This window comes from Collinsella aerofaciens (assembly GCF_002736145.1).
GTDB classification, from domain to species: domain Bacteria; phylum Actinomycetota; class Coriobacteriia; order Coriobacteriales; family Coriobacteriaceae; genus Collinsella; species Collinsella aerofaciens_A.
Map to the genome: position 1 here is coordinate 633,533 of NZ_CP024160.1, position 115,343 is coordinate 748,875.

The 115,343-nt window shown below is 59.0% G+C and carries 105 protein-coding genes, 6 tRNA genes and 1 pseudogene (2 of these 112 running past the window's edge); 61 read left to right on the forward strand and 51 right to left on the reverse strand.

The window, feature by feature from the left end:
• A protein-coding gene (fmt, locus tag CSV91_RS02775; protein ID WP_099431720.1) for a methionyl-tRNA formyltransferase crosses the window boundary here: on the forward strand, positions 1–681 show its 3' portion. The gene continues 240 nt to the left of window position 1, outside the view; 681 of the gene's 921 nt are visible here — the last part of the coding sequence; the start codon falls outside the window, past its left edge; the stop codon is at positions 679–681.
• The gene (locus CSV91_RS02780; protein ID WP_099431721.1) at positions 678–2,081 is read left to right on the forward strand and encodes an RsmB/NOP family class I SAM-dependent RNA methyltransferase; all 1,404 of its coding nucleotides are present in this window, start codon (positions 678–680) and stop codon (positions 2,079–2,081) included. The genes fmt and CSV91_RS02780 overlap by 4 nt, the downstream gene beginning before the upstream one ends.
• A gap of 108 nt (positions 2,082–2,189) precedes the next feature.
• Here the strand turns inward: CSV91_RS02780 and CSV91_RS02785 are convergent.
• The 8 genes and pseudogenes from CSV91_RS02785 to glgB form a co-directional block, all read right to left on the reverse strand.
• A pseudogene (locus CSV91_RS02785) lies at positions 2,190–3,307 on the reverse strand (IS1249 family transposase).
• Between the two features lie 197 nt (positions 3,308–3,504).
• The gene (locus tag CSV91_RS02790) at positions 3,505–3,741 is read right to left on the reverse strand and encodes an FmdB family zinc ribbon protein (RefSeq protein ID WP_099431722.1); all 237 of its coding nucleotides are present in this window, start codon (positions 3,739–3,741) and stop codon (positions 3,505–3,507) included.
• Between the two features lie 88 nt (positions 3,742–3,829).
• Complete coding sequence (locus tag CSV91_RS02795; protein WP_099431723.1) at positions 3,830–7,126, reverse strand: 4-alpha-glucanotransferase; 3,297 nt, start codon at positions 7,124–7,126, stop codon at positions 3,830–3,832.
• 216 nt (positions 7,127–7,342) lie between these two features.
• Positions 7,343–9,619, reverse strand: a complete 2,277-nt coding sequence (gene glgA, locus CSV91_RS02800) for a glycogen synthase GlgA (RefSeq protein WP_172622433.1) — start codon at positions 9,617–9,619, stop codon at positions 7,343–7,345.
• A gap of 90 nt (positions 9,620–9,709) precedes the next feature.
• The gene (gene glgD, locus CSV91_RS02805) at positions 9,710–10,837 is read right to left on the reverse strand and encodes a glucose-1-phosphate adenylyltransferase subunit GlgD (RefSeq protein ID WP_099431724.1); all 1,128 of its coding nucleotides are present in this window, start codon (positions 10,835–10,837) and stop codon (positions 9,710–9,712) included.
• A 4-nt stretch (positions 10,838–10,841) separates the two neighbouring features.
• The gene (locus CSV91_RS02810) at positions 10,842–11,990 is read right to left on the reverse strand and encodes a glucose-1-phosphate adenylyltransferase (RefSeq protein ID WP_006233920.1); all 1,149 of its coding nucleotides are present in this window, start codon (positions 11,988–11,990) and stop codon (positions 10,842–10,844) included.
• A 108-nt stretch (positions 11,991–12,098) separates the two neighbouring features.
• Positions 12,099–14,525, reverse strand: coding sequence for a glycogen/starch/alpha-glucan phosphorylase (locus tag CSV91_RS02815; RefSeq protein ID WP_099431725.1), 2,427 nt, complete (start codon positions 14,523–14,525; stop codon positions 12,099–12,101).
• A 93-nt stretch (positions 14,526–14,618) separates the two neighbouring features.
• Complete coding sequence (gene glgB, locus CSV91_RS02820) at positions 14,619–16,868, reverse strand: 1,4-alpha-glucan branching protein GlgB (protein ID WP_099431726.1); 2,250 nt, start codon at positions 16,866–16,868, stop codon at positions 14,619–14,621.
• 331 nt (positions 16,869–17,199) lie between these two features.
• Here glgB and CSV91_RS02825 point away from each other — a divergent pair, with 331 nt between their 5' ends.
• The 14 genes from CSV91_RS02825 (at position 17,200) to CSV91_RS02890 (ending at position 30,849) form a co-directional block, all read left to right on the forward strand.
• Positions 17,200–17,889, forward strand: a complete 690-nt coding sequence (locus CSV91_RS02825) for an HAD family hydrolase (RefSeq protein ID WP_099431727.1) — start codon at positions 17,200–17,202, stop codon at positions 17,887–17,889.
• Between the two features lie 9 nt (positions 17,890–17,898).
• Positions 17,899–18,540, forward strand: a complete 642-nt coding sequence (locus CSV91_RS02830) for a thiamine diphosphokinase (protein ID WP_099431728.1) — start codon at positions 17,899–17,901, stop codon at positions 18,538–18,540.
• 99 nt (positions 18,541–18,639) lie between these two features.
• Positions 18,640–18,715 (forward strand) — tRNA-Ala (locus tag CSV91_RS02835).
• Positions 18,716–19,501: 786 nt separating this feature from the next.
• Entirely contained in the window at positions 19,502–20,047 is a 546-nt protein-coding gene (gene loaP, locus CSV91_RS02840; protein WP_232049545.1) for an antiterminator LoaP, read from the forward strand.
• Positions 20,048–20,101: 54 nt separating this feature from the next.
• Positions 20,102–20,863 carry a sugar transferase gene (locus CSV91_RS02845; RefSeq protein WP_232049546.1) on the forward strand — a complete coding sequence of 254 codons (762 nt, stop codon included), beginning with the start codon at positions 20,102–20,104 and terminating at the stop codon, positions 20,861–20,863.
• On the forward strand, positions 20,864–21,976 hold the full coding sequence (locus tag CSV91_RS02850) for a glycosyltransferase family 1 protein (protein WP_172622434.1): 1,113 nt from the start codon (positions 20,864–20,866) through the stop codon (positions 21,974–21,976).
• The gene (locus tag CSV91_RS02855) at positions 21,966–23,267 is read left to right on the forward strand and encodes a polysaccharide pyruvyl transferase family protein (protein WP_099431730.1); all 1,302 of its coding nucleotides are present in this window, start codon (positions 21,966–21,968) and stop codon (positions 23,265–23,267) included. Before CSV91_RS02850 ends, CSV91_RS02855 begins: the two co-directional genes overlap by 11 nt.
• A 43-nt stretch (positions 23,268–23,310) precedes the next feature.
• Positions 23,311–24,471 (forward strand): glycosyltransferase, encoded by a 1,161-nt coding sequence (locus CSV91_RS02860; RefSeq protein WP_147579370.1) that lies wholly within the window; start codon positions 23,311–23,313, stop codon positions 24,469–24,471.
• A 14-nt stretch (positions 24,472–24,485) separates the two neighbouring features.
• On the forward strand, positions 24,486–25,697 hold the full coding sequence (locus CSV91_RS02865; RefSeq protein ID WP_099431732.1) for an O-antigen ligase family protein: 1,212 nt from the start codon (positions 24,486–24,488) through the stop codon (positions 25,695–25,697).
• Between the two features lie 12 nt (positions 25,698–25,709).
• A complete protein-coding gene (locus CSV91_RS02870) occupies positions 25,710–26,555 on the forward strand; it encodes a glucosamine inositolphosphorylceramide transferase family protein (RefSeq protein ID WP_099431733.1) in 846 nt (281 codons plus the stop codon).
• A gap of 37 nt (positions 26,556–26,592) precedes the next feature.
• On the forward strand, positions 26,593–27,714 hold the full coding sequence (locus CSV91_RS02875) for a glycosyltransferase family protein (RefSeq protein ID WP_099431734.1): 1,122 nt from the start codon (positions 26,593–26,595) through the stop codon (positions 27,712–27,714).
• A 36-nt stretch (positions 27,715–27,750) separates the two neighbouring features.
• Complete coding sequence (locus CSV91_RS02880; RefSeq protein ID WP_099431735.1) at positions 27,751–28,989, forward strand: flippase; 1,239 nt, start codon at positions 27,751–27,753, stop codon at positions 28,987–28,989.
• 25 nt (positions 28,990–29,014) lie between these two features.
• Positions 29,015–30,115 carry a non-hydrolyzing UDP-N-acetylglucosamine 2-epimerase gene (wecB, locus tag CSV91_RS02885; protein ID WP_099431736.1) on the forward strand — a complete coding sequence of 367 codons (1,101 nt, stop codon included), beginning with the start codon at positions 29,015–29,017 and terminating at the stop codon, positions 30,113–30,115.
• 2 nt (positions 30,116–30,117) lie between these two features.
• On the forward strand, positions 30,118–30,849 hold the full coding sequence (locus CSV91_RS02890; protein ID WP_099431737.1) for an acyltransferase: 732 nt from the start codon (positions 30,118–30,120) through the stop codon (positions 30,847–30,849).
• Positions 30,850–31,118: 269 nt separating this feature from the next.
• Here CSV91_RS02890 and CSV91_RS02895 read toward each other — a convergent pair whose 3' ends face one another.
• On the reverse strand, positions 31,119–31,985 hold the full coding sequence (locus tag CSV91_RS02895) for a hypothetical protein (protein ID WP_099431738.1): 867 nt from the start codon (positions 31,983–31,985) through the stop codon (positions 31,119–31,121).
• A gap of 265 nt (positions 31,986–32,250) precedes the next feature.
• Between CSV91_RS02895 and CSV91_RS02900 the strand changes: the two genes are divergently transcribed.
• The 36 genes from CSV91_RS02900 (at position 32,251) to CSV91_RS03075 (ending at position 62,534) form a co-directional block, all read left to right on the forward strand.
• Complete coding sequence (locus tag CSV91_RS02900; protein WP_197736842.1) at positions 32,251–32,454, forward strand: hypothetical protein; 204 nt, start codon at positions 32,251–32,253, stop codon at positions 32,452–32,454.
• A 586-nt stretch (positions 32,455–33,040) separates the two neighbouring features.
• Entirely contained in the window at positions 33,041–33,769 is a 729-nt protein-coding gene (locus tag CSV91_RS02905) for an SMODS-associated NUDIX domain-containing protein (protein ID WP_147579371.1), read from the forward strand.
• Complete coding sequence (locus CSV91_RS02910; protein ID WP_099431740.1) at positions 33,766–35,319, forward strand: nucleotidyltransferase; 1,554 nt, start codon at positions 33,766–33,768, stop codon at positions 35,317–35,319. Before CSV91_RS02905 ends, CSV91_RS02910 begins: the two co-directional genes overlap by 4 nt.
• Before the next feature lie 333 nt (positions 35,320–35,652).
• The gene (locus tag CSV91_RS02915) at positions 35,653–36,747 is read left to right on the forward strand and encodes a hypothetical protein (RefSeq protein ID WP_099431741.1); all 1,095 of its coding nucleotides are present in this window, start codon (positions 35,653–35,655) and stop codon (positions 36,745–36,747) included.
• Positions 36,748–36,999: 252 nt separating this feature from the next.
• Positions 37,000–37,932, forward strand: a complete 933-nt coding sequence (locus tag CSV91_RS02920; RefSeq protein ID WP_099431742.1) for an FRG domain-containing protein — start codon at positions 37,000–37,002, stop codon at positions 37,930–37,932.
• A 161-nt stretch (positions 37,933–38,093) separates the two neighbouring features.
• Positions 38,094–38,468, forward strand: a complete 375-nt coding sequence (locus CSV91_RS02925) for a hypothetical protein (protein WP_099431743.1) — start codon at positions 38,094–38,096, stop codon at positions 38,466–38,468.
• A gap of 267 nt (positions 38,469–38,735) precedes the next feature.
• Positions 38,736–39,035: a nucleotidyltransferase family protein gene (locus CSV91_RS02935; RefSeq protein ID WP_099431745.1), complete on the forward strand. Its 300-nt coding sequence runs from the start codon at positions 38,736–38,738 to the stop codon at positions 39,033–39,035.
• 198 nt (positions 39,036–39,233) lie between these two features.
• Positions 39,234–39,902, forward strand: a complete 669-nt coding sequence (locus CSV91_RS02940; RefSeq protein WP_099431746.1) for a DUF3990 domain-containing protein — start codon at positions 39,234–39,236, stop codon at positions 39,900–39,902.
• Positions 39,883–40,572 (forward strand): helix-turn-helix domain-containing protein, encoded by a 690-nt coding sequence (locus CSV91_RS02945; RefSeq protein ID WP_099431747.1) that lies wholly within the window; start codon positions 39,883–39,885, stop codon positions 40,570–40,572. Before CSV91_RS02940 ends, CSV91_RS02945 begins: the two co-directional genes overlap by 20 nt.
• An 11-nt stretch (positions 40,573–40,583) precedes the next feature.
• The gene (locus CSV91_RS10010) at positions 40,584–40,769 is read left to right on the forward strand and encodes a hypothetical protein (RefSeq protein WP_147579372.1); all 186 of its coding nucleotides are present in this window, start codon (positions 40,584–40,586) and stop codon (positions 40,767–40,769) included.
• A complete protein-coding gene (locus tag CSV91_RS02950) occupies positions 40,766–41,281 on the forward strand; it encodes a Fic family protein (RefSeq protein ID WP_147579373.1) in 516 nt (171 codons plus the stop codon). The genes CSV91_RS10010 and CSV91_RS02950 overlap by 4 nt, the downstream gene beginning before the upstream one ends.
• A 45-nt stretch (positions 41,282–41,326) precedes the next feature.
• The gene (locus CSV91_RS02955; protein ID WP_232049547.1) at positions 41,327–42,112 is read left to right on the forward strand and encodes a DUF3825 domain-containing protein; all 786 of its coding nucleotides are present in this window, start codon (positions 41,327–41,329) and stop codon (positions 42,110–42,112) included.
• A gap of 138 nt (positions 42,113–42,250) precedes the next feature.
• Positions 42,251–42,325, forward strand: a tRNA-Val gene (locus tag CSV91_RS02960).
• Positions 42,326–42,694: 369 nt separating this feature from the next.
• Positions 42,695–43,852, forward strand: a complete 1,158-nt coding sequence (locus CSV91_RS02965) for a hypothetical protein (protein ID WP_099431749.1) — start codon at positions 42,695–42,697, stop codon at positions 43,850–43,852.
• Positions 43,853–44,261: 409 nt separating this feature from the next.
• Positions 44,262–44,334: transfer RNA gene (locus CSV91_RS02970), tRNA-Ala, on the forward strand.
• 198 nt (positions 44,335–44,532) lie between these two features.
• Positions 44,533–44,608 (forward strand) — tRNA-Ile (locus tag CSV91_RS02975).
• 541 nt (positions 44,609–45,149) lie between these two features.
• Positions 45,150–45,222 (forward strand) — tRNA-Ala (locus CSV91_RS02980).
• Positions 45,223–45,297: 75 nt separating this feature from the next.
• Entirely contained in the window at positions 45,298–47,331 is a 2,034-nt protein-coding gene (locus tag CSV91_RS02985) for an ABC-F family ATP-binding cassette domain-containing protein (RefSeq protein WP_099431750.1), read from the forward strand.
• Positions 47,318–47,614, forward strand: a complete 297-nt coding sequence (locus tag CSV91_RS02990) for a hypothetical protein (protein ID WP_099431751.1) — start codon at positions 47,318–47,320, stop codon at positions 47,612–47,614. The genes CSV91_RS02985 and CSV91_RS02990 overlap by 14 nt, the downstream gene beginning before the upstream one ends.
• Before the next feature lie 9 nt (positions 47,615–47,623).
• Positions 47,624–48,307, forward strand: coding sequence for a site-2 protease family protein (locus CSV91_RS02995; protein ID WP_099431752.1), 684 nt, complete (start codon positions 47,624–47,626; stop codon positions 48,305–48,307).
• An 84-nt stretch (positions 48,308–48,391) separates the two neighbouring features.
• A complete protein-coding gene (locus CSV91_RS03000) occupies positions 48,392–49,204 on the forward strand; it encodes a segregation and condensation protein A (protein ID WP_099431753.1) in 813 nt (270 codons plus the stop codon).
• Between the two features lie 11 nt (positions 49,205–49,215).
• Positions 49,216–49,944, forward strand: a complete 729-nt coding sequence (gene scpB / locus CSV91_RS03005) for an SMC-Scp complex subunit ScpB (protein ID WP_099431754.1) — start codon at positions 49,216–49,218, stop codon at positions 49,942–49,944.
• The gene (locus CSV91_RS03010) at positions 49,931–50,896 is read left to right on the forward strand and encodes a pseudouridine synthase (protein WP_172622435.1); all 966 of its coding nucleotides are present in this window, start codon (positions 49,931–49,933) and stop codon (positions 50,894–50,896) included. The genes scpB and CSV91_RS03010 overlap by 14 nt, the downstream gene beginning before the upstream one ends.
• A gap of 66 nt (positions 50,897–50,962) precedes the next feature.
• Entirely contained in the window at positions 50,963–51,649 is a 687-nt protein-coding gene (gene cmk / locus CSV91_RS03015; RefSeq protein WP_099431756.1) for a (d)CMP kinase, read from the forward strand.
• Positions 51,650–51,652: 3 nt separating this feature from the next.
• The gene (locus CSV91_RS03020; RefSeq protein ID WP_099431757.1) at positions 51,653–52,381 is read left to right on the forward strand and encodes a lysophospholipid acyltransferase family protein; all 729 of its coding nucleotides are present in this window, start codon (positions 51,653–51,655) and stop codon (positions 52,379–52,381) included.
• Positions 52,382–52,383: 2 nt separating this feature from the next.
• Positions 52,384–53,280 (forward strand): 4-hydroxy-3-methylbut-2-enyl diphosphate reductase, encoded by an 897-nt coding sequence (locus CSV91_RS03025; RefSeq protein WP_099431758.1) that lies wholly within the window; start codon positions 52,384–52,386, stop codon positions 53,278–53,280.
• 2 nt (positions 53,281–53,282) lie between these two features.
• Positions 53,283–54,725, forward strand: coding sequence for a DUF512 domain-containing protein (locus CSV91_RS03030; protein ID WP_099431759.1), 1,443 nt, complete (start codon positions 53,283–53,285; stop codon positions 54,723–54,725).
• A 10-nt stretch (positions 54,726–54,735) separates the two neighbouring features.
• Positions 54,736–56,070 carry a ribosome biogenesis GTPase Der gene (gene der, locus CSV91_RS03035; RefSeq protein ID WP_099431760.1) on the forward strand — a complete coding sequence of 445 codons (1,335 nt, stop codon included), beginning with the start codon at positions 54,736–54,738 and terminating at the stop codon, positions 56,068–56,070.
• Positions 56,063–56,746: a glycerol-3-phosphate 1-O-acyltransferase PlsY gene (gene plsY / locus CSV91_RS03040; protein ID WP_099431761.1), complete on the forward strand. Its 684-nt coding sequence runs from the start codon at positions 56,063–56,065 to the stop codon at positions 56,744–56,746. The genes der and plsY overlap by 8 nt, the downstream gene beginning before the upstream one ends.
• A gap of 9 nt (positions 56,747–56,755) precedes the next feature.
• The gene (locus CSV91_RS03045) at positions 56,756–57,763 is read left to right on the forward strand and encodes an NAD(P)H-dependent glycerol-3-phosphate dehydrogenase (RefSeq protein WP_099431762.1); all 1,008 of its coding nucleotides are present in this window, start codon (positions 56,756–56,758) and stop codon (positions 57,761–57,763) included.
• An 18-nt stretch (positions 57,764–57,781) separates the two neighbouring features.
• On the forward strand, positions 57,782–58,453 hold the full coding sequence (rpe, locus tag CSV91_RS03050) for a ribulose-phosphate 3-epimerase (RefSeq protein WP_099431763.1): 672 nt from the start codon (positions 57,782–57,784) through the stop codon (positions 58,451–58,453).
• A 6-nt stretch (positions 58,454–58,459) separates the two neighbouring features.
• A complete protein-coding gene (locus tag CSV91_RS03055; RefSeq protein WP_099431764.1) occupies positions 58,460–59,638 on the forward strand; it encodes a cysteine desulfurase family protein in 1,179 nt (392 codons plus the stop codon).
• On the forward strand, positions 59,635–60,444 hold the full coding sequence (locus CSV91_RS03060; protein WP_099431765.1) for a Nif3-like dinuclear metal center hexameric protein: 810 nt from the start codon (positions 59,635–59,637) through the stop codon (positions 60,442–60,444). The genes CSV91_RS03055 and CSV91_RS03060 overlap by 4 nt, the downstream gene beginning before the upstream one ends.
• A complete protein-coding gene (locus CSV91_RS03065) occupies positions 60,441–61,160 on the forward strand; it encodes a zinc ribbon domain-containing protein (RefSeq protein ID WP_099431766.1) in 720 nt (239 codons plus the stop codon). Before CSV91_RS03060 ends, CSV91_RS03065 begins: the two co-directional genes overlap by 4 nt.
• Before the next feature lie 2 nt (positions 61,161–61,162).
• A complete protein-coding gene (coaBC, locus tag CSV91_RS03070) occupies positions 61,163–62,377 on the forward strand; it encodes a bifunctional phosphopantothenoylcysteine decarboxylase/phosphopantothenate--cysteine ligase CoaBC (RefSeq protein ID WP_232049548.1) in 1,215 nt (404 codons plus the stop codon).
• A gap of 80 nt (positions 62,378–62,457) precedes the next feature.
• A tRNA-Pro gene (locus CSV91_RS03075) sits at positions 62,458–62,534 on the forward strand.
• A 604-nt stretch (positions 62,535–63,138) separates the two neighbouring features.
• Here the strand turns inward: CSV91_RS03075 and CSV91_RS03080 are convergent.
• The 6 genes from CSV91_RS03080 to CSV91_RS03105 are packed head-to-tail and all read right to left on the reverse strand — an operon-like array spanning position 63,139 to position 67,821.
• Positions 63,139–64,536: a sensor histidine kinase gene (locus tag CSV91_RS03080; protein WP_099431767.1), complete on the reverse strand. Its 1,398-nt coding sequence runs from the start codon at positions 64,534–64,536 to the stop codon at positions 63,139–63,141.
• A gap of 26 nt (positions 64,537–64,562) precedes the next feature.
• A complete protein-coding gene (locus tag CSV91_RS03085; protein ID WP_099431768.1) occupies positions 64,563–65,225 on the reverse strand; it encodes a response regulator transcription factor in 663 nt (220 codons plus the stop codon).
• Between the two features lie 44 nt (positions 65,226–65,269).
• Positions 65,270–65,518: a hypothetical protein gene (locus tag CSV91_RS03090; protein ID WP_099431769.1), complete on the reverse strand. Its 249-nt coding sequence runs from the start codon at positions 65,516–65,518 to the stop codon at positions 65,270–65,272.
• Positions 65,511–66,326, reverse strand: a complete 816-nt coding sequence (locus CSV91_RS03095; RefSeq protein WP_099431770.1) for an ABC-2 family transporter permease — start codon at positions 66,324–66,326, stop codon at positions 65,511–65,513. Before CSV91_RS03095 ends, CSV91_RS03090 begins: the two co-directional genes overlap by 8 nt.
• A complete protein-coding gene (locus tag CSV91_RS03100) occupies positions 66,326–67,096 on the reverse strand; it encodes an ABC-2 family transporter permease (RefSeq protein ID WP_099431771.1) in 771 nt (256 codons plus the stop codon). Before CSV91_RS03100 ends, CSV91_RS03095 begins: the two co-directional genes overlap by 1 nt.
• Positions 67,093–67,821 (reverse strand): lantibiotic protection ABC transporter ATP-binding protein, encoded by a 729-nt coding sequence (locus CSV91_RS03105; protein ID WP_055250122.1) that lies wholly within the window; start codon positions 67,819–67,821, stop codon positions 67,093–67,095. Before CSV91_RS03105 ends, CSV91_RS03100 begins: the two co-directional genes overlap by 4 nt.
• Before the next feature lie 386 nt (positions 67,822–68,207).
• Between CSV91_RS03105 and CSV91_RS03110 the strand changes: the two genes are divergently transcribed.
• The 6 genes from CSV91_RS03110 (at position 68,208) to CSV91_RS03135 (ending at position 73,056) form a co-directional block, all read left to right on the forward strand.
• Positions 68,208–68,912, forward strand: a complete 705-nt coding sequence (locus CSV91_RS03110) for a CDP-alcohol phosphatidyltransferase family protein (RefSeq protein ID WP_099431772.1) — start codon at positions 68,208–68,210, stop codon at positions 68,910–68,912.
• A 66-nt stretch (positions 68,913–68,978) separates the two neighbouring features.
• On the forward strand, positions 68,979–69,413 hold the full coding sequence (locus tag CSV91_RS03115) for an FHA domain-containing protein (protein WP_172622436.1): 435 nt from the start codon (positions 68,979–68,981) through the stop codon (positions 69,411–69,413).
• Between the two features lie 3 nt (positions 69,414–69,416).
• A complete protein-coding gene (ftsR, locus tag CSV91_RS03120) occupies positions 69,417–70,295 on the forward strand; it encodes a transcriptional regulator FtsR (protein ID WP_099431773.1) in 879 nt (292 codons plus the stop codon).
• A 40-nt stretch (positions 70,296–70,335) separates the two neighbouring features.
• A complete protein-coding gene (locus tag CSV91_RS03125; protein WP_099431774.1) occupies positions 70,336–70,866 on the forward strand; it encodes an adenine phosphoribosyltransferase in 531 nt (176 codons plus the stop codon).
• 32 nt (positions 70,867–70,898) lie between these two features.
• Positions 70,899–72,026, forward strand: a complete 1,128-nt coding sequence (locus CSV91_RS03130; protein WP_197736843.1) for a coiled-coil domain-containing protein — start codon at positions 70,899–70,901, stop codon at positions 72,024–72,026.
• 163 nt (positions 72,027–72,189) lie between these two features.
• Positions 72,190–73,056 (forward strand): DegV family protein, encoded by an 867-nt coding sequence (locus tag CSV91_RS03135; protein WP_099431775.1) that lies wholly within the window; start codon positions 72,190–72,192, stop codon positions 73,054–73,056.
• A 73-nt stretch (positions 73,057–73,129) separates the two neighbouring features.
• Here CSV91_RS03135 and CSV91_RS03140 read toward each other — a convergent pair whose 3' ends face one another.
• The gene (locus CSV91_RS03140) at positions 73,130–73,741 is read right to left on the reverse strand and encodes a DUF1836 domain-containing protein (protein WP_172622437.1); all 612 of its coding nucleotides are present in this window, start codon (positions 73,739–73,741) and stop codon (positions 73,130–73,132) included.
• A gap of 154 nt (positions 73,742–73,895) precedes the next feature.
• Positions 73,896–74,834 (reverse strand): NAD(P)/FAD-dependent oxidoreductase, encoded by a 939-nt coding sequence (locus CSV91_RS03145; protein WP_099431776.1) that lies wholly within the window; start codon positions 74,832–74,834, stop codon positions 73,896–73,898.
• 118 nt (positions 74,835–74,952) lie between these two features.
• Here CSV91_RS03145 and CSV91_RS03150 point away from each other — a divergent pair, with 118 nt between their 5' ends.
• Complete coding sequence (locus tag CSV91_RS03150; protein WP_099431777.1) at positions 74,953–76,254, forward strand: MGDG synthase family glycosyltransferase; 1,302 nt, start codon at positions 74,953–74,955, stop codon at positions 76,252–76,254.
• A 392-nt stretch (positions 76,255–76,646) separates the two neighbouring features.
• Here the strand turns inward: CSV91_RS03150 and dut are convergent, their stop codons facing one another.
• From dut to CSV91_RS03165, 3 genes are read right to left on the reverse strand one after another with little or no spacing between them, the layout of a single operon-like run.
• Positions 76,647–77,090: a dUTP diphosphatase gene (gene dut, locus CSV91_RS03155; RefSeq protein ID WP_099431778.1), complete on the reverse strand. Its 444-nt coding sequence runs from the start codon at positions 77,088–77,090 to the stop codon at positions 76,647–76,649.
• A 4-nt stretch (positions 77,091–77,094) separates the two neighbouring features.
• Entirely contained in the window at positions 77,095–77,538 is a 444-nt protein-coding gene (gene nrdR, locus CSV91_RS03160) for a transcriptional regulator NrdR (protein WP_022093781.1), read from the reverse strand.
• A gap of 51 nt (positions 77,539–77,589) precedes the next feature.
• Entirely contained in the window at positions 77,590–78,039 is a 450-nt protein-coding gene (locus CSV91_RS03165) for a LysM peptidoglycan-binding domain-containing protein (protein WP_157757979.1), read from the reverse strand.
• A gap of 163 nt (positions 78,040–78,202) precedes the next feature.
• Between CSV91_RS03165 and lexA the strand changes: the two genes are divergently transcribed.
• Together lexA and CSV91_RS03175 are read left to right on the forward strand one after the other, a co-directional pair.
• A complete protein-coding gene (gene lexA / locus CSV91_RS03170; protein ID WP_040359862.1) occupies positions 78,203–78,847 on the forward strand; it encodes a transcriptional repressor LexA in 645 nt (214 codons plus the stop codon).
• Positions 78,847–79,551 carry a heparan-alpha-glucosaminide N-acetyltransferase gene (locus CSV91_RS03175; protein ID WP_099431780.1) on the forward strand — a complete coding sequence of 235 codons (705 nt, stop codon included), beginning with the start codon at positions 78,847–78,849 and terminating at the stop codon, positions 79,549–79,551. Before lexA ends, CSV91_RS03175 begins: the two co-directional genes overlap by 1 nt.
• Here CSV91_RS03175 and hflX read toward each other — a convergent pair.
• From hflX to CSV91_RS03330, 31 genes are all read right to left on the reverse strand, one after another.
• Positions 79,536–80,825: a GTPase HflX gene (gene hflX, locus CSV91_RS03180; RefSeq protein ID WP_099431781.1), complete on the reverse strand. Its 1,290-nt coding sequence runs from the start codon at positions 80,823–80,825 to the stop codon at positions 79,536–79,538. The two genes, CSV91_RS03175 and hflX, sit on opposite strands and share 16 nt — an antisense overlap.
• On the reverse strand, positions 80,825–81,763 hold the full coding sequence (gene miaA / locus CSV91_RS03185; RefSeq protein WP_099431782.1) for a tRNA (adenosine(37)-N6)-dimethylallyltransferase MiaA: 939 nt from the start codon (positions 81,761–81,763) through the stop codon (positions 80,825–80,827). Before miaA ends, hflX begins: the two co-directional genes overlap by 1 nt.
• Positions 81,763–83,133: a tRNA (N6-isopentenyl adenosine(37)-C2)-methylthiotransferase MiaB gene (miaB, locus tag CSV91_RS03190; protein ID WP_099431783.1), complete on the reverse strand. Its 1,371-nt coding sequence runs from the start codon at positions 83,131–83,133 to the stop codon at positions 81,763–81,765. Before miaB ends, miaA begins: the two co-directional genes overlap by 1 nt.
• A 45-nt stretch (positions 83,134–83,178) precedes the next feature.
• Entirely contained in the window at positions 83,179–83,496 is a 318-nt protein-coding gene (locus CSV91_RS03195) for a stage V sporulation protein S (protein ID WP_006235982.1), read from the reverse strand.
• A gap of 74 nt (positions 83,497–83,570) precedes the next feature.
• A complete protein-coding gene (locus CSV91_RS03200) occupies positions 83,571–84,656 on the reverse strand; it encodes an ATP-binding protein (protein ID WP_099431784.1) in 1,086 nt (361 codons plus the stop codon).
• 1 nt (position 84,657) lies between these two features.
• Positions 84,658–86,208, reverse strand: coding sequence for a ribonuclease Y (rny, locus tag CSV91_RS03205; RefSeq protein WP_089573375.1), 1,551 nt, complete (start codon positions 86,206–86,208; stop codon positions 84,658–84,660).
• Between the two features lie 257 nt (positions 86,209–86,465).
• Positions 86,466–87,158, reverse strand: coding sequence for a regulatory protein RecX (locus tag CSV91_RS03210; RefSeq protein WP_099431785.1), 693 nt, complete (start codon positions 87,156–87,158; stop codon positions 86,466–86,468).
• 11 nt (positions 87,159–87,169) lie between these two features.
• Positions 87,170–88,318, reverse strand: coding sequence for a recombinase RecA (gene recA, locus CSV91_RS03215; RefSeq protein WP_099431786.1), 1,149 nt, complete (start codon positions 88,316–88,318; stop codon positions 87,170–87,172).
• A gap of 257 nt (positions 88,319–88,575) precedes the next feature.
• Positions 88,576–89,106: a CinA family protein gene (locus CSV91_RS03220; protein WP_099431787.1), complete on the reverse strand. Its 531-nt coding sequence runs from the start codon at positions 89,104–89,106 to the stop codon at positions 88,576–88,578.
• A gap of 12 nt (positions 89,107–89,118) precedes the next feature.
• Positions 89,119–89,667 carry a CDP-diacylglycerol--glycerol-3-phosphate 3-phosphatidyltransferase gene (gene pgsA, locus CSV91_RS03225; protein ID WP_232049615.1) on the reverse strand — a complete coding sequence of 183 codons (549 nt, stop codon included), beginning with the start codon at positions 89,665–89,667 and terminating at the stop codon, positions 89,119–89,121.
• A gap of 99 nt (positions 89,668–89,766) precedes the next feature.
• Complete coding sequence (gene rimO, locus CSV91_RS03230) at positions 89,767–91,116, reverse strand: 30S ribosomal protein S12 methylthiotransferase RimO (protein WP_099431789.1); 1,350 nt, start codon at positions 91,114–91,116, stop codon at positions 89,767–89,769.
• Positions 91,117–91,143: 27 nt separating this feature from the next.
• Positions 91,144–91,641: a YajQ family cyclic di-GMP-binding protein gene (locus tag CSV91_RS03235; protein WP_022094699.1), complete on the reverse strand. Its 498-nt coding sequence runs from the start codon at positions 91,639–91,641 to the stop codon at positions 91,144–91,146.
• 26 nt (positions 91,642–91,667) lie between these two features.
• Entirely contained in the window at positions 91,668–93,179 is a 1,512-nt protein-coding gene (locus CSV91_RS03240) for a helix-turn-helix domain-containing protein (protein WP_099431790.1), read from the reverse strand.
• A complete protein-coding gene (locus tag CSV91_RS03245; protein ID WP_232049550.1) occupies positions 93,179–95,959 on the reverse strand; it encodes an FtsK/SpoIIIE family DNA translocase in 2,781 nt (926 codons plus the stop codon). Before CSV91_RS03245 ends, CSV91_RS03240 begins: the two co-directional genes overlap by 1 nt.
• 1 nt (position 95,960) lies before the next feature.
• Positions 95,961–97,631 (reverse strand): ribonuclease J, encoded by a 1,671-nt coding sequence (locus tag CSV91_RS03250; RefSeq protein ID WP_022094702.1) that lies wholly within the window; start codon positions 97,629–97,631, stop codon positions 95,961–95,963.
• A gap of 647 nt (positions 97,632–98,278) precedes the next feature.
• Positions 98,279–100,525, reverse strand: a complete 2,247-nt coding sequence (locus tag CSV91_RS03255; RefSeq protein ID WP_099431791.1) for a polyribonucleotide nucleotidyltransferase — start codon at positions 100,523–100,525, stop codon at positions 98,279–98,281.
• A 150-nt stretch (positions 100,526–100,675) separates the two neighbouring features.
• On the reverse strand, positions 100,676–100,954 hold the full coding sequence (gene rpsO / locus CSV91_RS03260; protein ID WP_099431792.1) for a 30S ribosomal protein S15: 279 nt from the start codon (positions 100,952–100,954) through the stop codon (positions 100,676–100,678).
• 138 nt (positions 100,955–101,092) lie between these two features.
• The gene (recO, locus tag CSV91_RS03265; protein WP_099431793.1) at positions 101,093–101,842 is read right to left on the reverse strand and encodes a DNA repair protein RecO; all 750 of its coding nucleotides are present in this window, start codon (positions 101,840–101,842) and stop codon (positions 101,093–101,095) included.
• A gap of 15 nt (positions 101,843–101,857) precedes the next feature.
• Complete coding sequence (gene era / locus CSV91_RS03270) at positions 101,858–102,925, reverse strand: GTPase Era (protein WP_172622438.1); 1,068 nt, start codon at positions 102,923–102,925, stop codon at positions 101,858–101,860.
• Between the two features lie 12 nt (positions 102,926–102,937).
• Entirely contained in the window at positions 102,938–103,315 is a 378-nt protein-coding gene (locus CSV91_RS03275; protein ID WP_099431794.1) for a diacylglycerol kinase family protein, read from the reverse strand.
• Positions 103,316–103,324: 9 nt separating this feature from the next.
• Positions 103,325–103,834 carry an rRNA maturation RNase YbeY gene (gene ybeY / locus CSV91_RS03280; RefSeq protein WP_099431795.1) on the reverse strand — a complete coding sequence of 170 codons (510 nt, stop codon included), beginning with the start codon at positions 103,832–103,834 and terminating at the stop codon, positions 103,325–103,327.
• Positions 103,831–104,817 (reverse strand): PhoH family protein, encoded by a 987-nt coding sequence (locus tag CSV91_RS03285; protein ID WP_099431796.1) that lies wholly within the window; start codon positions 104,815–104,817, stop codon positions 103,831–103,833. Before CSV91_RS03285 ends, ybeY begins: the two co-directional genes overlap by 4 nt.
• Positions 104,798–106,090 (reverse strand): MiaB/RimO family radical SAM methylthiotransferase, encoded by a 1,293-nt coding sequence (locus CSV91_RS03290; RefSeq protein ID WP_099431797.1) that lies wholly within the window; start codon positions 106,088–106,090, stop codon positions 104,798–104,800. The genes CSV91_RS03285 and CSV91_RS03290 overlap by 20 nt, the downstream gene beginning before the upstream one ends.
• 9 nt (positions 106,091–106,099) lie before the next feature.
• Positions 106,100–107,248: a molecular chaperone DnaJ gene (gene dnaJ, locus CSV91_RS03295; RefSeq protein WP_099431798.1), complete on the reverse strand. Its 1,149-nt coding sequence runs from the start codon at positions 107,246–107,248 to the stop codon at positions 106,100–106,102.
• Between the two features lie 81 nt (positions 107,249–107,329).
• On the reverse strand, positions 107,330–108,433 hold the full coding sequence (locus CSV91_RS03300) for a DnaJ domain-containing protein (protein ID WP_172622439.1): 1,104 nt from the start codon (positions 108,431–108,433) through the stop codon (positions 107,330–107,332).
• Positions 108,434–108,491: 58 nt separating this feature from the next.
• Entirely contained in the window at positions 108,492–109,724 is a 1,233-nt protein-coding gene (gene hemW / locus CSV91_RS03305; protein WP_099431799.1) for a radical SAM family heme chaperone HemW, read from the reverse strand.
• 2 nt (positions 109,725–109,726) lie between these two features.
• On the reverse strand, positions 109,727–110,770 hold the full coding sequence (gene dusB / locus CSV91_RS03310; protein WP_099431800.1) for a tRNA dihydrouridine synthase DusB: 1,044 nt from the start codon (positions 110,768–110,770) through the stop codon (positions 109,727–109,729).
• A 4-nt stretch (positions 110,771–110,774) separates the two neighbouring features.
• Positions 110,775–112,586, reverse strand: a complete 1,812-nt coding sequence (lepA, locus tag CSV91_RS03315; protein WP_099431801.1) for a translation elongation factor 4 — start codon at positions 112,584–112,586, stop codon at positions 110,775–110,777.
• 96 nt (positions 112,587–112,682) lie between these two features.
• Complete coding sequence (gene rpsT / locus CSV91_RS03320; RefSeq protein WP_022094714.1) at positions 112,683–112,949, reverse strand: 30S ribosomal protein S20; 267 nt, start codon at positions 112,947–112,949, stop codon at positions 112,683–112,685.
• 133 nt (positions 112,950–113,082) lie between these two features.
• On the reverse strand, positions 113,083–114,045 hold the full coding sequence (holA, locus tag CSV91_RS03325; protein WP_099431802.1) for a DNA polymerase III subunit delta: 963 nt from the start codon (positions 114,043–114,045) through the stop codon (positions 113,083–113,085).
• 78 nt (positions 114,046–114,123) lie between these two features.
• A protein-coding gene (locus CSV91_RS03330; RefSeq protein WP_099431803.1) for a DNA internalization-related competence protein ComEC/Rec2 crosses the window boundary here: on the reverse strand, positions 114,124–115,343 show its 3' portion. Its footprint extends 1,084 nt past the window's final position; only the last 1,220 of its 2,304 coding nucleotides appear in the window; its start codon lies off the right edge, out of view — the gene reads right to left on this strand; the stop codon is at positions 114,124–114,126.

Consider the following 115,343-nt stretch of genomic DNA (forward strand, 5'->3'; position numbering starts at 1 on the left):
TTCTGTGTGGCTGCCTATGGCTGCATTTTGCCCGATGAGGTCTTGAATATGGCGCCGCTTGGTATTGTGAATGTTCATGCGTCCTTGCTACCTCGTTGGCGTGGTGCTGCTCCCATCCAGCGTGCCATTCTTGCTGGTGACGAGGTTGCCGGCGTTTCCATTATGCGCATTGGACATGGCGTGGATACTGGTGCTTATTGTGCCCAGGCTTCCACGTCGGTTGCCGGTAAGCATGCTGAGGCGCTGACCATGGAGCTTGGTGAGTTTGGCGGCAAACTGCTTGCCGATACGCTTCCTTCTCTTGCCGATGGCACCGCCGTGTGGACTGAACAGGATGAGGCGCTCGTTACCCATGCTGCCAAGATTTCTAAGCAGGAGATGCGCCTGGATCCGCACATGGTGGCGCTTGATTGCGTGCGTCATGTGCTGGCCTCGTCCGATACCGCGCCTGCTCGTTGCGTGATTGCTGGTAAGACCGTACGCGTGCTCGATGCTGCGCCGGCTGATGTGTCGCTCGGCGAGGGTCAGGTTCTCCTTCAGGCCAAGCGTGTTTACCTGGGCCTTTCTGATGGCTCGGTTGAACTACTCGAGGTTAAGCCTGATGGCAAGCGTGCCATGTCTGCTTCTGCCTGGGCTGCTGGCCTGCAGGGTGCCGATCTTATCTGGGGTGTTTTGTCATGAGCAAGCTGTCTCCCGCGCGCAAGCTTGCGCTCGATGTGTTGATGGAGGCCGATCGCCGCGGCATGTATGCGCGCGACGTGCTGTCCTCTCGCGCATCGGCCAAGGCTATTGACCAGCGCGATTCCGCTTTTGCCGCCCGCTTGGCGCTGGGTGTGGCCGCCACGCAGGGTATTTTGGACGAGCTGCTCGATCAGTTTCTTGATAAGCCCAAAAAAGTCGCGCCTCGTGTGCGCATGGCGCTTCGCATCTCTGCTTTCGAGATGCTCTACCTGCATACCCCGGGTCGCGTTGCCGTAAGTCAGGGTGTTGAGCTGGTTCGCTGCGGTGCTAAGCCTGCCGCTGGCTTGGCCAATGCTGTACTGCATAAGGTTGCGGATCACGTTGAGGACTTTGCTACTGCGTCCGATGTGGATGAGTCTGAGCGACGCTTGGTTCGTCTGTCGCGCCTGATGGGTCTTCCTCGCTGGCTGTGCGCTCGCATTATGGCATCGTTCGACACGCCAGAGGGTGCGCTTAACTTTGCCGGCAATCTGGCCCCCGCGCCGCTGGCCCTGCATGAGAACGCCTTTGCGACTAAGTCCGATCCGTATATCTCGCAGCTCGTCGCGCCTGTTTTCCCGGGCTGCCATGCCCCGGTTGATGCCCAGGTTACGGTTGCGTCGGGCGTATTTGAGCGTGCTGCTGCCGTGGCCTCGGACCTTAACGCCCAGCTTATCGCCACAGCTGCCACGCGCCCTGGTAGCTGCCTTGAGATTGGTGCCGGTCGTGGCACCAAGACCTATGTGATGATGTGCCAGGCCAAGCGTACGGGCTATGAGCGTCAGCATACGGCGCTCGATCTGCATGATCGCAAGTGCGATCTGAATCTCGCTCGCCTGCATAAGGCCGGTATTCAGGGCGTTCGTACGGTTTCGGGTGATGCTTGCGAACTTGATGAGGTGCTCACATCGTTTGATGCCATGCTTGGCGAGCCGGTTAAGTTCGACACGGTCTTTATCGATGCGCCGTGCTCTGGCACCGGAACCATGCGTCGTCATCCCGAGATTCCGTGGCGTCTGACTGAAAAGGATGTGACGGTTGAGCTGCCCAAGCTGCAGCTGACGATGCTCAAAGAGGCCGCTGCGCGCGTGGCTGCCGGCGGCGAGCTTATCTATGCGACGTGCTCGGTCTTCGACGAGGAGAACGCGCAGGTGGTGGAAGCATTCCTGGCTTCTCCCGAGGGCGCCGGCTTTAGCGTGGCACCGCTCTCCGAGGCGCAGATCCTGCAACTTCCCGAGTTCGATCAGGCCAAGAAGCTCGTATCCGTACGCCAGAACGATCGAGGCCTCTTCCAAAGCGTGCCGGTAAACGCCGACTCCTACGACGGCCACTTCTGCGCCAGACTGGTTCGCAACTCATAGAGCTACCTGCGACACAAAGAAATAGCCCCGCGATCGGTGTCGGTCGCGGGGCTGTTTGGGGCTTATAGGACAAAATGTGTGTCCCGATAGAACATCCGTTTCCATCCATTAATCCAGCCAGAACGGGTACGGGTCCCTGTGGTGGAGATCCTCCCACACGGCCCTGTCGCCCCACTCCGGCCCTCCGTCCTCGCGCGACGGCGAGGCGGAGTAGACGCTGAACAGGAAGTCGATGTCCGCGTCGGTCGGCATCGCGGCGAGCTTCTCGCGCGCCGTCCTCGCGTCCCCCGAGTGCGCGTGGCACCACCGGAACACCGCCTTCACGCGCTTGACCGACGTCAGCCCCCGGTGGTTGCGCAGGACGGCCCTCAGCTGCGAGTTCACCCCTCCCTCGATCATGTTGTTGGTCGACGGCAGCGGTCCGGCCTTGGCCAGGGCGGGGTCGAGGCAGGTGAACAGCGTCCCCGCCGACACCAGCGACGACAGCACGAGCGCGCCCGCCTCAGCCTCTCGTGGGTGCAGGCCCTCCTGCCGTCCACCACGGTCCTGTCCTCCAGGAAGTCGGCCCAGAACCCGCACCAGTCGAGGTAGCGCTCGACCCAGACCTCGGCCTGGTGCGGCGTCTCGATGCCCATGAGGTCGCGCGCGATGAGGCAGAGCTCGCGCCCCGCCTGTAGCTTCGGCCGCGTCGTCGTGTAGCGCTTGACCTGCGAGAAGGCGTGGAAGGTGCATCTCTGGACCCTGGTGCGCGGCCAGGTCTCGCGCACGGCCTTGGCGAACCCGCTCCCGCCGTCGGTGACGACCACCTCGGGCGCCGGGATCGGCGCCATGAGGGCCGACCACGCCCTCGAGTTCTCCGACCTCGCCATGTACCAGGAGACCGCCCTCTCGCCGCTGCAGCATATAAGCACGACGAGGTCGCGCGCGACCCAGATCCCGTCGACGTAGAGCACGCGGTGGAGCTCGCCGTCGGGGACGGGCATGGGCCAGACCTCCCAGAACTCGGCCGTCCTGCGCCTGAAGGACCGCCCGCCGCCCGGCATCGCGGCCTGCGAGTCCTTCGAGAGGAGCCACCCGAGGAACTCCTCGAGCCTCGCCGCCGTGTCGTCGTAACTCAGCGTCGTCGACGCGCCGCAGGCCGTGCACCTCCACCGCTGGGACCCCGACGAGGTCCTGCCGTTGCGCTTGGTCCGACCGCCGCAGCAGGGGCAATAAACGGCCTTCATGGGCACCTCTTCCGAAAGGGTGTTTAACGGTTCCGGAAAAGGTTATCTACCTGCGGGAACGATAGGCAACCGGACACACATTCTGTCCGGGCGGTTAAAAGCGGGCACGGAATTTAAACGGCTGAAAAAGGGGCATCGACCTGCGCCGATGCCCCCAAAGTGGACACACATTTTGTCCTATAAGCCCTGTTTGGTTTCTAGTGGCTGTGCGGGCAGTTGGCGCAGCAGCCGCTGGTGGCGCTGGTGCTAGAGCCGCCGCTTCGCTGGTCGGTGTTGTAGAAACCGCTGCCTTCGAACTTGATGCCGCTGGCCGAAAACGTCTTGGCGGCTGGGGCGCCGCAGCTGGGGCATACGACCTCGGGGCTCTCGGACATGGGGTGCTCAACCTCAAACACGTTGCCGCAGCTCGAGCACTTGTAATCGTAGCGTGCCATAATACTTCCTTTTCAGCACAAAGCGGGCAGATCGCTCTGCCCGCAAAAATTCAAACGTCTGTAACTGTACCCTATATCGGGCGTTTTATCACGCTTCGCCCCAGAATCTATGCGTGTTGCGCAGGAGCTGTGCGGTTTTGCCCTCAGCGGCCGCAACGTCGGCCTCGTCAGCCTGCCAGGTCCAGTTGCCCGTGGCCACGCCCGGTACGTTCATGCGCGTGTCGTCGCCAAGCCCCAGCACGTCCTGCAGCGGCATCATCACCAGGGGAGCGTCACTTGTCAGCGCGTCGCTCATCAGCTTGGCTGCCACCTCAACACCGCTCGGCTCGTCGCCGCCCGCAAAGGAGCGCGTGCACCAACCGGCGAGCGTCGACGTGTCGTGCGTTGAGGTGTACAGAATCTTGCCCGGCGTGGGTTGCACGCCGTTGCCGACGTCGTAATCGCTAAACTCCAGTACGTCCATACCGGGGAAGCCGCAAGTCGACGCCATGGCGCGAACGCCGGGCGTCAGGTAGCCCAGGTCCTCGGCGATAAAGTTGAGCGGCCCCAGCTCGTCATAGGCGGTCTGGAACAGGTCCTTGCCCGGGCCTGCCAGCCAACGCCCTTCGGCGCAAGCCTTGCCAGCGGGGATACTGAAGTAGCTGTGGAAGCCCAGGAAGTGATCCAGACGCACGCGGTCGTAGAGCGAGAACGCACGACGTAGGCGATCCATCCACCAGCTATAGCCGTTCTGCTTCATGTGGTCCCAGCGGAACGTCGGGTTGCCCCACACCTGACCCTCGGGCGCAAAGTTGTCGGGCGGCGCACCGGAGATCTCGATTGCCTTGCCGGTATCGGATAGCCAGAAGTTCTCGGGTTCGCTCCACGCATCTGCCGAATCGTCGGACACGTACATAGGAATATCGCCGATGACCTCGATGCCCTTCTTGTGCGCATAGTTCATAAGCTCGCACCAAGCCAGGTCAAAGCGGTACTGCATGTACGCCTGAAGCTCGGCCTCGTCGTGGAAGCGCTTGTCATCGATCAGATGCTCGTTGTAGCGCGCGACATCTGCCGGCCAATCGTGGCGCGACTCGCCCTCAAAGTACTTCTTAACGGCCATGTAGACGCAGTACTTCTCGAGCCAATCGGCATTGCGATGCTTAAACGCTGTGTACAGCGGGTCGGCATCCTCGCCGCCGCGGGCCTTCCAGGTCTCAAAGTCGGCGGCCAGCTCCTCGTGGCTCTCGGGTAGCAGGTCGATATTGCCTGCAAAGGCCGAAGGACCGGCGTAAGGGGAACGGAAGAAGTCCGTGGGGTTGACGGGGAGAACCTGCCAGTAGCGCATGCCCATGGCGGCCAGATGGTCGATAAAGCGACGCGTGGGCGCGCCGATTGTACCGGGCTTGCCGTCGTCGGTCGGCACCGATGTGATATGACACACAACACCCGCACCGTGATCGAGCGGTTCCTGCAGGCGCTGCTCGGCATGGTGATAGATGATCGACGAGCCCAGCGGATACAGATCGAGCGTGACCGTACCGTTGTGGATCTCGCACTCGTGACCACTAATCACATCGCTCGCGCATTCGCCGAGCGCCGGAATCGTCACGCGGTGTGAATTGCGCAGGCTGCGGTTGATGATGACGGTCGCGGACTCGCCGTCGTTACCGGTACGGTTGTAGGCCAGCACTTCGTCATTGAGCGCGAAGGCCTTGATTTCGCCGTCGATCATAAACGGCAGCGCGCGGCGCACAGCAGATGCGTTCTTGACGATCGCAAACGTATCGAAGTCGTGCAGGTCCTCCTTGGTCGGCATGGTGCGACGATTGCCCGGATCGGTGAGACCCTCCAAGCCGTACTCGTCGCCATAATAAATCGAGGGAACGCCCGGGAACGTCATCTGCATGAGCGTGGCGAGCCAAAAACGGCTCTTGGCCAGGCCCATCGCGTTCTCGTCCAGGCGCCATTTGCTGCGCTCGCACTCGGGCAGCTGTGACTCGTCGGGGCCGCCGCCGAGCACCGAGATAATGCGCGGACGGTCGTGGCTCGAAAGCAGATTAAGTGCGCAAGACAGGGCCTCACGCGGATAGTTCTCGCGTAGGGTCTCGATATCCTCAGCTGCTTGGTAGGCGTTTTTGTAGCCCATCAAAAAGCCGATGACCATGTCGCGGAAGGGGTAATCCATGGCCGAGTCGAGCTCGGAGCCCTGCAGGTAACGACGCAGGTGGCCATAGCTGATCTTGTTGGAGGCGTCTTCCCAGACTTCGCCGAGCAACAGTGCGTCAGACTTTTCGGCAAGTACGGCCTTCTTGATTTCGGCCAGGAAGTCATCGGAAAGCTCGTCGGCCACATCCAGGCGCCAGCCGTGAGCGCCGGCGCGCAGCCATTTACGAATGACGCCGTCCTTGCCCAGGAGCCGCTCGCGTACCAGTTCGGAGCTCTCATTGATAGCGGGCATATTGCCCACGCCCCACCAACAGTCGTATGAGCCGTCCTCGTGGAAATAAAACGCATCGCGCCACGGCGAATCCTCGCTCTGCCACGCGCCCACGCCGGGGTAGTTGCCGTAGCGGTTGAAGTAGATCGAATCGTCGCCCGTGTGGTTGAACACACCGTCCAGAATGATGGAAATGCCCAGCTTCTCGGCCGCCTCGCATAGCTCGGTAAAGTCCTGCTCGGTGCCCAGAATCGGATCGATCTTGGTGTAATCGGCGGTGTCGTAGCGGTGGTTGCTCGCGGCTTCAAAAATGGGGTTGAGGTAGATGGCTGTAAAGCCCAGCTCGGCGATGCGAGGCAGGTCTTCCTGGATACCCTTGAGCGATCCGCCGTAGAAGTCCCAGGTCTTGATGGAGCCGTCCTCGGCGCGCTCGTAAACGGGCGGCTCGTTCCAGTCCTCGACCATCCGGCGCTGGATTCCGTTGCGCGGTTTTTCGACCTCGGCCAGCGTGCGCTCGCGCCAGTGCTCGTCACGGGCATAGCGATCGGGGAAGATCTGGTAGACCATTCCGCGCTCGTACCACTCGGGTCGAACTTCGCGGTGCTTGTAGACGGTGACCTGGAATGACGGCACCTCGGCGTAGTCATAGGTTACGCCTTCGCCGCCGGTGCGGCCCTGTGGTGCGCCCAGGCGAACCTCGGGCTGGCCCTCGATATTGCAGATAAAGCTGTACCAGATGAGACAGGGCTCGGTGCACTCAAGCTCTACGGTAAATATGCCGTCGCCTTCGTGCGTCATGGGATATCGAGACTCGCCGATCTCATCGACCCAGGTGCGCAGGGTGAGCGTTGCCTGGTTGGGGTCGGCATCCTCCAAGATCACCGAGAGCGAAACGGAAGTGCCAGTGGTCACAGCGCCAAACGGAGTGCGAAACTGCGGTAGGCGGCTGTTGTGTATCAATCTCATAGTACGGTCCAGTTCAATAGAATCATGGCCTGCTGGCCATGGGCTTTACGCGCAGGATGTAAGTATATCTGTTGTACACAGGCTGTATAAACAACATCCGTTTACCATCGGCGAACGGTTGTCCTAGAAAATCGTTTTACCAACTATCTACAGTGAAGAGGCGCCCGGTTGGAGCGCCCCTTGCTTAGGGTTTGATGAGGTTTTGGATCGTCTGGATTAGCGGCGCTTGCGGGTGGCCGTAGCCTTGCGCACGGAGGTCTTCTTAGTCGGAGCCTTTTCCTCGGTCGAAGCGGCGGGGGAGACCGGGGCCTTCTTGGCGGGCTCGGTCTTTGCCGTAGCCTTCGGAGCGGTCTTGACCTCAGCGGCCTTCGGTGCCGGCTCGGCCTTTACTGCGGGCTTGTCCACGGCCTTAGCCTCTGCCTTGGGAGCAGCGGCCTTGGTCGTGGCCTTTTTGGCCGTCGTCGTAGCGCGCTTGCGCGTGGTAGTCTTGGCGGCCGGGTTTGCCTCGGCCTTGGCTTCGGCACCCGCCTCCTCGACTTTGGCGGCCGGCTTTGTGGCTGCCTTGGTCGTGGCTGCCTTCGTGGTCGTCGACTTCGTAGTCGTGGTCTTCTTGGTTGTCGTTGCCTTTTTGGCGGTTGCGGTCGACTTCTTCGCAACGGACTTGGCCGGTGCCTTGACGGCGGCCTTGGCCTTTACCTCGGGAGCAGCCTCGGCCTCGGCGACCTTCTTGGCAGCGGCGGTCGTGCGCTTGCGCGTGGTCGTTGCCTTGGCAGCCGTGGTTTTAGTCGCGGCGGCCTTGGTCGTCGTAACCTTCTTGGCGGTCGTCTTGCGGGCCGCGGCCTTCTTAGCTGCGGGCTTTGCAGCAGGCTTGACCTCGGCCTCTGCCTCAGGAGCAACCTCAGCCTTCACGTCAGGCTCGGCCTTAACGAGCTCAGCTTCAATCGGCTTCTCTTCGGCCTTGGGCTCCTCAACGGCCACTGGCTCAGCAACAGCCTCGGGCTCGTCGACAACAGCCGCCGGCCTCTCAATCTCCGGATGCATAAAGAAGTACAGATCCAGATATTTATCGGCCGAGCGCGTCCAGCTAAAGTCCTGGCTCATGGCCTGCGTGACCAGCTGGTTCCAGGCGTCGCGGTTATCCCAGAACAGACGCGCCGCGCGGAACACGGCGTCGCCCATCTCGTCGCCGTTAAAGTTACTAAACGAGAAGCCCGTGCCCTCGCCGGTAAACTCGTTATACGGGATCACGGTGTCCTTCAGACCACCGGTCTCGCGCACGATGGGCAGGGTGCCGTAGCGCATGGCGATGATCTGCGATAGGCCGCAGGGCTCAAACTTCGACGGCATCAGGAACATGTCGGCGGCAGCATACATGCGCTGCGACAGCGCCGGATCGAACTCGATGCGCGCGGCCATGGTGCCGGGGTACTTGCCCTGGAAGTAGCGCAGGCCGTCCTCGTAGTCGCGGTCGCCGGTGCCCAGTACCGCCACCTGCACGCCGCCGGCCAGAATGCGGTCGAGCGCGTACATGACCAGGTCCATGCCCTTTTGGCGCGTCAGGCGCGTGACCATCACCATGAGCGGGCGGTCGTCGCGAACCTCGAGCCCCAGCTCTTCCTGCAGCTTGGCCTTGCACACGGCCTTGCCGGAGCGGTCTTCAACCGTGTAGTTGGCGGCAATGCGCTTGTCGGTCGCCGGGTCAAAGCCCGCCACGTCAATGCCGTTGAGGATGCCCTGCAGCGCGTACGAACGCTCGCGCAGCACGCCGTCCAGGCCCTCGCCAAATTCGGGCGTCTGGATCTCGTTGGCATAGGTGGGGCTCACCGTAGTGATGGCGTCGGCATAGCGCAGGGCGCCCAGCATGTAGTTGATGCTGCAGGCGTCGCAACGCAGCTGCGACGCGGCCGCCGGAATATGCGCCACACCCAGGATGTCCTCCATCACGGTGTCGCTAAACTGGCCCTGGAACGCCACGTTGTGGATCGAGAACACGGTCTTGACGCGGTCATACAGCGGCAGGCCCTGGTAGAATTCGCGCAAGAACACGGGCGCCAGCGCCGTCTGCCAGTCGTTGCAGTGCAGGATGTCGCACTCAAAGCCGGCCGGCAGGTGCTGTAGGCTTTCGGTGATGGCCTTGGAGAAGAACGCAAAACGCTCGCCGTCGTCAAAGAAGCCGTACGGATAGTCGCGCGCAAAATAGCGCTCGTTGTCGATGAACATATAGGTGACGCCGTCGTGCTCGAGCTTCTCGAGTCCGCAGTACTCATTGCGCCAGCCTAGGCTCACGTAAAAGTCGGAGAAGTGCTCCATCTGCGCCTTGTACTCGTCCTTGATGGTGGCGTACTTGGGCACCATCACGATGACTTCGGCGCCGGCGCGTACAAGCGCCGCAGGCAGCGAGCCCGCTACGTCGCCCAGGCCACCGGTCTTTACAAACGGTGCGCACTCGGCCGAGGCAAACACGATCTGCATCTTTTTGCTGGAATCAGCCATATTGTCTCCCATGTTGTTATTCGAGAATAGCCGCCAGGCGCGAACCGGGCGGCTATTCTACATGTTACGAGCGATGTTGCGGTGCCAACGTTAACGTACGATGGTGGTGTCGGAAGTTAACGGAGCCTTGCCCAGCACCAGGATGTTCTCGGGCGTGCCGCGAAGCTCGGTGTTGGTGGGAACCACGTTGTTCTTGTCCAGAATGGCATTCTCGACGCGGGCGCCGCTCTTGATGATGCAGCTCTGGTTGATGATCGAGTTGGTCACCGAGGCGCCTTCCTCAACCACAACGCCGCGCGACAGGATCGAGTTGCGCACGGTGCCCTTGATGATGCAGCCGGCCGAGATGATTGAGTTGCAGGCGTGGCTACCGGTCGCATAGCGCGAAGGCGGCACGTCGTGAGCCTTGGTCAGGATCGGGCGCTCGGGATCGAAGAGCTGGTCGGCCACGGTCTGGTCGAGCAGGTCCATGCTGCGGCGATACAGCGACTTCTCGCTAAACACGCCCACGACCTCGCCCTTGTACTCGTAGCTGCACACGTCGATGTTGCCAAAGTCGCCCTGGAGTGCCTCGAGCAGGTCCAGATAGTCGGCGGCCTGGTAGTGGTCGATAATCTCGAGCAGCGTCTCGCGGTTGACGATGCAGCAGTCCATAGACGCGTTGTCGCCATACACGACGCCGGCGCTCACGCCCGTCAGGCGGCCGTTCTCGTTAATCTCGAGCTTGGTCTCGTCATCGACGTTGCGCGTGGCCTTGCAGTACACCACGGTCATCTGGGCACCGGAGTTCTCGTGCGCCTCGATGATGGTGTTGAGGTCCATGTTAAAGATGATGTTGGTGCCCATCATCACGACATAGGGCTTCTCCGAGCGCTGGAACAGCGTCTTGTTGGAGATGATGTCGCGCAGCAGGAAGCGCATGCCGCCCTTGGTGGTGCCATACGCGTTGCCGGGCACCATGAACAGGCCGCCCTTCTTGCGGTCCAGGCCCCAGTCCTTGCCCGAGCCCACGTGGTCGATCAGCGAGCGGTAGTTGCCCGGCATGACGACGCCGACGGTCTTAATGCCGGCATTCATCATGTTGGACAGCGGGAAGTCGATCAGGCGGTAGCGGCCCAAAAACGGAACGGACGCGATGGGGCGGTCCTTGAGCAGCACGCTGCCGTAGGTCGAAGAGTAGTTAGCGGTGATATAACCGATGGCCTTGCGATTGATCATCGGATCATTCCCCCTTCCCGATAACGACGTCATTTCCAACGACGGCCGTATCCTTGGTGGTATCGACAGAGCCGAGCTTCACGCCCTCTTCGACCGTGGAGTTCTCGCCCAAAATAGCGCGGCAGATGTGCGCGCCGCTCTTAACGTGCGCACCCGGCAGCAGCACGGAGTCCTCGACCACGGCGCGCTCCTCGATGATGACATCGGTCGAAAGGATCGAGTGACGAGCGGTGCCGTAGATCTTGCAGCCGTTGGAGACCAGGCAGTCGTCCAGGCGGCCGTCCGGGCCAATGTAGTGCGGCGGACGCGTGGTGATGTTGGACATGATGGGGAAGTGCTTGTCGAACAGATCGAACTCGGGGTTGTTGCCCAACAGGTCCATCGAAGTCTCGTGGAAGCTGGCGATGGTGCCGACGTCCTTCCAAAAGCCGTGGAACTCGTAGCTGTACAGGCGCTTGCCCTCGCCGAGGAGCTTGGGGATGATGTCCTTACCAAAGTCGTGGCTCGAGCGCTGGTCCAGAGCGTCCTCTTCGAGCGCCTCGATCAGTACGTCGGCCGAGAAGATGTAGATGCCCATGGACGCGAGATTCGAATCGGGCTTATCGGGCTTCTCGGTGAACTTGGTGATGCGGCCGTCCTCGGGGTCGGTGGTCAGGATGCCAAAGCGGCTGGCCTCCTCCCACGGCACGGGCATAACGCTCACCGTGAGGTCGGCGTTGTTCTCAATGTGCGTCTTGAGCATCTTGCGGTAGTCCATGCGATACAGGTGATCGCCCGAAAGAATCAGGACGTACTTGGGGTCGTTGGCCTTGATGTAGTCGAGGTTCTGCGTAATGGCGTCGGCCGTGCCCGCATACCAGGCGCCGCCGGTCTGCGTCTCGTACGGCGGCAGGATTGACACGCCGCCGTCGCGGCTGTCCAGATCCCACGCCTCGCCGGAGCCCACGTAGGCATGCAGCAGGTAGGGGCGATACTGCGTCAGAACGCCCACTGTGTCGATGCCCGAGTTGGAGCAGTTGGAGAGCGAAAAGTCGATAATGCGGAACTTGCCACCAAAGCTAACCGCCGGCTTAGCGATCTTTTGGGTGAGTGCCCCCAATCGGCTGCCCTGTCCTCCTGCGAGGAGCATCGCGATGCATTCTTTCTTACTCATCGATTTCTCCTTCTGTCATCGATGTTCCTAAACCCATTAGCGACGGACGCGGCGCAACGTCGCGCCCGTCGAGTAATGCCGTGCTGGCATAGGGGAGCTCGCGCGCCTTTACGCGTGCCAGATCTCGTCGCGGTACTCGCGAATGGTGCGGTCGCTCGAGAACCAGCCGCTCGAGGCGGTGTTGAGCAGGGCCTTGCGGTTCCAGGTCTCCTGGTCGCCATAGCTGCCGGTGAGCTTCTCCCACGCATCCACGTAGCTGCGGAAGTCTGCCATGACCAGGTCGGGGTCGTTGTTGTTCATGAGCTCGTTGTAGATGCTCTCAAAGTTGCCCGAAAGACCGGCAAACGTGTTGTCCTTAAGCTCGTCCATCACGCGGCCCAGACGCTCGCGATCGTTGTTGAGCGTATCCCACGCAAAGTAGCTGTTCGATGCCCAGAGCTGCTCGACCTCGGGGGCGGTCAGGCCAAAGATGGCCTCGTTCTCGCGACCGGCCAGGTCGGCGATCTCGATGTTGGCGCCGTCGAGGGTGCCCAGCGTAATGGCGCCGTTCATCATGAGCTTCATGTTGGACGTGCCCGAGGCCTCCTTACCGGCCGTGGAGATCTGCTCAGAGATCTCTGCGGCGGGGTAGATGAGCTGAGCGTTGCTCACGCGGAAGTTGGGGATAAAGCAGACCTTCATGACCTCGTTCACACGGGCGTCATTGTTGATGACCTCGGCCACGGAGTTAATGAGGCGGATGGTCTCCTTGGCAAAGGTATAGCTCGAGGCAGCCTTGCCGCTAAAGATGAAGGTCGTCGGCGTCACGTGGAAGTTGGGATTGGCGATGCGACGGTTGTAGATGTCCATCACCTTCATGATGTTCATGAGCTGGCGCTTGTAGGCGTGGAAGCGCTTTACCTGAACATCGAAGACGGTGTTGGGGTCGATAACCAGACCGGTCTCGGCCTTAACGTAGGCGGCCAGGCGCTCCTTGTTGGCGCGCTTGGAGGCACCTACGGCCTTCAGGAACTCGGTGTCGTTCTGGAACTCCTTGAGTTTCTCCAGCTCAAAGGCGTCCTTCAGCCAGCCGTCGCCAATGGCCTCGGTCACGAGCTTGGCATAGGTGGGGTTGGCCTCGGCAAAGAAGCGACGGTGCGAGATGCCGTTGGTCTTGTTGTTGAACTTCTCGGGCGTCAGGGCATAGAAGTCCTTGAGCACGATGTTCTTGATGATGTCGGAGTGGATCTTGGCCACACCGTTGACGCTGTGGCTGCAGATCACGGACAGGTTGGCCATGCGAATCTCGCCGTCCCACAGAATGGCGGTCTGGCGCAGACGCTCCTGCCACCCCTCCTGCGTGGTGTCGAACGACTCGTGCCAACGACGGCTGATCTCGTCGATGATCTGGTACACGCGGGGGAGGAGCTTGGAGAACGTGCCGATGGGCCACTTCTCCAGAGCCTCGGGCAGGATGGTGTGGTTGGTGTAGCTCACGACCTGGGTCACGATGTTCCAGGCGTCATCCCACTCGAGCTTCTTCTCGTCGATGAGGATGCGCATGAGCTCGGGGCCGCACATGGCGGGGTGCGTGTCGTTGGTGTGGATGGCCACAAACTGCGGCAGCAGCTCCCAGTTAGCGCCGTGCTCCTTCTCAAAGGTGTCGAGCAGGCTGTAGATGCCGGCCGAGACAAACAGGTACTCCTGCTTCAGGCGCAGCAGACGGCCGTGCTCGCCGGCGTCGTTGGGGTAGAGGATGGCGCTGATGGCCTCGGCCTCGGCGCGCTCGGCATCGGCCAGGGCGTAGTCACCGCGGTTGAAGGCTTCCAGATCGAAGTGCTCCTCGACCGGCTCGGCGGCCCAGACGCGCAGCTTGTTGACGGTCTCGCCGGCATAGCCCACAACGGGGATGTCATAAGGAACGGCCAGGATGTCCTGCGTATCCACCGTGCGGTAGAACGTGCGGCCGTTCTCCTCAAAGCCCTCTACATGGCCACCAAACTTGATGGTCACGGCCTTATCCTGACGACGGACCTCCCAGGGATAGCCGTGGGTGAGCCACTCGTCGGTGGCCTCGACCTGGCTGCCGTTGACGATCTCCTGCTTAAACAGGCCGTAGCGGTAGCGCATGCCGTTGCCGTAGCCGGCAATGCCCTCGGCTGCCATGGAATCCAGGAAGCATGCGGCCAGACGGCCCAGGCCACCGTTGCCCAGTGCCGGATCGGGCTCCTGGTTCTCGATGACGGACAGGTCAAAGCCCATGTCGTCGAGTGCCTCGGCAACCATGTCGCGCACGCCAAAGTTAAGCAGGTAGTTGTCGAGCAGGCGGCCGATCAAAAACTCGATCGAGAAGTAGTACACGCGCTTTTTGCCCTCGGCGGTGACGCGGGCGTCACTCTTGGTGGCAACGGTGCGCGCCTTCTCGGCCACGAGCTTGGCCAGGGCGTTAAAGCGATCCAGGTCGCTGGCGGCCTCGACGCTCTTGCCGCTGATGCTCATGACGGCATCGCGATAGAGCTCGGTAAACTCCTGCTTGTTGTCGAAGATCTTATTCATACGTTCCTTTCCCCCGGGGATGTTTCTCCCGGAACGGTTATGACATGTATCCTACGCCCCCGCGGGGCGGGTATTACAGCTGTAACGGCTTTGTTACGCATCCTTGGCAGACGGCTTAACAGAAGCTGCCTTGGCCTTGGGAGCGGCCTTTTTGGTGGCTGCCTTCTTGGTCGTGGTGGACTTGGCCGAAGCCTTGGCAGCCTTCGCCTTAGCCGGAGCCTTCTTAGCAGCCGCGGCCTTGGGCTTCACCGAGGACGCACGCTTGCGCGTCGCCTTCTTGGGCTCCTCAACCACCGGCGGCTTATAGCTGCTGGGACCGCGGCGCTTAAGTACCACACCTGCCAGGCCGGGCACCTTAATCTCGATAGAATCCATCTGCCCGTTCCAGGGATAGGGCTCGCTCGAGCAGGTGTAGGGCTCCTCACCTGCATAGCCGCTGCCACCGAACTCGGGACGGTCGGAATCGAAGATGACCTCCCAGTCACCCTCGCGCGGCACGCCCACGCGGAAGCTCTCGTAGCTTGCCGGGTCAAAGTTGATCAGGATCACCAGATCGTCATCGACGTCCTCGCCCTGGCGCACAAAGCTCACGATGGACTGCTTGGAGTTATCCGCGTCAATCCAGGTAAAGCCGTCGTCGGTATAGCCACGCTCGTACAGGGCGGGCTCGGCGGTGTACAGGTGGTTGAGCGCCTTGATAAACGCCTGATGATGACGGTGAGTCTCGTACTCCTCGGTCAGGAACCACTGGATGGACTCGTAGTAGCGCCACTCAATAAACTGGCCGATCTCGTTGCCCATAAAGTTGAGCTTGGCACCGGGGTGCGTCATCTGGTAGAAAGCCAGCGTGCGCAGGCCGGCAAACTGGCGCCACCAGTCGCCCGGCATGCGGCCGATCAGCGAGCACTTGCCGTGCACGACCTCGTCGTGGCTAAGCGGGCAGATAAAGTTCTCGGTAAAGGCGTACATGATGGAGAACGTGAGCAGCCCGTGGTTGCCGGGGCGCCACGGAAAATCGGTCTGCATGTAGTGCAGGGTGTCGTTCATCCAGCCCATGTCCCACTTATAGTGGAAGCCCAGGCCGCCGTCCTGCGGCGGATAGGTCACGAGCGGCCACGCGGTGGACTCCTCGGCCATCATCATCACGTCGGGGTAGTGCGCCTCCACGGCGCAGTTGACCTGGCGGATAAAAGCGCTGGCGTCCAGGTCCTCCTCGGTTCCGTACTTGTTGAACTTCTTTTGGCCCGGATCGTCGATGCCAAAGTTGAGGTACAGCATACTGGATACGCCGTCCATGCGAATGCCGTCAACGTGGAAGTTCTCGAGCCAATACAGCACGTTGGAGACCAGGAAGGAGCGGACCTCGCCGCGGGCGAAGTCAAACTTGTGCGTGCCCCAATTGGGGTGAATCTCGTGCTCAAACAGCATGTGGCCGTTAAAGGTGGCAAGGCCGTGGGAGTCGGCGCAAAAACCGCCGGGAACCCAGTCCATAATCACGCCGATGCCAGCCGCGTGGCATGCATCGATAAAGTGCATGAGCTGCTGGGGGTCGCCATAGCGTGACGTGGCGGCATAGTAGCCGGTCGTCTGGTAGCCCCAGGAGCCATCGAAGGGATGCTCCATGAGCGGCATGACCTCGATATGCGTGTAGCCCATGTCGCGCACGTAGTCCACAAGCTCCACCGACAGGTCGTCGTAGGTGTAGAACTCGCCGCGCTGCGCGGGGAAGGGATCCATGGGACCGGGGTAGTTGCCGTACTCGTCCGGCTCGCCCTGCGGCTCATCGCCGTGGCGCTTCCATGAGCCAATATGCACCTCGTAGATGTTGAGCGGCTGCGACATGTGGTTGTGGCCGGCACGGCGCTTGAGCCACGCGGCGTCGTTCCACTTGTAGCCATCGAGGGTCCACAGCACGCTGGCGGTACCCGGAGGGCACTCGGCCTTAAAGGCATACGGATCTGCTTTGTAAAGCTTTTCGCCCTCGTTGGTCTCGATGAGATACTTATAGAGCTGGCCCTGCTCTGCGCCAGGAATAAAGCCTTCCCAGATAGCGCTCGTATGTACGGGCACCAGCGGGTTGGCTTCTTCATTCCAGTCGTTAAATTCGCCAATGACATGCACGCTCTTTACATCGGGCGCCCAAACGCAAAAACGCCAGCCGCGCGTACGGTTCTGCGTGTCGGGGTGCGCGCCCATCTTTTCCCAGCTGCGCTCCCACGTGCCAATGCCAAACAGGTAGACATCGTCCTTGGTGAGCTCCGGTGCGTGCGGGGCGGCTTTACGGGTTGCGGGCTTTTTAGCCGTTGGCTTTAGCTTTGTATCGCTCACGTTTGATCCCATCATGACGCGGCAGCGTGTTGCCTTGGTGACTAGATGCGAAAGGTCCAAGGCTGCACGAATCGAAGGGACGGCGATAGTTCTATGATTCGTTCCACCTCGCGTGCTCGGTGGAACTTTCGGCAGAAACTACGATAACACCTGTACGTTACTTTTATGAAGGAAAGTGGTTTTAGGGCGGCGTTTAATCGGTAAGCGCCATGTTTAGACCACTGGCAGAATTGCCGTGGTAAAACTCTTGACAGTTTTACCAATTAGGGTTTCTAAATTGTTAGTCAGACGTTTGGTAAAACGTTTTTAGCAGGATGTTTACCATTTGACATCGAAAGGTTCGTTTATGTCCCAGACCGCCGCCTCCAACGTTGCTTTTATTTTCGATTGCGACGGCACGCTGGTTAATAGCACCCCCGTTTGGGCCTATGCCCAGCCCGAGTTATTGCACCGCCACGGAGTTGACGTGACGGTCGACGATTTTGCCCAGTTTGAGCATTTGTCGCTCGAGGATGAGTGCCAGGCCTACCACGACACCTGGGACATTGGCGCGAATGGCGAAGAGCTGTATCGCGAGCTGAGCGATATTCTGATTGATGGGTACTCCAAGGTGCCGCCGCGCGAGGGCCTGCTTGCATTTTTGAAGCAGGCGCAGGAGGCGGGCATTTCCATGTGCGTTGCCACGTCTACGCCGGCCGAGCTGGTGCAGTCCGCGCTCGCTGGTGCCGGGCTCGATGCTTATATGGAGTTTGTTACCACGACGGGCGAGGCGGGACGTTCCAAGCAGTTCCCCGATGTGTACGAGTTGGCGCTGCGTCGCCTTGAGGAGCGCCATGGGCACAAGTTTGAGCGCACATGGGTGTTTGAGGACGCCGTCTTTGGCCTAAAGAGCTCTGGGGTCGTTGGCTTTAAGCGTGTAGGTATCTATGATCCGCACGGCCGCATGAAGCGCGACGACGTACGCGCCAACTGCGATATCTTTATCGACAGCTACGAGGAGCTGGATCTGGCCCGCGTACTTTCGTTTGAGGGATAGGCGAGGGCTGTGGCTTGCAAGGTATTAGTGGTCTGCGGCTCGCCAGTAGTTGCGAGCGCTGAGTTGTTGCGCCGCTTAGTAGGGGAGTGCGATTACGTTGTCGCCGTGGACCGCGGCCTGGATGCTCTGCTGGGTGCCGGTTTGAGCTGCGACGTATATGTGGGGGATGCCGACACGGTGAGCGACGCAGGCCGCGCGCTGGTCGATGCCGCCACCGACTTTGAAGTTGAGCGCCACGACCCGTACAAGGACTATACCGACCTGGCGCTGGCGCTCGATTCCGTCCGACGCCGCTGGCCGGGTGCCGAAGTGGTTGCGACCTGCGCCACGGGCGGCCGCCCGGATATGGCCCTAAGCGTCCTAGGCCTACTAGCAACATACAAGGATGCCCCCGTCTGGATTGCCGAAGACGAGACCACGGCTCGCATTCTGCACGAAGGCGAATCGTGGACTATCGAAGGCGCCGAAAGCAAGACGTTCTCCATAATCGCAATCGCCCCCAACACCGAGGTAAGCGAACACGGCCTAGAATGGGAGCTAGATCACAGCCCCCTGGGCCTGTTGGCCGACACGGGCATCAGCAACGTCGTCAGGTCAACTGCCACGATCCAAGTCCACACCGGCACCGCCATCGCTTACCTCTACAAGTAAGGTCTATCCACCGTCCCAGGAAAACCCGTAAGTAAGAGATTCAACCCAAAAAAGTCCTTGCATCAAGCAAAACATTCCCCTATAGTATCTCCTCGTCACGGGGGCGTAGCTCAGCTGGGAGAGCGCTTGACTGGCAGTCAAGAGGTCAGGGGTTCGATCCCCCTCGTCTCCACCATCGTGATTGCAAAGGCCTTCGGGATCCCGAAGGCCTTTTTTCATGCCAAAATACCTCGCGCCATAAACTCCAACCACACCATCAAAAAGTTGCACAATTTATTTCCCATGTCTGTACATAGTTTGTTAGACAAGCGCAATTACCAGTGCAGCTCGCTGCTCCATTTGTGCTTAAAGATCACCCTTAATCACCGCTAGCACCCCAATAACCTGCGCCAACGTGAACAACATCCCAAAACAACCCCCTTAAGCACGCTAAATGAACGATATGTTGTCCACCACAAGCCAAATCAGTTTCGCTACCAGCTTGTGCTAGGATACCTAACGTTACATGAGTTCAACTGTGCTCGCGGCTCCAGCAAGTCACAAAGCGCAGGGTCGATCAGCATCCGGCCGTAACGGCGGTGCCAGAAACACCACGAGCTCCAATATCGATTGCCATGCGCGATTTTGCACTTGGTTTTGCGGGCATTTAAAAGTTCGCATGGTGTAGTGCATCGAGTTGCTACGGCAAACCTCAGCAGTCTTCAGCTGTTTGCGTGCGGTCCAGTTTTGTTCCCGCTTGACTGGTTCGCACGCAGCCAGCTGGAGTCGCGGTCATTTTTGCGATACACGTCCGCGTCTCTAGCAACTGCATATATACATACCGTTCACGGTGAGGCAGAGCCACGTGCTTGTCTAACTGGGCTCAGGGTTTGAATATGGAGCGCCTTCGCGCACAAGCGCCCTGGCGAAGCCATACCCAAACCCCGTGAGCCACACGTAAGACAGCAAGGGGGTGGTGCTTGTGTGGTATGTGATCCAGGTCATTAACGGTCGCGAAGACGTTATGCGCGAGCGCATCGAGCGCGTGGTGCCAGTGGGCGCCATGCAAGAGATCTTTTATCCCCAATTTCAAACCGAGATCAAGGTACACGGCGAATGGGTCAATACGACCAAGTCTCTCTTTCCCGGTTATCTTATCTGCGACACGGAAGATCCCCGTACCGTGCAACAGTATCTGCTTCGCATGGACGACTTTGCCCGGGTGCTTTCCCAGGACGGTCAGTTTGTGCCGCTAGCAAAAGAAGAGGTCCAGCTTATTGGCGGCTTTACGCATAGGGGAGACCGCGTGGTGCCCATGAGCGAGGCCCTAAAAGACGGTGACCAAGTCGTAGTAACGGCAGGTCCGCTGCTGGGCCACGAGGGCCTTATCAAAACCATTAACAGACGCAAGAGCACTGCTTATTTGGAGCTCGATCTGTGTGGTCGACGCGTGACTACCCGCGTTGGCCTTGCTGTGCTTTCAGCCGAGCAGCGCGTAATGCGAAACGTTAAAAAGGCGATCGCCTAGCTGCAGACGGTTGCATCACAGAACAGGGAGGATCCCCGACCCGGGGTCGAAGTGTTGGAAGAGAACGTGTCGGATAAAACAGAATATGCAACGGATGCTCCAGCAGGTGCGGCGCTGATTGCTCAGGCCATGGACCGGCGTGAGGGCGCAGGCCGATACAGGGCCATGCAATCCATCATGGACTGGGATCGCTCGCGCATGGCGTACCGTGCAGTCAAACGCGCCTTCGACATCGTGTTCAGCGGTGCCGTGCTCGTCGTCATCGCGATTCCCAGTCTAATTCTCGCCGCGGCCATCCGGCTGGAGAGCGAGGGCAGCCCCTTCTACAGTCAGATCCGCGTGGGGCAGACCTGCCCCGACGGCAGTCTGACCATGTTCCGCATGTGGAAGTTCCGCTCCATGTTCCGAGACGCCGACGAGCGTCTCGCCGAGCTCAAGGAGCAGAACGAGATCGCCGGCGCGATGTTCAAGATGAAAGACGACCCGCGCGTCACCAAGATCGGCAGGTTTATCCGCAAGCACTCCATCGACGAGTTCCCGCAGTTTCTCAACGTGTTCCTGGGCCAGATGTCGGTCGTTGGTCCGCGCCCGCCGCTGCCGAATGAAGTTGCGCAGTACACGAAATATGACCTACAGCGCCTTGCGGTAAAGCCTGGAATTACTGGCTGGTGGCAGGTAACGGACCGCAATGACACTGACTTTGATGGCATGGTCCGCCGCGACCTGGAGTATATCGCCAAGCGTGGGGTGCTGACTGATTTAAAAATCGTTGTTCTTACGGTGATTGAGGTTCTGACCGGAAGCGGTGCGTGCTAGATGACCAAACCTATCAGAGTGGCTCAAGTTGTCGGCAAGATGGTTGGTGGTGGCGTCGAGGCTGTTGTCATGAATTATTATCGCCATATCGATCGAGGCAAAGTACAGTTCGATTTTCTTGTCGATTCTGATTCTACGCTTGTTCCGCGTGAAGAGATTGAGTCGCTCGGCGGCAGGGTTTTCGAGATTCCGCCCTACCAGCATGTGGTTGAATATCAAAAAGAACTTCAGCGCCTCTTTAAACAAGAGGGTTGGTGCATAGCTCACAGTCATATTAATGCATTGAGTCTTTTTCCGCTGCGTGCTGCCAAAAAGGCGGGTATTCCTGTGCGAATAGCCCACAGCCACTCAACGAGTGGAAAAGGGGAGTACTCGAAAAATGCTATGAAATGGATTCTTAGACATTTCGCAAACATTTACCCCACAGCACGTGTTGCCTGTTCAGAGAGAGCCGGCCGATGGCTCTTCGGCGAGAAACATGAATTCACGCTTTTCTACAATGCCATTGACCTTGAGAGATTTAAATACGACGCCGGCAAGCGAAAATGCACTAGGGATGAGCTCGGTATCGAAAACGACACTTTCGTTGTTGGGCACATGGGGCGTTTTATGGCTCAAAAGAACCACTCATTCCTTGTATCTGCCTTTGCAAAGTTTGTAGAGTTCGAGCCGAACTCATTACTGCTGCTCGCAGGCAATGGTGATCATATGTCACAAATCGAAGAACTTGCCACAAAACTCGGTGTGGCCGATAAGGTTCGTTTCTTGGGCTATAGAAGCGATTCAGACTGTCTATATCAGGCCTTCGATTGTTTCGCTCTGCCCAGTCTCTACGAGGGTCTACCTTTGGTGGCTGTAGAGGCGCAGCGCTCTGGTTTGCACTGTCTATTGTCGACAGCAATTACGCGTGAGGTCGCGTTAACCGAGGGCGTGGAATTCCTCGACATTGATTCCGTCGATGAATGGGTGAAGGCTTTTATAACTTGTTCGAAGGATCGTGGGCGCATCGACGTATCTACGAGCCTCTTTATCGCCTATAACGCCGTGGACGCTGCGCTGCGTCTTCAGAACTATTATTACGATTTGATATCAGGAGCTCAACATGCCAAATAGCTATGTAATCGTACCGTGCTGCTCGGACCTTAATCGAGGTGACCAGGCCCTCGTCTGGGAGACGAGAAGAATTGCCGAGGACGCTGGACTTAAAGGCAAGTATTATTTTACCTCCGAGGCAAACGAACCTGTCGTGCAGAGCGAAAAGCGTGGCTTCACGCGCATCTTACCTGTTCTTGAGCATCCTTCTCGTAAGTTCAAGAATAAAGAGAACGTTCAGTACAGCACTGCGCTCAAAGTAAAATGGGGTGTTGTTGCACTGGGTGACCTTGTGGTGAGTCTTTGCCTTCTCACTAAACTGGGGCGCAAAATCCTAAAGCCCCTGTTGTCCGCTAAAACTAGAGATTCTCTTGAGGTCATGGAAAACATGACGGCGTTGCTTGTAAAAGGCGGCGGATTCTTCCAGTTTTACGGAGGCTTGACATCTAGTTATACAGCGTATTTTGATGCGTACCATATCTTCCTCGCTTCACGCCTTGGAAAACCAATTTACATGATGCCTAACTCTCTCGGGCCTTTTGATGGCCCTATGGTGAAATGGATAGTGCGTAAGGCGCTTAGCAAATGCAGCCTCGTGAGCGCCCGCGAGAGCATTTCTCGAGATATGACATCTCAAGAGCTTGGCCTAGAGCCCGCCCTGTCACCTGACCTGGCGTTTAACCTTCAGCCTTCGCAGCTTGATAAGGATGAAGTGTTCACAAAGTACGATATTCCGATTGGCCGTAAGGTCGTTGCCATAACTGTAAGGCCCTATCGCTTTCCGAACGCAAGTGACCCAAAGACCGCCTATGAATCATTCAAAAAAGGTGTCGCTGACTTTGTCGAATGGCTTTACGGGCAAGGATATATTGCAGTATTCGTAAACCATACGCTAGCAGTCAATTCTCATGAGAACGATTTTGCTTGTATAACCGATATTTCGAAGATGCTGCCTGATGAATGCTACAGAGTGATTTCAAACACCGACTATGACTGTAGAGACCTCAAGTGTCTTTATAGCTTTTGCGACTATATCGTGGGCACGCGTTTTCACTCGGTTATCTTTTCTCTTGCGAGCGGGGTCCCCGCACTTGCTATTTCCTATGTTGGCAACAAGAGCGTTGGCATTATGTCCGATATGGGCCTTAGCGATTATGTGCTCCACATTGACTCAGTGTCAGCTGACGAACTCAAGGCAAAGTTCACTATGCTTGCTCAGAATGAGGAAGAGGTAAAAGCTAAGCTGAGCACATACATGAACAATATTCCCGTGGAGCGCAAGAAGCTAGTCGGACTCATTGAAGGTGCATAGGTGAATCAATAACACTCTGTTACCTGATTCCTTTGGAGATATTTTGTTATTTGTTCATGACCATGTATTCGTCGAGTGCGATGGCAGGCTATATACAACGGGAACCTTGAGCCAAGGCCTGCTCAACCAGTATAAAAAATGGTTCGGCAGTCTTTCGATATTGGCAAGGCATAAAAGCGTTACCTCCGATCATCAATCTGTAAAGTCTGAAAATAGAGTGGAGGGGAACTTCAAGCTTGTCGAAAAGAGCGGCAACCCCTTTGACTACCTCGGGTATCGCAAGACAGTTCGTAGCGCTGTGAATGAAGCGGACTGCGTGGTGTCTCGCATGCCATCGGTGCTGGGGTGGATTGCCGTTGAAGAATGTCGCAAACAGGGTGTTCCGTACCTCATAGAAATGGTAGGCGACCCTTGGAATTTACTTTGGTATCACAGTAGGAAGGGTAAGTTATTTGCCCCGATAATGACTGCCGCGACAAAGGTGTGTTGCCGTAAGGCCCCCTACGTCCTTTACGTGACTAATGAATACCTACAGGGGAGGTATCCGACCGAGGGGAAGTCCGTCGGCGTGTCAGATGTCTCCATCCCGCCGCTCACTGAAGACGTGCTTGAGAAGAGACTTGCGCATATCGCACAGAGGGAAATAGATTCATCGATTGTTATGGCTACAGTGGGAAGTATTGATATTCCCTATAAGGGCCAGGATAGCGTCATCCGGGCAATGAAAATCCTGAAGAACCGTGGCATATCTACGGAGTATTACCTTGTTGGCGGTGGGGATCGAAGTCGTCTTGAGAATGTGGCGATAGATTGCGAAGTTGCTGATCGAGTGCACTTCATCGGCCTCCTTCCACATGACGAGATATTCAAATTGCTCGACAATGTGGATATGTACGTGCAGCCGAGCCATACAGAAGGCCTGCCGCGATCTGTCATAGAGGCGATGAGCCGAGCTTTGCCCGTGCTCGCCTCAAATGTGGGCGGCCTCCCAGAGCTTATTGATAAACGCTGGCTTTTTCCAAAGAACGATTCGAATGCCATTGCAGCTGGCATTGTGGCCATCATGAACGCGGCTGACAAAACGGCTTTGGATAACTTCGGCAAAGCTAAAAAGTTTGATTCCGCTTTGTTAACCGAAAGTAAGAATTCTTTCTATTCAAGTTATGCCTACGCTGTAAAAATTTCCCAAAATAGAAAAAAATAACAGGTGCAGTGAAAATGAATAGATACGACTTCCTCAACACAAAAATAGATTTTGCAATGCTATTTGCCATTTTTGTGGCGTTAAAACCAAGTTGCATTTCTTATTTCTCGGGCGGTCTCAATGCTGTTTGGTACGCTGCACAATTAATCGGCATGATATGCGCCTTCTATTTTCTGATCAAGTCAAAGCCAAATGTGGTTGACCTTTTGATTGTCCTGTTCTATGGCTGGCTGCTTATTACAACGATAATCCATAAAGCCGCTATATTCGACTATGGAAAAGAGGCATTCCTATTTTTCTCCTTGTATTTAACAATGAGGTATGGAGTGGAGAAAGACTCCAAAACCTTCTTTAATTACACTGCAGCTTTCTTGCTCTTTTACACTCTGTTGAACACGGCTACGGCTATTATCAGTTATCCGGGATCCCTATTCCGTGATAATCAGAATCCAATTTTTTTCCTTGGAGGAGACAATTCATCGGTCAATTTATATCTTGCCAGCATTTGTTTTAGCGCTATTAGTAGATACCAACGGAGCGGAAGACTATCGCTTCCTTTTATTTCGCTTATCAATCTGCTTGTATTTTCACTTTTGCGCGATTTGGGAGGAGGCAAGGTCGTGTTTGGCCTTGCCTTTCTGGGGCTTGTCTATCTTTTGATTGCAGAACGCTATCCGAAAAATACAGCTTTATTTATCATAGGCATCAACGTTGCGCTATTTCTTTGCCTTGTAATTTTCAATAAAATCGATTTTCTTCAAAACATTATCGTAAATGTCCTGCACCGGGACATGACCTTGACAGACCGTACCATAATATGGGGAATAACGATCGATAAGATCCTTGCCAATCCTTTAACTGGATACGGAATGATAGACGGACTCGCATTCCAGTCAATGCTTCCGTACATCATCGGAATTAATGCCCACAACACATATCTTATGATTTTATTTGACGGGGGTATTTTGCTTTTCGGTCTATTCATATCGCTTTTAGTGGTTGTAGCGACCGAATTTGATTCCTATGCACATCCGACTATTTCCTATGTCTTTTCCGTAGGACTATTTGCGCAGTTGGTAAGAGCACAAATTGAGGGATGGGACGTACAGTGGATATTAATCTACCTCTCGCTGATGTTCCTTCTGCCGAAAATCGAAAGCTCAGTAACGAGCTATTTGGATCCGGATAAGGTCGGCTTGTCCTCAGAAACTGGCGAATTCGAATAAATAGGTGGAACGATGTGGTATGAGAATAAACTACTAAACAAGGCCTTTCTTCAAACGACAGATTGGTTTGTTGCTTGGCGTCACGTTGGCGACTCGGCTTACAATCTCGTCGATAACCCGTGCGGATATTGGCTGGCAGATTCCCTATTGTATGAAGACACAGATGGAGCGTGGCTCTTCGCCGAAGCTTTTGACGTTAATAAGGGCTATGGGAAGCTTGCCGTGCTCCCGTTTGATGGAAACACTTTTAGCAACTTTGAGCTGGTTCTTGATACTGGTTCACACCTCTCTTATCCATTTGTGTTCAAGCACGATTCGACACGTTTCATGATCCCAGAGTCGAGCGCTTCTCAAGAAATTGCTCTATATGCGGCAGTTGACTTCCCATTTGGTTGGCGCAAAATTGCCACGCTGCTTGAGGGGCCTTATGTAGATACAACTGTCTATGAAGATGGTTCCGGGCATATTTTTGGATATTCGTATCAGATCGATTCGAGAGAATTCATCAGATTTTCTCTTGATATGGTCTCTTTTGCCTTAACTGTCGAGCAGCGTGTGCATGATACAGATGGGTTGCTACGTCCTGGTGGCAGAGTGTTTTACGAAAACGGACAGTGGTTATTTCCAAGTCAAAACAATCGCTATTTTTATGGCCAGAGTCTTCTGCTTCGCAATCTTTCAAGCGATTGTATTCTGCATGAGCTCTTGCCGGAAAATGTGAAATCTGCGGATGGAAGAGCGTTCCGAAGACTACATACCTATTCTCGGACCGCTTCATTCGAAGCGGTCGACCTTTCGGACTATCGATTCTCGCCCGCAAAACCAGTCAAGAGAATTCTTCAGATGGCAAATCGCTGACTCTATTTCTCTTTAGTCCGATTTTTAGAGGTTGAATATGAATCAGTTCAATAAAGTCATTTATATCGTTAAGTCGCAGCTTTCCTACTACCCACCCTGCATGGCGCAGATTCAAATGTTGCAAGACTTGGGAGTGGACATTGAGGTTTGGTATGGCTCCAGCGCGGAAACAGCGTTGGATATACTGGACAGGCGAGGCATCTCTCGCAAACAGCTTGTTGATCCGCGAGGTAGATTCAAGGGAAAGCTCGATACCGTCAATAATTGGATAGAGTTCAGACGAGTTCTTGAACGAGAACTCAAGCGGAGCTATCAGCCTAACTGGTTACTTTGGTTCGGCACTGCGGAATCGTCTATGCCGATGGTCGGACATCTAGGGAAATATGCATTCGTCACAAATGCTCTTGAACTCTATGATGAACATCCATTAGAGGCAAAATTGCTCGGTGCAGTATCCCGCGACGCGAAGGCCATGATTGCGTGCGAAAGAACGCGATCCTATATTATGCGCTATTGGTGGGGTCTTGACCGGCTACCATACGTGATGCCCAACAAGCCTTATGGGCTTAGTATTTCGAGTGAGCTGCCTGTTACTACGGAGGCCACTCGGGCAATCGTCGATGAGCTTGAAGGCAAGCCTTTTATTATCTACCAAGGGATATTCCAGAACGTAAAGTATCTGGAGGCTCTTGCTGGCGCCCTCAAGGAGCTGGACAGTAATCTCTACCTTGTACTTTTGGGAATTGACAATCATAACATCGCTCCGCACATTGCCGAGATTTACTCGCGGACACGGTACTTTTCGAGCGTGCCGGCACCGACACACCTTGAAATTACAAGCAGAGCAAGAATTGGTGTTGTTTATTATGACGACTTAATTTTGAACGAAGCCTTTTGTGCGCCGAATAAGATATATGAGTATTCCGCCTTCGGGATGCCTATGCTTGCAAATAAGATACCAGGCCTAGAAAGCACTGTGGGGGCTGCTGGCGCCGCCATCTGCAGCGACTTCACTAAAGACGAACTTAAACAAGCGATTGCCGAGATCACGGATAACTATGGGAAATACTCGGAAGCCTCTAGTCGATTCTTCCAAAGTACCGACAACGTCAAGACCATGACGCAAATTGTTTGCGACCTTGGCATTCGCAGGGAATAGCCAGCTGCAAGATTGTGTTTGGATGATAGGGTTTAAGTGTTTAAGGAAAGCAAGTTCATTAAAAACGCAGGTTGGCTCATGGTTCTCCAAGGGGTCAACATTATTGTGCCATTCCTGACTGTCCCGTATGTAACACGCATTTTTGGTGCCTCAAATTATGGCATTTTCGCCGTTGCGCTGAACTGGGTGACGTATTTCCAGATGATTGTCGAGTACGGCTTTGATCTGAGCGCCACGAGAAGAGTCGTTCGAGTTGCCGATGATCCAAAGAAGTTGGGTAGCCTCGTCTCGGCCGTCGTCATCGCTCGACTGCTGTTAGTCGCGATCTGCCTCGCTGTCACCGGAGTCCTGGCGGTGACCTGCGCTGCGACGGGCGAGCAGCTAGGCTGCATGATCGTGCTATTTTCCATGCTGGTTGGTATAGCCCTTCAGCTTAATTGGCTGTTCCTTGGGCTCCAGGACATGAAGTTTATCACCGTTGCCACGGCGTTAGCCCGGGTGGCGTCAGCTGTTCTCATCGTTCTCATGGTAAATCGGGCTGATCAACTGCTGCTCTACTCGTTCTTGTATTCCTTCACGTTTCTGCTCTCCGGATTGCTGACGCAAATGTTTGCATGGAAGAAATACCATGTACGCTTTGCCCCCATAAGCCTAAAGGACGTCTGCGAGGCTTTCAAAGACGGTTTTCCTCTGTTCCTCTCTTATGCGGCAAGTAAGATTATCAGCAATGTCGGTGTTACCGTCCTTAGCGTTTTCCAGACGGCGGCGGTCGTTGGTTCCTATTCAGTCGCTCTTAAGATTCCTCAAATCATCAACATGATGTTCTCGCCAGTGAGCCAGGCGCTCTACCCTAGGGTCAATGAAGTATGTCTGCGGTCGAAGAGCGGAGCTAAGCGCTACGTGTTAAAGCTCGCGATTCCCGTTATAGGGGGATTCGCCGTCTGTTTGACTGTCATCGTTCTTTTGAGGAGACCGCTTGTTGGCTTCCTTTTCGGGGAGGACTACCTTTCCTGCGCCGATACGCTGATCCCCCTTGCTATTTGGGTGATTCTGGGTGTCGTTAACAACTTTCTAGGGGTACAGCTGCTCATTCCATTTGGTTATCAAGATATCTACAGCAAGCTCATCCTCGCTGACTCGATTCTTTCGCTCGTGCTGAATATCGCCCTCGGCGCCGTCTTCGGCGCCATGGGCGTGGCCTCCGCTGTCGCCATTGCGGAGGCGGTTCTCACGGTTCTTCTGCATTTCAACCTGAGGAAAGTGTCAGCAGACTAATTACGATTAGATAAGGAGGCCACCTTTGAGGAAAGTAATGCTCGTCTTCGGCACCCGCCCGGAGGCAATCAAGATGTGCCCGCTCGTTAACGAGCTGAAGGCGCGCAAGGATGAGTTCGAGACCGTCGTCACCGTGACCGGCCAGCACCGTGAGATGCTCGACCAAGTGCTGCGCGTCTTCGACGTGACTCCCGACCACGACCTGGCGATCATGAAACCGGGCCAGACACTGTTCGACGTGACTTGCGACGTGCTGCTCAAGCTCAAGGCCGTCCTAGAGGACGAGAGTCCCGACGTCGTCCTGGTCCACGGTGACACCACGACCAGCTTCGCGGCGGCCCTCGCTTGCTTCTATCTGCAAATCCCCGTGGGACATGTCGAGGCGGGCCTTCGCACGCACGACATCTACAGCCCTTGGCCCGAGGAGTTCAACCGCCAGGCCGTCGATATCGTGAGCGAGTATTACTTCGCACCCACGGATGCTAGCAAGCAGAACTTGTTAGCCGAGGGCAAGCCTGAGTCCAAGATCTGGGTCACCGGAAACACCGGAATCGACGCCCTGCGCACCACCGTACGCGAGGGCTACTCCCATCCTGAGCTCGATTGGGCCGAGGGCTCCCGCCTCATCCTCATCACAGCGCACCGCCGCGAGAACCTCGGCGAGCCCATGCACCGCATGTTCCGCGCCATCCGCCGCGTGATGGAAGAGCACCCAGATACCAAGGCGATCTACCCAATCCACATGAACCCGCTTGTCCGCAAGGCGGCGCACGAGGAGCTCGACGGCTTCGACAGGCTCCACATCATCGACCCGCTCGAGGTGCTCGACTTCCACAACTTCATGGCGGCGAGCCACCTCATCCTCACTGACTCGGGCGGCATCCAGGAGGAGGCGCCTAGCCTGGGCAAACCAGTACTTGTCATGCGCGACACCACCGAGCGCCCCGAGGGCGTGGCAGCCGGCACGCTGAAGCTCGTGGGCACCGAAGAGGACGTGATTTACCGCGAGTTCAGCCGTCTGCTCAGCGATCAGGCCGAGTACGAGACTATGAGCCATGCGTCGAATCCTTATGGTAATGGGCATGCGAGTGAGCGTATCGCGGATGTGTTAAGGAGTCATTCCTGAAAATGAGTGTAATTTCAAAGCTAAAACATCTTCGCAGAAGAGTTTTATTTGGTGATAAAGCAGACTCTGAAACTTATCTGGCACATCTCAGGTCGATTGGAATCGATATCGGAGAAGACTGCGTCATATGGACACCCGATCTCACTCATATCGAAGAGGCGAACCCACATTTAATTACTATCGGGTCGCATGTCGATATTACTGGCCCAGTTACTATTCTCTGCCATGACTACAGCGTTGGTGTAATAAAACGCTGGAGTCATGGTGAAATCCTTGGTAACCAGAAGAAAGTCACAATAGGGAACAACGTCTTTCTTGGCTGGGGTTGCACTGTCTTGGCTGGAACAACTATCGGCGATAATGTAGTTATTGGAGCGCATGCTGTTGCCGCCGGGGATCTACCAGGAGGTTTCATCTATGCTGGTTCTCCCGCCAGGCCAATTTGTAGCATCGAGGAATACTATGACAAGCGCAAGAAAAAACAGATAGATGAAGCGGTGGCTGTATTCCGAGCATATAAAGACAGGTTCGGCAAAACGCCTCCAATTGAAGTCTTCCATGAGTATTTTTATCTCTTTACTACCGACTCTAATACGCTTTGTGATGTATTTCGCAGAAAGCTTGATGACAAGGGCAATCCTGAGGAGTGCTTAGAGTGGCTTGAGGGACGAGGCGATGACGCTCCATTTGGCTCTTATGAAGAGTTTTGTATGTATGCAGAGTCGATCGAATGATTTCAGAATTGAATCATCCCGCTTTCAGATCATTTGAGTAAACGTTGCTTTTCGCAATCACATAGGTTGCTTTAAAGCGATGGTTTCGAGGCACGCACGAACCGTAGGCGTTCAAGGAGGGAACCAAAGCAATCAAAGTGCTCGGATGAGTAGTCAATCGCCCCGGTGTCCATTTTTTTCTGATTGTCCGCCCCACGGCGCCGCTGTATATTTGCCTCGCTCATGTCGACCCGGTCATGTTCTACACGATTGCTGATACTGTCCGTTAATCAATAGATAGTCATTGAAGCACTCACTACAGGCGTTCTATAATCCCGTATCTCATTTCGCGTGATAATTACAAGTTTTTCGAGTCTTATAATTCCTTTAGGGCTATTAGTTGCAAAGCCAATAGAATGACCAGACCACCACTTACCGTGAATTAAATAGGCAACAGGAACCGCATAGGCAATATCCCTTATATCGCCTATATCAAAATGGACGTCATCTAACGACGATATCGTTGACTGAGCATTAGGCCGAAAGATACCGCCTTTATCCGGCCTTGCGAACATATTCTCCCTGTTTGGAATTGTCTCGCAAAATATGATCCTGAATTCATTTTGCCAAGAATATGAGGCTTCCTTTGAATACATAGGAGTTAAGTTCTTAGTAGTGCCTAGACAATAGTAGTTCACCCTATCCGCCAGGAGCAGGCAGTGGTCGCAGCCATATTGTTTAGTAAGTGCAGAGACAATTCTATCGACGAACTGATCCAAATTTGCGATCACAACCGCCGTATCTCCAAATAGTGCAATCCTCTTATTTGCATGCTCCCATTTCCTGCTTTCCGGGTGATATTGGAGCGTCATAGTCGAATAGCACTTCATATATTTCGTCTCGAAATCATCAATTAAGGATATGTCGCCGTACTCCCATTTTTCGTTGCGAATAGCTCCTTCCCTGCAATCGCCTCGGAATGAGTTGTCTACGGATGGGTCGTTTTGCGTGTTTGCAAGCCAGTCCCAACCCCCGAAAGCATTCAACGGCCTGACGTAAACGTCACCATCAAGAAGCATTTCTGCATACTTGGCATCAGTAACTTTGGCCACAGCAAAAGGCTGTTCGAAGGGACGTGCTGAAATCAAGCTTCTCAAAGTATCAATCCCTTCTTAAAGAACACTGCTTGTATCGTACTCTAAGGACATCGCAGTCTCGTAATACGTAAACTTCTATAGGCGCCAATTGGTTTTAATCGAGGCTAAACTTTGTGTGGATATGGCTCCACGTCGTATTTGCTCAACGTGCCTTGTAGCTTAAGTCTAAAAATTGCGGCAAGGAGAAGCCGATCGTTGGCGTATTCATAGCTTAACGATGAAGCCCAACTACGAAATCTTCCGCGCGAGTTTCATCTAGGGCGTCATGAAGCGCGTGAAGGCCAAGGGCGTGCCCGTGGTGGTTTACGAGCCCACGCTGGACGCGCCGGAGCTCTTCGGCTCCGAGGTCACGCACGACCTGGAGGCCTTCAAGGCCGGATGCGACGTGATCGTGGCCAACCGCTGGAGCGACGAGCTCGCGGACGTGGCGGACAAGGTCTACACGAGGGATCTGTTTAAGCGGGACTAGGGGAGAGGGGCCTATACTGAGCGAGACTTGACCTTAGAAGCGAACGACTGCTCCCGAGCGATGGTATTGGCTGGCGCCAATACCATCGTCCTCTTCTTATGGCGCTACATTCCTAGGATACGCATGGGAATGAAGTTGCCTATTATAATTTGACAAGATACACTACCGCCCATAGTAAAGCGGTCTGTCACGTACGGTTATCATTTGATTCGCTTGATCCAATACTCTTCGAATAATCTGATGTTCCATGCGTCATTTCTTTTGGTCCTAATCCAACCGCTTGTCGAAAATCTCCCGCCGAATGTATCGGCTTTAATTAGACTACATAGACGCGAGGCGGCACATCGGCAGGATTGCCTGTTGTTGCAGGGAGTTGTTCGCCATCGACCTCGAGATGAGCCGCTCGATCTACTTACAAGTCTCACCCATGAGAAGCGATACCTGTGAGGCGTCAAGACTGTTGATCGAGCGGCATAATAATCAGGACATTAACGGACGGTCCGTCGTGAACCTCGGCGCGGCAGTCCAAGCGATAATATAGAACTTGGGGCAGTGCATGGACGACGGGAGATAGGGAAGAAGACGTATGAGCGAACTTGCAAGTTCAATTCTCGTCAGTGTGGTTACCGCTATTCTTGGATGGCTGGGAAAGGGAGCATGGGCTAATCGAAGACGGCTGATGCTGTGCGGGCTTACGAGAATAAATCCAGACGAGATGGTTCGAATCAGCGCTGCCTACTTGTTCAGGATAAGGATTGGTGGAAAGTTCCTTCTGATTAGGGGCAATAGAATCAGGGATCAGTATCAGCCGGTCGGCGGAGTATTCCAGTACTTTGCTGGGGCTGAGCCTGGCTTCAGGGAGATGGGCTGCAATCCAGACGATCGCATGAAAAACTCCTCATCGAATCCTCGCGACCTGAGGGTGATTCTTCCTCGCAAGAACGTCTTGAAGTTCCTTGATTGGTTTGACAGCCGCAAAGACCGCGAAATCACGACCTTACGAGAGTTTTACGAGGAGCTTGTGAAGCCAAAATTTCTCCCAGAATCTTGTGCCCTCAACTTCAACCCGCAGTTTGTCAGACAGTGTGACCGCCAACTCAAATACTCGGAGCATCTTGGCATTAACGAGATTCTCGTGCACGAGGTATACGAGATTGTCTTGAACGAGGAGGATCAGGAGTCGATTTTCTCGTTCATTAACGATCATCCAGCGGGAGCTCTCCTGCTTGTCGACGAGCAGGAGATAAGACGGCGGTCCGTGGAGGTCAATGGGCAGTTCTTTAACATCGCACCTACGGCGGGGAGCATCCTATGAGCGACGAGCGCGTCTATCGGGGATACATGGAGGGCCAGCTGAAGAGGGCTCTAGCTGATATCGAAATCCCGGATAGCTACTACGAGAAGGCGGAGACGGCCTACAACTCCATATGCAACGACCTAACCGACCAGAATTGCGTCCTGTCTACTCTTGGCCCTGAGGCGATACTGCAGGGCTCAATGAGGCTCGGAACGGCAGTGAAGCCCATTGATGAAAACGGTTCGTATGACGTTGACATGGTATGCAACCTGCGTACGCTGTCGAAGTCCGTCACCACCCAGGCGCATGTTAAGAAAGTCGTTGGCGACGAGGTGAAGAAGTATGCGAAGCGGCACGGTATGACAAAACCCCCGCACGAGGGAAAGAGGTGTTGGACGCTCGAATACGTCGACGATGTAAACTTCCATATCGACATCCTTCCGACGATAGACGACACCTCTAACCACGCCGACTGCCTGAGAAATAGAGGCTTCGGCGTTCCTGATGACGCTCGTTATCTTGCACATACCGACAAAAGGCACCCTCGGTACTCAGAGATTTGTTCAGATTGGGCATCTACCAACCCCCGAGGCTATGCACGGTGGTTCTTTAAGGTTGCCGACTTGCGAACCTACAGAGAGCGCCTGGCGAAGGCCCGTAACGTGACCTTTGAGAGCATACGTCCGTACAGGGTTAAAACACCGCTACAGCAGTACGTCCAGTTATTGAAGCGTCACAGGGACGTCTTTCTCTCGAATCAACAAATGAGCCGTGGTCAAATAAGGTCGGTCGTCGTCACGACGCTGGCGGCGAAGGCCTATGAGCAAATTATTCATCATAGTGGCTGGTACAACGATTTCATTGAAGTCGTTCAGGGTCTTTCAACTCACATCCGAAAGACGCCCGATGGCTGTTATGAACTCGTGAACCCAGCCGACCAGTTGGAGAACTTCCTAAAGGACTGGACCGAAGAAGACGCAAATCTTTTCTATCGATGGTGTGAAGCGGTCTCTGACGACCTGGGGCAGCTCCCCTCGACTCTCAAAAAGGGCATATTCAACCGCTACCCCGCGCGCTCGATAAGAGAGTCTCTCGGGTTGCCCAAACAATCTTCCTCTGACTGCAACTGTAAGGGGGTTAGGGGGTATCTCGATAGGTTGCCTCACCACAAGCAGCATGGAGGAATCGAGATTGATCTCCTGTCGATAAAGATCAAAGCGGAGAAGATGAGGAACGGCGGGACCTTCGTTCCCTTCGAGTCTGATACCCCGCTTCCCAAGAACGTCTCACTCCGTTTCAGTGCGGCCGGCGATAATTTCGATGGCTTTACCCTGAAGTGGCAAGTTACGAACGACGGACGGGAGGCGATTGCGGCAAATTGCCTGCGCGGAGACTTCTACCTCAGTGACACCTCCGCCAGGGGACGGAAGGCGAGGGGAGAAAAGACTTACTACATCGGGCGGCACTACGTCGAATGCGTCGCCGAGAAGGATGGCGTGGTCTACGGACGAAGCGACCCCTTTGTGGTGAACATCACCAATGACGATGCTTCTAGAAGGAACTGGTAAAGGCCTTTGGACGCAACGTTGGCCATATGATCAGAGTCACGTAAAAGGTCAATAGATGTGGATATCGGAAATGGACTAGTACTCAAGTTTAATTTGAAAGCCGAACAACATGAAGTTCTTTGATGAAGACCTAAATGGGCAGCTATTGAGCTGGCGGTATTATCCACGGCACTCCTCCTTTCACCGACTGGCAAAACGATTTACACCTAATTTCGTAAATCAGTCACAGGGTTTCATCTTGCCCGTAGTCCGATCTCGCTAAACTAATAACTGCTGCTACCAGGTCATTTTCTGGTACAGCTTCTATTGGCTCCTGCGAAGATCGGAGCGGTTATGTTTACTGCCGCGTTCCACACTAGCCGTCACTACATCCTGTTTACCGCCATGGCCTGCCTATGCGTTTTGCTGGGCGGGCCTTCTTATGCCGCGGGTGCGGAGAGCCTCATCATTGCGGGCGCGACGTACTACGAGCCGGGCGTCTCGGGTCCTGGTTGGGCCTGGACCGATGCCGACCACTTGGAGCTTAACGGCTACGCGGGCGAGGCCATCGGCGCCGACGGCGACCTGGTGCTGACACTTGCCGGGCAAAACTCCGTGACGGAATCGCATGCGCCCGATGCGGACATCACGCTGTGCGGCATGGAGGTGTGGGGCAACCTGACGCTTCGCGGTACCGGGACCCTGACGGCGACGGGCTCACAGTGCGGGATCCACGTCTCGCAGGCGCTCGTGGTGGACGGCTGCACCGTCGATGCCCGGGCAGACGGGTCCGATATTACGGACGAGGCAGTTGCCGGCGTGATCGCAGGCGACATGGCCGTGCGCGGCGGCGGGCGCGTCGTTGCCGCGGGCGCCGGGCCCGGAGCGGGCGTGCACGCCTATGGCGTGTATCTGCAGGATGCGAGCCTTGGCGATGGTGCAGCCGGCTGTCGACTTTCCGTCGACGCCTCGTGGCTCGATGCGACCGGTGCCGACGGCGGCGTTGCTTGCCTGGGCGGGTCGCTTGTGTCCGCTCGGTTTGTGGCGCCTGCCGGCGGGACCTTTGGTGCTTGTGGCGTGGTGGATGCCTCCGGTGCGGTGGCACCGCATGTGGTGGTTAAGCCCGATGTCGTCACGCCTCCGGCGGGGGAGACCGACAGGGGCGAGGTGCCGGGCGATGGAACGGACAAGTCTCCCGCCGATGCAAGCCCCGCTGCTGGAGAGCCCACCACAGGGCCCACGGCAAATCCCTCTCTGAAACCCACGGCCGCGACAACCAAGACAACAACGACAGTAACCAAGGCCACAGTGTCCACGCCGTCCAAGCCCAAACCCGCCACCGCGACCACTTCGGCGCTCCCCAAGACCGTCGACAACAACTGTGTCGTCGCCTCCATGGTGCTTTTCCTGCTGGGGACAGTGTTTCTAGCCGTCGCATATCGCTGCTAGGGCCCCGTTTAAGCGAGACCAGGAGAGAAGCGAAGGCAACTATTGTAGAAGCCTTTAGCCTTCTACTAAATCAATTTCCTAGAAAATAGCGCCGCATCAGCTATCGCAGAGACGGCGCTATTTTCTTTAGCTCGACTGCCTCTCGATCTGTTGCCGATGTTGGCCTTACACCCCATCTGCCAGAGCGATAAGATAATTGCAATCCAAATGTTGCCATTTATAAAGCTTCTTGTTCCACTAAAGGATTGATATATGTCTAATGAAACTAAAGTTGAGGTTGATGATGTAGCCTCGTATATCAAATACATCAACGAGCTTTCACCAACAATAGATGGTGACGCCAGAACAATTGAGTCTACATTTGTGTTTCGTGGACAAGGATCGACTAAGTTTGATCTAGTTCCGTCAATCGGAAGAGACAGTCTTTGGCGTAAACCGGGATGTGACGCCATTTCTCCTATCATAGGCACCCTTAAGCACGAGGCGGATATTATTGAAACTGCCTGCCGCATATTGCCAAATGTTTTTAAACGAGATTTGCTTCCAATTGATCTTTTAGCCTGTCTCCAGCACTACGGAGTCCCCACCAGACTATTAGATGTCACTTCAAACGCGCTTGCCGCCCTCTATTTCGCCTGCGGAAATCTGGATGACGTGGGCGAAGTATTTATCTTTAGGCGACCGGGAGGGGATAAGCAGGAATATCCCATCTGTCAGGCAATCGCGGACTCGTGGCATCTGTTTATGAACTCTAAAGTGTTATCAGACTTTGCTTCACTTGCAATATCTAGACCATACTTTGACTATCAACGTGATCTAGTGCTTTCAAATTGCCCTGAACCAACCGATCAGGCAAAATGGTTTAAGGAGTGCTGCGAAGACACATTATTTGTCTACGGAACTAGATATCTCGATAGGCAAGCCGCCCAGTCGGGGCAATATATCCTTTTCCCAAATGACATTCGTGGTGAAGACCCTTATTTATCGTTTGAGGAATTCATAAGTCCGCTGCCCAAAGACAGTCCCGTAATAGCCGGCCGTTGCATAGTGCCATCTGAAAGGAAAAAATCCCTGCTTATCGAATTGGGCAATCTTGGCGTAACCGAATCCACGCTCTTTCCCGACAGTATTGAGAAGATCTGCTCTGGAATGGTGAGCGAATTTAAAAGAAATCAATATACGTGACGCCAAACGATCGGGTATTCGGAATAAGCCCTTAGCATCCGATTGTCGAGGCGCTTCTTAACGAATCCGGCTCGATTGCCAGGGTCAAATCGTTCTCATGGATTTGGTTTATCAACAAGGAGCGAATCCACGACATAGATCCCGTCCAATGCGGAAAATGGATGTTCTTCTTCTCTCCATTCAAAACCGCCCTCATGGACGACATTGTCGGAACCGCAGTTCTTGATGGCGTCGTCGTAGAGGCCAAATACTCGAACCCCGAAACGCTCATCGCGGCGGGCTCGAAACATGGTGTCTGTTGCTTTTACCTAAACGGTAACGATAGAGTAAGCCATAAGAGGGTACTGAGCTACATGCTGGAAAACGGGCTAATCAGGAAGACAAAGACTGGAAAGCTGTATAACATTTCGTTCAAGTTCGACACTGAGACCTACGCAGGAAAGTACAAGGGGAGCGGCTTCTCCGGAAAGATAAAGCTCGCGGACTTCGTTGACCTGGAGACGGGAGAGTTTATCTTGGACAGCGGGGCGGATTAATGAACTCTGCTTATGCTAGGGATGACGGGACCGTTCGCGTAGCCGTCGAGCGTCCGGTTGACCTTGGCTTTGACCATGCGGAATGCTTGATGCCTGAGGTTAAGTGGTTCAATGGCGAATGTTTTTCTACTGACGATCTGGATTTTTTGACCGAGTTCGTTAGATCAAACGCTCCGTTTATCTTCGAGCTAGCAGAACGGCAAAAAGCCGGACCGGCGGTATCGGCGCTGGCCCCCTGACACTCTACTGTTGAACGGAAAATATCCCATGATTTCGCCTTCCGACATATCCACCGTCGCCTCCCGCGTGCTGGCTCAATACGACGTCAGCGAAGCCTATTTATTTGGCTCGTTTGCCCGAGGCGAGCAAACGCCAGATAGCGATATTGACTTGCGCCTAGTCTGCGGCAACACCATGACGTTCGGCACGCTTTATGAACTCTCCCATGAGCTCGAGAAGGAACTTGGTCGAAAGGTTGATATCGTCACCAACCCACCAGAGCACATGCGCCCGGCCTTCCGCAAAAGCATCGAGCAAGATGAGGTGCTTGTCTATGAAGCTCTGTAAGCAGGACGAAGCGTTAGCGTGCTCCGGCGTGATCAGCAAGTCTGAATTTTGTCGCATACTTCCGGACTCGGCGAGCCTTAGAAGCCAGTATTGAACTCAAACTCGGTTCCAGACACCCTCTTGCTATTTGAATACAGGTATCGCTCTAGCGATAGTATGTTATACTATCGCTAGAGCGATACCTGTTAGGAGACTCGCGTGGAACTGTGGCATGGTTCTCAGAAAATCATTGAGACTCCCCAGCTTGGCCTGGGGAAAATCCATAACGACTATGGACAGGGATTCTATTGCACAGAGAGCCTCGACCTTGCAAGGGAATGGGCATGCTCGCGCGATGCCGATGGCTTTGCGAATCGCTATGAACTCGATATAGCCGATCTCAAAGTTCTCGACTTGCTATCGCCGCAATATTGCGTCCTGCATTGGATAGCGTTGCTCGTTGAGCATCGTTCTTTTCGCAAAGATACCGCCATTGCCGCGGGGGCGTGCGAATATCTCCATGATCACTTTCTACCTCAGACGAGCACTTGCGACGTAATAAGGGGGTGGCGTGCGGACGACTCGTACTTTAGCTATGCCAGAGCTTTTGTAAACAATACGATCACCGTCGATCAGCTTGGACGATCTATGAGGCTCGGTAACCTGGGGGAGCAGATTGTGCTCAAAAGCGAGCGTGCGTTTAAGAGCATTCGTTTTGCTGGATTTGAACGTGCGCAGCAAGCTCTGTATGGTCCATTGGCCAAGGAACGAGATGAAGCGGCAAGGGCGCAGTATCGGGAGCTCCTTGCCGAAAACCCGTTTGAGGGAATACGTATCGTCGATATCATTCGAGAGGGGATGACGGGCGATGACCCACGCCTACAGTGAGATGTATCTCGAGGATGCAATGAGAACGCTGGGCGAGGCGGTCGATTTTGCTCTCTGTGACCAAGGGCTGACTCCAGCCGAGTTGACGGCGATCATGTCGAACGCTCTTGAGATGAAACAGTTTGAGCGCGGTATGCCTCGCGTCGTCTGCGGCATGGCGGGCGACGAGCTCGCGCGCGATATTATCGCCCATGCGGGACTGACCCCCGTCAGATGTAGGGAGACCTATCCGTTCGACCGTTCGCCTCAGTATTGGGCGGGGTGGGTTATGGCCTATACGCAATGGATGAGCAGCTTGGGCTTTAATAAGCTACTCGAAGTCGCTCCGCTCGATTGGATCATCGGCTCGTACCATCCGCTCCACGAGGCCTCCGAAGATAAATTCGCCCAGATTGTCATCGAAAAATGGAACAACGCCCAGGCAGACAAAAAGGGCCTCAAGGCGGCACGAAAGGCTGCCGGACTAACGCAAAAACAGCTCGCCGCCCAATCGGGGGTTAAGCTTCGCGCCATACAACTCTACGAGCAGAACCAGCTCGACCTACGCCGCGCCTCGGTTTCCTCGGCATTGGCGCTTGCAGACACCCTAAACTGCACCATCGAAGACCTCGTCTGGCAACCGATTGCTCTGGAGTACGACTCGCAGGCTATTTCGTCTGTAAAGCTATAGAGGAGTCAGACATGCCTTGGAGCTATGTTCAACAAGATGAAGGCGCTGATTGCGTTGCTCAAGAAGATCATTCAACTGCGCACGTGGCAAATTCAGCATCACCGATTTTGCTCGGCGGCACCACGTCAATCGACGAAGCTATTCGGCTGACCATTTCGAACATGCCCAACGCGCTCAGGCTCTTGGAGAACTCATGATGGCGGACACGAAGCGGGGAGCGCATCCGTTCGCGCCGCTCGTGCTCGATGATGCCGGTTCGCTCGAAGATATGGCCGCGGCCGTGATGCGCCTGCACAGCACGCTGATGACGGTCGGACGCTGCTATACAACCGACGCCACAGGCGACCGGGCCGCGCTTGAGCTTGGATGCGTCGAGTCCGTGCTTGCGGGTGCATTCTGTACGATATTTGGTCAATCGCCGGCCAATCGCTTCGCAGACATCTTTGACCAGGTCACCTACGTGGCCGAGCACATGGTCAAGGACCACATCTTTGAAGACGGTAACAAACGAACCAGCCTTGTCTTTGCGTTGTCCGTCTTAAGGTTCGCAGGCACTCCGGTCGTGCTGTCTGACAGCCCCGAACCAAAAGACAACCAGTACTACGCCTGGATCCAGGACCTCGTTTCCAGTCGCCGCACGAACAGCGAGCTAGCCGAAGAGCTGCGCTGCGGATTCGTTGCGGGCACGGGCGATCTGTCGCTCGTATAGAATCTAAGCATCCGCACGCCGGTTAATGAATTGATTGGACACCACATGGAGATCCCCAGCACCCTGTGCAGTAATGTGTACGACTTCGCGTTTTGCCCCGAGCCCTGCTACGACCGCCTTGTCGACCTCGCCGATCCCGAGGACTGGGGTCCCGGGAACCGCATCCTCAGAAACTACTTGTCGTTTTCGTTTAGCCGCGCGGTGTTCCTGACCGAGCGCGACGTGGACCAGACCGCGCCGTCCAACCTGCCGCTGGTGTTCGACGACGACCGCTGCCTATTCAACACCGGCCTGTACACGCGCCGCTACGAGACCATCTACGGTCTGTTTGAGCCCAACACCAAGCCCGATGCGCGCCAGCGCTGGTTTTTGAAGGGCTTCTTTAAGGAGAGCGACCCCATGCTGGTCTCGTTTGAGTACCTGCCGTGCCGCGTGCGCTTTGCCGAGGACCCCTCCGAGCTGGTCTTTGACTACCGCCTTCCCATCCGCTCCAACATCGACCATATTCTGGGCGACGAGGAGAACCTGACGCGCATTCCTGCCAGCCTGATGGGGGAGGGTAACTCGCTGCTGCTGCGCCGCGCCTTTGAGGGCGCCGTCGTCGAGGCCGCCCGACGCGCCGCCGCCAACTACACGCTCGCCGTGCCGCAGTTCTACGGCGGCCGGATCCAGCTGCTGCCGCTGTGCCTAACCGGCGACAAGCCCGAACTGGCGCTGACCATCCAGCGCGAGGACGGTTTCTACGCCGCGCGCACCTGCCTCACACTCGACATGGCTTACAACAACGCGCGATTGATCTGCCGCCCCGAGACATCGTGGATAAAGCGATAAATGCTGGTTTAGCTGCTGTTTTGCCGATTGCTTTGGTTGCTTTGACTTGGCTGGCACTCACGAATTTAAAATCGAGGGCAAAAAGTTCTTGGTAAACCGAGCGCGGCTATGTTAGTATCTCTTTTGCCGAAAGGCGACGGGCGATTGGCTCAGGGGTAGAGCATATCCTTCACACGGATGGGGTCACAAGTTCGAATCTTGTATCGCCCACCATCAAAAGCGCAGGTCAGAGGTGTTAAGCCTCTGGCCTTTTTCTTTTTAACACCAAAATCGAAGCGAAGTTACCTAAGGCGATATATATTACGCAGTTCACCTTAGGTGTCGTCATTGCGCGTTTTGCAAAATGCGTCTGCGTTTATTCATTGAATTCCCTGCGTATTCTATGTGCAATTATGGAGACAGAGACCGCTGACTCACAGCTTGTACCAGCGCGTTCATGCCTATGGCGGCTTTTCAACGGATTGCGTTAAGCTTTTGGTCAGCGTTTGGTCAGCTTCCGGTACTTACCCGCATGATGCCCCGGTAGATAATCGTCCACGACCACAACCGCATGGTCTACGGCCGATACCAGGGGAGGCGCAAATGGACGAAATCGTCTGCGCAAACACCGCATTCCGTTACTGGCGCTGCCCGCCACAGGTCCGCGACCTCTACCCGAGACTGCCAAGCCCAGAAGACGGCTGGCGAGCCCTATCTCAATCGCCCTTTGTAGTCGACATCCTCAAGACCCCGATTATTACCACAACAGTGCCCGGTGGCGTTAATTACCATTCGGGATTACGGACAACAATCCACTGTGATGATGCTTCGGAGGTAGATAGCACGCTGGAAACCGCGATGAGCTTTAGGGTTACCAATCCACTTGCGACGCTATTTACCATGGCGCGCTTTGTATCTCCAACCGATCTTGTCCTTGCCATGTACGAATTCTGCGGACGGTTCTCAGTCTTTGAGCCCACGGTAGCAGTAGAAGCGGAACTAGACAAAGCCAATGAGGCTGCCGAGAATGCAACCACCGAATCCCTCTTTGACCTCGATGAAAGCCAAGACGAACCACAATGGAAACGCGTTTATGCGCGCATAAAAGTCAAAGAACAGGTAAATACGAAGGAGCCCAACGGACAAAAGAAAACGAAGGAGGTCACAAGGCTAAAGGGCACTTCGCTCTGGATGAGGAAGCCGCTCATCGAATTACACGAGCTTCATGAGTACGCCAGTAAGATGAAAAGACGAAAGTGGGGTACAAAGTTTTACAACGCCGCGCAGCTGGTGACAGGTATAGCAGCTTCTCCGCTTGAAGTTGCAGGAATTTTATTGCTGTCGCTTCCTCGCTCTCGCGGCGGTGCCGGCTTTCGAAGCGTTTACGTTAACGACCTTACGCCGCTTACCGCATCGGCGCAGAGCATTGCAGGGCAAAGAGTCTGCTACGGGGATATCGTGATCGTAAATCCAACCATAATGAAAGCAGACATCGTGGAGATTCAGGGGGAGGTCATCCACGGATCAGGCGCCGTGCTGGGCCACGATGCCAAACGCATGACGGCGCTGCAAAGTATGGGGTATGACGTCTTCCTGGTTACGCACGACATGCTTAACGATGCCGAGCAGCTTGATGCGATCGTGAGAAGTCTTTGCTCGCGCTTGGAATTACGCTATAGGTGCAAAACTAAGGCGCAAAAGGCGACGGAAATGGAGTTACGAGCCAAAGTACTGTGCAACTGGCTGGAAATCGGTCGTTAGACGGGTGCCCTGCTCATTTCCGGGCGTCCTCGGTCGGCTGTCTGCGATGCCGCCGCCACGAAACCGGCCCATCTACTACGTTTAACCCCGACCCCTCGACCATACCCCGTATTTCGCGAAAACCGCAGGCCGTCTACCTGCGGTTTTATTCTTGCCCGAGACGCCATGGTCGGGGGATGTCGCCCAAACGTAGTAGATGGGCCGGTTTCGTGGCGGGGATCCCGGGGGCGACCGGAGTGGAGCCTGATAGGCGGGCGGCGGCAGCGCCGCCCGCCCGCGGGGCGCGCCCCGCGGGCGCTGGTCTCCGCCGTCGCGACCCCGCGGGACTCCGGCGCCCGCGCCCCCGGAAAGTTTTTCCAAAAATGCCCTTGCATCGCCGTCCGAGTTCCCGTATAGTACTTCTTCGCACGGGGGCGTAGCTCAGCTGGGAGAGCGCTTGACTGGCAGTCAAGAGGTCAGGGGTTCGATCCCCCTCGTCTCCACCCGAGCATTGAATGAGGCTCCAACGCAAGTTGGGGCCTTTTTTCATATAGGCACACAAGGTCAAAGGCGGCAGCATGATCCTCCCGGTCGACAAGATCGTGCGTTGAACGGGTGCCGCGCGCATGGTAGTATTTCACATCGTGGTTCAAAGCGTTGGAGGCTGTTCTGCCACCCCAACTGCAAGCGCCACTTTATAAGGGCTCTTGGCGCAACGGTTAGCGCAGGGGACTCATAATCCCTGGGTTCTGGGTTCGAATCCCGGAGGGCCCACCAGGTTTTTCAACAGGTCAGGCAATATGTCTGGCCTGTTTTCTTTTTCATGGCATTAGTTTTCACTTGCAAATAGCCTGCTTGCTCATTTCCGGGCGCCCTCGGTCGGCTGCCTGCGATGCCGCCGCCACGAAACCGGCCCATCTACTACGTTTAACCCCGACCCCTCGACCATACCCCGTATTTCGCGAAAACCGCAGGCCGTCTACCTGCGGTTTTATTTCTGCCCGAGACGCCATGGTCGGGGGATGTCGCCCAAACGTAGTAGATGGGCCGGTTTCGTGGCGGGAGGCCCCGGGGGGCGGGCGGAGCGGAGCCTGATGGGAGGGCGGCGCTGCCGCCGCCCGCCCGCGGGGCGCGCCCCGCGGGCTTGGTCGGGCATCGAGGGGCCCAGGCGCCCTGGACGCCCGCCCGCATCGGCCCCGCGGGCGCCGGCCTCCGCCGTCGCGGCCCCGCGGGACTCCGGCGCCCGCGCCCCCCGGAAAGTTTTTCCAAAAATGCCCTTGCATCGCCGTCCGAGTTCCCGTATAGTACTTCTTCGCACGGGGGCGTAGCTCAGCTGGGAGAGCGCTTGACTGGCAGTCAAGAGGTCAGGGGTTCGATCCCCCTCGTCTCCACCCGAGCATTGAATGAGGCTCCAACGCAAGTTGGGGCCTTTTTTCATATAGGCACACAAGGTCAAAGGCGGCAGCATGATCCTCCTGGTCGACAAGATCGAAAAAAGCTTCGGCGCGCGCGTCCTCTTTAGCGGCGCGTCCTTCCAGATCAACCCCGGCGAGCGCTTCGCGCTCGTGGGCCCTAACGGCGCCGGCAAAACCACCATGCTCAAAATCATCATGGGCATCGACAGCCCCGACGCCGGCCAGGTCCAGTACGCCAAGGACTGCCAGGTGGGCTACCTAGAGCAGGAAACTAATCTGGAGCACAAGGACACCACCATCCTTGCCGAGGTCATGGCCGCCGCCAAGGAAATCCGCCGCATGGGCGAGCGCGCTAACGAGCTGCAGGCCCAGATCACCGAGCTCTCCGAGCAGGGCAAGGACGTCGACGCACTCCTTAACGAGTACGGCCAGGTCCAGGACCGCTTTGAGCACCTGGGCGGCTACGAGCTCGAGAGCAACGCCCGCAAAATCCTTTCCGGCCTGGGCTTTAAGGTCACCGACTTTGAGCGCCCATGCTCCGAGTTCTCGGGCGGCTGGCAGATGCGCATCGCGCTCGCCAAGCTCTTCCTGCGCCACCCCGACCTGCTGCTGCTGGACGAGCCCACCAACCACCTGGACCTCGAAAGCGTCCAGTGGCTGCGCGGCTTTATCGCCAACTACGACGGCGCCGTCCTCATCGTCAGCCACGACCGCGCCTTCATGGACGCCTGCGTCGACCACGTCGCCGCCCTCGAGAACCGCCGCGTGACCACCTACACCGGCAACTACAGCAGCTACCTCAAGCAGCGCGAGGACAACCTGGAGCAGATGCGCGCCAAGCGCGCCGCCCAGGAGCGCGACATCGCCCACATGCAGGTCTTCGTCGACAAGTTCCGCTACAAGCCCACCAAGGCAGCCCAGGCCCAGGAGCGCATCCGCAAGATCGAGCAGATCAAAAAGGAGCTTGTCATCCTACCCGAGGGCCACAAGCACATCGACTTTAAGTTCCCCGACCCGCCGCGCTCCGGCGACATGGTCGTGGGCCTGGAGGGCGTCTCCAAGTCCTACGGCAACAAGCACATCTACAGCGACATCGACCTCAAGCTCTACCGCGGCGAGCACGTGGCGCTCGTCGGCCCCAACGGCGCCGGCAAGTCCACGCTCATGAAGATCCTCGCCGGCCTGGAGCCGCCCACCACCGGCACCCGGGACCTGGGCACCAACGTGGGCGTGGCCTACTACGCCCAGCACGCACTCGAGGGCATGACCGAGTCCAATACCGTCCTGCAAGAGATCGACACCGTCACGCCCAAGTGGACCGTGCCACAGCAGCGCAGCCTACTGGGCGCCTTCCTGTTTAGCGACAACGATTCCATCGAGAAGCAGGTTCGCGTCCTCTCCGGCGGCGAAAAAGCGCGTCTGGCCCTGGCCAAGATGCTCGTGGCCCCCGAGGCGCTCCTGTGCCTGGACGAGCCCACCAACCACCTAGACATCGACTCGGTGGACATGCTCGAGAACGCCCTGCAAAACTTCCCCGGCACCATCGTGCTGATCAGCCACGACGAACACCTGGTGCGCGCCGTGGCCAACCGCGTCATCGACATCCGCGACGGCCAAGTCACGGTCTACGACGGCGACTACGACTACTACCTCTACAAGCGCGAGGACCTCGCAGCCCGCGCCGCCGCCGAGGCGGCAGGGGAGAGCGCGCCGGCCACGACCAAGTCCACCAAGGCCAGCGCCGCCCAGGCCGACACCCCCGTCGCCGCCCCCAAGCCTGCCGAGGGCAAAAAGACCAAGGAGCAAAAGCGCGCCGAGGCCCAAGCCCGCGCTGCGCTCAACAAAAAGCTCAAGGGCGTGCGCAACCAGCTCAAGAAGATCGAGACGGAGCTCGACAAAAAGCGCGCCCGCTATGACGAGCTTATGGAATTGATGGCAAGCGAAGAGCTTTATGCCGATCAAGACAAGTTCAACGCCGCGCTGGGGGAATATAACGGCCTTAAGCAAGAGCTACCCAAGCTCGAGGACGAATGGCTGGAGCTTTCCACCCAGATCGAAGAGGAGACCGCGCGTGAACTCTCGTAAGGCCGCTGCCGTGGCGATGAGCATCATCGCCATCGCCTGTCGCATCTGCGGCATCTTTATGAGCGCGATGACCGTGCTGCTGTGTTTTAGCGGCCTCACCGCCAAGCTGCAGATCGTAGGCTTTGTCGTTGAGCTTTCGCGCGCACTGCCGAGCGCCATCGCCGGCTATGGCGTCATCACGTCGCCCTTTGGCGGCGTGTTCCGCCTGGATTACGCCATCGTCGCCGTGATCCTGTTTGTGATCGACTACCTGCTCACGCGCGCCTCGCGCCGCATCCGCTAGGGGAGCGCTATGTCCAGCAGCTACCTCATGAACCTGCTCGCCAGCGCCGTCGCCGTCATCGTGGGCATCGTGATCCACGAGAGCGCACACGCCGCCGCGGCCTGGGCGCTCGGCGACAAGACGGCCCGTTCGCGCGGCCGCGTGTCACTCAACCCGCTTAACCATATCGACCCGTTTGGCACCATCATCCTGCCGCTGCTCATGCTCGCGGCCGGCGGCCCGGTGTTCGCCTTCGCCAAACCCGTGCCCGTCTACCTCAACAACCTCAAGCACCCCAAGCGCGACGAGGTCCTGGTGAGCGCGGCCGGCCCCGCGTCGAACATCGCACTCGCGTGCCTTGCCGCGGCACTCATGCACGTGGCGTACGGCAACCTCTACACCGGCATCTCCTTTGCCCTGGCGTCACAGATCATGAACTTCGGCGCCACGTTTATCGTGGTTAACCTGTCACTCGCATTCTTCAACCTCATCCCGATCCCGCCGCTCGACGGCTCGTCAATCATCGTGCCCTTCCTCAAGGGCAAGGCGCTCAACAACTATTACCGTCTGCAGCAATACGCTATGCCTATCCTCATCCTGGTACTGTACCTGCTGCCCATGTGGACCGGCATCGATGTGATCGGCCGCTATTTCGACGTTACCGTGTATCCGCTTGCTGAGCAGCTGCTCAACTTCGCAATCGCCGGCATCTAAGGTAAACTTACAGGTCGACCGTGCAAAACGGTCGCAACATGCACCCAAACCGCGCCGCGAAGGCGCCGTCAAAGGAGGTCGAAGATGTCGTATCGCGTGTCGACGCAGGTCTACAGCGGACCGTTCGACCTGCTGCTGCAGCTGGTAACCCGCCAAAAAGTAGATATCGGCGCCATCTCCATCAGCGAGGTGGCCGAGCAGTACCTGGCCGAGGCCGAGCGCATCGAGGCGCTGGACCTGGACGTGGCGAGCGACTTTTTGCTGGTCGCGGCAACCCTTTTGGACATCAAGGCCGCCTCGCTGGTGCCGCAGGAGGCCCCGAGCAAAGTCGATGACGACGATGACGAGTTCGACGAAGACCTCGAGGAACTCAGCGCGCTCGACGGCGACGCCCTGCGCGAGGTCCTGATTCAGCGCCTGATTGCCTACAAGCAGTTTAAAGGCACGGCTGCGGCCCTGGGCGCGCGCATGCAGGCCGAAAGCCGCATGCACCCGCGTGTGGCCGGCCCCGACCCCGAGTTCCTTGGGCTCATGCCCGACTACCTGGCTGGCATCACCCTGCGCGGTCTGGCCGTCATCTGTGCCGACCTTGACGGAAAGCGCCAGACCTTCTTACTGGAGGCCGAGCACGTGGCGCCGCATCGCGTGCCGCTCGACCTGACGGTGGCCTCCGTCGACCGCTTTACCATGGCGCACCAAACCTGCACCTTCCGCGAGCTGTTGGACGGCGATGCCACCACCGAGCAGCTCGTCGTTACCTTCCTGGCCATGCTCGAGCTCGCCAAGCGTGGCTCGCTCACGCTGAGCCAGGACGAGATCTTTGGAACCATCTGCATCAACCGAGTCGAGGGCGCCGAGGCATACGTGCCCGGCGAGGGCCCCGAGCTCACCGAATAGGAGCCGCAACCATGTCAACCCTTTCCACGCTGGAGGCAAACAGCCTCAAAGGCGCCCTCGAGGCGCTGCTGCTGGTGTCGAGCGACCCGGTGAGCGCGCCCGCGCTGGCAGGTGCGCTGGATATCGCCCCGGGCGAGTGCGCATCGCTGCTCGCCGAGCTCAAGGTTGAGTACGAGGAGGCCAACCGCGGCTTTCAGCTTCGCGAGGTCGCCGGCGGCTGGCGCCTGTTCACGCACCCTGCCTACCACGACGTGGTCGAGGCCTATGTGCTGAGCTGGGACACGCAAAAGCTGTCGCAGGCGGCGCTCGAAACACTGGCCGTCATCGCATACCGCCAGCCCGTGACGCGCGAGGTGGTCAAAGGCATCCGCGGCGTCAACTCCGACGGCGTCATCGCGTCGCTCGTGGACAAGGGTCTGGTGCGCGAGCTCGGCCGCGACCCCCAGCGCGGTCAAGCCATCATCTACGGCACGACCAACGCCTTTTTGGAAAAGTTCGGTCTGCGCTCCACCCGCGACCTGCCCGATCTTGAGCAGTTTGCCCCCGACGAGCAGTCGCGTCAGTTTATCCGCGAGCGCCTGAGCGGCCGCAGCATTCAGTCCACGCTCGAGGAGCAGGCCGAGGACCTGGACGAAGAGCGCGAACTGCTCGATACCGATGTTGTCGATGTTGAGGCAGTCGAGGACTTGGAATCCCTGGTCGTCGACGAGACCTCGGAGGATTTGCATGACGAGGACTAACGAAGTGGGGGAGACGCGCGCCATGGGCAACGCAGTACCCGCAGCCGACGCCCAGCCCGTCTATCCGCACACCATGCGCCTGCAGCGCTTTTTGGCACGCGCGGGCGTGGCGAGCCGCCGCGGCTCGGAAGACCTAATGACCGCCGGCCGCGTGACCGTTAACGGCCAGGTCGCGACCGAACTGGGCACCAAGGTCGATGTCGATCGCGATCACATCGAGGTCGACGGCATGCCCGTAAAGCTCAACCAGGGCGCCGTGTACCTGATGCTCTACAAGCCGACCGGCTACCTCACCACCATGAGCGACCCGCAGGAGCGCCCTTGCGTGGCCGACCTGGTCCCCCGCGACCGCTTTCCGGGACTTTTCCCGGTGGGTCGCCTGGACCGCGACACCACGGGCCTTTTGCTCTTTACCACCGACGGCGACCTATCGCAGGACCTGCTGCACCCCAGCAAGCATGTCTATAAGACCTACCAGGCACTCGTTGACGGCCAGCTGTCCGACCGCGATCTAGACCCGCTCCGCCGTGGCATCGAGCTCGACGACGGCCTATGCCAGCCGGCAATCTGCCGAGTCATCAACGCGCGCGAGGCCGAGGCCGTGGCTCCGCAGGGCGTCAAGCCCGGCACCACCGCCGTGGAGGTCATCATCCGCGAGGGGCGCAAGAACCAGGTCAAGCGCATGCTGAGCAAGATCCACCATCCGGTGATCCGCCTGCACCGCTGTAACTTTGCCGGCCTGGAGCTCAAGGACGTGGCCAAGGGCTCGTGGCGCGAGCTCACCGACCGCGAGGTGCAGATCCTCAAGGCCGGCGGCATCCCGCCCAAGCAGGCGAGCGACAAGCGCAACGGCGGCAAGCCCCAAGACACGCCCGCCAGCCGCACGCGTCACCACGGCAGCCACGGCTCCGCACCCAAGCGCAACACCTACCGCGAGCGCTACACAGGCTAGGCAACCCGCCGCGCCCCAGCGCCCGCGAACCATAGCAGCACGTCAACCATCGAAAGGAAGCATTGCATGATCGTCGCCATCGACGGCCCCGCCGGTTCCGGCAAGTCCACCATCGCCAAGGAGATCGCCCGCCAGCTGGGCTTTAACAAGCTCGACACGGGCGCCATGTATCGCGCCGTCACCTTCGCCGCGCTCGACCGCGGCATCGATCTAGACGACGAGGCGGCCATCGACGCCCTCGCCGAGCAGATCGAGATCCGCTTTACCAACGGCACCGGCGAGGATACGCGCCTGACCATTGACGGCAAGGACGCTTCGACCGCCATCCGCACCCCGCAGGTCGACGCCAACGTGTCCAAGGTCTCGGCCTATCCGGGCGTGCGCGCCGCCATGCTCATCCATCAGCGCCGTGCCGCCGAGGACCGCGATATCGTGGCCGAGGGTCGCGACATCGGAACCGTCGTGTTCCCTAACGCGCAGGTCAAGGTCTTCCTGACCGCCGACCCGCGTGAGCGCGCCCGCCGCCGCGTGCTGCAGCGTCACCAAAACGACGCCCAACCGCTCACACCCGCGCAGCTCGAAGCCGAGGTCGATGAGACCCTCGACGCCCTTAAGCAGCGCGACAAGCTCGACAGCAGCCGCGAGGTCGCCCCGCTCGTGCCCGCCGAGGACGCCGTGCACGTAGACTCCACCGCCCATACCATCGACGAGGTCGTCCGCATTATCGAGGGCCTCATCAACCAAAGGAGGTAGCCCATGCGCCTGTTTAAGCAGACGCCCGAGGACTATTACAACGCCCCCTACGCAGAGTTTCCAGCGCTCATCCGCGGCACCGTCGTCGTAGTCATGGCCATCCTTTGGGCCTTCTCCAAGCTCATGTGGCGTTGGAAGGTCGAAGATGCCGATCTGCTGTTTGAGCGCAAGGAAGGCCGCGGCAGCGTGGTCATCTGCAACCACACCTCGATGGCCGAGCTCTTGGCCGTGGAGACGGCGCTGTTCTTTGGGGGCCGCCGCATTCGTCCCATCTTTAAGTCAGAGTTCGCCAAGAGCAAGATCGTGCGCTGGGCCTTTAGCCGCGTTGGCGGCATCCCCGTGGAGCGTGGTACTGCCGATATGAAGTGCCTGCGCGCCGCTCAGCATGCGCTGCAGCGCGGCGAGGACGTCCTGATCTTCCCCGAGGGCACGCGCATCCGCTCGCGCGAGATCAAGCCCGAGGTCCACGGCGGCTTTGCGCTCATCGCCCAGATGGGCAAGGCACCTGTGAACCCGCTCGCCATCTGCGGCTGGTCCGATATCACGCCCGCGGGCAAAAAGCTCATGCGCCCTAAGAAGTGCTGGATTCGTGCCGGCAAGGCCGTCTCGCTTTCGGACGCGCCGGCCGGGCTTAAGCGTACGAAGCGCCTGACCTGGTTTGAGTCCGAGGCCATGAACCGCGTCTACGCCATGCGAGACGAGCTGTGCGCCGAGCATCCGGGCAGGTTCTAGCCATGGGTGAGAACGTCATGAATACAGCTGCGGCCGCCGCTGAGGAGGTCGTCCCCACCATCGAGATCGCTGCCCACGCCGGCACCTGCTACGGCGTGAAGCGCGCGCTCGATATGGCCCTGGCGGCCGCCCCGCAGGCGGAGGAGAACGCTCAGGTCCACACCCTGGGTCCGCTCATCCATAACCCCATCGTGGTGCGCGAGCTTGCCGAGGCGGGCGTCGGTCTGGCCGAGACCCTAGACGATGCCGCATCGGGCACCGTGATCATCCGCGCTCACGGCGTGGTGCCGCAGGTGATCGAAGCCGCACGCGAGCGTGGCCTCGACGTGGTCGACGCCACCTGCCCCTACGTGAAAAAGGTCCACGTGGCGGCGGAGCGCTTGGTACGCGAGGGCTACCACGTGGTAGTCATGGGCGAGCCGGGCCACCCCGAAGTCGAGGGCATCCTGGGCCACGCCGGCAATGATGCGCAGGTCGTGAGCTGCGCCGACGATGCGGACGCGCTGCCGCTCAAGGGCAAGGTGGGCCTCGTCGTGCAGACCACCCAGACCGCGCAGAACCTCGCCGAGGTCGTGGCGGCTATCACCCCGCGCGTGCAGGAGCTGCGTGTGATCAACACCATCTGCGCCGCCACGAGCGAGCGCCAACAGGCAGCAGCCACACTTGCCAACCGCTGCGACTGCATGGTCATCGTAGGCGGCAAGAACTCGGGCAACACCCGCCGCCTGGCGCAGATTTGCGCAGACGCCTGCGAGCGCACGCATCACATCGAGGAAGCTTCTGAGCTCCAGGCCGCGTGGTTTACCGACGCTCACCACATCGGCATCACTGCCGGAGCCTCCACCCCGCAAGAACACATCGAGCGCGCCGTCGCGCGCATCAAGGAGCTTTGCCGCTAACCATGGACCAGACCGTACCCGCATATGCCGCCGAGGTGGCCGATTACGGGCGCAGCCGCGACCCCGAGCCGGGTGAGGGCGCGCTCGTAAAGAACGTGCGTCCCGAATCGCCCGCGTGGGATGTGGGTATCGAGCCGGGCATGCGCGTGCTCACGGTCAACGGCGAGGCGCTCACCGACATGATCGTATGGCTCTGGGAGGCCGACGATGATACCGTCGACCTCGAGGTTTTCGACCCGCGCGACGGCACCGTCACCCCCGTCGAGCTCGACCGCTTTCCCGGCGAGGATTGGGGTTTGGAGTTCGATGGCCCCATCTTCGACGGCATGCGTACCTGCGTCAACGCCTGCGTGTTCTGCTTTATGACCATGCTCCCCAAGGGCGGCCGCTCCACGCTCTACATTCGCGACGACGACTATCGCCTGAGCTTTTTACAGGGCAACTTTGTCACGCTCACGAACCTCTCCGACGAAGATGTTCAAAACGTCATCGAACGCAATATGAGCCCCATGAACGTGTCGGTCCATGCCGTAAGCCCCGATGTCCGCCGTCGTATGATGGGCCGTAACGCCCAACGAGGCATGGACGTACTCGAGACCATCATGGCCGCCGGCATCGAGATTCACGCGCAGATTGTGCTGTGTCCCGGCATGAACGACGGCGAGGAGCTGGAAAAGACCCTGCGCTTTTGCGAGGAGCATGAGCAAATCACAAGCCTGGGCATTGTGCCGCTCGGTTTTACCAAACACCAAAACCGCTTTAGCTGGTCATACAGCGACAAGCCCGAACTGGCGCGCGAGACCATTGCCATGATCAGGCCCTTCCAGGACCGTGCCTACGAACGCTTTGGCCGCCACACCTTCCAGATGAGCGACGAGTTCTATCTGGACGCCGGCATCGATCCTCCCGAGGCAGACTTTTACGACGGCTATCCGCAGTACTACGACGGCATCGGCATGATCCGCTCGTATCTGGACGAGACCGACGACGTGTTGACTACCGATGCTGAGCGACTGGCCCGCGTCCGCGAGGCCATCGCCGCCCGCAGCCAGCACCTGCTGTGCCTCTCGGGCGCCAGCGCACGCGACACGGTGGCCCGCTTTGCGGAGTCGCCCAAGGGACTCGCCGGCACTGTCACGGCCATCAAGAACCGCTACTTTGGCGGCAACGTGGACGTGACCGGCCTCATCGTCGCGTGTGACATTCTTGAGCAGCTGCCCCAAGACCTGTCGGGGGTTATGCTCTTTGTGCCTAAGCTCATGTTCAACGCTGACGGCATGACGCTCGACGAGTATCATCGTGACGATTTACTCGCAAGCCTTACCAGTCGCGGCGCGGAGGTTCATGTGGTGTCGACAATGCCGCATGAGCTGCTCGATACCCTGGAGCACATCCTTGGCATTATGCCTGCCGACTCTAACACTTCCACTGACCCTACCCATTAAAGGAGAGCAGATGAAACCTATCGTCGCCGTCGTCGGACGCCCCAACGTGGGCAAGTCCACGCTCGTTAACCGCCTGGCCCAGACCTCGGACGCCATCGTCCACGAGTCCCGCGGCGTCACGCGCGACCGCTCGTATCACACGGCCGATTGGAACGGCCGCGAGTTCACCATCGTCGACACGGGCGGCATCGAGCCGCTCAAGAGCGATGACGTCTTCGCCACGTCCATCCGCGACCAGGCCCTCGCCGCCGCCGAGGAAGCCGCCGTCATCCTGTTTGTGGTCGACGGCCGCACCGGCGTCACCGAGGAGGACGAGTCGGTCGCTCGCATGCTCAAACGCTGCGACAAGCCGGTCTTTCTGCTGGTGAACAAGCTCGACAACCCCGATCGCGAGAACGACAGCATCTGGGAGTTCTATTCGCTCGGCATCGGTGAGCCCACGCCGCTCTCGGCCCTGCATGGCCACGGCACGGGCGACCTGCTCGACGATATCGTGGCCCTGCTTCCGGAGGAAGAGGACGAAGTCGCCGATGAGTTCCCCGATGCGCTGAACGTCGCCATCATCGGCCGCCCCAATGCCGGTAAGTCCTCGCTGTTCAACCGCATCCTGGGCGCCGACCGCTCCATCGTGTCCAACATTGCCGGCACCACGCGCGATGCCATCGACACGGTCGTCGAGCGCAACGGCAAGCACTACCGCATGGTCGATACCGCGGGCATCCGCAAGAAGAGCACCGTGTACGAGAACATCGAGTACTACTCCATGGTCCGCGGCCTGCGCGCCATCGACCGCGCCGACGTGGCGCTGCTCGTCGTCGACGCCTCCGTGGGCGTCACCGAGCAGGACCAGAAGGTCATGGGCTTGGCCATCGAGCGCGGCTGTGCCATCGTGGTGCTGCTCAACAAGTGGGACCTGCTCGACGATGACCGCAAGCGCGAGGCCTGCATGGAGACCGTCGACCGCCGTCTGGGCGTCATGGCTCCCTGGGCCCAGTACTTGCGCATCTCGGCCCTGACCGGCCGCAGCGTCGAGAAGATCTGGGCGATGGTCGACGCAGCCGAGAAGACGCGCTCGCAAAAGATCAGCACCTCGCGCCTCAATACGTTCCTCACCGACCTGCGCGAGTTCGGTCATACCGTGGTAGACGGCAAGCGTCGCCTGCGCATGCACTACGTGACCCAGACGGGCGTCAACCCGCCGACGTTCACGTTCTTCGTCAACCACAGTGACCTGGTCAACGACACCTACCAGCGCTACGTGGAGAACCGCATGCGCTCGACCTTCGACTTTGCCGGCACGCCCATTCGACTCTTCTTTAGGAAGAAGGAGCAAAAGGATGCATAATCCGATTCTGCTAACCGCTATCTGCGCCGTGGTCTCGTTCTTTATCGGAGCGATTCCGTTTGGCCTGATCTTGGGCCGCGTGTTTAACCACACCGACATCCGCAAGGCGGGCTCCGGCAACATCGGCACCACCAACGCCCTGCGCGTAGCCGGCCCCAAGGTGGCCGCGCTCACGCTGCTGCTCGACTGCCTTAAGGGCGCCATCTGCGTCCTTATCGCACGTCCGCTTATCGCCGACATGGGCTACGGCTTCCCCGTGAGCATTATGGCCCCCGGTGCCGCCGGCGACTGGATGCTCGGCGTCATCTGCCTGGCTGCCGTGTGGGGACACATCTTCTCGCCCTACCTCAACTTCCACGGCGGCAAGGGTATCGCCGTTGGTCTGGGTGTCATCCTCGCCTGGTACTGGCCTATTGGCCTGTCGCTGCTGGGCATGTTTATCGTGGCCGTCGCCATCACCAAGTTTGTGTCGGTGGGCTCACTCGCCGCTGCCATCGGTCTTCCCATCGCTGCTTGCGTGGTCTTTCCGTACAGCAGCCTGGGCCTCAAGTTCTGCATGGCGATGATCGGCATCACCGTTGTGTGGGCCCATCGCGCGAATATCCAAAAGCTCATGGCCGGTAAGGAGTCCAAGCTCTCGTTTACCAAGCGCGTCACCGAGCCCGACGATAAATAGGAGAGAGTCATGAATGTTGCGCTGATTGGCTCCGGCTCCTGGGGAACCGCCGTCGCCGGACTTGCTGCCGCGCGAGCCGAGCGCGTGACCATGTGGGCCCATAGCGAGCAGACGGCCACCGGCATCAATGGCGAGCACCGCAACCCCCGCTACCTTGTGGGCTACGAGCTGCCGGACAACGTGGTAGCAACGACCGAGCTCGCCCAGGAGCTCTACGGTGCCGATGCGATCATCTTTGCCGTGCCCTCCACGCATCTGCGCGACGTGTGCCGTCAGACAGCGCCGTTTATCGATGCCGAGACTCCGGTCCTGTGCCTCACCAAGGGCATCGAGCCTGAGTCCGGCCTGCTCATGAGCGAGGTCATTGCCAGCGAGATCGGCAACGAGCGTCGTGTGGCGGCCCTCTCGGGCCCCAACCATGCCGAGGAGATCTGCCGCGGCGGACTTTCTGCCGCCGTCATCGCCAGTGTAGACCAGCAGGTGGGGGAGACCTTTAAGGAGCTGCTGCTGTCCACGGCCTTCCGCATCTACCTGTCGCAGGATATGACCGGCGTCGAGGTCTGCGGCGCCATGAAAAATGTCATCGCCATCGTATGCGGCATCTCCGCGGGCTCGGGCGCGGGCGACAACACACTTGCCCTCATCATGACGCGCGGCTTGGCCGAGATCAGCCGTCTGGTGCACGCCCGCGGCGGTCAAGCTATGACCTGCATGGGACTTGCCGGCATGGGCGACCTCATTGCCACCTGCACCTCGGAGCATTCGCGCAACCGTACCTTTGGCTACGAGTTTGCCCACGGCGTGTCGCTCGACGAGTACCAGACGCGCACGCATATGGTGGTGGAAGGCGCCGTCGCCGCCCGCAGCGTCAGCGAGCTCGCCCGTTCACTGGGCGTAGACATTCCGCTCACCTTTGCCGTGGAGCAAACGCTCTACAACGGTGTTACTTTGGATAGGGCGCTCGAGATTCTTACCGATCGCGTCCCCTCTCAAGAGTTCTACGGACTCACCGACTAGCGCAGAAAGGCTTCTACCATGGGTTCCATTAAAATCGCTCCGTCCGTCCTTTCGGCCGATATGGCCAACCTCAAGGGAGAGCTCGACAAGATCGCCGGCGCCGACTACGTGCACTTCGACGTCATGGACGGCCACTTTACCGGCAACCTCACCTTTGGCGTTGACATCCTCAAGGCCGTCAAGCGCTCCACCAACGTGCCGGTCGATGCGCACCTCATGGTGTCGAACCCCGACGAGACGGTCGATTGGTACGCCGACGCCGGTGCCGACATGATCACTGTCCACTACGAGGCTTCCACGCACCTGCACCGCACGCTCACGCATCTGCAGCAGCGCGGCGTCAAGGCCGGCGTGGTGCTCAACCCCGCCACCCCCGTGTGCGTGCTCGAGAGCATCATCGACGTCGTCGATATGGTGCTGCTCATGAGCGTGAACCCGGGCTTTGGCGGCCAGAGCTTTATCCCGGGCACCATCGCAAAGCTTCACGAGCTCAAGGCCATGTGCGAGCGCCATGGCGTTTCGCCCCTCATCGAGGTCGACGGCGGCATTTCTTCCAAGAACATTGCCGAGGTCGTCAAGGCCGGCGCCAACGTGCTCGTGGCCGGTTCTGCCGTATTTAAGTCCGAAGATCCCGCTGCCGAGGTTGCGCTGCTGCAGAAGCTGGGCAACGAGGCCGCACAGGAGGCATAAACCCTTATGACCGCAGGTCAAAACCGCATACCCGTGAATCTTGACTATGCCGCCTCGACGCCCATGCGCGCCGAGGCGCTCCTTGCGCAGCGCGAATATGACGACAGCGAGCTTGCAGGCGTCAACCCCAACTCGCTGCACTCGCTCGGCCGCAAGGCCGCCGCGCGCCTGGAGGTTGCCCGTCGCGAGATCGCCCATAGCTTTGGCGCACGCGTCCGCCCGTCCGAGATTGTACTGACCAACGGCGGCACCGAAGCAAACCAGCTGGCGCTGCTCGGTCTTGCCGAGGGCGCTCGTCAGCGCGATCGCAAGCGTAACCGCGTGATCGTATCTGCCATCGAGCACGATTCGATTCTGGACAACCTGCCGCTGCTGCGTGCCGCCGGCTTTACCGTCGACCTGGTGCAGCCCTGCCGCGCGGGCTACATTGAGCCTGCTGCGCTTGTCGAGCTACTAGGCGACGACGTGGCGCTCGTGAGCATCATGGTTGCCAACAACGAGACCGGCGTGGTGCAGCCCATCCGCGAGCTTGCCGCGGCCGCGCATACCGTGGGCGCCCTGTTCCACACCGATGCCATCCAGGGGTATCTGCACATTCCGCTCGATGCCGCCGAGCTGGGCTTCGATGCTATGTCCGTCGCCGCCCATAAAATTGGCGGTCCTGTGGCATCCGGCGCGCTTTACGTTAAGACCCGCACGCCACTGCGCCCCCGCATTTTTGGCGGTGGACAGGAAGCCGGACGTCGCGCGGGCACGCAGGACCTGCGTACACAGCTGGCTTTTGCCGCTGCCGCCCGCACGTTGGCGCCCCGCGTGGCCCAGGAGCGTACGACGCTGCAAGCTCTTTCCGACAAGCTTTACGCCACGCTTACGGCTCATCCGCGTATTCATGCCACCATGGGCGACTACGCACAGGCCGATCGTCTGCCGGGCATGGTCTCCATCTACGTCGACGGCATGGACTCCGAGGAGCTCATCGTCAAGCTCGATGCCGCCGGCTTTGAGGTATCGGCCGGTTCCGCCTGCTCGAGCGGCAGCATGGACCCGAGCCATGTTCTCAGCGCCATGGGTATTGGCCGCGAACAGGCCCTGGGTGCACTGCGTATCTCCTTCGATGACCGTGTGGACCCGGCCGATCTGGACGATTTTGCTCAAGCGCTGCTGTCGATCGTAGGCGCCGCATGATAGTCTCCGAGTTTGAACGTGCGCTGCTGACGCGCTACCCCAAGGCGGACGCCGAGGGCTGGGATCACGTAGGACTCTCTGTTGGCGATCCGGCCGCGGAGATCACCGGCGTTGCCTGCGCACTCGATGCGACCGAGGCTAATGTTCGACGCGCACAAGAAGCCGGTGCCAACGTGCTGCTGACGCATCATCCCATATACATCAAGGCGCCCGAGGCCTTTTGTCCGGCGGATTCCGCACGCCCCCAATGCAGCGCGGCGCTCTACGAGGCAGCGCGTTGCGGCGTGAGCATCATATCGCTCCACACCAACCTGGACCGCTCGCACGAAGCCCGTGTCTGCCTGAGCAAGCTGCTGGGTGCCGCACCCGTGAGCTCACTGGAGCACGTGGACGACCCCGAGGCCACCGGCCTGGGCGCGCTTGCAACGCTCAACGACTCGTGCACGCTGCGCGATCTTGCCACCCGTGCTGTCACGGCCTTCGGCAGCGACCCGCGCGTATGGGGCGAGGCCGATCACCCGTGCCGCACCGTCGCCATTTTGGGCGGCTCCCTGGGCGACTTCGGAGAGCTCGCCATCGCCGCGGGCGCAGATGTTGTCGTGACGGGCGAGACGGGCTACCACGTGGCGCAAGACCTTGCCTTGCGCGGGCTGCCGGTGATCTTGCTCGGCCACGACCGCTCCGAGGAGCCGTTCGTTGATATATTGATGAACTCTGCAGTTGACGCCGGGGTCGACCCCAGTCATGCGATTAAAATACTGAACCCTTGCCAATGGTGGACTGTGACAAAAGGAGAGAACTTATGAGCGCCGGCGCTACGCTACTCAAGCTGCAACAGATCGATTTGGAGCTCGCCCGCAACAAGAGCGAACTTGCCAATATGCCGGAGCTCAAGGAGCTCGCTTCCAAGCGCAAGACCTATGTGAAGCTCAAGTCCGAGATGACCAAGCTCTACGCCCAGCGCAAGGATCTGGACATTGAGCTCGACGATCTCAACACCACCGAGATCCAGACCAACAACGCCATCGAGGCTGCCAAGAAGCGCCACGTCGACGGCTCCGACTACCGCGAGGTCCAGGACCTGGAGAATGAACTCGCCACCCTGGCCAAGCGTCTGGACAAGATTGAGCACACCCGCAAGGACGTCGTTGTCGCCCATAAGGAGGCGCTCAACCGAGAGGCCCGCGCGCAGGCCATCATCGCCAAGTTCGAGGAGGGCGTGAAGGCCGATACCAAGGCCGCCCGCGCCAAGGCTGCCGACCTTCAGGCTCAGATTGACGCCGCCACTAAAGAGCGCACCGCGCTTGCTGCCACGCTGCCGGCCGACGTGTTCACCGACTACGAGCGTCTGCTCAAGCAGTTCCGCGGCCTGGCCGTCGAGACCATCCAGGGCAACATCCCCACGGTCTGCCACACCGCGCTGCAGGCATCGTCCATGAGCGACCTGAACCACGACGGAAGCGAGATTACGCACTGCCCGTACTGCCACCGTCTCCTGGTACTCCCGAGCAAGGAAGCCTAACGATGACGGCGGCATCCAACAATTCAATGCAACTTGAGGGAAAAACGATCCTGCTGGGCATTACCGGCGGGATCGCCGCCTATAAGTCGTGCAATATCGTGCGCCTGCTGCAAAAGCGCGGTGCGCGCGTCAAGGTCGTTATGAGCGAGCATGCCACGGAGTTCGTGGGGCCGCTCACCTTCCGTGCGCTCACCAATGAGCCGGTCGCGGTTGGGCTATTCGACGACCCGTCTGACCCCATCCACCACATTTCGCTGGCGCAGGAGCCCGATCTGGTGGTCGTGGCGCCTGCCACTGCCAATATCATCGCTAAGATGGCCAACGGCATCGCCGATGACCTCATCTCCACCACGCTGCTGGCAACGCCGCGACCCATCGTGATCGCACCCGCTATGAACAACGGCATGTGGAAGGCGCCGGCGACGCAGGCCAATATGGCCACGCTGCGCGACCGCGGCGTGCATGTGGTGGGTCCGGGAAGCGGCTACCTTGCCTGCGGCGACGTGGACACGGGCCGTATGAGCGAGCCCGAGGACATCGTCGAGGCCGTCTGCAGGGTGCTCAATCCCGTGCCGCAAGACCTGGCGGGCAAGCGCATCGTGATTACCGCCGGCCCCACGCACGAACCGATCGATCCTGTGCGCTTTATTGGCAACCGGTCGTCGGGCAAGATGGGCATCGCCCTGGCGGAGGAGGCCGCGCGCCGCGGCGCCGCCGTCACGCTCGTGCTGGGACCGACTTTGCTCGACGTTCCCCGCGGCGTGGAGTGCGTGCGCGTGCAAACCGCCGCAGAGATGTTGCAGGCGGCGCTGAGCGCCTTTCAGACGGCCGATGCGGCCATTTGTGCGGCCGCTGTCGCCGACTACACCCCCGCGGCCCCTGCCAACCATAAGCTCAAAAAGGCCAACGAACGCCTGGATCGCATCGAACTGGTCGAGACGGTCGATATCTTGGCCGAGCTCTCGCGCCAAAAGGGAGAGCGGTGCGTGATCGGCTTTGCGGCCGAGACCGATAACGTCGTGGAGTACGCGCAGCGCAAACTCGCGCGTAAGGGTTGCGATGCCATTATCGCCAACGATGTCTCACGCGCCGATTCGGGCTTTGGAACCGACACGAACAAGGCCTGGATTGTGAGCACAACGGGCACCCAAGAACTTCCTGTGCTAACAAAACCCCAGCTCGCAGATACAATTTTGGACTTGCTTCAAAATTTGTAAAAAAGTTCTTGCACAAGGACAAAGTTTCGGGTTAATATACTCCCTGTTGCGAGCGAGAGCAGAGCAACAAACAAAAGCTTCGGGACGTGGCGCAGCTTGGTAGCGCACTTGACTGGGGGTCAAGGGGTCGCTGGTTCGAATCCAGTCGTCCCGACCAGAAGTTTGCAGGTCAGGCACCTAGTGCCTGACCTTTTTTGTTTTAAGCAATTGCTTAGTTTTCAGTAAGCAACAGGGTGCCAAAAATCTACCTGCGCGATAATCGCCTTTTTCGGCTACTTGCGCGTTTTGCACACGCTTGAGCCGATTTATTAACGCGATATGAATCTACATACGCGCAGCAGGTACACGCCGTGAACGAGCGGCATTTATCATGGAGATTTACACAGATACAGCGACTGTAACGAACAAGCGTGCCGCTGTATTTATTCCAGTAGTTCACTTGATCGGTGGACAAGTTGGCTGTTGCAGCGAAACGCCAAGAGGAATGAGCTCTACACGAGGACCCCGCAGAGGTAATGGCGGGGGAGTGTGGCAGACGCTCTGAGAGCCGCTGTATGGTCCCATTTTTCCTCAAACTGACCACCTTGCCATGAACCTCAAATTGTTCGAGCAATCGACAAAAGAAAGGCCCCTGCAGGGTGCAGGGGCCTTACAGTAGATGCAGATGAGACTAGAAGCACCAAACGGGGCAGACGCAGCACCATCTCGTCGCGGCCTCAGTGAGCGACATATCGCAGTCGAGGTAGACAACGAGGAAGTCGTCAGGCCCCGCACAGGGGGACCGCGATGGTGGCCACCGCGCCGCCCGAGGGGCTGTTGGCGAGCGAGACGGAGCCCCCGTGGGCGCTCGCGGCCTCGGAGGCGACGTGGAGGCCGAGCCCGTAGTGGCGGCCTCCGTCACGCGAGGAGCGGGAGGAGTCGTCCGTGAAGAGGCGCTCGCAGCCGCGTTCGAGGGCGGCGGGAGAAAAGCCCGGTCCGTCGTCGGCAACCTCGATGACGAGGTGCCCGCCCGAGACGTCGCAGGAGACAGCCACGCGCGAGCGTGCGTGCTCGGCGGCGTTGGCCACGAGGTTCGCGGCGGCTCGCGCCAGGGCGGTTCGGTCGAGCGGGGCCTCGGGCGCGCCCGCGACAGCGGGGCCCGTGGCCGCGTCGAGCGTCACGCCTCGCGCCCGGGCGATCTGGGCGGCCTCGGCGAGGACCTGCTCGCAGAGCTCGGCCGGCCGCATGGGGGCCCTCTCCGCCCCGCCGGACCCGCGCGAGGCCTCGATGAGCAGGCGCACGTAGCCGTCGAGCCTTTCGACACTGCCGGCTATGTCGCGCGCGGCGGCCGCGAGGTCGGCGTCTTTCTCGTCTTCCAGCTCCTCCGCCACGAAGTCGGCGTTGGCGCGCAGCACGGTGAGCGGCGTCTTGAGGTCGTGGGCGAGCGACGCCATCTGCTCGCGCTGCCCCCGCTCCGCGGCCCAGCGGGCCTCGAGCGACTCGGCGAGGGAGGCCCGCATGGCATCCATCGCGGCGAGGACGTCGTTCACCTCGCGCACGTTGGTGCTGCCGACCGCGAAGTCGAGCTCCCCCGCGCCGACGCGCCCCGCCGCCTCCGCGAGCGGCGCCATCTTGCGCGAGATCACGCGGCTCGCGCGGCGCGCCACGAGCGCGAGCGCGAGCGCGCTTCCCGCAGCGGCGCCGACGAGCATGAGATTCTGCGGGTTGGGAAGCAGGCCGGCGAGGTCGCGCGAGACCCACTGCGGCAGGTACTCGCTGGCGAGTGCGCAGGCCCCGCCGCCCTTGAGCGGGAACGCGGCGTAGGTGAGGCCCGAGCCCCCGCCCTCGATCTCCACTGTGCCCGGATCCGCGGCGAGTGCCGCACGGGCCATTTCCGTCGCGTCCTCGAGCCGCGTGCCCTCGAGGTCTGTCATCAGCACGTATCCGTCCTTATTCAGGATGAGGTAGCGGTACGCCGTCGGCACGTCCTGCTGTCCGCAGACGCCGTCGCGTGCCAGGCCCTCCGCGACCTCGCGCGCATTGGCCGGCCCCCAGCTTGCCTCGTAGACGAAGCCCGCGTTGATCGCTGCGGAGAGCGCCATGAACGAGGCGAGCCACGCCGTGGCGACCGCCGCGAACGCGTAGGCGAAGTAGCGCGCGATGACGAAGGAGAGCGGCATGCCCCCGCGACCTCGCGCCCCGGTCCTTAGAGCTGCCACTTGTACCCCATCCCCCAGACGGTCGCGATCGGATCGGCGCCGGCCTCGGAGAGTTTCCTCCGGGCGCGGCTGACCTGCATGGATATGGCCGCGTCGTCGGCGTCGCTCTCCCAGCCGAGCACCGCCTCGCGGATCTGCGCGCGGCTCATGACCTGCCCGGGGTGGCGCGCGAGGTACTCGCAGATGGCGTACTCGGTGGGCGTGAGCGGCACGGTCTCGCCGCCCACGGCGAGGTCGCGCGCCCCGAGGTCGATCCGCACCTCCCCGAAGGAGAGGGCGTGCGAGCGCGGCCGGCGCTCACGGCGTAGATGGGCCGCGACCTTGGCGCGCAGTTCCGCGGCCCCGAAGGGCTTGCGGACGTAGTCGTCGGCGCCCAGGCCGTAGGCAGCCACGGCATCCTCCTCGGCCACGCGCGCGGTCAGGAAGACGATGGGCCCGTCGAAGTCCGGGCGGATCTGCCGCACGAGCTCGAAGCCGTCGAGCCCCGGCATCATGACGTCGCAGAGCACGAGGTCGAAGCGCGAGAGGTCCATCCCCGGGACCGCCGTCGGGTCCGCCGCCCTGACGACCTCATGGCCGTCGCGGCCGAGGACGCGCGCGAGCGCGTCGAGGATCGCCCGCTCATCATCCACTGCCAGTATCCTCGCCATGTTGACCTCCTGAAACTCTCGTCGGAATTGTACTAGCGCCGCACTCAGCGGTCCAGAGCCCTGCGCGCAGCCGAGGGTGCCTCGGCCGCGTCGCACGCGTGGTAGCGCGCACCCGAGCCGCCGCGCGCCTCGATCTCGAGCCAGCCCTCGCCGTCCGACTCCCGCCCGAAGAAGATGAGCTGGAGCTCTCGGACATTGCCTCTGTCGTCCGCAGCGTCGAGCAGGGCATTCCCGCCCAGGACGAGCGCTGCGGAGAGGAGGGCGAGCATGGCGGCAAGCGGCCTCCTACGCATCTACCCTCCCGTCCTCGAAGCGGCAGAACCAGGCGAGAAGGACGGCGTCGGCTGCCAGGGTGAGAACGAGGCTAGCGAGCGCAGTCGTGAGGAGAGGGCCCGCCGCGTGTGCGGCGTCGATGAAGGCCTCCACCCCGAGCGACCCCAGGCGCGCGGGCCAGGCGAGCGGCACCCAGCTCAGGGGCGTCGCTAGGGCACCGGTGAGCTCGCCGGTCATGAGGCCGTGCGCAAGTCCGCCCACTGAGAAGAACGCGAGGAGCATACCCGCCGCGCCGGCGCCGATGGCGGCGTTGCGGCCGAGGCGCAGGGCCACGCCGAGCCCCAGCGCGTAGAGGGGCAGGCTGCCCAGCACGATGCCCGCCCAGGCGGCCGCAAGCGGAGCGGGCCCGAGCGGCAGGCGCCCGGCGACGGCGAGCACGGCCCCGAACACGCCGAGCGCCACGGCCAGCGCGCCCGCGCCGAGCGCCGCAAGGGCGAGCAGCTTCGCCGCGACGGCGCGCCCGCGCGAGGGGACCGCCGTGAGGTTGGCGAGGCGCCCGGCAGCGCGCTCCTCGTCCACGGCGAGTCCGCAGACGATGGCGGACATGAGCGGCATGAGGGCGCCGAGGAACTGGGCGTAGGCGTCCGCGCCCAGCGCCGGGTCCCATCGGGTTACGGAGAAGTACTCGCCGCAGGCAAGACCGGCTGCCAGGCCGCAGACGAGATGCACCGCCGTGAGCGGGGAGCGCGCCAGGCGCAGGGCCTCGGAGAGTAGGGCCTGCGAGAGAGTCATGCGCGGCGTCGGGTCGGAGAGTCGTGACATGGCCATCACCTCTCCTCGGAGTGCGCGAACCAGGCCGCGCCCGCCGCCGTGAGCGCGGCGAACGCGAGCGCACTGACCGCAAGGCCCGCCAGCGTGAGCATGCCGTCCGCCGCGAGCGCCCCGCCGAGCGCCATGTCCGCCGCGAGCGGCTCGCCGCTCGGCAGCACGGGGATGAAGCTCGTGGGGATGACCATGCTCGCCGACGGCGGAAAGAGCTGCGGCAGCGGCACCAGCGACCAGGCGAACCCGCCCACGAGCTGCGCGGCGAGCGGGCAGAAGATGCCCGCGAGCATGCCGAGCCGCGCCGTGAGGAAGAGCCCTGCGGGGATCATCCACGCCGCGGTCACCGTGTTGGCGAGCGCGCAGAGGAGCATCGTGAGCGTGCCCGCGGCCGTGAGGCCCTGCGAGGAGAACGCCGATCCCGCGAGGTAGATGCCGAAGACCACGAGGTTCGAGAGCGTGCAGAGAGCGAGGCACCAGAGCGCCTTGGCCCACCAGGCGCGCCCGAGCGGGAAGCCCAGGCCCAGAAGCCCCCGCATCCGCGTGCGAGCGTCCGCCCGCGCGACGCACGCCACCACGAGCGAGAGAGACACGGGCAGGAAGAGCGCGTACCAGTAGTTCCACGCGCTGAAGATCTGCACGCCCCGGTAGGGCATCGCGCCGAGCAGCGGCATCGGCAGCGCCATGAGCACGGCCAGGCGAACCGGTGCCGCGTGGCGCGACTTCAGGGCCTCGGCGCGCAGGGCCGCGAGCAGGCCGCCTTTCTCGCCCGTCATGCCGCCACCTCCCCGCGCGCCCGTCGCCCTTCCCGGCAGAAGCTCATGAAGAGTTCCTCGAGGTCCTGCCCAGGCCGAAGCGCATCCTCGTAGGCGAGGCGCCCCCCGCAGATGATGCCGATGGTGTCCGCCATCTGCTGCACCTCGGAGAGGATGTGGCTCGAGACGATCACCGTCGTACCCGCCGCCGCGAAGCCGCGGATCTGGTCGCGCAGCTCCTCGATGCCGATGGGGTCGAGGCCGTTGGTGGGCTCGTCGAGCACGAGCAGGCGTGGCCGGGCGATCAGCGCCAGCGCGAGCCCCAGGCGCTGCCGCATGCCCATCGAGAAGCGCCCGGCGCGCTTCTTCCCGGTGTCCGCGAGGTCCACGGCGGCGAGTACCTCATCTATGCGGCTCTCGGGAAGGCCCAGCAGCGTGGTGCGCACGCGCAGGTTCTCGCGCGCGGTGAGGTTGGGGTAGAGCGGCGCCTCCTCGATGAGGCTGCCGATTGCGTAGAGGTCCTCGCGGCGCCAGGCGTGCCCGGCAAAGAGGATCTCCCCGGCCGTCGGCCGCAGCATCCCGCAGATCATCTTGAGCGTTGTCGACTTGCCGGCGCCGTTGGGACCGAGCAGCCCGTACACCTCGCCCTCGCGGATATGAAGGCTCACGTCGGCCACGGCGTCCTGCGCCTGGTCGCCGCGGCCGAAGCGCTTGGTGAGCCCACGCGTCTCGAGCATGTAACCCATGGGTTTATCCTTTCTCTTCCGGGCGCGCGGGCCGATTCACCGTGCCCGCGCGTCTTACCTTTCGGGTTCACCATCCATGGTGGGGCGCGTTTCTAACGAAGCCGTAACGGCCGTTGGGCTCTTTTGGCGCCAGCCAATCTCGACCCGCACGCATTTGCTTAAAGCAACAACTTTCCCGATCGATGTAATCACCGAATCAAAACGTGTACACCAGCCACCAAAGATGCCAAAAATGTCACTTTTGGAGGCTATGTACACAAATGCAGAATCCAGCGCAGCCCAGAGGCGCCCTCCACATGTCTGGACTCTCTATGCTTACGCTGGATAGACATCGCCGGAACGGGTATAGTATCGAAAGTTTTGTCGTTAACCAGCGGGGGAGTCCTGTGGGCATCAAAAAGAAGATCAAAAAGGAGCTTATCGGCACTTCCGATTACCCGTCGAATAAGATCTTTACGATCTCCAATTTCATAACCTTTACGCGCCTGATCCTCACCCTGGTATTTCTGTACCTGTTTGTGACGGATAACAACCGCGTCATCGCCATCGTTATCTACGCCGTTGCCGCCTCCACCGACTGGATGGACGGTCAGATCGCCCGCATGACTAAGACGGTCTCGTGGCTCGGCAAGGTCATGGATCCTATTTGCGACCGTGCGCTGTTATTCACCGGCGTGCTGGGCCTGGTAGTCCGCGGCGAGCTGCCCATCTGGGTCTGCGTGCTCATTATCGGCCGCGACATCTATCTGGGCATCGGCACGCTTATCGTGCGTCATTATCACCCTCGCCCCATCGATGTCGTCTTTCCCGGAAAAATTGCCACTGCGCTGCTCATGACCGGCTTCTCACTCATGCTGCTCGGGTTCCCCGTTATTGACGGCCTGCACCTTTTACCTCCGACCCTCGCGGCCTTCCCGGGTCTCAACGGAAGCTCGGTGCCCCTCGGCATCTTCTTTGTGTATGGCGGCGTGATCTTCTCCATGCTCACCGCTGTCATCTACTCCATTAAGGGCGGAGCGGCCATTAAACAGGCTCTCGCGCATCCCGAGGACGAGGACATCGACTTTCTGAACCCCGAAATCGAAGACTGATTCGTTGGGGTATGATTACGTACGGTTCATTATTTGCGGCTCGTCCGCGATAAGTTAGGGGTTGTCATGGACAACATGGTTAACAATATGCCTCAGAATGATAAGACTGCTGACGTTACCTGCGTATTCCGCGTGCCTTCAAGCGACGTCACCGTTCCCGACCTCATGGCCAACGTGCGCATCACCGCCCCCGTTCTGTCCATCGTCAAGGGTCCGCAGACCGGTGCCGCCTTTGAGCTCGAGGACGACGTGACCACCATCGGCCGCGATCCTGCAAACGGCATCTTCCTCAATGACATGACCGTTTCGCGCAGCCACGCGCGCATTATCCGCGAGGGCCTCGGCGCTCGCATCGAGGACCTGGGCTCGCTCAATGGCACCTGGGTCGACGGTGCCATCGTCAATGCAGCCCCGCTGCACGACGGTTCTTCCGTCCAGATCGGTACGTTTACGCTCATCTACCACGAGAGCACGCCGGAGCGCATCGAAACCGGTGAGTAGGGCATGGCCGAACGCAACTATCTGAGTATCGGCCAAGTCGTCAACCTACTTCGAGGCGCATACCCCGATCTTTCGAACTCAAAAATTAGATTTCTAGAAGATGAGGGGCTCATTACCCCTCATCGTACGCCTAAGGGATACCGTCAGTACTCTAAGGAGGACGTTGACCGCCTGGAGGTCATCCTGCACCTGCAGAAGACCCGCTATATGCCGCTCAACGTGATTAAGCAGCGCTTGGAAAACGCCACGGACTTGTCTACGCTCGCCTACGAGGTGGGCCTACTGTCCGATGTTCCGCTCAAGACGGAGCCCAAAGAGACCAAGCAAAAGCTGCATCCCATCGAGACCATTCCCGATATGCTGGGCGTCGAGATCTCGTTTATCCGTTCGCTCGCCGAGAACGACCTCATTCGTATCATCAAGAGCCCGCAGAATCGCGAGCTTGTCGATGGTCGCGATTTTCCTATCATCCGCTACTGCTCCGAGCTGTCGCGCTTCCATATCGAGCCGCGCAACCTGCGTCAGTACGTATCGTCGGCAAACCGCGAGTCTTCGATGTTTGAGCAGGTGCTCGTGAGCATGCTTGGCATGGATACCTCCGATGACGAGCGCGACGCCAAGCTCGAACGTGCGTTTAAAAAGCTTCACGACCTGACCGAGGGTGTGCACACTGCGCTGCTCAAGAACCGCGTTTTTGAATCGCTCAACGCCGTGGTCGAGGACGCCGACATCGATGCACTCGATGAGGAAATTGCTCGCTCCGAGTCCACCAAGGCCAAAAACGAAGAAACTACCGCGCCGGCTTCGAACGAGGATTCTCTCGTAAAGCCGCTCAAGGTCGTCGCACCTTCACAATCCGGCACCGCCACCGCGGACAAATAATCGCTGCTGATATTTCGGCAACCCATTGAAAGGTCATGCAATGTACGACTTCGAATCTCAAATCGTCGACATCCCCGACTATCCCGAGCCCGGAGTCATCTTCAAAGACATCACGCCGCTCTTTGGCAACCCCGAGGCGCTCAAAGCCATGACCGATGCCCTAGCCGAGCACTTTGCCGGCATGGGAATCACCAAGGTCGTAGGTCCCGAGGCTCGCGGCTTTATGGTTGGCGTACCGGTGGCTGTAGCCCTTGGTGCCGGCTTTGTTCCCGCACGTAAACCGGGTAAGCTGCCCCGCAAGACGGTGAGCCAGAGCTATGAGCTCGAATACGGCACCGACTCTATCGAGATCCATGCCGATGCCATTACCTCTAAAGATACCGTGTTGATTCTGGACGACTTGGTCGCGACGGGCGGAACCGTCGAGGCAACAGGTAAACTTGTGCGAGATATGGGCGCAAAGCTTGTGGGCTACGGGTGTATCCTTGAGCTTGCGTTTCTCAACCCGCGCGAGAAGCTCACGCCGTCTGATGACGATGTGGAGCTCTTTAGCCTGGTGACGGTAGACTAGCCGTTACCCTTAGTTACTGGAAAGGAAGCTACATGCGCACAGCAAACACGCACAAAAACATGGCACGCTGCGCTGCTACGGCAACCCTCGCTTGTGTTTTGGGCTTGGGCCTCGCGGCTCCTGCCTACGCCGATACCGCATCCGACCTTGCCGCTGCTCGTACGAAACTCGAGCAGATCGGTACCCAAACCCAGCAGATTTACGATGAGCTCGCCACGCAGACGCAGGCGCTCGATCAGACTGCCGGAGAGATCACGCAAAAGCAGCAGGAGATTGCTGACGGTCAGGCCAAGCTCTCGACCTATGTCGCCGGCGAGTACAAGACCGGCGGTCTGAGCCTGCTTCAGGTTCTGACGGGCGTTGACGATCTGAGCGATATGCTCAACCGTCTGTTCTACTACGGCAAAGTTTCCGATAAGCAGGCTCAGACCATTCAAGAGGTCAAGGAGCTTAAGCAGCAGCTCACCGATAAGCAGGCCGAGCAAGAGAAGAACGTCGCCACCACGCAAAAGAAGGTCGACGAGCTTAACGCCCAGCAGGCTGAAGCCCAAAGCGTTGTGAACTCCCTGGATTCGCAGCTGCAGGCCGAGCTTGCCGCAGAGGCCGAGGCCAACGCCGCACTGCAGGCGGGCATTAACGCCAGCACTGCCGAGAAGGCCACGGTGAGCAACGAGACTGCCGGTACGACCGAGAACACCAACAACGGTGGTCAGACCAGCAATAACAACAACGAGGGCGGTAACACTCCGGCTCCTACGCCGACACCTGCTCCGACGCCGCAGCCCTCCACGCCTGCTCCGGCTCCGACGCCTTCTGCTCCGAGCCAGTCCGTCGATGGCGGTTCTGTTGTCTCGCGTGCATACAGCAAGCTTGGTTGCGCCTATTCCTGGGGCGGCATTGGACCGAACAGCTTCGACTGCTCTGGTTTTGTTAGCTATTGCCTCACGGGTCGCTATTGCCGCCTGGGCACCACGGGTACCTTTATGGGCTGGACGCGTGTGTCCGATCCGCAGCCCGGTGACGTTGTGGTCAACTCGTACCACACCGGCATTTACATCGGTGGTGGTCAGATGATTCATGCTTCCGACTACAACACGGGTGTTATCATCAGCTCGGTTGCCGCCGGCATGAACAACAACTATATCTTCGTTCGCTACTAGTTATTCAGATAAAGCAAACGGATATGGACCTCGTGGCTTTGAGTCATGAGGTCCATTCTTTTGCCTTTAGTGCAGGCGCTATCTAGTTTTGAATACTAGATAGCGGCCCAATCGGTCTGCAAGATGGTTATAATTGTTGAGGAACAATTAGAAAGGACCCTCTATGAGCTGGGCACTTATCTCCGATTCAAGCTGTAACCTCCGCGATTGGCAACCGACCGCGCCCCATACCACCTTTGCATTTGCGCCCCTCAAAATTCGAGTGGGGGAGCGTGAATTCGTCGATGACCTTTCGCTCGATGTACATGAGCTCAACTGCGCTGTTCAGGCGGAGACGAACGCTTCTTCGAGCGCTTGTCCCAGCGTAGGGGAGTGGGCCGAGCTCTTCAAATTGGCAGACAAGACCATCTGCATGCCGATCTCTGAGGGCGTGTCGGGCAGCTACAACGCTGCAGCCACGGCTCGCGATATGGTTTTTGCCGAGGAGCCCGACCGACAGATTCATCTAGTCAATTCACGCGCAGCTGGCGGCAAAATGGACCTCATTTTCTTGCTGTTCGACCGCTATCTTGCAAGCAACCCGGATGTCTCATTCGAGGATGCTTGCGCATACTTCGATAGCCTTGAACAGAATAGCAAAATCCTCTTCAGTTTGTGCAATTACGAAAACCTCGCCAAAGCCGGACGTATCCCTAAGGCAGCCGGCGTCATTGCCAACAAGCTCAATATCCGCATTTTGGGCACGGCGAGCGAGGCCGGTAAAATCGAACTCGTCGGGCACACGCGTGGCGAAAAGAAGATGCTCAACAAGATCATCGACACCATGGAAGCCGAGGGTTTTACGGGCGGCGAGGTCATCATCGATCACGTTGAGAACGAAGCTGGAGCCCAGGCGCTTACTGACCGCATAGTCGAGCATTGGCCCGGCTCCAAGACCATCATCATGCCCTGCAACGGCCTGGATTCCTATTACGCCGAGATGCACGGCCTCATCATCGGCTACGGCATGGGCGTAGCTTCGGGCAAATAAAGTCCAACCAAGCAAAAATATGGGCGGGACAAAGCGACAGATGGCTCTTTGTCCCGCCCGTTTTATACGTCGGCTAGCTATTAAATCCGTTGAACTTGAGATAACTCATCAGGTACGCCTTCGAAACGAAGGATGAAACTGCACTTCGCACAAGCAGCGACTCCCGCGTTACCTGATGCGCCGTATCGGGAACCGGCGTCTGCTCGACCGAAAACGCCGAACGAATCGATGCCTCGAGCTGATCGACCACATAGTCGAAGGCCGTCGGGGCATCGTAGCTCAATCGCTGAATGTTAAAGAGTGCCTGCACCGCAGCAATAGGTAGCACCTGCTTAAAGATGCAGATAGCGATCAGACGGGCAATCTGCTCGCGGCCATATTGCTTTTTGACCGGAGCAGGCACCAGGCCGACCTTCACGTAGTTGTTGATCATCGATGGCGTAATGACGGGCTGCTCAACGCAAATGGACAGCGGCTCCATCCACAGCGCAACATACTCAATAACCTGGTCGCGATAGAGCGTCACATTGGGCAACTGGTCATAGCGCGGCAGACTCAACGTATTGAGTTTGCGCACGATTTCGGACTGAATAAATGCATCGGGCAGCACAGTGGGCTGAATATCCTCAGGCTTAATACTGACCGACGAATCGGACATAGGAATAACGTGTTTAACGTGGTTCATAAAGGTCCTCCGTTCATTTTCTATATTGTATTCTAGGTTATCTAGTTTTGCATACCACATAGCCGGCAAGTAAAAGTGGTTGGACAACACATTGATGCATCGTCCAACCACTTTGTTTAAAGATAGCAACCTTACATAAGATATATTATCGTACTTATCCACGGAGAAACGCGTATGCGCTCGTTGCCGCTATGGCTCCGTCCGAAACAGCGGTCACAACCTGGCGTAAACGTTTGGAACGGATATCGCCAGCGGCAAATAGACCTGGCGTGCGGGTCGCCATGGATTCATCAGTCAGAATGCCGCCATCAGGCGCCAGATCGACTAGATGCTCAACAAGCTCGGTATGGGGCTGCGTTCCGGTAAAGACAAAGATGCCAAACGAGCCGGGCTCAAATGACTCAGTATGAGTCTCGCCGGATGCATTGTCCTTAAAGGTAATCGTCGTTGGCATGGCTTCGCCCGATAGCTCCACAATACTAGTTTGGTACCTAACTGTAATATTGTCCTTTGCGAGTACTTTCTGAACAACACCATCGGGCGCACGGAACTGGTCGCGGCGCAGCACGATGGTCACACTGCTGGCAATGTCGGACAGGAACAGCGCCTCTTCGCATGCCGAATTGCCACCACCGATTACAAAGACCTGTTTTCCGCGGAAAAACATGCCGTCACATGTTGCGCAATATGAAACGCCACGACCGCGATACGTATCCTCGCCAGCGAAACCTGCCGGACGCGGCGTGGCACCCATGCAAGCGATAACGCTCGAGGCCAGCGTATCGCCCATATCGTGATGCACCGTAAACAACGCTGCATCGGCATCGTAATCGATACCCGTAACCATGCTCCATGTAACCTGTGCTCCCAGGCCCTCTGCATGCTGCTGAAAACGCTCGCCGAGTTCAGCGCCACTCAGGAGCGGGAAACCCGGATAGTTCTCGACCTCATTGGTTGTGGCGATCTGCCCTCCCGACATGCCCTGCTCAATCACGGTCGTCGTCAGGTTGGCACGCGCAGCATAAATGGCGGCAGCATAGCCCGCGGGGCCGCCACCGATAATCGCAACATCGATCGGCTTATCGGTAGTCATGAAGCGTCCTTTCGTCGAAACGTTGTCGTTCTTTGCGCTCATACCCAAATTTACGTGAACGTGACACTCATGCACTACAATGATAAATCCGTATTACAAAGCTGAAGGGGAGTTATCGATGGACCAGGCGCAGACGAGTGACGACGCTCCCCTGCTCACGCACAGCACTCCCCAATCGGAGCAAACCACGCTCCTGGCTCAGCAAAAACCTCTCGTGACCATCGTGCACGCCTCCGTTGGCTCGGGCCACAAGGCCGCCGCAAATGCGATTGCGCAGGCATTCGACCTCATCCGCGGCACCAATGGCATCCCCGAGGATATTGAGATTGAAGTGCTCGATATCCTTGATTTTGGACGTATTAAATTCGACGGCAATAAGACCGCGGCTTCTTTTACGGGAGCCACGCGCCCCATTTACGACCTGACCTGGCGATATACGCTTACGGGACATCTTCTCTGGGGTGGCGGCACGGCATGGTCACGTATTATGTTCCCTGCCTTCAACGAATATGTCCGCACCCGCAGGCCCATGGCCGTGGTCGCAACACACATTACGGCAGCCAATGTTGCCGTGGGCGCCCGCGTAATTACGGGTATCGATTATCCGGTCATCTGCGTACCGACCGACTACGAAGTCGAGGGATGGTGGCCCCACAAGGACACCGATTTATTCTGTGTTGCCAACGAATTTATGGCCGAAACGCTCCGCCCCCGTAAGGTCCCCGAAGCAAAGATTCGCATTACAGGCATCCCCATTCGCGCCGGGTTTGACACGGATTACAGTCGCAAGGAAGAACTTCAGAAGTTCAACCTCCCCGTCGACAAGACCATTGTGCTGGTAATGGCCGGCGCCAGTTTACCTCAACCGTACGTTCGCTTTCGCGCGGAGATGGACCGCACCCTCCCCTTCCTGCGCAGCTTTGAGGACATGCACTTTATCTTTTTGCCGGGCAAGGATGAGGAATACGCCACCCGCCTCAAGACGCTCTTCGACGCCATGAAGCTCGAAAACGTCACGGTTCTGGACTACGTGGACGACATGGCGGCCCTCATGCACGGCTGCGACCTCGCAATCCTCAAATCGGGCGGACTCACCGTTACTGAGTGCCTGTGCGCGCATCTGCCGATGATTCTGCTGGGCAAGTCCTATGGCCAGGAAAAGGCCAACACTACCATGCTCACCGGCATGGGCGCCAGCATGCATGTCACCACCGCACGAGAGCTCATCGTGACGTTGCGTCATCTCCACGATCATCCCGAGTCGCTCAAGGCACTGCTCATCAACGGCGAAGTGCTGCGCCGTCCACGCGCAGCCGAGGACATCGCCATCGCTACCATGGAGCTCGTAGGCAAACCCCAAAAGCGCAAACGAGCCTTCTGCCGCTTCTACTGGGGCGGCAAACCCGCGCATATCCGCTAGTCGAATGTCCGCCGCTCTGCCGGAGCCGCCCTTATATCATTCCATGCTCAAACATTCTCGCTTCGCTGCGAAACTGCGCGTGGAACGATATAAGGGCGGCTCCGGCAGAGCGGCTGCGTTTACTTACTAGCAGCTACTTCGGTATCCCCTCCATTAGAACCTGCAAAGGTAAAACAGGAAAATATAAATACAGTAAGCCGATTCGACAAAGGGACAGCCCCTTTGTCGAATCGGCTTACTAGAAAAGTAAATATTGTTTCAAGCGAGTAGCCACCCGCCCGCCTCTCTCACATATCGTTCCACGCGCAGTTTCGCAGCGAGCGAAGCGAAGCGAGAATGTTTGAGCATGGAATGATATGTGTGGGAGGCGGGCGGGAGGGATATGTGCGTCCCTAGGCGACGCCGCTGGAGCCGAAGCCTCCTTTGCCTCGGTCGGTTTCGTCTAGTTCTTCTACTTCTATGAGGTTGACCGTGGGGACTTCTTGGATGACGAGTTGGGCTATGCGGTCGCCTTTGTTGATTTGGATGTTGTTCGTGGGGTCTAGGTTGATGAGGATGACTTTGAGTTCTCCTCGGTAGTGGGCGTCGATGAGGCCCGGCGTGTTGACTATAGACAGGCCCTGCTTGATAGCCAAGCCGCTGCGGGGCTGGACGAAGCCGGCGTAGCCGTCGGGCAGGGCGATGGCCAGCCCAGTAGAGACCAGACGGCGTTCGAAGGGCTTCAGGACGCAGTCCTCGTTGGAGCGCAGATCCAAGCCGGCATCGGTGGGATGGGCGTATTTGGGAAGCTCGACGGTGGGGTCGAGACGCTTTATGTTGACGGTAATGTTGGACATGGAATCACCTTAGCTTGTCGAGCTCTTGCAGAAACTCATCGACGTCTTTGAAATCGCGGTAGACCGAGGCAAAGCGGATGTACGCCACCTTGTCGATCTTGGCCAAGCGCTTGAGCACCATGTCACCCAACTCATGGGACGTGACGGCCGTCAGCGTGCGAGAGCGCAGCTCGACCTCGATGTCGTCGATAATCTCATTGAGCTTCTTAGTGTCGATATCGCGCTTGATGGTGGCGCGCATCAAGCCGACGAGCAGCTTATTGCGATCGAACCGCTGCTTGGTTCCGTCTGACTTAATGACCTCGATTGGGTCTTCGCATCGCTCGAACGTTGTAAAGCGGTAGTTACACGAGCAACATTCGCGACGGCGCTTAATGGTGTTATTTGACTCCTGCATACGGGAATCAACGACGCGGGTATGTGCCTTGCCGCATTTGGGACAGCGCATGGTACCTCCTCTTAAACGATAACAAGGGTACCATGCGCAACGCGATAATGATTACGAACGAGCAGGAACCTTAAGATGCGCACCGGCGGCGAGCGAACCATGCTCCAGATGATTGACGTTACGGATCATGTCGGAAGTCTCTTGCGTGGAAAGGCCTTCGATTGGATATTCCTCGGCAAGCGACCAAAGAGAATCGCCAGGCTGAACGCGAATGGTCTCGTATGTAACGTTGGAAACGGACTCGGCATACGCGGCGTGACGAGCGCTAAAGACCGACGTAGCGAGGACAAAGAAGAGCGTAAGCGCAACGGCGACGGCGACAATCGTCGGAACCTTCAGGGCAACGCGGGCCGGCGCGACTACAGTCTGCTGATTGTGAGCAGGCTTTACGGTCAAAGGCTGAATGCCGGAGCGGCCACCCTGAACAACCGTAAAAGTGGGTTCTGCAGGCGTCTCGAGCTTAAGGGCGAGGTTTCCCTGGACCATATTCGTTGCGTTCATCATGTACTCCTCTCGCGTGTTTTGCTGAGAACAGTTTTATCAAGCCGCGCGGACAAAAATGTCTAGCGCGAGAACGAATGTTCGGTTATTATTATCTTCGAACAGTTGTTCCTGTCAAGCAAAATTCGAACATTTGTTTGACATGGGTAGAGAGGATGCCCTGATGGCTCGCAAAATTACCAAGCGTCAGCAGCAAATTTACGACTTCATCAAGGAATATCAGCAGGAGAAGGGTTATCCGCCCAGCGTGCGCGAGATGGCTTCTGCCGTGGGCCTTTCCTCCCCCAGCACCGTGCACGCTCACCTCTCTGCCCTGGAGGCGCGCGGGCTACTCAAGCGCGATGCCACCAAACCGCGCGCCCTGGAACTCTTTAACGAGGATGGTTCCTCTGTCTCAATTTCTAAATCTGACGAGCCCACCGCACCTCGCGGAACGGTTTCGCTACCGCTCGTTGGTCGCGTCGCGGCTGGGATTCCCATTCTGGCCGAGCAGAATATCGAAGACACGTTTACTATCCCGACCGAAATCGCCACTGATCAGGGTTCCTTTATCCTTGAGGTACATGGGAGCTCAATGATCAATGTCGGCATCTTCAATGGAGATTACATCATCGTCCGTGAACAAAAGAGTGCCATGAACGGCGAAATTGTCGTGGCCATGATTGATGGTTCAGCGACCGTCAAGACGTTCTACAAGGAGCAGGGGCGTGTGCGCTTGCAGCCCGAGAACGACACTATGGAGCCTATCTATGCAACGAATCCCGTTATCCTGGGCAAAGTCGTCGGCTTGATGCGCCGGTTCTCGTAATGCAAAAACGCATAACCATCTTGGATACCGTCCGCGGGTTTACGATGATTTCTATGGCAGGTTTTCACGCTTGCTATGATCTCGCCTACCTGTACGGCTGGGATATGCCTTGGTTTACCCAGTCAGTCTTTCAAGACATCTGGCGCGCCAGCATCAGCTGGGTATTTTTGTTTATCGCGGGTTGGATGTGCACCCTTTCGCGCAACAATATCAAACGTGCCGCCAAATACGCCTTAGCAGCACTCGTCGTCTGGTTGGCAACAGCACTTGTCTCAGTCGACGATTCGGTTAATTTTGGCATCATCTACTGCATGGCCGCATGCACAGGCATCGTGGCGTTGACCGATCCCGTCCTTAAGAAGATATCGGCGAGATGGATCATGCCCCTATGCCTTGTGTTGTTCGCCCTCACCTGGAGCATCCCCAAAACGACCTACCCTGTCCCCTACCTGGCGTGGCTGGGATTTCCGAGCCCTGGGTTTGTCTCAGGTGATTACTACCCCATCATCCCGTTTATCTTTATGTATCTTGCAGGATACTTCGCCGCACACATAGCGCAGGGAATCGATAAGACCGTCCCTAGCTGGGCCTACGCCAACCCTCTGCCGGCGCTCGCCAACCTTGGACGTCACGCACTCCCCTTTTATCTGCTGCATCAGCCCATCATTCTGGGCATTTTGGAGCTCGTCTACTCGGTGCGATAACGCTCGAGCCGCGGTGCAATACGAGCCGGCAACTTCGCCACAATGCGAACGCCGTCCTCGAGATATTCCTCGTGCAAAAGGGTTCCCTGCTCATGCACGAGTGTGATGAGCGCACCTTCACGATATGGAATGTCGGCTGAAAGCAGTACATCGGTGGCAGCAGCCTCGCGAGCAATGCGATCAACGAGATCGCCGAGCCCCTCGCCCGTTTGGGCCGAGAACAGAACGGCTTCGGGATAACGACGACGGAAACTCAATCGATCGACGCTATCGAGAAGATCGATTTTATTGAATACGGTCAGCGTTAAACGCTCTCCGGCGCCGATCTCATCAAGCACGCGTTCGACAGCCTCCAGCTGCCGCTCATAATCCTCGTCAGACGCATCTACGACTTTGAGAATTAGATCGGCACCCAAAACCTCGGACAGCGTCGATTTAAAGGCATCGACCAGACCATGCGGCAGCTTTTGAATAAAGCCGACGGTATCGGTAATCGTCATGCCGCGACCGCCGGGCAGACGATACGAACGCGTCGTCGGGTCGAGCGTAGCAAACAGCTTATCCTGCGAAAGTACCGTAGATCCAGTCAGACGATTGAGCAACGTCGATTTACCGGCATTGGTATAACCGGCTAACGCGACTCGAAACGCCGGTGACTCAATGCGACTCTTGGATTGAACATCGCGACGCTGTTCAACCTGCTTGAGCTCACGACGAAGCGCAGCGATCTTATTACGAATGAGGCGACGGTCGACCTCGAGCTGACTTTCGCCCTGACCAAAACGTGAGCCGATGCCGCCGCGCGTCTGCTCCTTGGCGAGATGGCTCCACATGCCACGCAGGCGAGGCAACAAATATTGAAGCTGTGCCAGCTGTACCTGCAGGCGTCCCTCACGCGTCTGAGCATGCAGGCCAAAGATATCCAGGATCAGTGCTGTACGATCGATAATCTTTACCGGCTCGCCCACGGCTTTCTCCAAATAGGATTGCTGCGAGGGGGTCAGGTCGTCGTCAAAAATAACGACATCGGCATCCATGCGATGCACCAGGCCGCACAGCTCTTCAACCTTACCGGAACCGATAAACGATTTAGGATACGGCTTTACCAAACGCTGCGACAAGCGTGCCACGCACTGGGCACCAGCTGTGTGGGCAAGACGCTCCAGCTCATCAAGCGAGCAATCGAGCGGCCATGCATTGTCGCGCCACTCAACACCAACTAAAATGGCACGCTCGGGCTCGGGTGCCGTGGGAACAAGGGGGAAACGGGCCATTAGGCAGCCTCAATACGATGCACGATATCCTCAACGACCTCATCGATCGTACATTCATCCATATCAAACCACACGATACGGTCATCGCGCTTAAACCACGAAAGCTGACGCTTGGCATAACGACGCGAACGCATCTTAATGAGTTCGCGAGCCTCATCCATGCTCATCACGCCATTGAAAGCATCAATGACCTCTTTATAACCAATTGCCTGCATCGACGTCAGGGCATCCCCCAAGCCCTGGTCCATAAGACCGCGGACCTCATCGACAAGACCCTGCTCAAACATCAGATCGACACGCAGATTAATGCGCTCGTAGAGCACCTCGCGATTACGCGTCAGACCAAACCATAGGGCATGATAATGCTCGCGCGGAAAACTAAACTGACTTTTTTGCTGTGCATAGGAGATACCATCATCATGCATCTCGAGCGCACGAATCACACGGCGCACGTTATGGGGATGAATAACAGCAGCCGATTCTGGATCGCGCTCGGCAAGCAGGGCATGCAGTTCTTCCTCGCCAATACGCTCGGCAAGCTCCTGATAGCCCGCACGGCGATCGTCCTCAAGTTCACCCGAGGGAAAGTCCATCTCATCGAGGGCTGCCTTGAGATATAGCCCCGTACCTCCGCAAAAAACCGGCAGGCAACCCGAACCAAGGAGACGTTCAACATGCGCGCGAGCGTCAGCCTGATAAAGCGCAGCAGAATATGCCACACCCGGCTCTACAATGTCGACGAGACGCAGCGGCGCCGTACACTCATCGGGCGCCATCTTTGCGGTACCGATGTCCATGCCGCGATAGATTTGCATCGCATCGCACGACAGCACTTCGGACGAAAGACGAGCTGCCAAACGGTCGGCAACATCACTCTTACCAACCGCCGTCGGACCGACGATCGCAACGGCGGAAAGACCTGCCCCGGGAGAAACCATTAGCGCGGCTCGCCCACAACGGAACCGGACAAATACCAGGTCTTGGCAACGTCAACGTCAACATCAACGATCTTGCCAACAAGCTGATCGATGCTGTAACCCTCTGGGATAGGCGCATGCACGGTCTGATTCTTGGGACTCTTGCCCAGCAGGACCGCATCGTTCTTTTTACTCGTTCCCTCAATGAGCGCAGGAACCACAGTATGAAGCTCGCCCTGGTTATACTCGTGTGCCGTGGTCTCGATAACCTTAACCAGGCGATTGAAACGCTCGAGAATAACCTCATGCGGCGTAGGATCGTCAATCTCGGCGGCCGGGGTACCGGCGCGCTTGGAATAGATGAAGGTATAGGCCTGAGCATAGCGGACCGTCTCGGCAAGTGAGAGCGTCTGCTCAAAGTCTTCTTCAGTCTCGCCCGGGAAGCCAACGATAATGTCGGTCGAGAGCGCGATATCGGGCATGCGGTTGCGAATGCGATCGACAAGGCCCAGATAGTCCTCGCGTGTATAACGGCGATTCATCTCTTTGAGGATCCGCGTCGAACCGGACTGGACGGCCAAGTGCAGCTGCGGCATAACGGCAGGCGTCTCGGCCATGGCGTCGATGGTCTCGGGCAACAGGTCCTTGGGATGCGAAGACGTAAAGAAGATGCGCTCCACGCCCGTATCGCCCACGGCACGCAGCAGATCGGCAAAACGCGGCTTGCCAAACAGATCGCGACCATATGAGTTAACGTTTTGGCCCAGCAGCGTAATCTCACGCACGCCCTGGCGCACCAAACCGGTCACCTCGTCGACAATCTCCTCGAAGGGGCGGCTCTTTTCGCGACCGCGCACGTACGGCACGATGCAATAGGTGCAGAAATTATTGCAGCCCGTCATGATGGGCACCCAGGCGTGATACTGAGTCTCGCGATGCCACGGCATGCTCATGGCATCCGTATCCTCATGCTCATTGGTGCGGATATGACGCTTACCATCAAGGAACGCCTCGGCAATGAGCTCGGCCACATGTGCAATGGAATGCGTACCAAAGATGACATTGACGTTATCGACGTTGGTGAGCAGGCCCTCGCCATCGCGCTGCGCGATGCAACCGCCAACGGCAACCACGCGCTTGCCCGAAGGCGAAGGCGGCAGGCTTTTGCAGGAATTGCACTGACCGTACAGGCGAGTATCGGCGGCCTCGCGCACGCAGCACGTCATGAAGACAACGATATCGGCATGCGCAGGATCGAGCGCCATGAGGCAGCCATACGAATCAAGCAGACCGCTCACGCGCTCAGAGTCGTGCTGATTCATCTGGCAGCCAAAGGTGCGGATAAAGTAGGTTTTACCGGTAAGAATATCGCGTACGGAACGCTGGTCCATGTGCATAAGTCCTAACGATGGGGAGCGAAACGAGGCAAGCAGAAGCTATGCCACAGGCTTAACATCATCCATGACGACGTTATCCATAGCAGCTCGATTGATCTGGTGAACATAGATAGAAAGGCGGATGGCCGTGCGCGACTCCCCGTTAATGAGGATGTCGGAGAACACGGGCGCGCAGGAAATATCAAAACCAGTTGGAATCAAAAAACCGCGCGCGATAGCAACGGCCTTAATGGCCTGGTTGACGGCACCGGCGCCGACACACTGGATGTTGACGGGTACACCATCCTTGACCATGCCGGCGATGGCGCCGGCAACGGACGCGGGCGATGATTTGCTTGATACCTTCAGGCAATCCATGAAGAAACTCCTGCATTTAAAAGTACGTTTTAACTGCAATAACTGTATCGTACCGAGTGGACTCGGTAAAGGCACTATTCCTCTTTGGCAAGATCAAAGGTCACGGTGATTCGATCACGCGAAACACGAATCTTTGGGTCACCGCAAAGGTTGAGATAGTACCGGGCAGCAAGGTCATTAAAGTCGCGCTCCACAGCACGCGAAAACTGTGCCATGTCATCCTTGGCAATACGTAGCCCGCGACGATCCTTCGCGAGATCGACAGGAGCCGGCGCATGCGAGGACGAATCACGCTCGCGCAGCAGACGCGCGGTCACACCGCGAACGGGCTTAATCTGCCCTGCCAAAATGCGATGGGCCGTGCGCTCGGACATCTCAAGACCCAAACCCGAACAAATACGGATAAAGTCCTCGGCATCAGAAGCAAGGCCTAAACGATCGACAACCGGAAGCTCGCTCTCGTCATCAATGAACAGGAGACGAGAGGTATCAAGCCGGCTTGACGCCTGAGCATAAAGGGTCGCGGCAATCTCAGACGGAGAACCAAGATAGACATCGCAACCACGCAACTCCTCGAGCGCAAACTCACAAGCAGCGCGAATAATATTATGTGGACCGCGAGCACAGACATAACGTCCGTCCTCATCCTTGACGGCCTGGGGCCAACTGGACTGATCGGCACGCTCACTGAGGCGGTCGGCCGCGACGCTCACCTTAAAGGCTGAACCAAGATCGACACCGGACGCGACCACACGGGCCTCGTCGGTGTTCTGCTTGATCGAAAACAGTGCCATGCCACGACCGTGAACGCCCCAACGGTCCATCTTCATGCTCTCGAGCTTGGAGGTAACGCGGGCATCGAAGATTCGCTCTTGCATATCCTGCGGAACGCCCGAACCGTTATCCAGAAAGACAAGCGTGCGGACGCCGTCCTCCTTGGTCGTAGCGAGATAGACCTTGTCGGCGCCGGCATCGCGAGCATTACGGAGCATTTCGATGACGATATCCTCGACATGCTGAATGTCGTGCTTTGCCTGGCGCCGCTCGGCCTCCGAAACGCGGAGGCGGACATACCCCTCGCCAAGGTTCTCCTCGACGCGAAGGTTGCCCTCCCCCGACATCGACGCGATAAATGAGATAAGCTCGTTCGCGTCGCTCATGTTATTTAGCGATATCGACAGCGCGGCTCTCGCGAATCACGACAACGCGCACCTGACCGGGATACTCCATCTCTTCCTCGATCTGATGGGCGATATCGTGAGCCAGAACCGTGGACTGGGCATCGGAGATCTTGTCCGGCTGAACCATGACGTGGACCTCGCGACCAGCCTGCATGGCATAGGTGCGCTCGACGCCGTCATGGGAGTTGGCGATCTCCTCAAGCTTCTCAAGACGCTTGATGTAGTTCTCGGCAGACTCGCGACGGGCACCGGGGCGAGAGGCAGAGACAGCATCGGCGGCCTGTACCAGGACATCGAGCACCGTGTTGGGGTCGACATCGGCATGGTGAGCCTCGATAGCGTGGACGATAACGGGCTTCTCGCCATAACGGCGGGCCAGCTCGGCGCCGATGACGGCATGCGGGCCCTCGACGTCATGGTCGATTGCCTTGCCCAGGTCGTGCAGCAGGCCGGCGCGCTTGGCGGTCACAACGTCCAGGCCAAGCTCGGAAGCCATCACGCCGCACAGATCAGAGACCTCAAGGGAGTGTTGAAGCACGTTCTGACCAAACGAGGTACGGTAGCGCAGGGCACCAAGGGTCTTGACGATCTCGGGGTGCAGGTCGTGGATGCCGGTATCGAAGGCAGCCTGCTCGCCAGCCTCGCGCACGCGCTGCTGGACCAGATCGGCAGCCTTGTGATACATCTCCTCGATGCGGGCGGGGTGAATGCGGCCGTCGGCGATGAGGTTCTCGAGGGCGACACGGGCGGTCTCACGACGGACCGGGTCGAAGCTCGAAAGAACGACGGTCTCGGGCGTGTCGTCGATCACGAGGTTGACGCCGGAAACCTGCTCGAAGGTCCGGATGTTGCGACCCTCGCGACCGATGATACGGCCCTTGAGGTCATCAGAGGGAATGTGCACGGAGGTAACGGTGACCTCGGCAGTGTGGTCGGCAGCGCAGCGCTGAATCGCCAGAGACAGAATCTCCTGGGCGGTCTTGTGGCACTCGGCGCGAACCTGCTGTTCGGACTCGCGGATGATCGTGGCGGCCTCGTGGGTGACCTCGCCGCGAACCTTATCGAGGAGCTCCTTGTGGGCGTCCTCGCGGGTAAGGTCGGCGATGCGCTCGAGCTCGGAGGTCTGCTTTGCACAGAGCTCCTCGAGCTCACGGGAGCGCTTCTCGACCTGACCGGCCTGGCTGGACAGCTGATGCTCGCGCTTGTCGAGAGCGTCGTTGCGGCGATCGAGGGATTCCTCGCGCTGCATCACGCGGTTCTCGAGCGTACGAATCTCGTTCTTACGCTGCTTGTCCTCGGCCTCGGCGGCCTGCTTGTTCTTGATGATCTCCTCTTTAGCCTCGAGCAGAGCCTCTTTTTTGAGGGTCTCGGCCTGACGCTTGGCATCACCGATCAGGGACTCAGCCTGTGCGTGTGCCGACTGGATTTTTTCGTCGGCCTCGTGAAGACTACCCTGCTTGGCGGTGCGCATGTAGGCAATGGCGGCGATGGCACCCAAAACGATGCCAACGAGCGCTGCGATGATAGGCATGCTCACTCCTTTTTATGGATTCGTTACACAACAAAGCGAACCGTCCTTACGAACGGCTCGCGACATTTGAGTAATATGGGCGCAGCTTATGCGGGTCGGATACAGATAAACATATAAACAAACTCATCACAGATGAGCACATATCACAAAGCAAATGACAGTGTTTATCGTACGTTGAACCACAACAACTGTCAAATAAATGGCCCCAGCACGGCGGCTAAAACGCGGTGAACGGCAGGGCCACAAAACGCATACGCCTAAACCGCACATTCCTCACGTTCGGCATCGAGACGTGCCTTAACGGCATCGACGGCGATGTGATACGAGAAGCCCTTGCCCATCAAAAACCGAACCAGTTTTTCGAATCCGCGCGTCTCTGGAACACGCCGCTTGGCGAGCAGGGCTGACGCACGCGCCAAATCGTCTTCGACGGCAAAATAATCCTCGGGATAACCGGGAATGTCATCGAGCACGACATGACGGCGCTTGAGCTCGGTCTCGATTTTACGCTGTCCCCAACCGCGCCGCTTGCGTTCCTCGATAAAGTACGAGCAAAAGCGGTTCTCGTCTAAAAAGCGATACTCGGTGGCACGCTCGACGGCGAAATCGATAGCGGGCTGGTGAAAGCCGTAGCGAGCCAGCTTGTCACGGACCTCACCCGTCGCATGGTCGCGGCGCGATAACATCTCGGTCACCATGGTAAGTGCACATTTACGCTCGATGAGCTGCACCGCCTCAAGAAAGTTATCCCAATCACAGGGAAGATCGGGGCGGTTTTTGACATAAAGCCGCGCGACCCGCACGGGGATCCAAATGGACCGCTCAAAACCGCCCTCAAGCTCACAATCGATATGTGCGCAAGGCTTTTTGGACGCATATCCGCTCGAGAACGAGGTGGCCGCCTTCTTATCGGGAAAGACGACCGTGGCCTCGGTCACCATATACGACATGAGCGTAACCGCTACTCGTCGTCATCATCGAGCATGGCGGAACCATCGATGGCGTAAAGCTCGTCAAACTCCTCAGGCGCAGGCTGATCGGTCAGCTCGACCTCGGACGGAGCATCGTCATCAAACTCAAGCCCGCAGGCAAGGCGGACCTTATGCTCAATCTCGTCGGCGCAATCGGGGTGTTCGCGCAGGAACGCCTTGGCGGCCTCGCGACCGTTGCCGAGCTTGTCCTCGCCATAGGCAAACCAGGAGCCCATCTTCTTGCAGATGCCGCACTCGACAGCCATGTCCAGAATCGAGCCCTCCTTAGAGATGCCCGTACCATACATGATGTCAAACTCAGCAGAACGGAACGGAGCTGCCACCTTGTTCTTAACGACCTTGGCGCGCACGCGGTTACCGATAACCTCGTCCTTAAGCTTAATGCTGTCGATGCGGCGAATGTCGATACGCACCGAAGAGAAGAACTTAAGGGCACGGCCGCCCGTCGTGGTCTCGGGGTTGCCGAACATGACGCCGATCTTCTCACGCAGCTGGTTAATGAAGATGCACGTCGTGTTGGACTTGGACAGCGAGCCGGCGAGCTTGCGGAGCGCCTGGCTCATCAGGCGAGCCTGAAGACCGACCGTAGTGTCACCGATTTCTCCCTCGATCTCGGCACGCGGGGTCAGCGCGGCGACGGAGTCGACGACGATGGCATCGATAGCGCCGGAACGCACGAGCATGTCAACAATCTCGAGCGCCTGCTCACCCGTATCGGGCTGAGAAATGAGCACCTCGTCGATATCCACGCCGATGCGCGCGGCATAAGTGGGATCGAGCGCATGCTCGGCATCGATAAATGCCACTACGCCACCCATAGCCTGGGCCTCGGCCAGGATCTCGAGCGAAAGCGTCGTCTTACCGGAGGACTCAGGACCGTAAATCTCGACGATACGGCCGCGCGGCACACCGCCGATACCCAGAGCGGCATCGAGTGCCAGAGCACCCGTGGGAATGGCCTCGACCTCAAGCTCGGGGCCGCCGTCACCATACCTCATGATGGAGCCTTGACCGAACTTCTTCTCGATCTCGGCCTTGGTGGTGGCGATCATCTCTTCGCGCTCTTTACCCGTCGTGGGTGCATGAACGGTACGTACGGGACCTGAATTCTTGGCCATGAATAGCCCTCCTCTTAACAACCTGCATCGATAATAAACGAACGGCTGTTCGTGGTCAACCGTTCAGGCCAATCATATGCTGGCGGTCTTTCCAAAACCCAACCAAACGCCGACCAAACACTGACCAAATGCTTGACCACAAAGGGCCAAATATGAACAAGGAAGGCAAGAATACACCTATGACCAGTAAAAACGCTGAATTCGTCAGGGGTCCCTATCTCCACAATTAAGGGGCCCTAAGGCCCCTTAAAACACGTCTATTCCATAGAGTTGAGCACAAGGGCAATGCGTCCCAATGCCTCCGCGACCGCATGGGCACGAACACACGAACGGTCGCCCTCATAGTGGCAGCGCACAGAGTCCACGACCGGCACCTCCCCATCAGCCGCGCGATACGCCCAGCCACTATAGAAAGTGCCAGCCGGATCGTCCTCAGTGCCGCCGCCGGGGCCGGCATAACCTGTTGCGCTCACTGCAATATCGCTCTGGTACAGCTCCAGCGAACCCGCCGCCATCTCGCGCGCGGTCTGATGCGACACCGCGGTATAGCGGTCGAGAGTCTCCTGCTCAACACCCAAAACGCGATGCTTGATCTCATCGCAGTAGGTCACCGCACCGCCGCGAAGCACCGCCGAGGCGCCCGGGATATCGGCAATCGTCGAGGCGATCATACCCGCCGTCAGCGACTCAGCCGTCGAAACCGTCACGCCCCGAGCGCTCGCACGCTCGACAATATCGCGCGCCAGCTCTTCGTTATGTGCGGAAATCTGCTCAAAAGAGTCCGTCATACTCACCAGGACCTAGACCGAAAAGACGATCTTGCGGCAGTTCCAGAAGTACTGGGCGCCCGAGATAACGGTCAAGACAACGGCAACGGCGTACAGGAAGCGCGACACCGAGTAGATGCCGAGCGTCAGCGCCACCGGGCCAAGGTGCAAGCCGGCCATCGCAAAGACGCACAGGTAACCGCAGATGGAGACCATCGTGGTCGCCGTCTTGTACTTGCCGAGCTTATCGGCCGCAACGACCACGCCGGCGGCACTCGCAACCATGCGAAGGGCGCTTACCAGCAGCTCTCGGAACAGAATGATGAACACGGACCAAACCGACACGGCGCCAAAGTCCAAGAACAGCAGCAAGGCCGAGAACACGAGTAGCTTGTCGGCGATGGGATCCAAGAACTTACCGAAGTCGGTGATCTCATTGCGCGAGCGCGCCAGGTAGCCATCAACTTTATCGGTGCACGACAGGATGACGTACAGAATGAAGGCGGCGGCGGCGAGCGGGCCGTCGAAGGTGCTCCAATCCGTACCGGCAACGCTCGTGTGAGACAGCGCCGACACGATCATGAACACCGGGATAAAGACGATACGCACGCACGTCACGATGTTGGCGGGCGTCCAAACACTCGTCAGTTCCTTATTGCTCTCGTTAGCCACAACGCGCTCCTACTCCACAACATGACCGATAAGCTCATAGCAGAAACTATCGGTAAACTCGACGGTCAGAATATCGCCCACGGACGCCTCGCTGGCGTCCAAGTGCACCGCGCCATCGGAATCGGGCGCCTGGAACCAGGCATGGCCGATCAGCTCGGCGCCGTCCTCGGTCTCTTCGATACCGTCGACGATCACCTGGGCGCGTTCGCCCACATGTGCGGCAGTTGCAGCAAAACCGAGCGACTCGGCCAAGTCCATGGCCTCCTGGGCGCGCTCGAGCTTGACCTCTTCGTCGACCTGACCCTCCATCTTGGCGGCCAGGCTGCCCTCCTCCTGCGAGTAGGCAAAGACACTCGTGTAGTCAAAGCCGACGGTGTCCATAAAGTCGATAAGATCACGGAACTCGTCGTCGGTCTCGGTCGGGAAGCCGACCATAGCCGTGGAACGGATCACGATGCCGGGGATGCGCTCACGCAGATCGCGGAACAGGTCCTCGAGCTCCTGGCGCGAACCGGAACGGCGCATAGCCTTGAGGATGCGCGCGTCGCAGTGCTGCACGGGGATATCGATATAGGGCAGCACCTCGGGCGTATCACGAATGGTCTCGATAAGCTCGTCGGTCATGCCCTCGGGCTGCAGATAGAGCACGCGGACCCAGACGTTGTGCGGGCGCACGGCCTCGGCGACGGCACGCAGCAGCTGCGCCAGATTGCGCGGCGAGCCCACGGCGACATCCTCGTCGGCAAAGTCGGTGCCCCAAATACCAGTGTCCTGGCCGATCAGCACGATCTCGCGCACGCCGCCGGCAACCAGGTCGCGCACCTCGGAGATAATGCTCTCGGCATTGCGCGAATGATAGCGACCGCGAATATAGGGGATCATGCAGAAGCTGCAGAAGCGGTTGCAGCCATCGGAAATCTTGACGTAGGCAACGGCACCCTCGACGGTACGCTTGACCTGCGGAATATAGGCAGCGATCTCACGCTCGACACCCAGCACGCCATCGATGACCGCCACGATGCCGTCCTCCTCGTCGGCCTTCACAAAGGCAGCAACCTCGGGCAGCTCGTCAGGCAGGTCGTCGCCATAGCGCGACGGCACACAGCCGCACATGACGATGGGGCAAGAACGAACGCCGTCCTGAACCTCGTTGGCGAGCTCGAGGGTGGTCTCGATGCTCTCGGACGTTGCGGAAGCGAGGAACGAGCATGTATTGACGATGGCGATATCGGCATCCTGCGGGTCGAATGCCTCCTCGTAGCCTGCGGCGGTCAAAAGAGAACGCATGCGGTCGGTGTCGACCTCGTTCTTAGCGCACCCTAGGGTGATGTAGAGCACGGAGCCCAACGGTGTATCCATGTTGGAGAGCGGTCCTTTCGAATGATATTAGCGGTAGTTGGTGAACTGCAGCGGCTGGCCGTAGTCCTGGTCGCGCAGGAACTGGATCACGGTCTGCAACGCGTCCTTCGAAGCAGAGGAAACACGCAGCTTGTCGGCCTCGATGGTCACCTTGACCTTGAGCTTTTGGTCCTTGATGTCCTTGTTGATCTTCTTGGCGGTCGCCTGGTCGATACCCTCGACGATATGGCCGAGTACGCGCACGGTGCCGCCCGATGCCGCCTGCGGAGCATCCCACGAGACAGCCTTGAGGTCGATGCCGCGCTTGATGAGCTTGGAGCTCAGCACGTCGATAATCTGCTTGGAGACAAAGTCAGCCGGGGCGTTGATCGTAAAGAGCTTGTCGCCCTTCGAAAGCTCGATCGTGGCGCCGGAATCCTTAAGGTCATAGCGCTGGGAAATCTCGCGCGTGGTCTGCTGAAAGGCGTTGTCGACCTCTTGCATGTTGACCTCGGACACGACGTCGAAGCTGGAATCTTTAGCCATGATGTTTCCTTTCGCGTACGAGCAGCTTAGTAGCTATCGTACGAATAGTCGGTAGAATCGGTGGGCGTCTGACCGTCAGTTGCGGTATCGGCGCCATCCGTGGACTGGGCATCGGTACCGTCGGTGGCATCGGTACCGTCGGTGGTATCGGTACCATCAGAACTTTCACCATTCTCGGAATCAGTCGTCTCCTTCTTGGGAACGGTGATCGTCACACGCGCCACGCCCGAGGTTTTAGTATCGTAACGGACCTTTTCGCCGTTCTTGGTAACGGTGACATCGGAAGGCTTGGACGTGGTGATCTCGATCGAGGACTCGGGCGTGTACTCCTGCTCAAAGGGGCCAGTCGACTGGGCACCATAGACCGACTTGCCGTCGACCTTGACCTCAATCCACGCGGTCTTTCCCTTGGCAACGGAGACCTTGACCTTCGTTACCTCGTTCTCTTCCTTCTTGGCCGTCGTCTTGGTGGCATCCGAATCGGTCGACTCATCCGTCGCCTCATCGGTGTCTTCGTCCTCGTCGACCGTTTCGGTCTTCTTGGAAGACTTCTTGGTCGTCGTCTTGGTAGCAGTGGGCATCTCGGGTGTGGTCTCGGGCGTCGAAGATGCGCAGCCGCGCAGAAGTACCACGATGAGCACGATCAGCAGCAACGCCACGGCACCGATACCGGCGTAGACGATACGCGGATCGAGCCCGTTGTTTTGAGGAGCACGGGAACCGCCGCGTCCACGACTGGAACTGCTGCGGCCGCCTCCCTGAGACATACGACCACGATTGCTATCGGATCGGCCGCGATAGCCACCCTGGCCCTGAAGGCCGCGCTGACCCGAACGGGGCGCAAGTTCACCGCGGCCTTGATAGGCACGCTGGCCCGCACGCGGAGCCGAAGAGCGCTGGCCATACGACTGTGGTTGAGAGCGAAGACGCGGCGTCACCTGCGTGGTATCGGCGTCCGCATAGCCACCGCGAGAGCGTCCGGTGGAGATACCACGGTGACCGCGATCGGAATAGCCGCCGTCGCCGTAGCCGGCACGAGGGTCACGCGCCACGCCGCGAGCAGCGGGAAGTGCACGGTCCTCGGGCATCGGCGTACTGCGGAACCGGTCACGCTGCGAGCGAATCTCCTCGCCCGAACCCGTCTCGGTAATATAACCGGCCTGCTGAGGACGCTGTCCATAGCGGGTCGAACGACCGCCCTGAACCATCAGAAAGCGCCCGTTATCGACAGAGGAACGCGAATTGACGTAGCCGGCAGCGTCCTGGAAACGACCACCCTGCTGCGACGTCTCGCGTTCGTATGCCATCAGGTCGTCAAAGTAGGCATTGACGACCTCACGCGGATTGAGGCCCAAAAAGCGAGCATAGCTCGAAATCATGCCCTGCGCATAGCCACGCGGCGGCATCGAAGCAAAATTACCGGTCTCGAAAAACTCGATGATCTGCGGCCTGATTTTGATGGTGTTGGCGACTTGCTGAATGGAAAGGCCCATTCGGCGACGCTGCTCGAGCAGCATGTCACCAAAGCGTGCAGCCATCAGAATCCTCCAAACTCACGATCTTCACGTGCCATCTCGGCGTCGACAGACTCCAACGCGGCAAGCCCCTCCTCGTCCAACAGGACCTCGCGCGGCTTGGAACCGTCGGGCGGGCCGACGACACCCTTTTCTTCCAGCATGTCCATAATACGCCCGGCACGCGCATAGCCAACCTTCAGGCGGCGTTGCAGGCCAGATGTGGAGCCAAGCTGCGATTCCACCACAATATGGGCGGCTTCCCAGATAAGCGGGTCGTCATCTTGCGGCTCGGCGACTCCGGTGCGGACAATGCCGCCGCCACCCGCCATGGACATGGAAGCGGGCGCCACAGCCGACAGGATCTCCTCGTGGTAGTCGGGCTCGCTCTGCGACTTGACAAACTCGACAATCTCGTTGATTTCGTCGTCCGAGACAAAGCAGCCCTGGATACGGCGGGGCTTGCCCCAGTCGACCTTGGAGAACAGCATGTCGCCCAAACCGGTGAGCTTCTCGGCACCCATCTGGTCGATGATGACGCGCGAGTCGATGCCCGTGGCGACGTTAAAGGCGATGCGGTTGGTGATGTTGGCCTTGATGAGGCCCGTCACCACGTTGGAGCTGGGGCGCTGCGTGGCAACGATAAGGTGAATACCGGCGGCACGGCCCAGCTGTGCAATACGCACGATCGAGGCCTCGACATCCTTACCGGCGACCATCATCAGGTCAGAGAGCTCGTCAATGATAATGACCAGGTAGGGCATCTTTTGCGGCGGGTTATCGTAATGCTCAAACTCGCCAGCAGCCTGCTTTTCGTTGTAGGTCGAGATCTTACGCACGTTGAGACGCTCGAAGACCTTCAGGCGACGCTCCATCTCGGACACAGCCCATTGCAGCGCGCTGGCGGCCTGCTTGGGCTCGGTCACCACTGGTACATAAAGATGCGGCAGGCCGTTATAGCCCGCAAGCTCGACGCGCTTGGGGTCGACCATGATCAGGCGAACGTCCTCGGGAAGGGCGCGCATGAGCAAGGTCGTGATGATGGAATTGATCATCACCGACTTACCAGAACCGGTCGTACCGGCAATAAGCAGGTGGGGCATCTTGGCGAGATCGGCGACAACCGGCGTGCCCTCGGCATCGCGACCAATGGCTAGCTCGAGCGGACCGCCCTTCACATAGGGCAGAACGTCGCCCAGGTTGACGTTCTGGCGCTTGCGGTTGGGAATCTCGATGCCCACGAGCGAGGTGCCGGGGATCGGGGCAAAGATACGTACCGACTGGGCAGCGAGCGAAAGCGCGATATCGTCCTCGAGGCTCGAAATCTTGCTCACGCGCTCGCCCTCGCCAGGTTGCAGCTTAAAGGTCGTCACCGTGGGGCCGGCGATCCAGCCGACCACGCGGGCACTGCGGCCAAACTCAAGCAAGGTGGATTGCAGTGACTCAGCGGTCTGCTCAAGCTCCTTGTCCGAAGACGCGGCGGAAGCCGACTGCGGGTTGGCATGCAGGATTTCGAGCGGCGGAAGCTTGAGGCCGTCCTCTTCTTCGCCCTCGTTATCTGCGGCGCCGCCGTCCGCTCCCCCATCACGAGCCGCAGCTGATTCGACAGCACTCGTGGCAGGTGCATCGGCAACCTTGGGATGCTTCAGAAAATCGGGAATCTGAGGTGCGGCCGAGACGGGATTCACGGCAAACGGCGGCTCGGGCTCGTCGATCTTATCGGGGTCGTCTTCCATCGAAAGCTGGCCGGTTACCTGGCCGCGCTTTGCATGGCGACGCGGCAGCAAAGTTGTCTTTGCGGTCTCAATCGGAGCCTCGTCGTCCTCGTCATCGCCCTCGGTGAGCTCAATCTCGCTATCGGACCAAGACGGGTCGGGCTCACTCGTATTGAGCTTGGGCGCGGCCTTGCCCTTCTTGGCATGGCGGTGCGGCAACAGCGTGGTCTTGGCCCGCTCGGCATCCACGGCATCGGACACGTCAACAAACGGATCCTCGTCCTCGTCATCATCGTCCAAAACCGGGTCCACATCGTTGCCCATGACCGTGGTCACGGCAGCATCGGAGCCCTTTTGACGAAGAATGCTCAGGTGCGGACGGGCAACGCCGGGCACCGACAGGGCTTCGTCGTCACCCCAAGGGCTGGCGTTGACATCGGCACGACGGCGTTCGGCAAAATCTGCCGCACGATCGCGGGCAGAGCGCAGCACACCGCCCACCGAAAAGCCAATGATGACAAAACCAACGACGGCCAGACCCAACAGGACCACCATCGCGATAGGCTTACCCAGGGCATTCTGCAGCGCACTCGCAATAAACGCACCAATGTAGCCACCCGACACGGAAAGGTTCTGCGGCGTAAACATGAGGTCGCACGAATCGCTCGTGCCCGGCACCATCAGCGAAAGAATGGAGACGACGGCGATAAAGACCACGGCGCCGCCCGCAACAGAGCGCACGTTGAGCGGCGAGTCCTCACCCAAAAAGAGCGTGGCGGCAAACAGCAAGATGACGATCGGCAGCACGTAGGCGCCCAGGCCAAAGCCCAGGTGATAGAACCCGGCAACAGCAGCCGTCACGGGCGCTGTTGCCGGTGAGATCACGGCAATGAAGGACGCGATCGCCAAAACGGCAATGACCACGCCGGCGATATCGCGGTTGGCCGAGGGCTCGACCAAGGGCTCAAAATCGTCGAAGTCTGCCTCATGGCCCTTATTGGCACGCAGATGGGAACCGGCACCCTTAGCAGATGCCGGTTGGTTGTTGGCTTTATTGCCTTTGGCGTTTTGTGCAGATCCGCGCGCCAAACTAAACCTCCATGACGACCGGGATGATCATCGGACGGGTACGCGTACGGCTCCAAATGAAGTTGGAGAGCGAATCGCGCACGGCCTTGCGAATGGCATCGGAGCCGCTGCTCGTGAAGCTAAACTTGCCCTTCTCGATCGTCTTCATAATGGATGCGGAGGCATCCTCGGAGAACTGGTCGTCGATGGCAAACGAGACGCCGCGACCCGAGAACTCGATAGCCTCGATCTTCTTGTGCTTGAGCGAGACGATAGCAACGGCCGTGACCATACCGTCATTGGCGAGCTTCTGGCGATCGCGCAGGACGATGGGGTCGGTATCGCCGATACGCAGGCCGTCGACGTAGACGACGCCGGACTCGACGGGCGTACCACGCTTGACAATACCGCCGCGCATCTCGAGCGTGTCACCGTTATCGAGGATAAAGATATGATCGTCCTTGAGACCCATCTTGCGGGCCAGCTGGGCATGGGCGCGCAGATGCACGGCCTCGCCGTGGACCGGCATAAAGTACGTAGGCTTGGCCATGGCCATCAGGAGCTTGAGCTCCTCCTGGCTACCGTGACCGGAGACGTGGACGAGAGCGCGGTTCTTATCCCACACGTCGCAGCCGAGCTTGGCAAGGCTGTTGACGACCTGCTGGACGGCTTTCTCATTGCCGGGAACAGGAGTTGCAGAGAGGATAACGGTATCGCCCTCGTGAATGGAAAGTGTCTTGTGCTCGCCATTGGCCATGCGGGACAGAGCCGACAGCGGCTCGCCCTGCGAACCAGTGCACATGACGACGATCTTGTCGTCGGGCAGGTTATCAATGTCGAAGGCATCGATGATATCGGCGTCATCAATGTTGAGGTAGCCCAGCTCACGCGCCACGCGGGTGTTCGTGAGCATAGAGCGACCGGTCACAACGACCTTACGGCCGCACTTGCGGGCGGCATCGCAGATCTGCTGCAAACGATGGATGTGGCTCGAGAACGATGCGACGAACACGCGACCCGGGGCGTTCTTGATGGCGTGCAGCAGGTTGGGACCAACCTCTGCCTCGGACTTGGTAAAGCCGGGAACCGTGGCGTTGGTAGAGTCGGAAAGCAGCAGGTCGATGCCCTGCTTGGCAAAGCGGCTGATAGCGGCATAGTCGGGCGTGACGCCGTCGATGGGCGTCTGGTCGAGCTTAAAGTCGCCGGTGTGCATAACGGTGCCCTGATTGGTGCGGATGAACACGCCCAGAGCGCCGGGGATGGAGTGCGTCATCGAGAAGAAGTCGAGCGAGATGCCGCCGAGGTTGACATGGCTGCCGCCCTTGACCTCGCGGAACTTGGGTGCGCGGATGCGGAACTCAGAAAGCTTGCCCTCGATAAAGCCAAGCGTCAGCTTGCTCGAGAAGATGGGCACCTTATTGTTGAGGTCCTGCAGCAGATACGGAAGCGAACCGGTGTGGTCCTCGTGGCCGTGGGTGACGACGATACCGCGGAGCTTCTCCTCGTTCTCTAGAACATAGGTGTAGTCGGGAAGCACCAGGTCGATACCGGGCTGGGAGTCGTCGGGGAACATAAGACCGGCGTCGACGAGCACCATGTCGTCGCCGCACTCGAAGACCGTCATGTTCTTGCCGATGCCGTCAAGACCGCCGAGCGGGATGATCTTCAAGGGAGATGATTTTTTAGCTGCCATAGGTTAGTGTGGTTTCCTTTCTTCGAAACGGGTCTGGAACAACCGACGGGGCGCTTCTGGCAAACCGACCGCCGGGAACGTACAAATATGCATCGCAGAGTCGATGCAATAACCACAGTATGATACCCATTTGCACAACAACAGACCACCCATGCATCAAAGCCCCATCTGAACCGGTCTATCCCGCCGGTTTCCCGTGGGGCGGGCACTGATGAAGTTTCCTGCTCTACAGTCCTGCGCAAGACGGAAAGCACATTAAGTGCTTTCCTTTGCGTGCGGAACTCGCGATAAACTTAGCCCGTGCCGGGCCCGCTGAGACCAGACCTGCCAAAATAGGACAGCTTTATTTTGGTCGGTTTTATCTGGGGCAATGACGCGCATGCGATTGTCAAAAGATCTGAATTCAAATAACTGAATAGACTGTCTGACAAAATCGCAACCCGCAGCAACCAGCCCTTTTGCTATTCCCGGCGGGGGCCGCGGGTAAAGTTTATCGCGAGTTCCGCACGAACAGGAGGCCACTTAATGTGGCCTCCGTCGTGAGCAGGACTGTAGAGCAGGAAACTTTACCCGCGGACCCCGCCGGGAATAGCAAAAGGGCGACTCCATGGAGGAGTCGCCCTTGTTGAGCTGCTTATGTGCGGCTGTTACTCGGCGTCGTGGTGACGGCGGGGCTTGCGGCCTCCGTTGTCGCCGGGACGGCGCGGACGGTCGCTGCGCTCGGAGCGCTCGCGACGAGGACGCTCACGGCGCTGGAAGTGCTCGCCGTCGCCCTCGGAGGCACCCTCGGCGCGAGCCGGGGCCTCGGGCTTGTCAAGACGATCGAGCGAGATCTTGCCACGATCGTCGACCTCGATGACGACGACCTTGACCTCGTCGCCAACATTGAGGACGTCCTCGACCTTCTCCACGCGGCCCTTGGCGACGCGGGAGATGTGCAGCAGGCCGTCCTTACCGGGCAGCAGGTTGACGAAGGCGCCGAAGGGCTGGATGGAGACCACACGACCGGTGTACTCCTCGCCCGGCTCGGGAACCTTGATGATGAGCTTGATACGCTCGACGGCCTGGTCGACGGACTCGCCGGTGCCGCCGACAAAGACGGTACCGTCCTCCTGGATGTCGACCGAGGCGCCGGTCTCGTCCTGGATACCGCGGATGACCTTACCGCCGGAACCGATGACGTCGCGGATCTTGTCGGTCGGAACCTGGATGGAAACGATGCGCGGAGCGGTGCTGCGCGTGGTGTGGCGCGGCTCGGGGATCACATCGAGCATCTTCTGCAGGATGAAGGCGCGACCCTCCTTGGCCTGCTGCAGAGCGCGGGCCAGGATGTCGAAGGTGAGGCCGGTGGCCTTGTTGTCCATCTGCAGGGCGGTGATGCCCTCGGTGGTGCCGGTGACCTTAAAGTCCATGTCGCCCAGGAAGTCCTCGAGACCCTGGATGTCGGACAGGACCACGGTCTTGCCCTCCTCCTGGATCAGGCCCATGGCGATACCGGAGACCGGGCGCTTAATGGGCACGCCGCCGTCCATAAGGGCGAGCGTGGAACCGCAAGTCGAAGCCATCGAAGAGGAGCCGTTGGACTCCATGACCTCGGAAACGACGCGGATGGCGTAAGGGAACTCGTTCTCGTCGGGGAGCACCGGAAGCAGAGCGCGCTCGGCCAGGTTACCGTGGCCAATCTCGCGGCGCTTGGGGCTGCCCATGCGGCCGGTCTCGCCGGTGCAGAACGGCGGGAAGTTGTAGTGGTGCATGTAGCGCTTGCCCTCGGTGGGCTCGATGGTATCCAAACGCTGGCCCTCGTTGAGCATGCCGAGCGACAGGACAGAGAGCACCTGGGTCTGGCCACGCTGGAACAGGCCGGAGCCGTGAACGAGCGGCAGGTAGTTGTCCTTCACCATGATGGGACGGATTTCATCGGCGGCACGGCCATCGACGCGCTCACCAGTCTCGACGACCATGGTGCGCATGGCCTTCTTCTCGAGCTTCTTGAGCGCCACGGGAATCTCGCGCTCCCAAGCGGACTGCTCCTCCTCGGTGAACTCGGCACGGATGGACTCCTTCAGAGCCTCGACCTTGCCGATACGGGAGAGCTTGTCGGCGTCGCGAAGGGCGGCAGCCATCTCGTCGTAGTGGGCAAAGATACGCTCCTGGACCTCCTCGACGGGCTGGTCGAGCGGGTACTCCTTCTTGACGATAGCGCCGTTGACCTGCTCCCACTCGGCGACAAACTCGTCCTGAGCCTGGCAGAAGGCAGCAAGGGCCTCCTGGCCAAACTTCATGGCGGCGAGCATGTCGTCCTCGGAGATCTCCTCGGCGCCGGCCTCGACCATCGAAATGAAGTCGGCAGAGCCGCCCAGCTCCAGGTCCAGATCGGAGTTCTCGCGCTCCTCGTAGGTGGGGTTGACGATAAACTCGCCGGTCTCCACGTTGCGGCCGATGCGCACGCAGGCAAGCGGGCCCTCGAAGGGCACGCCGCCGAGCGTCATGGCCAGGGAAGCACCCATGACGTTGATGACGTCAAAGGGATTGACCTGGTCGGCGACGAGCGAGGTAGCGACGATGTGCACCTCGTTGCGGAAGCCGTCCGGGAAGCTCGGGCGAATCGGACGGTCGATCATGCGCGCGGTGAGCGTGGCCTTCTCGCTGGGACGGCCCTCACGCTTGAGGTAACCACCCGGGATGCGGCCGGCTGCGTACATCTTCTCGTTGAAGTCGACGGTCAGCGGGAAAAAGTCGTAGTTCTTGCGCTCCTTGGAGACGACCACGGTGTCGAGCATCGTGGTGTCGCCCTGCTTGACCAGGCAGGCGCCGGTGGCCTGCTTGGCAAGCTCGCCCGACTCAAAGGTGTAGGTCTTGCCGTACAGCTCAAAGGTCTTGGATACGAGTGTCATTGTTCTCCTTTACCCCGCAGACCCCTTGCCTGCGGGCTTCTCATGTGACGCGGGCCCCCTGCCCCCGCCACGCTTCAGAGCGTGATTGTTCACGCCCTTACACAAAAAGAGCGCCCCGCTGCGCAGGACGCTCCTTGCATGTACAAATCCTTACTGGATGTTGTCGCGGATGCCCAGAGCCTTGATGAGCTCACGATACTCGACGATGTCGTTCTTCTTGATGTAGGAGAGAAGACGACGACGACGGCCGACGAGCATGAGCAGGCCACGACGGGTGTGGAAGTCCTTCTGGTGAGACTTCATGTGCTCGGTCAGCTCCTTGATGCGCTCGGTCAGGATAGCGACCTGAACCTTGGGGTTGCCGGTGTCGACCGGGGTGTTACCGAACTGAGCAGTCAGCTCTGCCTTGCGCTCTTTGGAAACAGTCATTGTTTCACCTTTCGTTTCTTGTCGCCCGCGGGCGACGCTATTCGCCTCGGACTGGGAAGCCGCCGGTGGAGCGAGCATCCAAGGTCGAGGTACCAACAGGTCGGTATGTTACCACAAGCAGCCCGCGCCTGCGCATCATCACCGACCCAACATGAATTCCATCGCACGGAGACGTTGATCGGTGTGCGTCGCAGCCCACACGTGCGAAAGCCCCAGCAAAAAGGCAGCGGTATGGGGGTCGACCCTCTCGGCCATAAGCGCATCGAAGGTCATGGACATGAGGGCGCGCAGCCATGCGACCTCACCGGTCGACACCAGCTCGGCACCCGGAACGCTCGACGCGCACGACCCGCACATGAGACCGCCCGCCTGGGGCGAAAAATACGACAACATGGGGTCTCCGCACAGCACGCAGGCCGAAAAATCGGGTCGGTAGCCAACGTGGGACAGCAGCTTAAAGACATATGCCGCCACAAGTAGATCCATATGCGCCGCGTCGAGCCCGCCGCCCACCAAGGCAAGCGCTCGCTGCGTGATGGCAAAGGTAAACGAGTCCTCGGCGTCCTCGAACGAGCACACGCGCGCCACCTCGGCAATCGCGCTTGCGGCGCAAGTCGTCTCGTAATCGGGCGCGGCGCCGAGCGGCGCCTCCATGAGCTCGGCCTGAGAAACCACGTCGAGCGACCGACCATGCGCGAGCAGCATATCGACGGTGCAGAACAGCTCGCAGCGCGCCGCCAAGCGCCCGCCGGGTTTGCGCGCGCCCTTTGCCACGGCACGAACCTGCCGACCCCGCTCGTCAAGCATCGTCAGAATCAGGTCGGTCTCTTTGAGCTTGGTCTTATCGAGGACGAGCACCTTCGTGCGATATGTCCGGGAGCCTGCCATGCGCGCCGCGCGCCCTTAGTCCTCGGCGTTATAGCCAAAGCGGCGAATCTGGGCCTCGTCGTCACGCCAGCCGGCCTTGACCTTCACGTCCAGCTCCAAAAAGACCTGGGTGCCAAAGATGCGCTCAAGGTCGCGACGGGCGTCGATGCCGATATGTTTGATCATCTCGCCGCCCTTGCCGATGATGATGCCCTTTTGGCCCTCGCGCTCGACGTAAATGGTGGCGTGCACGCGCAGCACCTTCTTGGTCTGCTCAAGCGCATCGCAAATCACGCCCACGGAGTGCGGGATCTCATCACGGGTGCGGCGCAAGACCTTCTCGCGCACAAACTCGGCAACGAGCGTCTCATCGGAAGCGTCGGTACCCATGTCCTCGGGGAACCAACGCGGACCCTCGGGCAAAAAGTGCGCAACGGTCTCGATGAAGGCATCGACGTTAAAGTTCTTGACCGACGACGTCACGATCTCGTCGTCATATTCCATAAGCTCGTGGGCGGCCTTAAGCTGCTCCATGACCTGTGCGGGGTCGGCTTCATCGGCCTTGGTGAGCACCAGGACCTTCTTGGAACGGGCATTCTTGACACGCTCGGCAACCCAGGCGTCTCCCCTGCCGATGGGGTTGGTGGCGTCGATCAGAAACGCGACGACATCGACATCGTTCAGTTCGAACAACGCACTCTTGTTGAGCTCGGAGCCCAGGCCGTCCTTGGGCTTGTGGATACCCGGGGTATCGACAAAGACCAGCTGGTAGCCGGGGCGGTTGACGACGGCGCGCATGCGGCGGCGGGTCGTCTGGGCCACCGGCGAGGTGATGGCGACCTTTTTGCCATAGCAGGCATTAAGCAGCGTGGACTTACCGGCGTTGGGACGACCGACCAGGGCCACAAAACCGCTGTGGAAACCGGGCTCAACGTCGCCAAAGCCCGCGAGGCTGCCGCCCTCGTCGCACAGGGCGTCGAGCTCCTCGTCGCTCATGCCCTCAAACGGGTCGAACTCCTCGACATCCTCGAGCTCCTCGGTATCCACCGCGTCCAGGACCTCGTCATCCAAAATGTCATCGATAGGCTGCATATTGTCGGACATAGGAATCCCTTTCTAAATAAAGCCGAGCGCGTGGGCAAATACCAGCAAGCCCACAATCGCGGCGGTGATTGAAAGTACGTATACCGAGGCGGCGGCAATGTCCTTGGCGCGTTTTGCCAGCGGATGGAGCTCCTGGGTCGCCAGATCGACAATGGCCTCCATGGCGGTATTGCACAGCTCGCCGTGAATCACCAGGCCGCAGCAGATGATAATCGTGGCCCACTCGGCAATGTCGAGCCCCACGATGCAGCCGGCAATGACGGTGCACACGCCCGCTACGAGCATGACCTTAATGTTGCGCTCGGTCTTGACGGCGGTGACGAAGCCCTCCATGGCGTAGGAGAACGACTTTAAAAAGGACGGATGGTCCTTGTTCGATCCGGGAATCATAAACGGCTCCTAGTCGTGGGCATGATTGGTGATGGGGCCGACGTGAACGAGTTTGGGGTCCTCGCCGCGCTCGAGCGCCAGATCGCGCAGGATGGCGTCCTCGCGAGCCTCCATGACCTCGGCCTCGTCGTCCTCGATGTGGTCATAGCCCAGCAGGTGCAGCATTCCGTGTACGAGCATCAGACGGCACTCGTCAGCGGGGCTATTGCCAAAACCGGGGGCCTGACGGGCAATAACCTGCGGGGCCAAGATAATATCGCCGAGCTCGAGCGTCTCGTCGGCGGGAATATCCTCGTCAAAGGCCGAGTCGCATTCAAACGAGAGCACATCGGTGGTGCGGTCGATGCCACGCCACTCGTGGTTGAGCTCGTGCATCTCGTCCTCGTCGACATACGAAAGGGAAGTCTCGACTTCACGTTCAACGCCCTCGGCGGCAAGCACAACCTCGCAGATGTGCTCCACTTCCTGCACGTCGAGCAGCGTATCGAGCTCGGCATCGTTGCTGATCAATACACTCAACGGGACTCCTTTCGGTCGCGCGAGCGCTGCTCACGCACGTCATCATAAGCATCGTATGCCTCGACGATACGACCCACCAGGGCATGGCGCACCACATCGGCGCGCTCCAGGTGTGCAAACGCCACATCGTCGACACGGCCCAAAATCTTCTCGACATCCGCCAAGCCGCCACGACGACCCACCAGGTCGCGCTGGCTCAGGTCGCCGGTAATCACGAACTTGGAGTTGAATCCAAGGCGTGTCAGGAACATCTTCATCTGCTCGGGCGTGGTATTTTGCGCCTCGTCGAGCACCACGAAGGCATCGCTCAGCGTACGACCGCGCATGTAGGCGAGCGGGGCGATCTCGATCACGCCGCGCTCCATAAGCTCATCGGTGCGCTCGCGATCCATCATGTCAAAAAGGGCATCGTAGAGCGGGCGCATGTACGGATCGATCTTTTCCTCGAGGGTGCCGGGCAAAAAGCCCAGGTTCTCCCCTGCCTCGACAACCGGACGCGTCAAGATCAGACGGCCCACCTCGTGACGCTTGAGCGCGGCGACGGCGAGCGCCATGGCCAGATAGGTCTTACCGGTACCGGCTGGACCCAGGCCAAACGTGATGGTATGCGAGCGGATGGCATCCACATAGCGCTTTTGCCCGAGCGTCTTGGGGCGAATGACGCGGCCGCGATATGAAAGCAGCACGTCATCGCGAAGCGACGTAGCCTCGTGCTCACCGTCGCGCAAGACGGCCAGGCAGCGAGAGACATCGTCGGCAGACAGCGTGCGCCCGGCGGCCGCCTCGCGGAAAGCATGTTCGAAAAAACGCGCCACGAGTTCGACCTCGTCCGGGTCACCGCTCACGGCGATGCTATCGCCACGGGCGACCACGTGAGCGCGAACCAAACTCTCGAGCGCACGAAGAACGCCGTCGCCGGCGCCCAAAACGCGCGAGGGATCAATTCCCTCGGGAACGGTAAGTCTAATCTTCGAGGCTTCCATGGACCTCCCTGCGCGCATGGACCAAGCCGGAATCATCGACTCCGATGATAGCAACATCGAGCAGGCACGGGGCTGTAAGTCCACAGGTATCGTCAAGACGGGCATGATGGAACGAACCGAGCGTCAGGTTGTCACCATACTCGAGCACGGCACGCTCGACAGTGCCCACGCGACGACGAGCATCGGCAATAGCGAGCTCCTGCGCCGTGTCTCGCATACGGCGGCTGCGCTCGGCCATAACCTCGGGCGGCACCTGGTCAGGCATGTCGGCAGCAAGGGTACCGGGACGCTTGCTGTAGCGGAACACGTGCATACGCGAGAAACCCACACGGCGGCACAGCGCCAGCGACTCCTCGAACTCCTCGTCCGTCTCACCAGGAAAACCGACGATGACATCGCACGAAAGAGACGCCTGGGGCAAGTTGGCGCGAATCATACGCACCGTGTCCTCAAAGGCCTCCGCACTATAGGGACGACCCATGCGATGCAGGGTCGCCGTACAGCCGGACTGCACGGGCAGGTGCAAAAACGGGGCGATACGCTGCGGATAGCGCGCCATAACCTTAAGCAGGCGCTCAGAGATATCCATGGGCTCGACCGAGGAAATGCGCACATGCGCAATAGTCGTGCGCTCCATGATGGCCTCGAGCAGCTCATCGATTTCGACATGCTCGTCGGTCGCGCTCTTGCCATCGTAGGCACCCAGGTTCACACCGGTCAGCACCACCTCGGGCACGCCGGCCTCCTGGGCTTCACGCACCTGTTCGAGAACGGACTCGACGGGCACGGAGCGCTCGGGGCCGCGCGCCTTCCACACAATGCAATAGGTGCAGCGATGGTTGCAGCCGTCCTGGATCTTCACGCCCAGGCGAGAGCGACCAAGCGCATCGACCACGTCACCATCGCTGCAGGCGGGAACGCTATCGGACTCAACGCCCAGCACCTCGCAGACACGTTCGGCGACATCGATCTTAGACGGCTCGGCAATCACGCGATCCGAAAGCTCCAACAGCTCCTCGGGATGCAAATTGACCACGCATCCGGTCACGACCACATAGGGCTCATTTGGATGGGCCAGCGCATGACGGACGGCCTTACGGGTCTTGGCCTCGGCCTCGCCCGTAACGGCACAGGTGTTAATGACGATCAGATCGGCATCGTGGGGCTCCACCATAGCAAAGCCCAGGCGCATAAGATCGGCAGTGATGCGGTCAGACTCAACCCGGTTGACACGGCAGCCGAGGTTGACGACGGAAATATGGGGTGCGAGCACGCGGGCTCCTTAATCGAGGATATCGTCGAGGGCACTCTTGATACGGTCGGTCACCGACTTCTTACCGGAAGCGACGTCATCGCCCATCTCATCGGCAAAAGCACGGAGCAGCTCGCGTTGCTTATTGGAAAGATTGGTGGGAACGACCACGCGCAGTTGCACGATCAGGCGGCCACGCGAACCGCCACCGCCAATGCGCGGCATGCCGTAATTATTGACGCTCACGGTGTCGCCGTACTGGGCGCCGGCGGGAACCGTCACCTTAACGACCTCGTCGGGCATAATGCCCTCGACCTCGATCTCGCAGCCGAGCGCAGCCTGCGCAATCGAGATATCGCTCACCAGGTACAGGTCGTCACCGTTGCGCTTAAAGCGCTCATGGTCGGCAACGCGCACGTTGACAATCAGGTCGCCCGAAGGCTCGCCGCGAAGGCCGGCCTCGCCAAAGCCGCTCACACGCAGCTGGCGACCGGTCGAAACGCCGGCGGGAATATCGATGTCGATCTTTTCGTGCGAAGGCGTGCGGCCCTGACCGTCGCAGGTCTCGCAGGGATGGTCGATAACCGTGCCCTCGCCATGGCAGTCGGGGCAAGGCGAGGAAGACTGAACCTGGCCCAAAAACGATCGCTGGACCGTCGTGACGTAGCCCGTACCGTGGCAGCGGCCGCACTGCTTTTCCTGTGCGCCCTCTGCCCTACCGGTGCCATTGCAGTCCTCACAAGGAGCAAGGCGGTCATAGCTGATCGTCTTTTTGCAACCGAGCGCCGCCTCCTCGAGCGTCACCGAAAGCGAGATGGCCATGTCGCGTCCGCGACGACGCTCACGACGGCTGCGGGCACCACCACCGGCGCCACCGCCAAAGAACGACGAGAACAAGTCGTCCATGCCCATGCCACCAAAGATATCGTTGATATCGACGTAGCCCGAACCACCAGGGCCGTCGGCAGTGCCGTAACGGTCGTAGTTAGCACGCTTCTGCTCATCGGAAAGAACGGAATAGGCCTCGTTGAGCTCCTTGAACTTGGCCTCGGCCTCGGGATCGTCCGAAACATCCGGATGTACGGTACGGGCCTTCTTTAAAAACGCACGCTTAATCGTCCGCGCGTCGGCATCCCTGTCGACGCCAAGCACCTCGTAGTAATCCCTATTTTCCGACACGACCGAATCCTTCCGACTTTCATTATTGTCACAGTGCGTCCTATACCCAAGCTGGGCCGACCGCAAACAGAGGGTTTGATGTTATTGCATTTGGTACGGCGAAAGCATGGCCCGTTGCGAGCAACTTGCGAACCAAACCGACACGAGCGCGAACATGAAGCCGTTGGCAAAACCGTTGGCAAACTGCATCGCGCCGCGCTTCCACCACAGCAGGCTGCGATGAAGCACACCGTCCGAAAGCACCATGAACATGCCCATGGTAAACGGAATAAAGCACATCACGGCGAAGGCCGAGAACACGCCCGAGATGGCCGACAGCACCAAAAATGGCGCCACGATGCCCATCAGGTAAAAACCGGTACGGGCCTTGCCTTCCAGGCGCTCGGCCTCAACATGGGCGCGGCCGACCAGGTCGCCACCCGAGGCACCGTTGGTGCCGGCGTGACCCATACCGCTAATGCGGACCTCATCGCCATCGTGCGTGCCGGCAGGAAACTCAATCGTCTGCTCGGAGGTTACGCGAGTACGACCGCTGCCACCGCAATCAGGGCAGGGATCGGCCACGACTTTACCGGAACCGCCGCACTCGGGACAGACCGACTGGAACGTGCCCGCACCAAACAGGAAGGACAGGTCGACGTCGATGTGGCCGCGGCCACCGCAGCTCGGGCAGGTATGGGCATGCTCAGACGAAACGGAGCCCGAGCCGCCGCAGTGACCACAGGTATCGAAGCGCGTGTAGCGGACGGTCTTGCGGGCACCGCCCTTGGCCTCCTTGGCGTCGAGTTTGATATCGACGACCACGTTGGCGCCGTTCTCGGGATTATAGGCAGCCCGGCCGCGACGCTGCTGGCCCCAGGCGCCACCAAAGGGAAAGCCGCCCTCAAAGGGATTGCCATAGCCCGTGCCGCCGGCGTAGCCGCCACCATAGGGCGAAGCCGTAGGAGCACCGGCAAAGGGATTGCCAGAACGCATGGCGTCGTAGCGCGCACGTTTTTGCTCATCCGAAAGCACGGCATAGGCCTCGGAAACCTCTTTAAACTTTTCCTCGGCATCCGGCTCTTTATTGACGTCCGGATGGAGCTTACGGGCCTTTTGCTGGAAGGCCTTTTGAATATCACGCGAGGTGGCGTCCTTGGAGACACCCAGAATCTCGTAGTAATCTTTTTCGTTCATCGTCGCCATGCGCGGCAACCTCCTGCTCACAGCAGCGTATATATTCCGGTAATTCTACCCGAGCGGCCTAAGCTAGATCCCAAAACAGCTCGAACAGAACATTTCCATCGAGCCAGCCCAGATGGGTCGGCGCCAGACGAGCTCGAACATGGCCCGCGACGACATCTGCCGAAGTGAAGGGTCCCTCATGACCCCAGAGCGTCTCGGGCACCCAAGTGGCAAGACCCAATTCGAGCGCGCGATCGCAGGCAGCTGCCAGCTCGCCCGTTGGGATGACGCAAGCTGCACGAGCCAACAGGTCGGACGCAACACCGCGCGTCATGCGACAGGCGAGCATCAAGTCTTCGGCGACAGCCTCGCGCTGCGACAGATATTCGGCCTCGAACGCCGTCGCGTCATCGTCACGTTGCACCAGACGCACGCGGTACGCATCGCCTCGAGAAGACACGCCGGGGAACAAACCTGCAAGACGGTCGAAATCCTCGTCGTCGAGCATGCCCGCGGCAGAACGACCCAGGCCCAGGTAGCCCTGTCCGGTCCAGTAGGCAATGTTATGGGCGCACTCATGGCCGTCGAGCGCGTAGCTTGCCACCTCATACGGACGATAGCCGGCCGCACCCAGGCGCTCACGCGCCGCGTCCATGCACGAAGCCTGAAAATCCTCGTCGGGCTCGAGCGACTCGTCACGGCACGCCATGCGATAGAGTGGCGTGCCCTCCTCGAGCGTGAGCGGGTAGACCGACACATGATGAGGCGCCGCCGCCAACACGCCATCGAGCGTGCTCCGCCAGCTTGCGGCAGTCTGCCCGGGAAGGCCGCACATCAGATCGCACGACACATCGAGGCCAGCGTCCTTCACCGTCGCGATGGCCGCAAGTGCCCGATTAGCATCGTGAATGCGGCCAATAGCAGCCAGCTCGGTATTGTCGAGGGTTTGCACGCCCAGAGAGATGCGCGTGACACCCGCCTCGGCAAGCGCGGTGGCGAGCTCGGCGGTCAGCGACTCAGGATTGGCTTCGCAAGTAAATTCAACGGGCTTGCACCACATGGAGATACGACGGGCAAGTTTCACCAGGCGCTCCCCCGCCAGTGACGGCGTGCCGCCGCCAATATAGACCGTGCGGGCCTGCGCAAGCGCCCCGGCGTCGCCAAAGGAATCGAGGCGCGCATACAGCTGCTCAAAATAGGAATCGAGCGCAGCATCCAAATCACACAGAGCAAAGCTACGCGAGTCAAAGTCGCAATAGCGGCATTTTTGAGCGCAAAACGGCACGTGCACGTACAGCGCGGTAACGGCCACCCTTAAGCCTCCAGCGGATGAGCGGGAACCGACTCACCGGCGGCAAGCGCGGCCTCGCAGGCCACCACATCGCGCTCGATATCTTCGACCAGCGACATGAACTCCTCGTACGTAGAGCAACGCACCACCTGAGCGCGCCAGGCGGCGGCATGGGGCATGCCTTTTAAGTACCAGCTTGCGTACGTGCGGGCGCGCGACATAAGCGGCAGAAGCTCGTGCGTCAACGTCAGGTGCTCGCGCAGAGCCTCCAGGCGCTCGACGGAGCTGCGCGGCGGCACCGGTATGCCATCGAGCGCAAGGGCGCGAGCATCACCAAAGACCCAGGGATTACCGTAGATACCGCGCGCGATAAACACCGCGCTGGCACCCGAGCCGTGCAGATGCTCAGCAGCGTCCTCGGCCGAGAACACATCGCCCGAACCAATCACGGGAATCTCGACAGAATCGGCAACCTCATCGACGACCGACCAGTCGGCCTGGCCCGTGTAGAGCTGCGTGGCGCAACGACCATGCACGGCGACTGCGGCAGCCCCTGCGCCCTCAAGCATCTGGGCAAACGTCGCGGCATTACGGTCCTCGGCATAAAAGCCCTTGCGGATCTTGACAGTCACGGGCACGTGCGCCGCGCCGACCGCGGCCTCAACAATCTTCTCCGCCAGGTCGGGCGTGCGCATGAGCGCCGAACCCTCGCCCTTGGTAACGACCTTGCGGGCGGGGCATGCCATATTGATATCGATGAGCGACAGGCGATCGCCAACGCGCTCCTCGACGGCGGCGACGGCGCTCGCAAACTGATCAGGTTTGGAGCCAAAGAGCTGCACGCAAATCTGCTGCTCCTCGTCGGCCGGCAGCACCAGGCGCCACGTTTTGTTGCTGGCATAGGCAAGGCCTGCCACGCTCACCATCTCGCTGTAGGCAAGGTTGGCACCGCGGCGGCGACACATGATGCGATAGGCGGGGTCGGTAACGCCCGCCATGGGAGCCATAAGGAACGGCTGCTCGGCATAGGCACCCAGCAGCCGCTTGCTGTATTCAGAAAGCGCCATGGACCTACTCGTCCACCTTGAGGATCGCCATAAAGGCCTCCTGCGGGACCTCGACCGAGCCGATAGCCTTCATGCGCTTCTTGCCCTCTTTCTGCTTCTCGAGCAGTTTGCGCTTACGCGAAATATCGCCGCCGTAGCACTTGGCAAGCACGTCCTTGCGACGCGCCTTGACGGTGGAACGGGCGATGATCTTGTTGCCGATAGCACCCTGGATGGGCACCTCGAACAGCTGACGCGGGATGATCTCCTTGAGCTTGTCGCACAGGCCACGGGCCAGGCCATATGCCTTGTCCTTATGGACGATAAACGACAGCGCGTCCACCTCGTCGCCCGAAAGCAGGATGTCGAGCTTGACGAGCTCGGAGGGGCGATATTCGTTGAACTCGTAGTCGAGCGAGGCGTAACCCTTGGTGCGGCTCTTGAGCTGATCAAAGAAGTCCAAGATGAGCTCGGCGAGCGGCATATCGAAGCGCATCTCGACCGATTTGCTCGTCAGGTGGATCATGTCGGTTGTGACGCCGCGGTGCTCGATGGCGAGCTGCATTACGGCACCCGTGTACTCAGGCGGGCAGATGATCTTTGCCTTGAGGTAGGGTTCCTCGATACGTTCGATGCGCGTGGCCTCGGGAAGGTCCTGCGGACTGCGGACATCGATCATTTCGCCGTCGGTCTTGTAGACGTGATAGTCGACCGAGGGACTCGTGGCAATGAGGTCCAGGTTGAACTCACGCTCGAGACGCTCCTTAACGACCTCCATGTGCAGCAGGCCCAAGAAGCCCACGCGGAAGCCAAAGCCAAGCGCCACAGACGTCTCGGGCTCCCACACCAACGAAGGGTCGTTAACGTGAAGCTTATCGAGTGCGTCGCGCAGGTTCTCGTAGTCCTTGTTGTCGATCGGGAACAGGCCCGTATAGACCATGGGCTTGGCCTCGCGATAGCCGGGAAGCGGCTCGGGGCAGGGGTTCGACGCCCACGTAAGGGTATCGCCCACGCGAACGGCATCGGGGTCCTTCAAGCCCGTGACCACGTATCCGACCTCGCCGACCGTCAGCGCGTCGACCGGGGTCTCGGCGGGACGCTTGACGCCCACACCATCGACCAAAAAGTCGCCCTTTGCCTGCATCATGCGCAGGGTATCGCCCTTTTTGATGGAGCCGTCAAAGATGCGCACCGTGGCGACGACACCACGATACTCGTCGAAGTACGAATCCAGGATGAGTGCCTTGAGCGGCGCGTTCGCATCGCCCTTGGGCGGAGAGATCAAAAAGACAATGGACTCCAGCAGATCGTGGATGCCCTCGCCGGTCTTGCCCGAGACGCACACGGCATCATCGGCAGGGATCGCCAGGTCATCCTCGATCTCGGTCTTAACCTCATCGGGATGGGCAGAGGGCAGGTCGATCTTGTTGATGGCCGGCACAATGTCCAGATTGGCGTTCATGGCGAGCGTCGCGTTGGAGACGGTCTGCGCCTCGACGCCCTGCGTGGCGTCGACGACGAGCACCGCGCCCTCGCAGGCGGCCAGCGAGCGCGAGACCTCATAGGTAAAGTCCACGTGGCCCGGCGTATCGATCAGATTGAACTGATACGTCTCACCATCGTCGGCGTCATAGGAAACGCGGACGGCATTGGACTTGATCGTGATGCCGCGCTCGCGCTCGATATCCATGGTGTCGAGCAGCTGCGACTCCATGTCGCGTTCGTCGACGGTATGGGTGAGCTCGAGGATGCGGTCACTGATCGTGGACTTGCCATGGTCGATGTGCGCAACGATCGAGAAGTTGCGGATGTGGGAAATGTCAATTGAAGTATTCATGCGGACTATCTTACCCGAGCGGTACAAAAAATGGAGCCTGTTCCATAAAACAGGCTCCATTTATGCGCGTAATCTGTGTGGTGTGAAATTTACAACTTAGGCGTTGATGCTGTTCACGAGCTTGGCAAGACCGGACTTGCGGTTGGAAGCCTGGTTCTTGTGGATAACATGCTTGGCGGCAGCCATGTCGAGACGCTTGGTGACGGTCTTGAGGGCAGCCTGGGCCTTCTCGGCGTCGCCCTCGGCGACGGCGGACTGGACGTGCTTGGTCAGCGTCTTGAGCTCGGACTTGACAGCCTTGTTACGCATGCGAGCTGCCTCATTGGTGCGGATACGCTTCTTCTGAGACTTGATGTTTGCCACTTCTGGAGTTCCTTTCGAGTTCCTTGCAAAAAATGTATGACACCTCTGAGACACGGTGAGGTCATGCAAGCGCCTACTATAGCACGCTCCCCCTCAAAGGGATAGAACGAATTTGTCAAATAGGCAGGTATCATCACGATTTTCTCAAGATGTTCGTAATCCAGAGCAAAAGCGCGGTCTGAGAATCGGCCGAACCCTTCAGTGCGAGCTCCACATCGACCGCGCCCTCGAGCGCGGCAACGAGCTCTGCCATCGAAAAGCGACGTGCCCAGGTCAGGTGATTCTTGACCTGCCAGGACTGGAGCTTGAGCGTTGCGGCCAGCTCACGACCCTGTCCGCGCGCATCGAGCGCCTTGGCGACGATCAGTTCACGGATGCGACCGCATAGCAGCGTGTAGGTCCACACGTAGCTCTTGGAGGGCAAAAGCTTAAAGAGCTCGAGAGATCGCCGCATATCGCGAGCCGAGACGGCGTTGAGGAAGTCCCAGGGTTGAACCTCGGCCGTACGTACGATCCAGCGCTCAACATCGGCAAGTTCAATCTGAGGCGACTCAACCATCTGGGCAAGCTTAGCCAAGTCGTTATCGAGCATGCGAGTGTTTTCACCCGAACGCGAGACGAGCTCCTCGGCGGCCGCCGTCGAGATCGACTTGCCGTGCTGTGTCGCCATCTGCTGCACGCGGCGCGGTAGCTCCCAGCGCTTGGTGCCGGAGCAATCGATCACGGCCTTCTTGTCGATCTTGGCAATCGCCTTATACAGGCGTGTGTTCTTGGCAAGCGAGTCGGCGATAATGAGGCAGACCGTTGTGGGGCTGGGACTCGCCAGATACTCGACGAGCGGCTCCGAGACCGCCTTGGCGAGCTTTGAGCAGCCATCAAGGATTACCAAGCGAAACTCGCTGCCCATGGGAAAGGTGTTAAGCGATCCGATAATAGACTCGATATCGGGGTCCTTGGTCATGTCGCGCTCGTCGAGGTTGAACTCGACCATACCCGACTTTTCCAGACGCGCTTTCATACGCGAGACGGCGTGATCGCGCTTGACTCCGTCGGTACCGACGATCAGATATGCCGGCAGCAGACCGGTTTCGGACATTGCGCTCCCCTCCCGCAGGCCTTCGTATTCGTTCCGTGTCATTCTAGCCCAGGGGCCCACCACACGCCAACGACGTCGTCACGGTCGCTGGCATCGCATCGCAAAGCCATTCGCAGTCGGCGTGACGGTAATGTCTCCGTGTTCGAAGGTGCACGCGAACACACCGCCCGCTTCCTTAACGGCATCGATGCAGGCATCGGACGGATGGCCGTATCGATTCCCCTCACCCGCGCTCGCGAGGGAAAGCTCGGGCTTCAGGACGCCCAGCAACTCTCCATCGACTGAAACCTTGGAGCCGTGATGCCCAAGTTTAAGGACATCGATATCCCCCACTTCCTGCACGAATTCCCGCTCTTGGTCGAGCTCGGCATCACCGGTGAGAAGTATTCGCAGGTCCTTGCCTTCCTGAACATAAGAGAGCAACAGGACAAGCGAGTCCTCATTTCCCTCGCCATCCACGGACTCGAATGGCCACATCACGCGGGCGCAAAAAGAGCCGATGTCGACCGTATCCCCACGGCGCACCTGCCGATACTCCACGCCAGGTCGGTTCAATACCTCGGCAGGGGCATCCTCCAGCGCATCGGCCGCCACGGCAATCGTTCCGACCGAAAACTGTTCGAGCACGGCAGGCAAACCACCCCAGTGGTCCTCATCCCAATGCGTCACAAAGACGGCATCGATATGGTGCACGTTATTGCGAACCAACGCCTCCACCACACGCTCGTCGAGCCCACAGTCGACGAGCGCTACTGCGCCGCCCTGGCGGATAAGAATCGCATCGGCCTGGCCCACATCGAGCACCGTCACCGAAGGCGGAGCAAATCGATCCCAATAGACGTACGGAATCGCAGCCAAGAGCACCAGACATGCAAGCCCCACCGCCATAGGACGTGCACGGGGACGCGGCCACCAGACCAGCAGAACCGCCAGCAAACACGGCACTAGGTAAATCCACATGCTATCGGGCGGCACGCTCACGGATGCACCCGACATGGCGGCAAACAGCTGCTCGAAGAACAGCGCGCAACGGGCGGCAATCATGGGCACAACGAGCGCCCAAGTCCGCAACGGTCCCACGAGCGAAAAGGGGGCCAGCACGATCGACACAGCGAGCAGTACGCTCACCACCGGACCGATGACCGCATTTGCCAGCGGAGCAATGAGCGAGAACGAACCGAAGGCAGGAATGGTAATGGGGAGCGTCGCCAACTGCGAGCACAGCGTGACGGAAAGCATGCTGGCAACGCCCGATGGCACACCCAGCTCACCCAAAGCGTAGGTCGCATAGGGGCAAA

What these genes read in the sequence shown, in the direction of transcription:
- CSV91_RS02780 (WP_099431721.1), top strand. Translation starts at nt 678, where the DNA reads ATGAGCAAGCTGTCTCCCGCGCGCAAGCTTGCGCTCGATGTGTTGATG.
- CSV91_RS02790 (WP_099431722.1), bottom strand. Translation starts at nt 3,741, where the DNA reads ATGGCACGCTACGATTACAAGTGCTCGAGCTGCGGCAACGTGTTTGAG.
- CSV91_RS02795 (WP_099431723.1), bottom strand. Translation starts at nt 7,126, where the DNA reads ATGAGATTGATACACAACAGCCGCCTACCGCAGTTTCGCACTCCGTTT.
- glgA (WP_172622433.1), bottom strand. Translation starts at nt 9,619, where the DNA reads ATGGCTGATTCCAGCAAAAAGATGCAGATCGTGTTTGCCTCGGCCGAG.
- glgD (WP_099431724.1), bottom strand. Translation starts at nt 10,837, where the DNA reads ATGATCAATCGCAAGGCCATCGGTTATATCACCGCTAACTACTCTTCG.
- CSV91_RS02810 (WP_006233920.1), bottom strand. Translation starts at nt 11,990, where the DNA reads ATGAGTAAGAAAGAATGCATCGCGATGCTCCTCGCAGGAGGACAGGGC.
- CSV91_RS02815 (WP_099431725.1), bottom strand. Translation starts at nt 14,525, where the DNA reads ATGAATAAGATCTTCGACAACAAGCAGGAGTTTACCGAGCTCTATCGC.
- glgB (WP_099431726.1), bottom strand. Translation starts at nt 16,868, where the DNA reads ATGATGGGATCAAACGTGAGCGATACAAAGCTAAAGCCAACGGCTAAA.
- CSV91_RS02825 (WP_099431727.1), top strand. Translation starts at nt 17,200, where the DNA reads ATGTCCCAGACCGCCGCCTCCAACGTTGCTTTTATTTTCGATTGCGAC.
- CSV91_RS02850 (WP_172622434.1), top strand. Translation starts at nt 20,864, where the DNA reads ATGACCAAACCTATCAGAGTGGCTCAAGTTGTCGGCAAGATGGTTGGT.
- CSV91_RS02855 (WP_099431730.1), top strand. Translation starts at nt 21,966, where the DNA reads ATGCCAAATAGCTATGTAATCGTACCGTGCTGCTCGGACCTTAATCGA.
- CSV91_RS02865 (WP_099431732.1), top strand. Translation starts at nt 24,486, where the DNA reads ATGAATAGATACGACTTCCTCAACACAAAAATAGATTTTGCAATGCTA.
- CSV91_RS02870 (WP_099431733.1), top strand. Translation starts at nt 25,710, where the DNA reads ATGTGGTATGAGAATAAACTACTAAACAAGGCCTTTCTTCAAACGACA.
- CSV91_RS02875 (WP_099431734.1), top strand. Translation starts at nt 26,593, where the DNA reads ATGAATCAGTTCAATAAAGTCATTTATATCGTTAAGTCGCAGCTTTCC.
- CSV91_RS02890 (WP_099431737.1), top strand. Translation starts at nt 30,118, where the DNA reads ATGAGTGTAATTTCAAAGCTAAAACATCTTCGCAGAAGAGTTTTATTT.
- CSV91_RS02900 (WP_197736842.1), top strand. Translation starts at nt 32,251, where the DNA reads ATGAAGCGCGTGAAGGCCAAGGGCGTGCCCGTGGTGGTTTACGAGCCC.
- CSV91_RS02905 (WP_147579371.1), top strand. Translation starts at nt 33,041, where the DNA reads ATGAGCGAACTTGCAAGTTCAATTCTCGTCAGTGTGGTTACCGCTATT.
- CSV91_RS02910 (WP_099431740.1), top strand. Translation starts at nt 33,766, where the DNA reads ATGAGCGACGAGCGCGTCTATCGGGGATACATGGAGGGCCAGCTGAAG.
- CSV91_RS02915 (WP_099431741.1), top strand. Translation starts at nt 35,653, where the DNA reads ATGTTTACTGCCGCGTTCCACACTAGCCGTCACTACATCCTGTTTACC.
- CSV91_RS02920 (WP_099431742.1), top strand. Translation starts at nt 37,000, where the DNA reads ATGTCTAATGAAACTAAAGTTGAGGTTGATGATGTAGCCTCGTATATC.
- CSV91_RS02925 (WP_099431743.1), top strand. Translation starts at nt 38,094, where the DNA reads ATGTTCTTCTTCTCTCCATTCAAAACCGCCCTCATGGACGACATTGTC.
- CSV91_RS02935 (WP_099431745.1), top strand. Translation starts at nt 38,736, where the DNA reads ATGATTTCGCCTTCCGACATATCCACCGTCGCCTCCCGCGTGCTGGCT.
- CSV91_RS02945 (WP_099431747.1), top strand. Translation starts at nt 39,883, where the DNA reads ATGACCCACGCCTACAGTGAGATGTATCTCGAGGATGCAATGAGAACG.
- CSV91_RS10010 (WP_147579372.1), top strand. Translation starts at nt 40,584, where the DNA reads ATGCCTTGGAGCTATGTTCAACAAGATGAAGGCGCTGATTGCGTTGCT.
- CSV91_RS02950 (WP_147579373.1), top strand. Translation starts at nt 40,766, where the DNA reads ATGATGGCGGACACGAAGCGGGGAGCGCATCCGTTCGCGCCGCTCGTG.
- CSV91_RS02955 (WP_232049547.1), top strand. Translation starts at nt 41,327, where the DNA reads ATGGAGATCCCCAGCACCCTGTGCAGTAATGTGTACGACTTCGCGTTT.
- CSV91_RS02965 (WP_099431749.1), top strand. Translation starts at nt 42,695, where the DNA reads ATGGACGAAATCGTCTGCGCAAACACCGCATTCCGTTACTGGCGCTGC.
- CSV91_RS02985 (WP_099431750.1), top strand. Translation starts at nt 45,298, where the DNA reads ATGATCCTCCTGGTCGACAAGATCGAAAAAAGCTTCGGCGCGCGCGTC.
- CSV91_RS02995 (WP_099431752.1), top strand. Translation starts at nt 47,624, where the DNA reads ATGTCCAGCAGCTACCTCATGAACCTGCTCGCCAGCGCCGTCGCCGTC.
- CSV91_RS03000 (WP_099431753.1), top strand. Translation starts at nt 48,392, where the DNA reads ATGTCGTATCGCGTGTCGACGCAGGTCTACAGCGGACCGTTCGACCTG.
- scpB (WP_099431754.1), top strand. Translation starts at nt 49,216, where the DNA reads ATGTCAACCCTTTCCACGCTGGAGGCAAACAGCCTCAAAGGCGCCCTC.
- CSV91_RS03010 (WP_172622435.1), top strand. Translation starts at nt 49,931, where the DNA reads ATGACGAGGACTAACGAAGTGGGGGAGACGCGCGCCATGGGCAACGCA.
- cmk (WP_099431756.1), top strand. Translation starts at nt 50,963, where the DNA reads ATGATCGTCGCCATCGACGGCCCCGCCGGTTCCGGCAAGTCCACCATC.
- CSV91_RS03020 (WP_099431757.1), top strand. Translation starts at nt 51,653, where the DNA reads ATGCGCCTGTTTAAGCAGACGCCCGAGGACTATTACAACGCCCCCTAC.
- CSV91_RS03025 (WP_099431758.1), top strand. Translation starts at nt 52,384, where the DNA reads ATGGGTGAGAACGTCATGAATACAGCTGCGGCCGCCGCTGAGGAGGTC.
- CSV91_RS03030 (WP_099431759.1), top strand. Translation starts at nt 53,283, where the DNA reads ATGGACCAGACCGTACCCGCATATGCCGCCGAGGTGGCCGATTACGGG.
- der (WP_099431760.1), top strand. Translation starts at nt 54,736, where the DNA reads ATGAAACCTATCGTCGCCGTCGTCGGACGCCCCAACGTGGGCAAGTCC.
- plsY (WP_099431761.1), top strand. Translation starts at nt 56,063, where the DNA reads ATGCATAATCCGATTCTGCTAACCGCTATCTGCGCCGTGGTCTCGTTC.
- CSV91_RS03045 (WP_099431762.1), top strand. Translation starts at nt 56,756, where the DNA reads ATGAATGTTGCGCTGATTGGCTCCGGCTCCTGGGGAACCGCCGTCGCC.
- rpe (WP_099431763.1), top strand. Translation starts at nt 57,782, where the DNA reads ATGGGTTCCATTAAAATCGCTCCGTCCGTCCTTTCGGCCGATATGGCC.
- CSV91_RS03055 (WP_099431764.1), top strand. Translation starts at nt 58,460, where the DNA reads ATGACCGCAGGTCAAAACCGCATACCCGTGAATCTTGACTATGCCGCC.
- CSV91_RS03060 (WP_099431765.1), top strand. Translation starts at nt 59,635, where the DNA reads ATGATAGTCTCCGAGTTTGAACGTGCGCTGCTGACGCGCTACCCCAAG.
- CSV91_RS03065 (WP_099431766.1), top strand. Translation starts at nt 60,441, where the DNA reads ATGAGCGCCGGCGCTACGCTACTCAAGCTGCAACAGATCGATTTGGAG.
- coaBC (WP_232049548.1), top strand. Translation starts at nt 61,163, where the DNA reads ATGACGGCGGCATCCAACAATTCAATGCAACTTGAGGGAAAAACGATC.
- CSV91_RS03080 (WP_099431767.1), bottom strand. Translation starts at nt 64,536, where the DNA reads ATGCCGCTCTCCTTCGTCATCGCGCGCTACTTCGCCTACGCGTTCGCG.
- CSV91_RS03085 (WP_099431768.1), bottom strand. Translation starts at nt 65,225, where the DNA reads ATGGCGAGGATACTGGCAGTGGATGATGAGCGGGCGATCCTCGACGCG.
- CSV91_RS03090 (WP_099431769.1), bottom strand. Translation starts at nt 65,518, where the DNA reads ATGCGTAGGAGGCCGCTTGCCGCCATGCTCGCCCTCCTCTCCGCAGCG.
- CSV91_RS03095 (WP_099431770.1), bottom strand. Translation starts at nt 66,326, where the DNA reads ATGGCCATGTCACGACTCTCCGACCCGACGCCGCGCATGACTCTCTCG.
- CSV91_RS03100 (WP_099431771.1), bottom strand. Translation starts at nt 67,096, where the DNA reads ATGACGGGCGAGAAAGGCGGCCTGCTCGCGGCCCTGCGCGCCGAGGCC.
- CSV91_RS03105 (WP_055250122.1), bottom strand. Translation starts at nt 67,821, where the DNA reads ATGGGTTACATGCTCGAGACGCGTGGGCTCACCAAGCGCTTCGGCCGC.
- CSV91_RS03115 (WP_172622436.1), top strand. Translation starts at nt 68,979, where the DNA reads ATGGACAACATGGTTAACAATATGCCTCAGAATGATAAGACTGCTGAC.
- ftsR (WP_099431773.1), top strand. Translation starts at nt 69,417, where the DNA reads ATGGCCGAACGCAACTATCTGAGTATCGGCCAAGTCGTCAACCTACTT.
- CSV91_RS03125 (WP_099431774.1), top strand. Translation starts at nt 70,336, where the DNA reads ATGTACGACTTCGAATCTCAAATCGTCGACATCCCCGACTATCCCGAG.
- CSV91_RS03130 (WP_197736843.1), top strand. Translation starts at nt 70,899, where the DNA reads ATGCGCACAGCAAACACGCACAAAAACATGGCACGCTGCGCTGCTACG.
- CSV91_RS03135 (WP_099431775.1), top strand. Translation starts at nt 72,190, where the DNA reads ATGAGCTGGGCACTTATCTCCGATTCAAGCTGTAACCTCCGCGATTGG.
- CSV91_RS03140 (WP_172622437.1), bottom strand. Translation starts at nt 73,741, where the DNA reads ATGAACCACGTTAAACACGTTATTCCTATGTCCGATTCGTCGGTCAGT.
- CSV91_RS03145 (WP_099431776.1), bottom strand. Translation starts at nt 74,834, where the DNA reads ATGACTACCGATAAGCCGATCGATGTTGCGATTATCGGTGGCGGCCCC.
- CSV91_RS03150 (WP_099431777.1), top strand. Translation starts at nt 74,953, where the DNA reads ATGGACCAGGCGCAGACGAGTGACGACGCTCCCCTGCTCACGCACAGC.
- dut (WP_099431778.1), bottom strand. Translation starts at nt 77,090, where the DNA reads ATGTCCAACATTACCGTCAACATAAAGCGTCTCGACCCCACCGTCGAG.
- nrdR (WP_022093781.1), bottom strand. Translation starts at nt 77,538, where the DNA reads ATGCGCTGTCCCAAATGCGGCAAGGCACATACCCGCGTCGTTGATTCC.
- CSV91_RS03165 (WP_157757979.1), bottom strand. Translation starts at nt 78,039, where the DNA reads ATGAACGCAACGAATATGGTCCAGGGAAACCTCGCCCTTAAGCTCGAG.
- lexA (WP_040359862.1), top strand. Translation starts at nt 78,203, where the DNA reads ATGGCTCGCAAAATTACCAAGCGTCAGCAGCAAATTTACGACTTCATC.
- CSV91_RS03175 (WP_099431780.1), top strand. Translation starts at nt 78,847, where the DNA reads ATGCAAAAACGCATAACCATCTTGGATACCGTCCGCGGGTTTACGATG.
- hflX (WP_099431781.1), bottom strand. Translation starts at nt 80,825, where the DNA reads ATGGCCCGTTTCCCCCTTGTTCCCACGGCACCCGAGCCCGAGCGTGCC.
- miaA (WP_099431782.1), bottom strand. Translation starts at nt 81,763, where the DNA reads ATGGTTTCTCCCGGGGCAGGTCTTTCCGCCGTTGCGATCGTCGGTCCG.
- miaB (WP_099431783.1), bottom strand. Translation starts at nt 83,133, where the DNA reads ATGGACCAGCGTTCCGTACGCGATATTCTTACCGGTAAAACCTACTTT.
- CSV91_RS03195 (WP_006235982.1), bottom strand. Translation starts at nt 83,496, where the DNA reads ATGGATTGCCTGAAGGTATCAAGCAAATCATCGCCCGCGTCCGTTGCC.
- CSV91_RS03200 (WP_099431784.1), bottom strand. Translation starts at nt 84,656, where the DNA reads ATGAGCGACGCGAACGAGCTTATCTCATTTATCGCGTCGATGTCGGGG.
- rny (WP_089573375.1), bottom strand. Translation starts at nt 86,208, where the DNA reads ATGCCTATCATCGCAGCGCTCGTTGGCATCGTTTTGGGTGCCATCGCC.
- CSV91_RS03210 (WP_099431785.1), bottom strand. Translation starts at nt 87,158, where the DNA reads ATGTCGTATATGGTGACCGAGGCCACGGTCGTCTTTCCCGATAAGAAG.
- recA (WP_099431786.1), bottom strand. Translation starts at nt 88,318, where the DNA reads ATGGCCAAGAATTCAGGTCCCGTACGTACCGTTCATGCACCCACGACG.
- CSV91_RS03220 (WP_099431787.1), bottom strand. Translation starts at nt 89,106, where the DNA reads ATGACGGACTCTTTTGAGCAGATTTCCGCACATAACGAAGAGCTGGCG.
- pgsA (WP_232049615.1), bottom strand. Translation starts at nt 89,667, where the DNA reads ATGATCGTGTCGGCGCTGTCTCACACGAGCGTTGCCGGTACGGATTGG.
- rimO (WP_099431789.1), bottom strand. Translation starts at nt 91,116, where the DNA reads ATGGATACACCGTTGGGCTCCGTGCTCTACATCACCCTAGGGTGCGCT.
- CSV91_RS03235 (WP_022094699.1), bottom strand. Translation starts at nt 91,641, where the DNA reads ATGGCTAAAGATTCCAGCTTCGACGTCGTGTCCGAGGTCAACATGCAA.
- CSV91_RS03240 (WP_099431790.1), bottom strand. Translation starts at nt 93,179, where the DNA reads ATGGCTGCACGCTTTGGTGACATGCTGCTCGAGCAGCGTCGCCGAATG.
- CSV91_RS03250 (WP_022094702.1), bottom strand. Translation starts at nt 97,631, where the DNA reads ATGGCAGCTAAAAAATCATCTCCCTTGAAGATCATCCCGCTCGGCGGT.
- CSV91_RS03255 (WP_099431791.1), bottom strand. Translation starts at nt 100,525, where the DNA reads ATGACACTCGTATCCAAGACCTTTGAGCTGTACGGCAAGACCTACACC.
- rpsO (WP_099431792.1), bottom strand. Translation starts at nt 100,954, where the DNA reads ATGACTGTTTCCAAAGAGCGCAAGGCAGAGCTGACTGCTCAGTTCGGT.
- recO (WP_099431793.1), bottom strand. Translation starts at nt 101,842, where the DNA reads ATGGCAGGCTCCCGGACATATCGCACGAAGGTGCTCGTCCTCGATAAG.
- era (WP_172622438.1), bottom strand. Translation starts at nt 102,925, where the DNA reads ATGTCCGACAATATGCAGCCTATCGATGACATTTTGGATGACGAGGTC.
- CSV91_RS03275 (WP_099431794.1), bottom strand. Translation starts at nt 103,315, where the DNA reads ATGATTCCCGGATCGAACAAGGACCATCCGTCCTTTTTAAAGTCGTTC.
- CSV91_RS03285 (WP_099431796.1), bottom strand. Translation starts at nt 104,817, where the DNA reads ATGGAAGCCTCGAAGATTAGACTTACCGTTCCCGAGGGAATTGATCCC.
- CSV91_RS03300 (WP_172622439.1), bottom strand. Translation starts at nt 108,433, where the DNA reads ATGGCGACGATGAACGAAAAAGATTACTACGAGATTCTGGGTGTCTCC.
- dusB (WP_099431800.1), bottom strand. Translation starts at nt 110,770, where the DNA reads ATGGCGCTTTCTGAATACAGCAAGCGGCTGCTGGGTGCCTATGCCGAG.
- lepA (WP_099431801.1), bottom strand. Translation starts at nt 112,586, where the DNA reads ATGAATACTTCAATTGACATTTCCCACATCCGCAACTTCTCGATCGTT.
- holA (WP_099431802.1), bottom strand. Translation starts at nt 114,045, where the DNA reads ATGTCCGAAACCGGTCTGCTGCCGGCATATCTGATCGTCGGTACCGAC.